Origin of the sequence: Thioalkalivibrio sp. ALJ1 (genome assembly GCF_000745395.1) — a bacterium.
Lineage (GTDB): Bacteria > Pseudomonadota > Gammaproteobacteria > Ectothiorhodospirales > Ectothiorhodospiraceae > Thioalkalivibrio.
The window spans coordinates 1640076-1754815 of the sequence record NZ_KN050684.1 but is presented as its reverse complement, the minus strand read 5'-3'; the positions used below and the strand labels follow the sequence as shown (position 1 = coordinate 1754815).

101 protein-coding genes, 1 tRNA gene and 1 pseudogene (2 of these 103 cut by a window edge) are annotated in these 114740 nt (G+C 64.9%); 54 read left to right on the top strand and 49 right to left on the bottom strand.

The annotated features are described in order from the left end of the window. A protein-coding gene (locus F462_RS10630; RefSeq protein WP_018874605.1) for a histidine triad nucleotide-binding protein crosses the window boundary here: on the top strand, positions 1-83 show its 3' end. Its footprint begins 262 nt before the window's first position; only the last 83 of its 345 coding nucleotides appear in the window; the start codon falls outside the window, past its left edge; its stop codon occupies positions 81-83. Positions 84-110: 27 nt separating this feature from the next. Beyond that, the gene (locus F462_RS10625) at positions 111-887 is read left to right on the top strand and encodes a hypothetical protein (RefSeq protein WP_026181647.1); all 777 of its coding nucleotides are present in this window, start codon (positions 111-113) and stop codon (positions 885-887) included. Positions 888-1118: 231 nt separating this feature from the next. Here the strand turns inward: F462_RS10625 and rsgA are convergent, their stop codons facing one another. From rsgA to F462_RS10610, 3 genes are read right to left on the bottom strand one after another with little or no spacing between them, the layout of a single operon-like run. Then, a complete protein-coding gene (rsgA, locus tag F462_RS10620; protein WP_038053974.1) occupies positions 1119-2015 on the bottom strand; it encodes a ribosome small subunit-dependent GTPase A in 897 nt (298 codons plus the stop codon). A gap of 27 nt (positions 2016-2042) precedes the next feature. Further along, a complete protein-coding gene (locus tag F462_RS10615) occupies positions 2043-2378 on the bottom strand; it encodes a 4a-hydroxytetrahydrobiopterin dehydratase (protein ID WP_038053973.1) in 336 nt (111 codons plus the stop codon). Beyond that, positions 2371-2691, bottom strand: a complete 321-nt coding sequence (locus tag F462_RS10610; protein WP_018141724.1) for a c-type cytochrome — start codon at positions 2689-2691, stop codon at positions 2371-2373. The genes F462_RS10615 and F462_RS10610 overlap by 8 nt, the downstream gene beginning before the upstream one ends. A gap of 125 nt (positions 2692-2816) precedes the next feature. Here F462_RS10610 and orn point away from each other — a divergent pair, with 125 nt between their 5' ends. After that, a complete protein-coding gene (orn, locus tag F462_RS10605) occupies positions 2817-3383 on the top strand; it encodes an oligoribonuclease (RefSeq protein WP_038053970.1) in 567 nt (188 codons plus the stop codon). Positions 3384-3899: 516 nt separating this feature from the next. Here the strand turns inward: orn and F462_RS10600 are convergent. Together F462_RS10600 and F462_RS10595 are read right to left on the bottom strand one after the other, a co-directional pair. After that, positions 3900-4190 (bottom strand): cell division protein ZapA, encoded by a 291-nt coding sequence (locus F462_RS10600; protein WP_018141722.1) that lies wholly within the window; start codon positions 4188-4190, stop codon positions 3900-3902. After that, positions 4187-4414: a hypothetical protein gene (locus tag F462_RS10595; RefSeq protein ID WP_018141721.1), complete on the bottom strand. Its 228-nt coding sequence runs from the start codon at positions 4412-4414 to the stop codon at positions 4187-4189. Before F462_RS10595 ends, F462_RS10600 begins: the two co-directional genes overlap by 4 nt. 218 nt (positions 4415-4632) lie before the next feature. On the opposite strand from F462_RS10595, the gene F462_RS10590 reads away from it, so the two are divergent. The 6 genes from F462_RS10590 to F462_RS10565 all read left to right on the top strand — a co-directional run bounded on the left by F462_RS10590 (position 4633) and on the right by F462_RS10565 (position 11447). Continuing rightward, entirely contained in the window at positions 4633-4920 is a 288-nt protein-coding gene (locus F462_RS10590; RefSeq protein ID WP_018141720.1) for a hypothetical protein, read from the top strand. Beyond that, the gene (locus tag F462_RS10585) at positions 4920-5525 is read left to right on the top strand and encodes a UPF0149 family protein (RefSeq protein WP_018874601.1); all 606 of its coding nucleotides are present in this window, start codon (positions 4920-4922) and stop codon (positions 5523-5525) included. Before F462_RS10590 ends, F462_RS10585 begins: the two co-directional genes overlap by 1 nt. Before the next feature lie 32 nt (positions 5526-5557). Further along, positions 5558-6886 (top strand): Xaa-Pro aminopeptidase, encoded by a 1329-nt coding sequence (gene pepP, locus F462_RS10580; RefSeq protein ID WP_018141718.1) that lies wholly within the window; start codon positions 5558-5560, stop codon positions 6884-6886. A gap of 474 nt (positions 6887-7360) precedes the next feature. Further along, positions 7361-8623: an FAD-dependent monooxygenase gene (locus tag F462_RS10575; RefSeq protein ID WP_038053967.1), complete on the top strand. Its 1263-nt coding sequence runs from the start codon at positions 7361-7363 to the stop codon at positions 8621-8623. After that, positions 8620-9807, top strand: a complete 1188-nt coding sequence (locus tag F462_RS10570; RefSeq protein ID WP_018874599.1) for an FAD-dependent monooxygenase — start codon at positions 8620-8622, stop codon at positions 9805-9807. Before F462_RS10575 ends, F462_RS10570 begins: the two co-directional genes overlap by 4 nt. A 572-nt stretch (positions 9808-10379) precedes the next feature. Continuing rightward, positions 10380-11447 carry a porin gene (locus F462_RS10565; protein ID WP_038053961.1) on the top strand — a complete coding sequence of 356 codons (1068 nt, stop codon included), beginning with the start codon at positions 10380-10382 and terminating at the stop codon, positions 11445-11447. A 334-nt stretch (positions 11448-11781) separates the two neighbouring features. Here the strand turns inward: F462_RS10565 and F462_RS10560 are convergent, their stop codons facing one another. The 8 genes from F462_RS10560 to F462_RS10525 form a co-directional block, all read right to left on the bottom strand. Continuing rightward, complete coding sequence (locus tag F462_RS10560; protein ID WP_038053957.1) at positions 11782-12624, bottom strand: secretin N-terminal domain-containing protein; 843 nt, start codon at positions 12622-12624, stop codon at positions 11782-11784. Further along, positions 12590-13072, bottom strand: coding sequence for a DUF7931 domain-containing protein (locus F462_RS10555; protein WP_026280094.1), 483 nt, complete (start codon positions 13070-13072; stop codon positions 12590-12592). The genes F462_RS10560 and F462_RS10555 overlap by 35 nt, the downstream gene beginning before the upstream one ends. A 119-nt stretch (positions 13073-13191) precedes the next feature. Continuing rightward, positions 13192-13689 (bottom strand): GNAT family N-acetyltransferase, encoded by a 498-nt coding sequence (locus F462_RS10550; RefSeq protein WP_018141712.1) that lies wholly within the window; start codon positions 13687-13689, stop codon positions 13192-13194. Positions 13690-13993: 304 nt separating this feature from the next. Then, positions 13994-14584 (bottom strand): chalcone isomerase family protein, encoded by a 591-nt coding sequence (locus tag F462_RS10545; protein ID WP_038053955.1) that lies wholly within the window; start codon positions 14582-14584, stop codon positions 13994-13996. Beyond that, positions 14581-15957: an MFS transporter gene (locus tag F462_RS10540; protein WP_051918123.1), complete on the bottom strand. Its 1377-nt coding sequence runs from the start codon at positions 15955-15957 to the stop codon at positions 14581-14583. Before F462_RS10540 ends, F462_RS10545 begins: the two co-directional genes overlap by 4 nt. Next, the gene (locus F462_RS10535; RefSeq protein ID WP_018141709.1) at positions 15926-17200 is read right to left on the bottom strand and encodes an SAM-dependent methyltransferase; all 1275 of its coding nucleotides are present in this window, start codon (positions 17198-17200) and stop codon (positions 15926-15928) included. Before F462_RS10535 ends, F462_RS10540 begins: the two co-directional genes overlap by 32 nt. After that, complete coding sequence (locus F462_RS10530) at positions 17200-17970, bottom strand: DUF1365 domain-containing protein (protein WP_018141708.1); 771 nt, start codon at positions 17968-17970, stop codon at positions 17200-17202. Before F462_RS10530 ends, F462_RS10535 begins: the two co-directional genes overlap by 1 nt. Beyond that, positions 17970-19343, bottom strand: coding sequence for an NAD(P)/FAD-dependent oxidoreductase (locus F462_RS10525; RefSeq protein ID WP_038053950.1), 1374 nt, complete (start codon positions 19341-19343; stop codon positions 17970-17972). Before F462_RS10525 ends, F462_RS10530 begins: the two co-directional genes overlap by 1 nt. A gap of 182 nt (positions 19344-19525) precedes the next feature. Here F462_RS10525 and F462_RS10520 point away from each other — a divergent pair, with 182 nt between their 5' ends. Both F462_RS10520 and folE read left to right on the top strand, forming a co-directional pair. Beyond that, positions 19526-20278 carry a DUF3429 domain-containing protein gene (locus F462_RS10520; RefSeq protein WP_208854138.1) on the top strand — a complete coding sequence of 251 codons (753 nt, stop codon included), beginning with the start codon at positions 19526-19528 and terminating at the stop codon, positions 20276-20278. Positions 20279-20295: 17 nt separating this feature from the next. Further along, positions 20296-20949 (top strand): GTP cyclohydrolase I FolE, encoded by a 654-nt coding sequence (gene folE, locus F462_RS10515; protein ID WP_018141705.1) that lies wholly within the window; start codon positions 20296-20298, stop codon positions 20947-20949. A 27-nt stretch (positions 20950-20976) separates the two neighbouring features. On the opposite strand, the gene F462_RS10510 is transcribed toward folE, so the two are convergent. Further along, entirely contained in the window at positions 20977-22713 is a 1737-nt protein-coding gene (locus F462_RS10510; RefSeq protein WP_018141704.1) for a uracil-xanthine permease family protein, read from the bottom strand. Between the two features lie 371 nt (positions 22714-23084). Between F462_RS10510 and F462_RS10505 the strand changes: the two genes are divergently transcribed. Next, a complete protein-coding gene (locus F462_RS10505; RefSeq protein ID WP_038053945.1) occupies positions 23085-23714 on the top strand; it encodes a class I SAM-dependent methyltransferase in 630 nt (209 codons plus the stop codon). A gap of 259 nt (positions 23715-23973) precedes the next feature. Then, a complete protein-coding gene (locus tag F462_RS10500; protein WP_018141702.1) occupies positions 23974-24186 on the top strand; it encodes a YjfB family protein in 213 nt (70 codons plus the stop codon). 323 nt (positions 24187-24509) lie between these two features. Here F462_RS10500 and F462_RS10495 read toward each other — a convergent pair whose 3' ends face one another. After that, positions 24510-25151 carry a YceI family protein gene (locus F462_RS10495; protein ID WP_018141701.1) on the bottom strand — a complete coding sequence of 214 codons (642 nt, stop codon included), beginning with the start codon at positions 25149-25151 and terminating at the stop codon, positions 24510-24512. After that, positions 25144-25923: a CDP-alcohol phosphatidyltransferase family protein gene (locus F462_RS10490; RefSeq protein ID WP_018141700.1), complete on the bottom strand. Its 780-nt coding sequence runs from the start codon at positions 25921-25923 to the stop codon at positions 25144-25146. The genes F462_RS10495 and F462_RS10490 overlap by 8 nt, the downstream gene beginning before the upstream one ends. A gap of 139 nt (positions 25924-26062) precedes the next feature. On the opposite strand from F462_RS10490, the gene F462_RS10485 reads away from it, so the two are divergent. The 5 genes from F462_RS10485 to F462_RS10465 all read left to right on the top strand — a co-directional run bounded on the left by F462_RS10485 (position 26063) and on the right by F462_RS10465 (position 30157). Then, positions 26063-27064: a zinc-dependent alcohol dehydrogenase gene (locus tag F462_RS10485; RefSeq protein ID WP_038053942.1), complete on the top strand. Its 1002-nt coding sequence runs from the start codon at positions 26063-26065 to the stop codon at positions 27062-27064. Positions 27065-27109: 45 nt separating this feature from the next. After that, positions 27110-27508 (top strand): 6-pyruvoyl trahydropterin synthase family protein, encoded by a 399-nt coding sequence (locus F462_RS10480; protein ID WP_038053938.1) that lies wholly within the window; start codon positions 27110-27112, stop codon positions 27506-27508. A 5-nt stretch (positions 27509-27513) separates the two neighbouring features. Then, on the top strand, positions 27514-28566 hold the full coding sequence (locus F462_RS10475) for a glycosyltransferase family 4 protein (RefSeq protein WP_018141697.1): 1053 nt from the start codon (positions 27514-27516) through the stop codon (positions 28564-28566). Further along, positions 28563-29366, top strand: coding sequence for a class I SAM-dependent methyltransferase (locus F462_RS10470; RefSeq protein WP_018141696.1), 804 nt, complete (start codon positions 28563-28565; stop codon positions 29364-29366). Before F462_RS10475 ends, F462_RS10470 begins: the two co-directional genes overlap by 4 nt. A 149-nt stretch (positions 29367-29515) precedes the next feature. Continuing rightward, a complete protein-coding gene (locus tag F462_RS10465; protein ID WP_026181643.1) occupies positions 29516-30157 on the top strand; it encodes a hypothetical protein in 642 nt (213 codons plus the stop codon). 117 nt (positions 30158-30274) lie between these two features. Here the strand turns inward: F462_RS10465 and F462_RS10460 are convergent, their stop codons facing one another. Continuing rightward, on the bottom strand, positions 30275-31630 hold the full coding sequence (locus tag F462_RS10460; RefSeq protein ID WP_018141694.1) for a sigma-54 interaction domain-containing protein: 1356 nt from the start codon (positions 31628-31630) through the stop codon (positions 30275-30277). 441 nt (positions 31631-32071) lie between these two features. On the opposite strand from F462_RS10460, the gene F462_RS10455 reads away from it, so the two are divergent. From F462_RS10455 to F462_RS10415, 9 genes are all read left to right on the top strand, one after another. Continuing rightward, on the top strand, positions 32072-33265 hold the full coding sequence (locus F462_RS10455) for an efflux RND transporter periplasmic adaptor subunit (RefSeq protein ID WP_026181642.1): 1194 nt from the start codon (positions 32072-32074) through the stop codon (positions 33263-33265). Between the two features lie 126 nt (positions 33266-33391). Then, entirely contained in the window at positions 33392-37714 is a 4323-nt protein-coding gene (locus F462_RS10450; RefSeq protein ID WP_038053934.1) for an efflux RND transporter permease subunit, read from the top strand. Between the two features lie 31 nt (positions 37715-37745). Next, entirely contained in the window at positions 37746-38426 is a 681-nt protein-coding gene (locus F462_RS10445) for a sulfur globule family protein (RefSeq protein WP_018141691.1), read from the top strand. A 597-nt stretch (positions 38427-39023) separates the two neighbouring features. Then, positions 39024-39437: a sulfur globule family protein gene (locus F462_RS10440; RefSeq protein WP_038053933.1), complete on the top strand. Its 414-nt coding sequence runs from the start codon at positions 39024-39026 to the stop codon at positions 39435-39437. A gap of 119 nt (positions 39438-39556) precedes the next feature. Beyond that, positions 39557-40201, top strand: a complete 645-nt coding sequence (locus F462_RS10435) for a ParA family protein (RefSeq protein ID WP_018141689.1) — start codon at positions 39557-39559, stop codon at positions 40199-40201. Between the two features lie 51 nt (positions 40202-40252). Next, positions 40253-40840, top strand: a complete 588-nt coding sequence (locus F462_RS10430) for a DUF302 domain-containing protein (protein ID WP_018141688.1) — start codon at positions 40253-40255, stop codon at positions 40838-40840. A gap of 45 nt (positions 40841-40885) precedes the next feature. Beyond that, complete coding sequence (locus F462_RS10425) at positions 40886-41407, top strand: hypothetical protein (protein ID WP_018141687.1); 522 nt, start codon at positions 40886-40888, stop codon at positions 41405-41407. A gap of 28 nt (positions 41408-41435) precedes the next feature. Next, positions 41436-43001 (top strand): dynamin family protein, encoded by a 1566-nt coding sequence (locus F462_RS10420; protein WP_018874586.1) that lies wholly within the window; start codon positions 41436-41438, stop codon positions 42999-43001. Positions 43002-43326: 325 nt separating this feature from the next. Continuing rightward, on the top strand, positions 43327-43797 hold the full coding sequence (locus F462_RS10415; protein ID WP_018874584.1) for a sulfur carrier protein DsrE2: 471 nt from the start codon (positions 43327-43329) through the stop codon (positions 43795-43797). A gap of 380 nt (positions 43798-44177) precedes the next feature. On the opposite strand, the gene F462_RS10410 is transcribed toward F462_RS10415, so the two are convergent. The 5 genes from F462_RS10410 to hisI form a co-directional block, all read right to left on the bottom strand. After that, on the bottom strand, positions 44178-45980 hold the full coding sequence (locus tag F462_RS10410; RefSeq protein ID WP_018874583.1) for an AMP-dependent synthetase/ligase: 1803 nt from the start codon (positions 45978-45980) through the stop codon (positions 44178-44180). A 455-nt stretch (positions 45981-46435) separates the two neighbouring features. Continuing rightward, on the bottom strand, positions 46436-47488 hold the full coding sequence (locus F462_RS10405) for a nickel/cobalt transporter (RefSeq protein WP_371180500.1): 1053 nt from the start codon (positions 47486-47488) through the stop codon (positions 46436-46438). Positions 47489-47626: 138 nt separating this feature from the next. After that, positions 47627-48274: a DUF1007 family protein gene (locus F462_RS10400; protein WP_038053929.1), complete on the bottom strand. Its 648-nt coding sequence runs from the start codon at positions 48272-48274 to the stop codon at positions 47627-47629. 5 nt (positions 48275-48279) lie between these two features. After that, complete coding sequence (cysS, locus tag F462_RS10395) at positions 48280-49689, bottom strand: cysteine--tRNA ligase (protein ID WP_038053927.1); 1410 nt, start codon at positions 49687-49689, stop codon at positions 48280-48282. Further along, positions 49686-50126, bottom strand: coding sequence for a phosphoribosyl-AMP cyclohydrolase (gene hisI, locus F462_RS10390; RefSeq protein WP_018874580.1), 441 nt, complete (start codon positions 50124-50126; stop codon positions 49686-49688). Before hisI ends, cysS begins: the two co-directional genes overlap by 4 nt. A gap of 252 nt (positions 50127-50378) precedes the next feature. On the opposite strand from hisI, the gene F462_RS10385 reads away from it, so the two are divergent. From F462_RS10385 to F462_RS10365, 5 genes are all read left to right on the top strand, one after another. Beyond that, positions 50379-52466, top strand: a complete 2088-nt coding sequence (locus tag F462_RS10385; protein WP_026280092.1) for a PAS domain-containing sensor histidine kinase — start codon at positions 50379-50381, stop codon at positions 52464-52466. Beyond that, the gene (locus F462_RS10380; RefSeq protein WP_038053924.1) at positions 52463-52897 is read left to right on the top strand and encodes a response regulator; all 435 of its coding nucleotides are present in this window, start codon (positions 52463-52465) and stop codon (positions 52895-52897) included. Before F462_RS10385 ends, F462_RS10380 begins: the two co-directional genes overlap by 4 nt. Before the next feature lie 27 nt (positions 52898-52924). Then, positions 52925-56836 (top strand): EAL domain-containing protein, encoded by a 3912-nt coding sequence (locus F462_RS10375; protein WP_038053921.1) that lies wholly within the window; start codon positions 52925-52927, stop codon positions 56834-56836. A 315-nt stretch (positions 56837-57151) separates the two neighbouring features. After that, a complete protein-coding gene (locus F462_RS10370; RefSeq protein WP_038053918.1) occupies positions 57152-58132 on the top strand; it encodes a M14 family metallopeptidase in 981 nt (326 codons plus the stop codon). 6 nt (positions 58133-58138) lie between these two features. Beyond that, complete coding sequence (locus tag F462_RS10365) at positions 58139-58927, top strand: sulfite exporter TauE/SafE family protein (protein WP_018141674.1); 789 nt, start codon at positions 58139-58141, stop codon at positions 58925-58927. A gap of 93 nt (positions 58928-59020) precedes the next feature. Here the strand turns inward: F462_RS10365 and F462_RS10360 are convergent, their stop codons facing one another. From F462_RS10360 to motA, 3 genes are all read right to left on the bottom strand, one after another. Continuing rightward, complete coding sequence (locus F462_RS10360) at positions 59021-60091, bottom strand: CobW family GTP-binding protein (protein WP_018141673.1); 1071 nt, start codon at positions 60089-60091, stop codon at positions 59021-59023. Between the two features lie 300 nt (positions 60092-60391). After that, on the bottom strand, positions 60392-61324 hold the full coding sequence (motB, locus tag F462_RS10355; protein ID WP_018874577.1) for a flagellar motor protein MotB: 933 nt from the start codon (positions 61322-61324) through the stop codon (positions 60392-60394). Positions 61325-61343: 19 nt separating this feature from the next. Beyond that, the gene (gene motA / locus F462_RS10350) at positions 61344-62195 is read right to left on the bottom strand and encodes a flagellar motor stator protein MotA (RefSeq protein WP_026181639.1); all 852 of its coding nucleotides are present in this window, start codon (positions 62193-62195) and stop codon (positions 61344-61346) included. A gap of 110 nt (positions 62196-62305) precedes the next feature. Between motA and F462_RS10345 the strand changes: the two genes are divergently transcribed. The 7 genes from F462_RS10345 (at position 62306) to F462_RS10315 (ending at position 72525) form a co-directional block, all read left to right on the top strand. Continuing rightward, positions 62306-63685 (top strand): HDOD domain-containing protein, encoded by a 1380-nt coding sequence (locus F462_RS10345; RefSeq protein WP_018141670.1) that lies wholly within the window; start codon positions 62306-62308, stop codon positions 63683-63685. Between the two features lie 166 nt (positions 63686-63851). Then, complete coding sequence (locus F462_RS10340) at positions 63852-65423, top strand: methyl-accepting chemotaxis protein (RefSeq protein WP_038053915.1); 1572 nt, start codon at positions 63852-63854, stop codon at positions 65421-65423. Positions 65424-66057: 634 nt separating this feature from the next. Then, complete coding sequence (mgtE, locus tag F462_RS10335) at positions 66058-67443, top strand: magnesium transporter (RefSeq protein ID WP_038053912.1); 1386 nt, start codon at positions 66058-66060, stop codon at positions 67441-67443. An 83-nt stretch (positions 67444-67526) separates the two neighbouring features. After that, complete coding sequence (locus F462_RS10330) at positions 67527-68183, top strand: TorF family putative porin (protein ID WP_038053910.1); 657 nt, start codon at positions 67527-67529, stop codon at positions 68181-68183. A gap of 289 nt (positions 68184-68472) precedes the next feature. Continuing rightward, complete coding sequence (locus F462_RS10325) at positions 68473-70068, top strand: Na/Pi cotransporter family protein (RefSeq protein ID WP_038053907.1); 1596 nt, start codon at positions 68473-68475, stop codon at positions 70066-70068. Between the two features lie 68 nt (positions 70069-70136). Beyond that, entirely contained in the window at positions 70137-71618 is a 1482-nt protein-coding gene (locus tag F462_RS10320; protein ID WP_038053904.1) for an AMP nucleosidase, read from the top strand. 532 nt (positions 71619-72150) lie between these two features. Next, complete coding sequence (locus F462_RS10315) at positions 72151-72525, top strand: hypothetical protein (protein WP_038053901.1); 375 nt, start codon at positions 72151-72153, stop codon at positions 72523-72525. Between the two features lie 288 nt (positions 72526-72813). Here the strand turns inward: F462_RS10315 and ispG are convergent, their stop codons facing one another. The 3 genes from ispG to F462_RS10300 form a co-directional block, all read right to left on the bottom strand. After that, complete coding sequence (ispG, locus tag F462_RS10310; protein WP_038053899.1) at positions 72814-74031, bottom strand: flavodoxin-dependent (E)-4-hydroxy-3-methylbut-2-enyl-diphosphate synthase; 1218 nt, start codon at positions 74029-74031, stop codon at positions 72814-72816. Between the two features lie 91 nt (positions 74032-74122). Further along, positions 74123-75247, bottom strand: a complete 1125-nt coding sequence (locus tag F462_RS10305) for a hypothetical protein (RefSeq protein ID WP_038053896.1) — start codon at positions 75245-75247, stop codon at positions 74123-74125. Positions 75248-75263: 16 nt separating this feature from the next. Beyond that, positions 75264-76118 (bottom strand): hypothetical protein, encoded by an 855-nt coding sequence (locus tag F462_RS10300; RefSeq protein WP_038053895.1) that lies wholly within the window; start codon positions 76116-76118, stop codon positions 75264-75266. Positions 76119-76223: 105 nt separating this feature from the next. Here F462_RS10300 and F462_RS10295 point away from each other — a divergent pair, with 105 nt between their 5' ends. Both F462_RS10295 and F462_RS10290 read left to right on the top strand, forming a co-directional pair. Then, complete coding sequence (locus tag F462_RS10295) at positions 76224-76910, top strand: retropepsin-like aspartic protease family protein (protein WP_081610848.1); 687 nt, start codon at positions 76224-76226, stop codon at positions 76908-76910. Between the two features lie 43 nt (positions 76911-76953). Continuing rightward, entirely contained in the window at positions 76954-78285 is a 1332-nt protein-coding gene (locus F462_RS10290; RefSeq protein ID WP_018141659.1) for an MFS transporter, read from the top strand. A gap of 243 nt (positions 78286-78528) precedes the next feature. On the opposite strand, the gene F462_RS10285 is transcribed toward F462_RS10290, so the two are convergent. Together F462_RS10285 and F462_RS10280 are read right to left on the bottom strand one after the other, a co-directional pair. After that, positions 78529-81720, bottom strand: a complete 3192-nt coding sequence (locus F462_RS10285; protein WP_038053893.1) for an efflux RND transporter permease subunit — start codon at positions 81718-81720, stop codon at positions 78529-78531. Then, complete coding sequence (locus tag F462_RS10280) at positions 81717-82973, bottom strand: efflux RND transporter periplasmic adaptor subunit (RefSeq protein WP_038053891.1); 1257 nt, start codon at positions 82971-82973, stop codon at positions 81717-81719. Before F462_RS10280 ends, F462_RS10285 begins: the two co-directional genes overlap by 4 nt. A 189-nt stretch (positions 82974-83162) precedes the next feature. Here F462_RS10280 and F462_RS10275 point away from each other — a divergent pair, with 189 nt between their 5' ends. Continuing rightward, on the top strand, positions 83163-83687 hold the full coding sequence (locus F462_RS10275; RefSeq protein ID WP_208854137.1) for a copper chaperone PCu(A)C: 525 nt from the start codon (positions 83163-83165) through the stop codon (positions 83685-83687). Between the two features lie 51 nt (positions 83688-83738). On the opposite strand, the gene F462_RS10270 is transcribed toward F462_RS10275, so the two are convergent. Continuing rightward, on the bottom strand, positions 83739-84596 hold the full coding sequence (locus F462_RS10270) for a peptidylprolyl isomerase (protein WP_038053886.1): 858 nt from the start codon (positions 84594-84596) through the stop codon (positions 83739-83741). Continuing rightward, the gene (locus F462_RS10265; RefSeq protein WP_018141654.1) at positions 84596-84892 is read right to left on the bottom strand and encodes a YciI family protein; all 297 of its coding nucleotides are present in this window, start codon (positions 84890-84892) and stop codon (positions 84596-84598) included. Before F462_RS10265 ends, F462_RS10270 begins: the two co-directional genes overlap by 1 nt. 197 nt (positions 84893-85089) lie before the next feature. On the opposite strand from F462_RS10265, the gene F462_RS10260 reads away from it, so the two are divergent. The 5 genes from F462_RS10260 (at position 85090) to scpB (ending at position 90000) form a co-directional block, all read left to right on the top strand. Next, entirely contained in the window at positions 85090-85704 is a 615-nt protein-coding gene (locus F462_RS10260) for an L-threonylcarbamoyladenylate synthase (RefSeq protein WP_038054943.1), read from the top strand. Between the two features lie 71 nt (positions 85705-85775). Next, entirely contained in the window at positions 85776-87140 is a 1365-nt protein-coding gene (locus F462_RS10255; protein WP_038053884.1) for a DUF945 family protein, read from the top strand. Positions 87141-87193: 53 nt separating this feature from the next. Next, positions 87194-88414 carry a tryptophan--tRNA ligase gene (locus tag F462_RS10250; RefSeq protein WP_018141651.1) on the top strand — a complete coding sequence of 407 codons (1221 nt, stop codon included), beginning with the start codon at positions 87194-87196 and terminating at the stop codon, positions 88412-88414. A 9-nt stretch (positions 88415-88423) separates the two neighbouring features. After that, positions 88424-89293 (top strand): segregation and condensation protein A, encoded by an 870-nt coding sequence (locus F462_RS10245; RefSeq protein ID WP_018874562.1) that lies wholly within the window; start codon positions 88424-88426, stop codon positions 89291-89293. Beyond that, positions 89290-90000, top strand: a complete 711-nt coding sequence (scpB, locus tag F462_RS10240; protein ID WP_018874561.1) for an SMC-Scp complex subunit ScpB — start codon at positions 89290-89292, stop codon at positions 89998-90000. Before F462_RS10245 ends, scpB begins: the two co-directional genes overlap by 4 nt. A 13-nt stretch (positions 90001-90013) precedes the next feature. On the opposite strand, the gene F462_RS10235 is transcribed toward scpB, so the two are convergent. Both F462_RS10235 and F462_RS10230 read right to left on the bottom strand, forming a co-directional pair. After that, positions 90014-91495, bottom strand: a complete 1482-nt coding sequence (locus F462_RS10235; protein ID WP_018874560.1) for a S10 family peptidase — start codon at positions 91493-91495, stop codon at positions 90014-90016. After that, positions 91489-92250 (bottom strand): FKBP-type peptidyl-prolyl cis-trans isomerase, encoded by a 762-nt coding sequence (locus tag F462_RS10230; RefSeq protein ID WP_018141647.1) that lies wholly within the window; start codon positions 92248-92250, stop codon positions 91489-91491. The genes F462_RS10235 and F462_RS10230 overlap by 7 nt, the downstream gene beginning before the upstream one ends. Positions 92251-92444: 194 nt before the next feature. Here F462_RS10230 and F462_RS10225 point away from each other — a divergent pair, with 194 nt between their 5' ends. Beyond that, positions 92445-93806 (top strand): sulfite oxidase, encoded by a 1362-nt coding sequence (locus F462_RS10225; RefSeq protein ID WP_018874558.1) that lies wholly within the window; start codon positions 92445-92447, stop codon positions 93804-93806. Between the two features lie 57 nt (positions 93807-93863). Next, a complete protein-coding gene (locus tag F462_RS10220; RefSeq protein ID WP_018141645.1) occupies positions 93864-94184 on the top strand; it encodes a c-type cytochrome in 321 nt (106 codons plus the stop codon). Positions 94185-94282: 98 nt separating this feature from the next. Here F462_RS10220 and rlmKL read toward each other — a convergent pair whose 3' ends face one another. The 6 genes and pseudogenes from rlmKL to F462_RS14100 all read right to left on the bottom strand — a co-directional run. Then, entirely contained in the window at positions 94283-96496 is a 2214-nt protein-coding gene (rlmKL, locus tag F462_RS10215) for a bifunctional 23S rRNA (guanine(2069)-N(7))-methyltransferase RlmK/23S rRNA (guanine(2445)-N(2))-methyltransferase RlmL (RefSeq protein WP_038053881.1), read from the bottom strand. Positions 96497-96559: 63 nt separating this feature from the next. Further along, complete coding sequence (locus F462_RS10210) at positions 96560-97348, bottom strand: ABC transporter permease (RefSeq protein ID WP_018874556.1); 789 nt, start codon at positions 97346-97348, stop codon at positions 96560-96562. Continuing rightward, a complete protein-coding gene (locus F462_RS10205; RefSeq protein WP_018141642.1) occupies positions 97348-98253 on the bottom strand; it encodes an ABC transporter ATP-binding protein in 906 nt (301 codons plus the stop codon). The genes F462_RS10210 and F462_RS10205 overlap by 1 nt, the downstream gene beginning before the upstream one ends. Positions 98254-98386: 133 nt before the next feature. Continuing rightward, complete coding sequence (locus tag F462_RS10200; RefSeq protein WP_038053876.1) at positions 98387-98833, bottom strand: DsrE family protein; 447 nt, start codon at positions 98831-98833, stop codon at positions 98387-98389. A 246-nt stretch (positions 98834-99079) separates the two neighbouring features. Next, positions 99080-99529, bottom strand: coding sequence for a DsrE family protein (locus F462_RS10195; protein ID WP_018141640.1), 450 nt, complete (start codon positions 99527-99529; stop codon positions 99080-99082). Between the two features lie 300 nt (positions 99530-99829). Beyond that, a pseudogene (locus tag F462_RS14100) lies at positions 99830-100069 on the bottom strand (hypothetical protein); the annotation flags it as partial. A gap of 76 nt (positions 100070-100145) precedes the next feature. Between F462_RS14100 and F462_RS10190 the strand changes: the two are divergent. Continuing rightward, the gene (locus F462_RS10190) at positions 100146-101057 is read left to right on the top strand and encodes an NAD(P)-dependent oxidoreductase (RefSeq protein ID WP_038053875.1); all 912 of its coding nucleotides are present in this window, start codon (positions 100146-100148) and stop codon (positions 101055-101057) included. A 22-nt stretch (positions 101058-101079) separates the two neighbouring features. Here F462_RS10190 and F462_RS10185 read toward each other — a convergent pair whose 3' ends face one another. The 3 genes from F462_RS10185 to F462_RS10175 form a co-directional block, all read right to left on the bottom strand. Continuing rightward, on the bottom strand, positions 101080-102381 hold the full coding sequence (locus tag F462_RS10185; protein ID WP_038053873.1) for an NRAMP family divalent metal transporter: 1302 nt from the start codon (positions 102379-102381) through the stop codon (positions 101080-101082). Positions 102382-102469: 88 nt separating this feature from the next. Continuing rightward, positions 102470-104023: a membrane-bound lytic murein transglycosylase MltF gene (mltF, locus tag F462_RS10180; RefSeq protein ID WP_208854172.1), complete on the bottom strand. Its 1554-nt coding sequence runs from the start codon at positions 104021-104023 to the stop codon at positions 102470-102472. A gap of 59 nt (positions 104024-104082) precedes the next feature. Continuing rightward, entirely contained in the window at positions 104083-104943 is an 861-nt protein-coding gene (locus tag F462_RS10175; protein ID WP_018141636.1) for a diiron oxygenase, read from the bottom strand. 110 nt (positions 104944-105053) lie between these two features. Here F462_RS10175 and F462_RS10170 point away from each other — a divergent pair, with 110 nt between their 5' ends. Beyond that, positions 105054-105383, top strand: coding sequence for a DUF1820 family protein (locus F462_RS10170; RefSeq protein ID WP_038053870.1), 330 nt, complete (start codon positions 105054-105056; stop codon positions 105381-105383). A 97-nt stretch (positions 105384-105480) separates the two neighbouring features. Further along, positions 105481-105571 (top strand) — tRNA-Ser (locus F462_RS10165). A gap of 601 nt (positions 105572-106172) precedes the next feature. On the opposite strand, the gene ribBA is transcribed toward F462_RS10165, so the two are convergent. From ribBA to F462_RS10135, 6 genes are all read right to left on the bottom strand, one after another. Further along, complete coding sequence (gene ribBA, locus F462_RS10160) at positions 106173-107282, bottom strand: bifunctional 3,4-dihydroxy-2-butanone-4-phosphate synthase/GTP cyclohydrolase II (RefSeq protein ID WP_018140711.1); 1110 nt, start codon at positions 107280-107282, stop codon at positions 106173-106175. Between the two features lie 24 nt (positions 107283-107306). Next, positions 107307-107990 carry a riboflavin synthase gene (locus tag F462_RS10155; protein WP_038053869.1) on the bottom strand — a complete coding sequence of 228 codons (684 nt, stop codon included), beginning with the start codon at positions 107988-107990 and terminating at the stop codon, positions 107307-107309. Between the two features lie 364 nt (positions 107991-108354). After that, complete coding sequence (ribD, locus tag F462_RS10150) at positions 108355-109530, bottom strand: bifunctional diaminohydroxyphosphoribosylaminopyrimidine deaminase/5-amino-6-(5-phosphoribosylamino)uracil reductase RibD (RefSeq protein ID WP_038053867.1); 1176 nt, start codon at positions 109528-109530, stop codon at positions 108355-108357. Then, on the bottom strand, positions 109530-110111 hold the full coding sequence (nrdR, locus tag F462_RS10145; RefSeq protein ID WP_018140708.1) for a transcriptional regulator NrdR: 582 nt from the start codon (positions 110109-110111) through the stop codon (positions 109530-109532). The genes ribD and nrdR overlap by 1 nt, the downstream gene beginning before the upstream one ends. A 31-nt stretch (positions 110112-110142) precedes the next feature. Beyond that, positions 110143-111402: a serine hydroxymethyltransferase gene (glyA, locus tag F462_RS10140; RefSeq protein WP_018140707.1), complete on the bottom strand. Its 1260-nt coding sequence runs from the start codon at positions 111400-111402 to the stop codon at positions 110143-110145. A gap of 338 nt (positions 111403-111740) precedes the next feature. Then, a complete protein-coding gene (locus tag F462_RS10135; protein WP_018140706.1) occupies positions 111741-112535 on the bottom strand; it encodes a transglutaminase-like domain-containing protein in 795 nt (264 codons plus the stop codon). 150 nt (positions 112536-112685) lie between these two features. Here F462_RS10135 and F462_RS10130 point away from each other — a divergent pair, with 150 nt between their 5' ends. Both F462_RS10130 and F462_RS10125 read left to right on the top strand, forming a co-directional pair. After that, positions 112686-113693, top strand: a complete 1008-nt coding sequence (locus tag F462_RS10130) for a TAXI family TRAP transporter solute-binding subunit (RefSeq protein WP_038053857.1) — start codon at positions 112686-112688, stop codon at positions 113691-113693. Beyond that, positions 113686-114740, top strand: partial view of a TRAP transporter permease gene (locus F462_RS10125; RefSeq protein WP_038053853.1) — the beginning only. Its footprint extends 1729 nt past the window's final position; 1055 of the gene's 2784 nt are visible here — the first part of the coding sequence; the start codon lies at positions 113686-113688; its stop codon lies off the right edge, out of view. Before F462_RS10130 ends, F462_RS10125 begins: the two co-directional genes overlap by 8 nt.

The following is a 114740-nucleotide window of genomic DNA, read 5'->3' as shown; positions in this document are numbered from 1 at the left end:
GCAACGAACACGGTGGGCAAACGGTCTACCATATACACATGCATGTCCTTGCCGGACGTGCACTGAGCTGGCCACCAGGCTAGCCAGGACCGACAACACGGATTATCGGTGTGACGCGACACGGATTGAACGGTGCAGCCTTGAAGCGGCCGCAGGCGCAAAGCCCGCGGTCTCTGCCTGTTTGTGCCTCACGTTCGTCGCTGATGTTTGTTGTCCTGGCGGTGGCTGGGCTTGCGCTGGGCGCGGGCACGGCCAGTGCCGATGACCGTTTCTCGCTGCTTGAGGCGTCCTCGTCAGGCGTGATGCCGCAAGAGAATCCGGATGCGGCCCGCGATGCCGAGTCTCGCTACCGCTTGTCGGTGCGCAGCACTGGAGATGCCGCGGCCCTTGATGAAGCGGACAATGCGTTCAGTGGAGCGCGCCTGTTCGAGGCGGTGGGTGCCTATCACCAAGACCTGGGTGCTGGCTTCGGTTACGGCCTGAATCTAGGCCTGGGCATGGAAACCCGTCCGGACTGGAACGATCTCGGGCCGGCGAGTGAAACCACCGCCTACTTTACCGACTTCAGCTTTGGGCCGACCTTCGCCTCTGGCCGATTTGATAGCCAGTTCCGCGTGGGGGTGCGTCAGCCCCTGTCCAGCGACGATCGCGGCCTCGGCTTCGGTTATGGCGACCGCTATCGCGATACGGGCCGTACCGCGGGTTACCTGAGCCTGGACGGGCGTATGCGTCTGCAGAACCAGTCCGAGCTGTCCCTGAGCTTGTATTACGACGACTATTCGCTGAACTCTGCCGACAACTGGCTGGCCGACCGCCTCGAATTCGAAGGCGCAAGCCGCGAGCCGACTTCCTCGGTCATCGGCCTCGAAATGGGCCTGACCTTCTGATCCCGGCCCCCACCGCCACTCCCCCCACCGCTAGTTCGAAAAAACACTTCAAGAGCGTTAGCAGGAAGTTGGTAAGGCTGGAAGAAATGCTCGTTTTAATGCGCTGAGCGGCGCCGGGGTCGTTCGCAGGGCTTACTCGAACAAGCGTTTTTTGATCCCTTTCCCGTCCAGTCTACCCTTCTTCCTGTAAACCGATTTTTTGGTTTTCTTGTGCGCTACGTGGTGGAACCGTTACCCGCGGGCGCGGGTTTGGGCGGGGATTTCGGCAGCAAGGTCATGCCAGGCCTGGAGGCGGGCTGCGGGCAGTTCGCCTGAGTCGATTGCGGCCAGTACCGCGCAGCCGGGCTCGCGTTGATGGCGGCAATCGCGGAAACGGCAGTGATCGGCGCATTCCGCGATATCGGGAAAGCCCCGTTCCAGCGTGTCCAGTGACGGGATTTCGGGTGTGAAATCGCGTACCCCCGGGGAGTCGATCCAGGCGCCGCCATTGGCCAGCGGGAACCACTGGGCCGTGACCGTGGTATGACGGCCTTCCCCAGAAGCGGCAAGCTCGCCGGTGGCGGGTGCGGTGGCGTCCGTCAACCCGTACTGATCCAGCAGCGCGGCGACCAGCGAAGATTTCCCGACACCGGATTGCCCCACCAGGATATTGGTCTGGCCGGCGGCTGCCGCTGCCAGGTCATCGAGCCCATAGCCCGTCTTGGCACTGACGTACAGCGGCTCCAGGTCCAGCTGGCGGTAGGCATTCAGCCATTCGGGTGGGGCCGCGGGGCCCGTATCCTGTTTGTTGATGAGCAGGCGGGGTCGAGCTGGTAGGTTTAGCACTGCCACGAGGAAGCGGTCGATCAGGTTGCGCGAAGGCGCCGGTTCCGGGGCAATCACGATCCACACGCAATCGATATTGGCCGCGATCACTTTGCGCCGCCCGAAGCCGTCCCGGCGCACCAGTACATTGTCGCGCTCAAGCAGGTGGTCCACCTGCTCGCCGGTGGTGTCCAGCTCAACGCGGTCGCCGCAGGCGAGATCGCGGAAGCGCCTGTGCAGGCGCAAGCGGCGCGGGGGTTCATCGTCCCGCGCGATGTCGGCCATCTGGTTGTGGCGAGCGAAGACCCGGGCGAATGGGGTCAAGCCCGAGCCTCCGTCCGTCCAGGTCGATTATTCGAAAAGGGCATCAATACGCGCGGCACAAATGAAGTCGTTTTCGCTCAGGCCGCCGATGGCATGGGTGGAGAACTCCACCGCGCAGCGATTGAACCCGACCGCCATGTCGGGATGATGATCCTCGACGTGCGCGATCCAGGCGACTGCATTCACGAAGGCCATGGTTTCGTGATAATTCTTGAATTTGAAACTTCGTTGGATGCTCTTTCCGGCTTCGTCGATGCCCCAGGCTTCTTGCAGTTGTCCCAGCGCCCCCTCCGCGTCCGCGCGGGGCATCGGGGCGGTCATGCCCTCGCAGGATTGGCAATGCCGGGTCTTCAGATCACTCATCGAACTGGTAGTACTCCGCGTTGAGGTAGGCGACTACGGCATCAACCTCGTCGTCGAACCAGTTGGTGCCGAGGTTCGCGTTGCAGTTGTTGACCTGGGCCACCAAGTCGTCGTGCGAGCCGACCATGCGGTTCTCACGGGTGTACAGCTCAGAACCATCACCTCCGACCATGTCGGCGTGACAGCTAATGCAATTATCGCTGTGCAGTTCCTGCCCCTTGCGGATGTCGTCGGCCAGCGCGGTGCTTGCGCCACCCAGGCTCAGGGCCAGCACCGCGGTGCCGGCGGCAATGTGTGCGTTGTTGAATCGCATGAATCCCTCCTGTCATCGGGAGTTGTAGCGGGGCCACAGACCCCGCAACCATGATGATAGACTCCTGCGGCAGATGAAAGGGTCCCGGCCGTGACCGATGGCCTGCCCGCGAAGGAGTGCGCAATATGGCCGTGAACGCCGAAAACCTGATCTGGATCGATCTCGAGATGACCGGTCTCGAGCCGCAGACCGATCGTATCCTGGAGGTGGCGACGATCGTCACCGACAAAGAACTGAATGTGCTTGCCGAAGGACCCGTAATTGCGGTCTATCAGCCGTCCGAGGTGCTGGGGGCGATGGATGAGTGGAACCAGCGTACCCACGGAAATTCGGGGCTCATCGAACGGGTTCGCACCAGCTCGTCGGATGCGGCGGATGCCGAGCAGGCCACGCTGGAGTTTCTGGCGCAGTATGTGCCGAAGGGGGCCTCGCCGATGTGCGGGAATTCCATCTGCCAGGACCGGCGGTTCATGGCGCGCCTGATGCCGGAGCTGGAGCAGTATTTCCACTACCGCAACCTTGACGTCTCCACGCTGAAAGAGCTGGCGCGGCGCTGGGCGCCGGATGTGATCGCGCAGTTGCGCAAGAATGCGTCGCACCAGGCCCTGCAGGATATCCGGGACTCGATCGACGAGCTACGCCTGTACCGCGAGAAGTTCATCAAACTGCCGCCAGCGGCATCGCACGACTAGGGAGACGCTGATTGAATCGCATGTCCGCGCTCGAGTTGCTTTTGCGTGCGAACAAGGCGCGGTGACTGCCGTGCAGTCACTCTGCACAAGGGAACCGCAACGCCGTTCCCGCGCCCGTTTTTGATCAACAACGGGCGGCCGAGCCCGCTCTTTCAATCACTTGTCGGGTTGGTGCCCCCTGTTCCCCGATCCTGCGTTGCGCCCCGAACCCATCAGAAACGGGCGGGTAGAACCACTACCTGCTGCACGACGCGCCTTGTCTCGGAACGCTTTGTCTCGAAAAACTGGGGGGCGCCAACGCGGTCGTGCGATTCAATCAGCGTCTCCCTAACCGCAGCGATCGTTTGGTTCTCGGAGTGTCCGGCGCCTTCCTCAGGTCGCCCGCCAATCAGGTCTAGCCAATGGTGGCAGGTGGGATACCGGGCGATGTAATGGTGGCCGGCCTCGGGGCGGTTGGGTGTGCCCGGAGACTGAGGCAAGGACTGAAGAGCGGAGGGCGTGCGGCCGCCAAACGCGTTAGCGCGGTGAGCCGAGGCCTTTTTCGATGCGGTCGGCCAGATCGATCAGGCGCGCCGAGCTGGCGCCGGACTTCTGCTGCTGGCACTCCAGCATCTCGTGCGCCAGGTTGAGCGCGACCATCACCGCGATGCGCTCCGCGCCCACGATGCGGCCTCCATCGCGCAACTCACGCATGCGTTCGTCCACCAGGGTTGCCGAAGCAAACAGATCGGCGCGTTCCTCCGGTGGGCAGGCAATCTGGTACTCCTTGCCCATGATGGAGATGCGAACGGGTTCGGACTGGCTCATTCGCTGTGCTCCATCGATCTCAGGCGCGCGATCATGTTCTCGACCCGGTGGCGGGCTTGTTCGTTGCGTTCCTTGAAGGAGGCGCGTTCGCTTTTGAGCTGACGGACCTGTTCCTGCAGCAAATGATGCTCCTCACGCAGGGCCGCATGCTCTTCCAGGAGGCGCGTGATCGCGGCCTCAAGGCGCTCGGTCGGGTCAGGTGCGGAATCGTCGTTTGGCTGCATGGCCTTGAGTCCCGGTTGGCAAGGGCGGCGTCCGCCGCAGGTCATTCACTACTGGAGTCTAGGAGCCGTCCGCGCAAAGCGTCAACTTGCGTGATCTTCTTGCGGGAACACCTTCACTGTATGGGCCGGTAGCAAACCCTCGCAGCGGGGTTTGTTGCGGCCTGCGGCTCAGGCTGGCCACAATAAGTCGATTTCCCCTGATTGAGTATCTGCCGCCCATGACCCAGCCGCCCGAACCCGGCCCCGAGGCCACCGTAATCGAGGGTACGGCCCATAATGGAAAGCCGTGCCGGATTGTCGACAATACGGGCACCGTGCCGCACCCGGAATTGGAGCGGTTGTTGAACGCCTTGATCGAGGACAAGCGCTTCGGTCTCAACATGCTGTCCTCCACGGGTTCCAGCGCGATCAAACTGGGCGAGCCGCAGTTCACGCACCTGCAGGTGGGGGACGAGCTTTACCGCTTCCTGCTGTTCCCCTATGAAGCCCGCCTGGAGTCGTTTTGATGGCGCGGGAATCACATGCCGGCAATACGAAATCGCTGGACGGTCTGGAGCGCGACGTCGACGCCCTTCGAGAGCAGCTGGAGCATGGCCTGCGCAGCATGGGGTATGCGCAGACGCCGGCGTCGGCACATGGTTTGTTTACCGGCTGCCTGGTGGCGGACCCGGGCGCCAATGTCGACGCCCTGGAGCGCAGCCTGGGCGAGGCGTTCCCGCTAACTGAAGGGGCGGGCGATGCGTTCGGCAAGACGGTCGAGGCGATTCGCCGGGCGTTGCTGGCCCAGTTATACGACGTGGAGCTGGGGTTTGGCCCGCTGTTGCCGGACGACGAGGCCATCGAGGCCCAGGCCCAGGCGCTGTCCGAATGGGTGGACGGCTTCATCGCCGGGCTGGGGCAGACACCGCGGCTGGGTCATCTCAAGCCCTCGGCCGAGGCCAGCGAGATCCTGCGCGATTTCGCCGAGATTGCCCGCATCGAGCTGGAACCCGACGACGACGAGGAAAACCTGGCGGCCTTCGAAGAGCTGAACGAATACGTGCGCGTGGGCGTGCTGCTGATCGCCGACGAGTTGGCCCCGGACGACCCGAAACGGATCCCAATGCAATGACGCGAACGCGACAAGCCCCCCGGCCGGGCCGGATGCCCGAGATCCCCCAGGGCGAGTTCGCCCGGCGCCGCCAGCGACTGATGCGGGCGCTTGGCCAGGACTCGATAATCGTCGTCCCCGCTGCGCATGAGCGCACCCGCAACCGGGACGTCGAATACCCGTTCCGCCAGGACAGCGACTTCCTCTACCTGACCGGGTTCCCGGAGCCGGATGCGGTCGCCGTGCTGGTGCCGGGGCGACCGGCGGGTGAATACATCCTGTTCTGCCGTGATCGCGATCCCACCCTGGAAACCTGGCAGGGCCGCCGCGCCGGACCGGATGGCGCGATGGAGACCTATGGCGCCGAGTGTGCCTTCCCCATCGAGGACATCGACGAGATCCTGCCGGGGCTGATGGAGAACCGCGGTGTGATGGCCGCGCCGTTCGGACGCGACGAGCCGCTGGACCAGCGCCTGTTCGGCTGGGTCAACCAGGTGCGGGCCAAGGCGCGTAACGGCGTGCGTGCGCCGCACGAATTCGTCGCGGTCGAGCATCACCTGCATGAACAACGGCTGTTCAAGAAGGCGCCGGAGCTGAAACTGATGCGCCACGCCGCAGCCATCTCCACCCAGGCGCATGTGCGCGCGATGCAGGCCTGCCGTCCGGGCCTGACCGAGTTCGCGGTGGAGGCCGAGCTGCTGCACGAGTTTCACCGCTTTGGCACCGAGACCGCGTACCCCTCCATTGTCGGTGGCGGCGAAAACGGTTGCATCCTGCACTACATCGAGAACCAGGCTGAGTTGAACGACGGCGACCTGCTGCTGATCGACGCCGGCTGCGAGGTGCAGGGTTATGCCTCCGACATTACCCGAACCTTCCCGGTTTCCGGGCGCTTTGGCGAGCGTCAGCGCGAGGTCTACGAATGCGTACTGGCCGCGCAGCTCGCGGCGATCAAAGAGGTGCGCCCCGGCAACGACTGGGATACGCCACATAGCACAGCCGTGCGTGAACTGACCCGTGGGCTCAAGGACATGGGCGTGCTCAAGGGCCGTCTCGACAAGCTGATCCGCGATCAGGCCTTTCGACCGTTCTATATGCACCGCACTGGCCACTGGCTGGGGCTGGATGTGCATGACGTCGGCGACTACCGGGTCGGCGACGCCTGGCGCCAGCTCGAGTCGGGCATGGTGATGACCGTGGAACCGGGTCTGTACTTCGGGCCCTACAGCGAGGCACCCAAGGAGTTGCGGGGTATCGGCATCCGCATCGAGGACGACGTGGCCGTCACCCGCGACGGCCACGAGGTCCTGAGCGCCGACTGTCCCAAGAGCGTCGCCGACATCGAGGCCTGCATGGCCGGTGACCTTCCGGGTTGGGACTAACCATGCCCGCCCGCCGCGCCGTCCATTGCGATCAAAGGCCGAGGATTCGGTTCGGCGCCTTTTGCCTGCAAGCAGCCTCCTGCAGTGGGCAGCATGCACGATCCTCCGTGGGAGCCTGCTTGCAGGCGAATGGGGGAGCGACAATCCCGCTCCGCCCGTCAGGAACCGCAGGGTGCGTTGAGCTCCGCGAAACGTACCGCTCACCCCGGAGCCACGCGCCCCGTGCTGCCATTCGCTGCGCTTATCCGCATGCTACTCAGCGGTATTTTGCTAACGGTTCATCAGGAGCCTGCGTGTTTTGGAGTCGGCATGGCCATGGCTACCATTGGACGGGAACCCACCACTCCCGTCATCGCGAGGCGCACAGCGCCGTGGCGATCGCCTGCCGTTACCACCCGGTCCCGCCAATGTACAGGCATCCAGAGGTTTCCACGGCCCCTGCGGGGCCTCGCAACGACGGGATATCGGGCTGACATGACCGAACAGCGATCCGACATCGCCATCGTCGGCGGCGGGCCGGTAGGTGGCCTCGCCGCTTGCACTCTGGCGCGGGCGGGCTACGCGGTCACGCTGTTCGAGCGGGGTGTATCCCCGGTGCCGAATGCACACGCCAACGACACCCGTGGCTATGCCCTGGCCGCTGGCACTGTGCAGTTCCTGGACGACCTCGGGTACTGGGCGCCGCTGGCGGAACGGGCCACCGCGATCCGCTCCATCGTCGTCAGCCGCCGCGGGGGCCTCGGGCGCGTCCACCTGAACGCGGCCGATCACGGGCGCCACGCGCTCGGGCAGGTGGTGCCGGCCGTCGCGCTGGAACCGATGCTGGACGCCGCCTGCCGCGAAGCCGGCGTGGACGTGCGCTACGAATCGACGCTGGCGGGGGTTGGCGAGGTCACGGACGGCCGCCGCGAACTCTGTATCCACGGCACGGAAGGCGAAGGTGCCTGGTCGGCACGCCTTATTCTGGCCGCCGATGGCATCGGCTCGCCCACGCGCAAGGCCCTGGGGCTTCCGGTCAACCGGCATCGCTACGCGGCGGATGCCCTGGTGTTCGATGTCCAGCCCGCCCGGCCGCACAATGGCCAGGCCTTCGAGCGTTTCACCGATGAGGGCCCGCTGGCGCTTCTGCCGCAGGCGGATGGACGCATGAACGTCGTATGGGTTGCGCCACCGGAGGCCTGCGAGCGGCGATTGGAACTGAACGGAGCGGAACGACTGCAGGAGTTGCAGGCCCGCTTTGGCTGGACCCTGGGGCGGCTGCAGCCGGCGGGTCGCGTGGTGCGCTTCCCACTGGAGCGTGTGCATGCCCCGGAGCCGGTTGCGGAACGCGCGCTGCTTCTCGGCAACGCCGCGCACTCGGTGCACCCGGTGGCGGGGCAGGGGCTTAACCTGTCTCTGCGCGACGTGGCGACATTGCTGGGTGCACTCCGTGAACGTCACGGGCAGGGCGGGGCGCTGCGTTTTGTGGCCGATCCCGGCGCGTCCGATACCCTCGCGGCCTATGCCCAGGCCCGACGCAATGACGTTAACGGCGTCGTTGCGGCCACCGACTTCCTTGCGCGCGGCATGCTGCATGCCGCTGGGCTTCGCGGGCATGCCCTGGGCAGCGGGATGATGGCCGTAGACCGCCTGCGTCCCGCGCGCGATCGTCTGGCGCGCGCGGCGATGGGGCTGGGGGCATTGCCGCGACATACCGCGCGGCAGCTCACGCGCCCGGATGTCGGGAGCAAAGCATGAGCCAACACCCATCCAAAGACGTGCTGGACGTCCTGGTCGTCGGGGCCGGTGCCGTGGGCGGAGCGATTGCCCTGGGTGCGGCCCGTCAGGGCCTGCGTGTCGGCCTGCTGGAACGCAACACGGCTCCCACCTTCCATGAGGTCATGCCGGTTACCCGCGTCGCGACGCTCAATATCGCCTCCATGGAGTTTTTCGCCAGGCTTGGAGTGCAAGACGCCCTGGAGGCCCGCCGTGCTCACGCCTTCTCCGGCATGAGCGTCTGGGATGCCCATGGCCCCGGCCATATCCGTTTCGATGCCGACGAACTGGGTGTTCCGGCCCTGGGCTGGACCGTCGAGCACGCCGCACTGGAGGCGGTTCTGTGGGACGAGATGGAGGCTGCGGGGGTCGCCCTGTGGCCCGAGACCGAGTGGAAGACCGTAGACACCGGCCCGGATCGGGTCGACGTCTATGGCAACGGCCATGCGTTGCTTGCTTCTGCACGGCTGGTAGTCGCGGCCGACGGGGCGCAGTCCTCATTGCGCACCCGTATGGGCATTCCGGTGCACGAGCAGGACTACCACGCCCGCGGCGTAGTCGCGACCGTGACCACCGAGCGCCCGCACGAGGACACCGCCTGGCAGCGTTTCGTCGACGACCAGATCATCGCCTTCCTGCCGCTGGCGGACGGGCGCAGCTCCATTGTCTGGTCGCAGCCTGAACTGCAGGCCGAGGACACGCTGGCGCTGGACGATGCCGCGTTCTGCGAGGCGCTGGGTACCGTGATCGACCATCGACTTGGGGCGATCACCGCCACATCCAGGCGCGCGAGCTTCCCGCTGGTGGCCCGCCATGCCCAGTACTACCACGCTGGCCGCGTCGCCCTCGCGGGCGATGCCGCCCACACGATCCACCCCCTGGCGGGGCAGGGCCTGAACCTCGGCCTGGCCGATGCCTGTGCCCTGATCGAACGCCTGCACGGCCCCGCCCGTCGCGACCCCGGCGCCGAGACGGTTCTGCGCGCCTATACTCGCGACCGGCGTGCCGAGAACGCCTTCATGCAACGCGCGATGGATGGCTTCCGCCTGATCTTCGGCACCCACGCTGCCGGCCTCCCCGAGCTACGCGGCCTCGGCATTCGCCTGGTCGACCAGGCCACCCCGCTAAAACGCCGCCTCGCCTTGCGCGCCTTCGGCCTCGATTAGCGCTGGACTAACCAAGGTCGCGCGGGGGGCGTCCGCCTCTGCCCAGCATGACCCACCTCGGTGGGCAAGCGTGCGTCGAGCCTGCATCCCGCGCAGGCAAGGGCTTCGCCGCCAAGGCAGCTCCTACAGGAAGTGCGTGGTTTTTTTGCAACATCGTGTGGGCGGGATTGGTCCGAATCGCCCCTCGTTGCAAAAAAGCAACGCCAGTCTGCGGCGATTGTGACGTCTCATTCAGCCCGAAAACCGATAATTTTTCCCAACGCAGAAAAAATAAGTGAAATCTGATGAATTCCTCAATTTCAATGGACGCTGGCACATCAGAGAAATCTTATTGTCCCATATTTTCAGTGAGTTGAAGGTTTATTCGGACATTCCTCGAGCGTCTGCACGCAAGTGCTTGATCCTTCAAACGGGGGTATTGGGGCCAGAACCGGGGCGACTGTGGCAAATTTTTCCCGCTTGGGGGTTGAAACGCGACACCGTGGTGTATATAAAACACCTGTCATTCGCGGCATCGACCGTGGATGCTGGCGTAGAAACATCCAAAACACCTCTCCTGGGAGACACGCAACATGAAAAAACAGATTCTCGCAGTCGCCGTTGCCGGCGCCTTCGCAATCCCGGCCTTTGCCGCCGCCGACTCCAGCGTCACCCTGTTCGGTCAGCTGCAGACGCAGATCGTCCACCACAGCGCCTCCGGCGATGATGGTCAGTTCGACAGCGGTTTCCGTCAGCACGACGCCGGTCAGGCCGGTAGCCCGACCGACGGTCAGGGCCCGAACCGCATCGGCGTGATGGTCAACCACGACCTGGGCAACGGCATGACCGCGCTGGCCAAGTTCGAAAATGACTTCACCACCGGTGCCGGTGGCGGCGACAACGTTGGCTTCAACGGCCCGCAGCGCGACATCTACGTCGGTCTGCGTGGCGACTTCGGCCAGATCATCGCCGGTCGCATGACCTCCTCCTACAACACCGCCGGCAAGGACCCGCTGAACGGCACCTTCATGCAGGCGCGTGTCCAGGGCGGTCGCCAGGGCGGCCTGGGTGGCTTCGGTAACGGCGGCTACGTCGACCGTGGTGTTCGTTACAGCAACAGCTTCGGCATCGTGAGCATGGACGTCGGCATGTTCCTCGACAACAGCCAGGATGGCCGTGCGGCCTGGTCCGGCCGCTTGAACTTCGACCTGGATCCGGTCGAAGTCTACGTGGCTCATGTAGATGCTCGCCGTTACGAGAATAGCGACGCTGACACCTGGCGCACCACCAAGATCGGTGCCGACTGGTCTGCCGGTCCGTTCCGCCTGAATGCTGAAATCGAAGACTTCAAGCGCGACGCCGGAATTGCCGGTCCTGAGGCTGAAGGCAACACCTACTGGGCCGCCGGTACCTACTCCATGGGCCGCAACGACTTCGTGCTGAGCCTGGGTCACACCCGTCTTGACGATGCCAACAACAGCGACTTCGCCGCGCTGGCCATCAAGCACAGCTTCAGCAACCGTGTGATGGCCTATGCTGGCGTTGCCTACAACAGCACCGATGATGCTGGTGGCAACTTCGACGATACCACCTCGACCTACGACGGCAGCAGCGACCTGCGCTTCACCGGCGTCGGTGCCGGCATGCGGGTGTCCTTCTAAGCTCGAACGCTTATTGCAAGCGGTATAACAACAAGCATCAAGCTTGTTTTGCGGGGCCCCCAGGGGCCCCGTTTTTTGTTTGTGGAGGGCCCCGTTTGGGTCCTTTTTGCGTTTGGGGGACCGTTAGGGCGAGTACTGGTTGCCGGCCCGGTACGGCATCGCGTTGGTGGCGAGTCCGGCAAGCATCAATTACGTCCGCACTCTGATTTCGAGCACAACGCGCCAATCTACGGCCGGGTTGTAGGCCCTGCAGATCGCGACGGCGCCGTACGTCTCGCGCTGGGGACGATTGCGGTGTGTGGGGGCAAAGGGGCTGGTAATCAACGCCGGCGGGTTAGTCGAGGGCGTCTACGCGGATTTGGAGGGTCATGGCGTCGCGGTCTCGGGTGCTGCGGCGGGAAGCGAGACCACGTTCGTCGTGGGTGGTGGTCTGTGCGCTGCCGGCCAGATCGTGCCACTGGTCGGGTTCGAGGGTGAGGGCGGTCGTCACCGTCTCGCGGTGGATGTGGCCGCGGTAGGCGCCGGCGGGCTGTTCGTGCAGGTGTTCGATGGCGACGCGGATGCGTCCGTCCGGCTGGACTTGCGGGCGTACGCGGAAACCGCGGGCGGTGTCGCGGAAGATGGGTTCGGTGCCGAAACCCGCCGGGCCGACGAAGACGCGCAGGCCCTGGGCCTCGGTCTCGCCGACCAGAATCGTGGCTTCGGTGCCTTCGCGCAAACGTACCTGCTGGGTGCGGTCGTCGCGGCGGTTGGTGGTGCGGCGGGTCACGGTGCCGCGCCCGCGGGTGCCGTCCGGGCCGGTTTCGAAGTCGATGCCGGCGCCGCGCTGGCTGCCCGGTGCGTCAGCGGCGCGGCGTACGTAGAGCGTCAACTCACGGGCGGGTTGGTCAAGTTCGGCGACGACTTCGCGAATCTGTTGCAAAGTGCGCGCATCGGCGCGCACCAGCAGCCGGAAGCCATCGGCGCGCAGGGTGGCGGCCTCGCCGAACAGGCCCTGGAGTTCGGACAGGACCTCGCGGGCGGGCCGGTTGTTGAGTGGGAGCACGGCCACTTCGTCGTGGGCGTCGCGCGCGGATGTTGCGCCGGCGGGTAGTAGCAGCCCACATGCCAGGCCTCCGATCGTGCGGAGCAACCGGCGGCGTTCAGACGTGGAGGCGGCGGATTTCGACGGCTTCATCGCTGAGGCTCCAGTTGGCTTCGAAGTCCTGGGCGGCGCGATGGGTGCCGGGGCGATCGTCCGGATCGCCGCGCAGGACGCGGCGCCCACCGGCCTGGGTCAGCTGCATCCAGCCACTGTGGTCGGCGATGACCGTCAGGGTCAGGGGGCTTTCCTCGGAGGCGTCCAGGCGCCGGACCGTTACTGCCGTAGGCAGGCGCTTGATGCTCTCAACCAGTCCGGGCAGGCGCTCCTTGAGGGCGAGGTCATCATCTACCAGGAGGCGGATATCGGTATGCCGATGCCGTCGCGCGATATTGGCCAAGAGCGAACCAAGGTCGTCTCCGACGATCTCGGCCAGGAGGGCTACCCGCGCATGCAGCCAGAAACGTCTGCGGGTGGCGTCGACGAGATCGGCCATCAGGGCCTCGGCATCAATGAGGGTGGGATCCCTCTCGGGAGCGGTCATGGGCATGCGACCTTTGTTCGGGGGCCTGTTCCCAGCATAGGGCAAGGGCGTCGCGCCCGCACCCTGCGCCGTTCTGCGGCGGGAAGATGGTGCGAACCCGTGATTCAATCAGTGTTGACCTATGGGGCCGGGATTCCCTGATGAGCTTTGGTTGCGATGCATGACGGGCGATAGGCAGGCCCTGGATGGTGGATCCGGTGGAGCATGCGGCGATGGGGTATGCCGGCGTCCTCAAAGGTGTCCGAGATCACAAAGAAATCATGGCGGGCGTAGAAGCCAATGCGGGTGTCCTGTGCGTTCAGCCAGACTTCCCGCCAGCCGTGGCGCCGGGCGGCCTCCATGGCGCAGTCCAGCAGGCGGGAGCCGATGCCGTGGCCGCGCCAGGGTTTGCGCACGGCCATGCGGCCGATCTGGCCGGAGGGGAGCATGCGCAGGGTTGCGATCGGTTCGCGGTCGGGCCCGGTAGCCAGCCAGTGCAGGGCGGCCGGGTCCAGACCATCGAATTCCAGTGGCTCGGGTACCCCTTGCTCCTCGATGAAGACCTCGCGGCGGATCAGGGACAGCGCGGTGGCATCGGCGGGCCAGGTGGCCTCCCGAAAGGTAATACGACGTTGCATGAGTGGCCTCCTCCGGAACGCGCTTAAGCTGTCCTGGCTTCGGCCCCGGACGATTAAGTCTAGCCCAGGTTGGGGCATTCTTCCTGTGCGGCGTTTCGCGGATCGGGCGACTCGAGTGTCCCGGTTCGGAAGGGTCTTCCGTCATTGCGAGCGCAGCGCGGCAGTCCATGGGCGAGCGGAGGGGGTAGGCCCTTGGCGATCGCCACGGCGCTGCGGGCCTCGCGATGACGGTTTAGGCTAGGCTATGAGGCGTCTCCGGCGCTTGCCTCGGTGCAGCCGTGTCAGCGAGTTATGCGCGGAGGCGTTAGCTAGCGCCGATCAGGGCGTCACGGACGCGGGTGGACAGCGGGTTGTCGGGGTGCAGCCAGATGCCGAAGTAGGCCTCGGCAAAGTCCGCGCCGGGGACTTCCACCAGTTCGGTGCCATTTTGCAGCAGGCGCGTGCCACGTCCAGGACGATACTCCAGGGCGTAGCGATCACCCGCCTCCATATCGCGGTAGGCGGCGTTGAAGGTCTCCAGGCGATCGGCCAGGGCCGCGAGCGTGTCGCCGCTTTGCTGATCCTCGAGCAAGGTATTGCCGCTCTTGCGGAAGTCCTCGGCGCTGATGGAGCGCAGGTATTCCAGCTCAAGCCGCTTGGGGACGTCCGCGGTCAGCACATCCTGGGGCGCGACGTCTTCTGGGACATATAGAGCGCCGACATAGACGCGGAACACGGTGTAGCGATAAAGCCGCCCGCCGCGCAGCGGCACCGGGGTCTCGTCGATCGTGATGGTGTCGGCAAAGCGCACGCCGTTGATCTCGGTATCGGCTTGCGCCGGCACCAGGGCGGCGAATAGTGCCAGTACGAATGCGAACGTGGCAGCGGAACGTGACGAAGGGATCAAACGGCTCATGATGCAGGACCTCCGGGGGCCGGTGAGAGGCGGGCATGCTCGCGCGCTTGGATGCGCTCGCGCAGGTGGTGTTGTGTGGCGGCGTCGATCGGGAAGCGCCAGACCAGGGCCATCGCGGCCAGCTTGAACAGCACCGGGAGACCGGCGTAAGCCAGGCCCAGGGCGAGCAGAGCGGTCGAACCGTTGCCGCCGTTGGTGGAAAACCCGGCCAGGCCCAGTAGCGGGAAGCTGATCCCGACGGCCAGGGCGAGCGCCAGTTTCGTCGCCATTCCCCATAGCCCGAAGAACAGTCCGGCGCGTTCGCCGCCGCCGTCGGCCGTGTCCTGGTCGATCACGTCGGCCTGCATCGCAGCGGGCAGCGCGAGATCGACCCCGAGGCTGAGGCCGGTCAGCACGGTGATGGCATAGAAGGCCAGGATGTCGCCGGTGCCCAGGAACGGCACCCAGATGAAGAACGCCGAGGCCAGTAGCATGGACAGCGTCCAAACGCGGTGCTTCGGCAGATGGCGGGCCAGCCGCAGCCAAAGAGGCAAAGCCAGGATGCCGGTAGCGAAGTACACCAGCAGCAGCGGACCGGCGTGTTCCGGCGCTTCCAGCACATGGGTGATGAACAGCAGGAACAGGGTCGCGGGGATCGCATTCGCGGTCCCGTTGAACACCCAGGCGAGGACCAGACGACGGAACGGTCGGTTGTTTGCCAGCAGCGCCCAGCCGGCGCGCCAGGGCACCGGGGCCAGGCGGCCCGCCCCCTCGGGGACGCGCCAGAGCAGAACGAACAGTGCCGGTGGCATCAACACCCACAGCAGTACGGCGAGGGCGGCCAGGGCTGCGCCGGCGTCGTCCTCCAGCCCCAGTACCGCTGGCAATGCGGCGGCGATTACGGTGCCCAGCACCACGAAGCCTTCGCGGGCGGCGGTGACGCGGGACCGCTGGTGGTAGTCGCCGGAGAGTTCGGCCCCCCAGGCGGTATAGGGCAGCGTGACCAACGTCCAGCCGAGGTAGACCAGGCTGGCAAAGCCGAGCAGGTAGAGGGCACCGGCCTCCGCGGGCGGGCGGAACAGGAGGGGCGCCGAGACGAGCAGGACCGGCACCCCTGCCAGTAGCACGGCGCGTCGACGCCAGGCCCCGGGGATGCGGTCGGACAAATACCCGACCAGTGGGTCGGTGATCACGTCCAGCAGCCGAGCCAGCAGCAGGAGAACGCCCACCAGGGTGACACTCAGACCGGTGTGCTCGGCATAGTGCGCGGGCAGGAAGACGTACAGCGGCAGGCCGAGAATGGCCAGCGGGAGGCCCAGCCCGCCGTAGGCGAACAGCTGCGTGCGCGGGAGGGCGATCACCTCATAGAGACTCGTGCGTATGGGCGGGGGCATCGGCCGCGCCCAGCCCTTCTGCAGGTTGCGGGCTTTGCAGTACGGCCTGCATCAGGTTGACCCGCGCGGTATCGAAGCCGACCTCGCAGTAGGCGAGGTAGTAGCGCCACATGCGCAGGAAGGATTGCGAGTAGCCCAGGGCCTCGATCACAGGCTCTGCCTGGCGGACCTCGCGGTGCCAGTGGCGCAGGGTGCGGGCGTAGTCCTCGCCGAAGAAGGCCTGGTCCTCGATCGCCAACCCGGCGCGTTCGGCCTCTTTGTTGAAGCGCGGCACCGAGGGCAGCATGCCGCCGGGGAAGATGTAGAGCTGGATGAAGTCGGCATTGCGACGGTAGTAGTCGAAGGCCTGCTCGGCGATGGTGATGACCTGCAGCGCCGCCCGGCCGCCCGGGCGCAAGCAGTCGCGTACCTTGTCGAAAAAGGTCGGCCACCAGTGTTCGCCGACTGCTTCGAACATCTCGATGGAGACCACGTGGTCGTAGGTCCCCTGCAGGTCGCGGTAGTCCTGCAGGCGTAGCTCGACGCGGTCGGACAGGCCGGCGCGTTCAATGCGCGCGCGGGCGTAGTCGAGCTGCTCCTGCGACAGTGTCACGCCGGTGACGCGGTAGCCTCGTTGGGCGGCCATCTCCGCGAAGCCGCCCCAGCCGCAGCCGATCTCCAGGATGTGTGCGCCGGGTTCGGGGTTCAGTTGATCCAGCAGGCGCGCATATTTCTGCGCCTGGGCCTGCTCCAGAGCCTCGTCGCCTCGGGTAAACAGCGCCGACGAGTAGCTCATGGTGTGGTCCAGCCACAGGTCGTAGAAGTCGTTGCCGAGATCGTAGTGGAAGCGGATGTTGGCGCGGCTGCCGCGTCGGCTGTTGCGATGCATCCAGTGGCGCATGCGATCGACTGCGCGCTGCCAGGCCGGACGTTGCGCCAGGGCAGTGAGGGCCTGCTCGTTATCGGTGGCCAGGCGCAGCAGGGCCTGCAGGTCGGGGGTATTCCAGTCGCCGCTGATGAAGCCCTCGGCGAAGCCGATATCGCCATGGCGCAACAGGCGCAGGATGGCTCGCCACGGGCGGCGGAAGTGCCATATAGCCTCCACGCCGGGCTGGCGGCCCGCAACGACCACGCGTTGGCCGGAGGGTCCAATCAGCGTGATCTGCCCGTATTCGATGTCCTTCAGGGCACGGGCGATCAGGCGCAGGGCCCAGTCCGGTCGCGCGGTGCTTTCCTGTGGGGTGTCGAGGTGGTCGAGGGCCATTAGTCGATCTCCTGTGCCGGTGGCGCCGGGCGGGGGTGGTAACGCCCGCCACGCCACCAGATCTTCACGGCCTGCCAGTGGATCAGGGGCAGGACCTTGAGGGTCATCCAGGGCTGGCGCAGGAAGGCGCCCAGCAGCGTGCGGTCGGTGAAGGCCTGGAGGCGGCCGTGTTGCGTGGCCACCAGCATCGGGTCCTGGTCCTGGTATTCGTTGATCGCGATGCGCAGAGTCGCGCCGGGTTCCAGACGCGGCGGCGTCAGGGTGAAGGCGTAGCGCGCGTCCATGTCGATGAAGGGTGAGACGTGGAAGGCCTTGTCTTTCTCCTGGCGGACCGGCAGCTCCATGCGAGCGCCACCCTGGTGTAGTAGGTAGTGGTGGTGCTCGCCGAAGGTGTTGCGCACCTCCAGCAGGATCGCGCGCAGTTCGCCATCGGCATGCCAGGCGTACCAGATGCTGAGCGGGTTGAAAGCGTGTCCCAGAATGCGGGGCATGGCCAGCAGGTGGATGGCACCACCGGCCAGGTCAACGCCATGCTCGGCCAGGTGCGTCTCGATCCACGGGCGCCAGGGACGGCCGTCGCGAGGGCCATGGTCACGGGTGCGCAGGCTGAACAGGTTGAAGCGATCCAGCGAGAACAGTCGGCAGCGCCGCGCCGTTTCGGCCAGGCTGTCGATGTCGAACAGAGCGCTGATGACCGGGTAGCGAAAGCGGTATTGCTGCGGGAAGAACCGCTGGTGCATTACCTGGCTATGGACCAGTGCGGCGTCCATTAAGCGCTCCGGGACTGCGCGGCGGGCGCGCTGACCGGCGTGCGGCCCCCGCCGTGGATGCCCGGTTCCGGAATGCGTTCGGGTTGGGCCGGGGTGTGTGCCGGGTGCGACCAGGGGGGTTCGATGCCCATGGATTGCCCGACGGCCACCGCCGAGCGCAGCCCGTCTTCGTGAAACCCGTAGCCCATCCAGGCGCCGGCAAAGTAGAGGTTGTTTTCGCCCTGAGTGGTGACCAGGCGCTGGCGGGCGCGCTCGGCGGCGGCGTCCATGACCGGGTGCTTCCAGTGCTGTTCGCCGAGCACGGTGGTCGGGCGTGGTTCGCGCCAGGGATTCAGGCTGATGATGTAGTCCTGGCGTCGATCCAGGCGATGCAGGCGGTTCATCCAGTAGGACACGGACACGCGGTCTTCGGCCTGGGTGGTGCGACCGCTAAGATAGTTCCACGAGGACCATACGCGGCGCGAGCGGGGCATCAGTTGGGGGTCGGTGTGCAGGATGGCGTGGTTGGGCTGGAAGCGGCAGTCGCCGAGTAGCCGGTCGCGCTGGGCATCGGCCCCGTTGAGCAGCCAGCGGGCCGTGTCGGCGTGGCAGGCAAAGACCACGGCATCGAACCCGGCCGCCTGTTCATCGGTTAGCACACGCCATTGCCCTTCTTCCGGCAGCACGGCTCGCACCGGTTGATGAGCCACCGTATCCGGCTCAAGTCGGCGCGCCAGGCGCCGCACGTATTCGCGGCTGCCACCGACCACGGTGCGCCATTGCGGGCGGTCGCGCAGGTCCAGCAGGCCGTGGTTCTGGAAGAACTGCAGGAAGCTTGCGGCCGGAAATTCGCGAATCTCTTCGGGTGGGCAGGACCAGATCGCGGCCGCCATGGGCAGGAGGTAGTCCTCGGAGAAGCGCCGCCCCAGACGGTGTCGATCGAGGAAGGCGCCCAGGGTGCCGTCCGGGGTTTCGCCACGTTCGAACAGACCTTTGCCCAGCCGGTTGAAGCGCAGGATGTCGCCGGCCATGCGCAGGAAGCTTGGGCGCACCAGATTGCGGCGCTGGGCAAACAGGGTGTTCAGGTCGGAACCCGCGTACTCCACACCTTGCGGCTGGCGTGAGTAGGCGAAGGACATGTCCGTGTCCTGGGTGTCGACGCCAAGCTCTGCGAACAGGCGGGTTAGCAGCGGATAGTTACGCTCGTTGTACACGACGAAACCGGTGTCAATGGCGACCGGGCCCTGCGGGTCCGTAACCTCGACGGTGTGGGCGTGGCCACCGAGTTCGGGTTCCGATTCAAACAGCTGGACCTGGTGTCGGGATTGGAGGATCCAGGCGGCGGATAGACCAGAAATACCTCCGCCAATAATGGCGATACGCGAGCGATTCATGGCGGTGGTTCTCCGAACCTAAGAGGCGATGTACATCTTATACAATAGCTGTACAATATTTGTAAATGCTGGCGGCGAAAAGTTCCGTGCCCGGCAATGGGCAAAGTCCAGTGACAATGGCAGGTAACCGACGAAGATAGGGGCGATGAGTAATGGAACGTTCCAGTACAGGAGGGCCGGGAATGGAATGGCCGGAAGAAGTACGCGCGGCACTGGAGAACCACGATATCGTTGGCATTACCTCCGGACTGTCGGACTTTCGTGATGCCGAGGCGTTGCTGGAGGCCACGAGCCGGGGCCGGTGGGTCCGGCTGGAGTGGGGGATGGGTTCGGCCCACAATCGCGAGCAGTTCCATGCCCTGCAGCAGGCCACCGGCGCCTCGGTGCTGCCGTTCTTCATCGCGCGTGACGGGGTGATCGGGGGGCTTCCGGAGTTGCGCGAGTACCTTGGTGGTCAGGCGCTCAAGGCGCGCGGTGAACGTCTGCGGCCGGATGCGCCGGCATCCGTTTTACAGGTGCTCGGATACGGGGGCCTGATACCCTTCGCCTTCTTCGGCGCAGGCGTCTGGATGGCCCAGCCGGAATGGCAGGCTTTCGCGCTGGAGGCCCTGGCGCTCTATGGTGCGGTGATCCTGTCGTTCCTGGGGGCGATCCACTGGGGGATCTACCTGGCGGATCGGCAGCACCGGGTAGGCCCGCTGGCCGCCCCGGTCTGGGCGGTGGTGCCGTCGATTCTGGCGTGGCTGGCAGTGCTGCAGCCGTTGCCGGAGGCCCTGATGACCCTGGCGGCGTTATTCCTCGGGGTACTTTGGGTCGACCGGCTGAGTCTGTCGCGCCTGGCACTGCCGTGGGGATATCTAGGCCTGCGCCTGGTGCTGACCGTGGGGGCGATTCTGGCCCTGGCCTCCGGGCTTGCGGTTACGCTGGTAGCTTGACGATGACGAGCGCAAGAATGAGTGAACACAAAGACCTGACCATGGATGTAGACGCCCGTACGGCTGATGAGCCGACGACACGGGACGCCGCGGACCCGCCGCTGGCCGCGCCGGAACAGCTCGCCGAGCACTACCGCGCCGTTCTCGCGGGACTGGGTGAGAATCCGCAACGCGAGGGTTTGCTGGATACGCCGATGCGCGCCGCCAAGGCGATGCAGTACCTGACGCGCGGCTACCACCAGGACCTCGATTCGATCGTGAACGGGGCGTTGTTCTCCTCCGACAACGACGAGATGGTGCTGCTTCGCGATATTGAGTTGTATTCCCTGTGCGAGCACCACCTGTTGCCGATTATTGGCAAGGTGCATGTCGCCTACCTGCCGGATGGCAAGGTAATCGGCCTGTCGAAGATCGCCCGTATCGTGGACATGTTCGCCGCACGCCTGCAGATCCAGGAAAGCCTGACCCGCGAGATCGCCGAGGCCCTGATGCAGGTGACCCACGCCAAGGGCGTTGGTGTGGTGGTGGATGCCAAGCACATGTGCATGACCATGCGCGGGGTGGAGAAGCAGCATTCGTCCATGGCGACCTCGGTGATGCTGGGCGCCTTCCGCGAGGATGGCCGCACCCGCCGCGAGTTCCTGAACCTCATCCGCGGTAGCCGCGACTGAACCCCGACCGGGCGGCGTCGGGGGTGTTCAGCGCAGCGGGATGCTGAACGAGATGTAGTTGACCCCGGCCATGCGCATGTGGCGAACGTCCTGCGCCAGGCTGTTCAGCAGGTAAAGGCCCAGCTCGCGCAGCGATTGTTCGTCGCTGGCCGTCCACTGGCGTGCCTCGCGCAGTGCGGCCTCGTCGACCTCGGCCGCGGCGGTGCGATCGATCAATTCCACCGCCAGCGTCTCGCCCTCGCGTTCCAGACGTACATCGACCGGCCGGCTGCGTCCCGGCTCGCGGGCTGCCTGCTCGGACAGATGCATGAAGACCTCTTCCAGGGCGATCTGCAGTTTGACCGATTGCTTTTCCGGCAGGCTCAGGCTTTCGCCGAATTCCTGCGCCATGGCATGGACCTGTGGCAGGGAATCCGCCTCGGGCTCGAAGGTCGCGCGTCGATGCGGGCGAGGCCGCAGGTTGAAGATCATGCTGAGTGCCACCGCCACCGTGCCGCCGGTGGAGACGCCGTTATTCAGAAACGGGCTCAGCGCCTCCGGGATCAGGTGGTGGAAAAACAGTTCGTTCTGGAAGATGAAACCCGTCGAGAAGGCGACACCGATGATCAGGCCGCTCTGGTAGTTGAGGCCGTCCTGGGCGCACAGGCGTATCCCCGCGACGAACAACAGGGCCAGCAAAATGAGTAGGAACGCGCCGAAGACGGGGCCCGGCAGCGAGATCATCAGCATGTTGAGCTTGGGAATCAGCGCGATCAGCGCGAGAAAGGCGGCGAAGTAGTAGCCGACCCGGCGGGCGGCCATGCCGGTCAGTTCGATCGAGGAGACGCCAATGCCATAGGTCGTGTTGGGCAGTGTGCCCAGGCTGCCGGCGATCATGTTGCCCAGGCCGTCCGCATACAGCCCGCCGCGCACGCGGTCGTGGTCGATCTTGCGCGGGGTGCGGTAGGAGTTGCGCTGCGCGACCTGGGTATCGCCAATGGACTCTACCGCTCCGACCAGGGTCACGATCGCGAAGGTCAGAAGCAGCGTGAACCAGGTGGGTGAGAACTCGAAATAAAAGCCGGGCCATTCCAGCGGCGGCAGGCCAAACCAGGCGGCCTCGGTGACCTCCGAGAAATCCGTGACGCCGAAGATCATCGCGACCACGATGCCCGAGCCCAGTCCCATGATGGGCGCCCACAGCCGCAGCAGGCGGCCGCCGAAGACCGCAACGAGAATGGTGAACCCGAGGGTGAACAGGGCCACCACCAGCGCTCGCCAGGTCCCCTCGTAGTCTCCTTCACCCTGCATCATGTCGGCTGTGGTGGGGATCACGCCGAGCACCACCAGCATGATCACCACCCCACTGACCGTGGGCGTGATGATGCGGCGGAATAACCCGAGATAGCGCGCGAACAGAAATTGTACCGGGGCCGATAGCACGGCAAGTGTGCCGACCAGCGCCATGCCGCCGACCAGGGCGGCCTCGATGCCCACGGCCAGGTAGGCGGTCGAAGTCCCCATGAAGATCAGGTAGCCCGATCCGATCGGGCCGACGCGGCGGACCTGAATCAGTGTGGCAAGTGCGCTGCCGATCAGGGCGGCGAATACGGTCCACTGGGTCGCGGCCAGATCGAGACCGATGGCGCGGGCCAGGATCAGGGGGGCGATGATGATGGTCGGTGCGACCAACAACAGGCTCTGCAGCGCACTGATGGTGCATTTGACCGGAGGCGGGTGATCGTCCACCTCATAGAGGATCTTCGACTGGGAAGCTTCGGCCACGGTGCCCCTGTGCGCGGTTGGCGAAAGCGCGCAATCATAACAGCCACGTGCTGTCGGGAGCCCAGGACGTGTTGGTTGGGCGCTGCCCGTGAGTCGTTGGGGACGGACAACCAGGCAAAAAAAGACCCGGTTCAATGACCGGGTCGAAGATCGTCCAGACACCCGTGTGATGGAGGGTTGTGATCTGAACGGCGGGTCACCGGCTGCCGTTGCCACGAGCCGATGATTTCCGCAACTTGTATAAGTGGACAGGCGGTGTGGAAACAGGTTCCTGCCAGTGGCTGAAAGAGTGTGGTGGTGGTCACATTTTCAGATGAGCACGGCGATCCCGCCGAGGTTTATTTATTTTTCGGGTTCCTTGTGGAGGCGTGATGCGCGGTCTTGAACAGATCCCCTGGTTATACGACGCCCTGATGGCCAGTGCGGAGTGGCTGGGCTTTCGCCGCTGGCGGCGCCGCCTGGTTGCGGGCGCGACGGGCCGGGTGTTGGAGGTGGGTTGTGGGACGGGACGCGACTTGCCCCTGTATGACGACGCTTCCAGGGTGATCGGCATGGACCCCGACCTAGCGGCGTTGCGCCGCGCTCGCCAGCGGGCTCCGGGGGTGCCCCTGGTGGTTGCGCGGGCCGAGGCGCTTCCGTTTGCCGACAATGCCTTCGATACCGTGGTTTCCGGGCTGGTGTTCTGCAGCGTGCAGGATCCGCCGCGGGCCCTGGGCGAAGTGCGCCGGGTGCTGGAAACCGGCGGCCAGCTGCGAATGCTGGAGCATGTGCGTCACGCGCGGCCAGTCTTCGCCTACCTGCAGGATCGTGTGCAGCTGGCCTGGACCTGTGTGACCGGGGGCTGTCATCCGAATCGCGATACCGAGGCCGAGGTGGAACAGGCCGGGTTCTGCATCGAGCCGGACGATCGCGTGTCGCGCGGTGTGATGCGACGCTTTGCGGCGCGGGTCTGTGATGCAGCAGAGAGGCCTCGGGGCGCTGAAGGTCAAGGGCGTGATTGACCACGATGCGCACGAAGGGCACGAAGAAGGGCCAGGGCGGATTGCACTAAGGAGGACACAGAGCAGGAAATGTGGATTTGGAGGGGTCGTGGGAGTTTTGATCGGCGTGTGCAGCGTTTTGTGAAGGCAATCCGGGCAAAGTGAAAAAAGTTTTGTTCGAGGGCTCAAGTCTTGTCGGTAGAAGCCGTCAGCGGGGACAGGCCCGTTTGCGCGTTGAACGTCCACGGGCCTGAACATTCAGCGTTCGAGGAGTACCGTGATGGATGCAAGCGCGATTGCCGCAATGGCCACGCAGAACAGCCAGCAGCAGCTGGCGATGCAAAAGGATGTGGCCGTTCAGAAGAAGGCGATGGAATCGCAGGAAATGGCCGCCCAGTCCCTGCTGCAGGCGATGCCCGACATCGGCGAGATGCAGGCCGCCACACAGGGTCTGCCGGAAAACGTGGGTACCAACATCAACACCACGGCCTGATGTCCACAGCCTTTAGCCCCACAAGGCCCCGGCGCGCGAACGCACCGGGGCCTTTTCGTTTCCCGCCGCCCACAGCGGCCGTGGAAAACCCCTACCCATGTCACCCCAGCTCTCCGCGCCGCTATGGCCCGGATGACGACGGAGTCGCGATGCGCTCAGGATGGCACGTACCGGGCCCTGTCCCAGGCCATTCCATCAAGAGCCTTCACGCCCTTCCATCTTCCGGTGACCCGCCCCTTCCTTCCTCTGTGTCCTCCGTGCTCTCTGTGGTAACAAGCCCTTTGACCTTCTTCGTGCCTTCGTGCGCTTCGTGGTGAATCCTGCTATTGCCGCTGGGCCTCGAACTCGATGATCAGTTCAACCTCGTCCCCCACGATGTCGCGGGTCAGCCCGTAGGTCATGCCGAAGTCCGAGCGATTGAAGCTGCCGCGCATGGAGGCGCCCAGCACGTAGGGACGTCCAAACAGCCCGCCGAGCGGGAACGGGTAGCGCCCGACCTTGTTGATGGTCACGTCGAGATGGATGGTGCGGGTCTCGCCCAGCAGCTCCAGGCCACCACTCAGGCGCCCGGTGTTTTCCCCGGTGGGCTCGTAGCGGGTGGCGGTAAAGCGCATCTCCGGGTACTCCTCCACGTTCAGGAAGTCCTCGTTACGCAGGTGATCGTCGCGTTCCTCGTGGTTGGTGAACACACTGTCGGTCTGGATGACGAAATAGCCGTCGCCCAACTCGCCGGATTCCGGGTCGAACTGGAACTCGCCCTCGGCCTCCAGGAACATCCCCATGACCTTGGCGTAGCCGGCGTGATCGACCAGGAAGCCGACCGCGAAATGGTCGGGGTCGATCACCCAGCGATCGGCGTTGGCTTGGGCGGCGGTGCCCGACAAGGCGAGGGCGCCTGCGAGCAGAAAGGCCAGAAACGCCTGGTGCAGGTAAATGGTGGGGCGGGTGTAGCGGGCGTCAGTCATGACACACCTCCGGTCGGTGGCGATAAAGCCAGTGGATATCCACGGCAAAGGAGAGACTCAGGGCCAGCAGTCCGGCCAGGGCGATGGTGATTGCGGCGAACGCGGGCAGGCCAGGTATCAGCACCAGCAGCAGGACGACGGTCTGTACTACGCAGACGGTCTGGCGCCGCCGGCTGGGCGGCAGGTCGCCGGCCAGCCAGGCCCAGGGGCACGCGGCGAGCATGAAGGCATAGCGCATCAGCCCGATCAGGATCACCCAGGGGCCGACTACGGTCATCTGCCAGGTCAGCACCGACAGGGCGAGGATCATGGCCGCGTCCAGCTCCATGTCGAACCGGGCACCAAAGGCGGTCGTGTTGCCGGTGCTTCGAGCGATGGCACCGTCGACACCGTCCAGCAACAGCGCCAGGCCCGCAAGGCCGATCACCCAGAACGCCAGCAGCGGCTCGCCGGTGCCGGGGGCTACGAATGCCAGTGAGCCCAGCGGGGCAGTGAACGCAGCGCGCAACAGGGTGACTCGGTTGGCCGGACCGGGACCGCGGTGTCCGGGGGCGAGGGCCTCGGGGCGCGTCGTGATAACAAGTGCTGCGCCCAATGCGGCCCAGATCGCGGCATAGCCGATGAGTAGCAAGGCTCCCAGCCCGGCGTGCAGCATCAGCGCCACCGTGACGCCGATGCCGATCAGGCCCGACAGCAGCCAGTCGCCGCCCCAGACACGGGTTGCCCGCAGGACCTCTGGAGGTTGGCACGATTTGGCGGAGGAGGACTCCATGTTGCGATTGTAGCCTTCTGGTGTTGGTATCTCGGGTTTGCGACCGCGCCGCCCGGCTAGAGTTGCCGCCGATTGCGCGCTTCGCCCACACTGCGCGGATGATGATCTCGCTCTGTCCCGCCACGCTGGAGCGTTTCCGGTGAGCCGGCCCGATGCCGAACAGGCCTTCTGGGTCACGGGTCCAGGTCGTGGCGAACTGCGTTCGGAGCCGCTCGCGGAACCGAGGGATGGCGAGTTGCGGGTGCGCACCCACTTCTCGGCGATTAGCCGCGGGACTGAGTCTTTGGTGTTCCGCGGTCGCGTGCCCGAGAGCCAGTATCAGGCGATGCGGGCACCCTTCCAGGCGGGTGATTTCCCCTGGCCGGTGAAGTACGGCTATATCAGCGTAGGCGAGGTCGAGGCGGGGGGCGCGCCGGATCGGGTACCTGGGCAGCGGGTCTTCTGCCTGCATCCGCATCAAAGTACCTATGTCGTTCCGGTCACGGCGGCCGTTCCGATCCCGGAGTCGGTCCCCTCGGAACGCGCGGTGCTCGCGGCGAACATGGAGACCGCGATCAATGCGGTCTGGGATGCCCAGCCGGGCCCCGGGGACCTGATCGCGGTGGTCGGAGCCGGGGTGGTGGGTCTCTTGGCCGCGTGGCTTCTCCGTTCGATTCCCGGAACCGAAGTGGTGGTCATCGACCCGAATCCCGAGCGTGAGGCCGTGGCGGGTGCGCTTGGGCTCGCATGGGTCACGCCCGAAGCGGCCGCTGTCGAGCCGGCCCGGCAAGACCTGGATATCGTGCTGCATGCCAGCGGCCATCCGGACGGGCTCGTCCAGGCCCTGGCCCTGGCCGGGGTCGAGGCACGCGTGGTGGAGATGAGCTGGTATGGCGATCAGCAGGTACCCGCGCCACTGGGGGAAGCCTTCCACTCGCGCCGCCTCACCCTGCGCAGTTCGCAGGTGGGTCGCATCCCGCCGGAACGCGCCCCGCGCTGGGACTATCGCCGCCGCCTGACGCTGGCCCTCTCGCTGTTATCGGACCCGGCCCTGGATGCCCTGATCACTGGGGACGATGCGTTTACCGATCTGCCCGAGGTGATGGCCCGCGTCTCTGGTCCTGAGGCCGCGCGTACACTGTGCCATCGCATCCGTTACTGACGTCCGTCGCTCCACCCCTTCCACAGCAACCCTCAAGGACACCCGATGTACAGCCTGAATGTTCGCGACCACTTCATGATTGCCCACAGCTTTCAGGGCGAGACCTTCGGCCCGGCGCAAAAGCTGCACGGCGCGACCTATGTCGTCGATGTGACCTTCCGCCGTCAGGCCCTGGACACCGATGGGCTGGTGGTGGATATCGGCCGCGCCAGCGAGGTGGTCAAGGCGATCCTGGCCGACCTGAACTACCAGAACCTGGACGAGCGCGATGAATTCCGCGGCCAGAACACGACCACCGAGTTCTTGGCCCACGAACTGCACCAGCGGGTGTCGCGGTCTATTCATGCCGGTGAGCTGGGCGATTCGGCCCGTGATCTGGACGCCGTGTGCGTGACCCTCAATGAGTCGCATGTCGCCTGGGCCAGCTACGATGCGGCCCCGTAGTCGCGATGCGCGAACTGTTCCTGGTAGTGCCGGGTTCGCTGGAGCAACGCACCGGCGGGTATCGCTACGATGCGCGTATGGTCGCGGGCCTGCGGAACCGCGGCTGGGTGGTGCAGGTTTGCGAGCTCGATGGCGATTTTCCGGGCCCCAACGCCGCCGCCGAACGGGTGCTGGAGGCCGCGCTGGCGGGAATTCTCGACGGTCGTACAGTCCTGTTGGATGGCCTGGCTGCAGGGGGCTTCCCGGACGTTCTGGCCCGTCATGCATCGCGCCTGCGCCTGATCTATCTGTTGCATCACCCTTTAGGGTTGGAGACCGGGCTGGAACCTGCGCGGGCGGCGGAGCTGATCGAGAGCGAGCGCCGGGCGGTGCAGGAGGTCCTCGGGGTTGTGGCCACCAGCACCTTTACCGCCGGACAGTTGGTGGACTGGGGTGTTTCAGCTGAGCGGCGGCGAGCGGTGCCGCCCGGGGTGGAGTCACGGCCGCCAGCCAAGGGCCCCGACCCGGACGAGCCACCACGGATTCTTTGCGTCGGCTCCGTCGTGCCCCGCAAGGGTCAGCTGGAACTGGTGCAGGCACTCGCCCAGCTACAGGCGGACGACTGGCGCGCGGTCCTGGTGGGGTCGCGCAGCCGCGATCCGGGTTATGTACAACGCGTGGAGGATGCGGTCCTCGGGGCCGGGTTGGGAGATCGTATCGAGTGGGGCGGCGAGTGCGACGATGCCACGCTGGATGGATGGTATGAGCGGGCCTCGCTATTTGTGCTGGCCAGCGCCTACGAAGGTTTTGGGATCGCCTATACCGAGGCCATGGCGCGTGGTCTCCCGGTGATCGGTACCCACGGTGGAGCCATCCCGACGACCGTGCCGGAGCAAGCCGGCGTGCTGGTGCCACCGGGCGATGTCCAGGCCCTGGCCGCGGCTATCTCGCAGTTGCTGGCAGACCCGGATGCCCGGTGCCGTATGGGCCAGGCCGGCCGCGCATCGATGGCCGCCTGTCCGGACTGGCAGCAGGCGGTAGCGAGTCTGGAGCAGGCATTGCTCGGCTGGCGACCATGACGGAATCCTTCGATCGCGACTGGCTGGATCTGCGCGAACCGGCCGATCACGCCGCCCGTCCGCAGGCCTTGGTGGCGGACCTGTGTGAGGTGTTTGCCGGGCAGCGTCTGGACGCGCCACTGAGGATCACGGACCTCGGCAGCGGCACCGGCTCGAACTTACGCTATCTGGCCCTGAGGCTCGCAAATGTCCAGCACTGGCGCCTGCTGGATCATGATGCGGCATTGCTCGAACGGGCACAGGCGCCGCGCCCCGATGTGGTGGTCGAAACCTGCACGGTCGATTTTGGGGACAAGCCAGCGCGGATGCTGGATGGCACCGAAGCGTTGGTAACCGGTTCGGCGCTGCTGGACCTGGTATCGGAGGCGTGGCTCAGGCCATTACTCGAGTCCTGTGTCCAGCAGGGCGCCGCGGTGCTGTTTGCCCTTAGCTACGACGGCCGTATCCGCTGGTCGAAAACTGACCCGCTGGATGAAGAAGTCGAACAGCTAGTGAATCGGCATCAGCAATCCGACAAGGGGTTTGGCCGTGCCCTGGGACCTGCGGCGGCGACCTGCTGTGCGGTACGGCTCGAGGCCCTTGGGTACCGGGTTCGTCAGTGTGCGAGTGACTGGCACGTTGGTTCGACCCAGGCGTCACTCGGTCGTGCCTTGATTGAGGGCTGGGTGGTGGCCGCCACGGAGATGGCCCCGAAACGCGCGCAGGCCCTGCGCGAGTGGGGCGCAAGGCGCACGGTCGCGCTGACCGCCGGGGATGTCGAGCTGACCGTCGGGCACCAGGATGTGTTGGGGTATCCGTGAAGCTGTAATTGCATTGGCGCTTCGCAAGAGCGACGAATCGGTGCACGATAGCATTCGAGGATGAAGGCAAAGGAGGCGACGGGCCACGGTAAGGGATGTACCGGTGGTAGCTCTGGGGCCGGTCGCAGAACCAACAAAAAGGGGGAGTCATGGCACAGTCAGATAGCCGGCAGAGAAGCTTTGTGAGTCGTTACTGGATCTTGATCGTCATCGTGCTCTGGCTGGTCGCGTGGTCCGCGCGCGATCTCCTGCAACCCGGTGTCGATGAGGCGCCGCAGGAAGAGCAGGCCGATGCGGCGGCGGTTAAGGACGAGACCCCGGAGACGGCTGAGGGTCGCTTGTCGGAAGGTGATATGGACCCAATGACCGGCGAGGCCTACGAGCGTGATGACGAGACTGGAATGCACCGCGCGACCCCAGACTCGCAGGAGCCGGCCGACGCTCGTGCGCCCGAAGAACGGTCGAGCGAAGAACAGGTCGCGGGGCAGGTGCAGGAGGCGCTTGATGCCGGGCGGACCACGTACTGGCGTGATGGGCCGGGGGCCGCCGTGGAGGTCCTGCGCAAGGCGCTGGACGAGATCGATGCGACCTCGGCGCAACAGGCGGATCTCTACGGCGAACTGGGGAATGCCCTGTACGCCACGGGTGACGCCGAGGGTGCGATGCAGGCCTGGGATAGCGCTCTGGGGCTGCTGCCGTCGAGTGAACGGCGCAGGATGATCGAGCGCCTGACGCCGTTGTATGAACGTCATCATGCCGAGGGGGCGGGGCATCTGCGGCAGTACCGCTAGGACGCCACGGTTACGGTCCGGTCGAGCGGTATGAGGCGGGTCGTGTGAAGCCGCACAACAAAGGCCCCGGAGGTGAGTAACCTCCGGGGCCTTTGTCTTGGTGGGACGTAGGCTGCGCTACACCAGCTGGAAGCGATGCAGCTTGCGCCACAGCGTGGTGCGGTCCATTCCAAGAGCCCGTGCGGTTTGCGAGCGGTTGCCGGCGTTCTCGATCAGCGCCTGCCGCAGACGCCGGGCCTCGGGGTGCTCGCCAGGCGACCCATTAGTACCCGAGTCATGCCCGTTGGGCTCCCCCGACTGGATATGGTCAGCGGCCTCGGTATCCACCCGGATTGGCTGGGGCAGAGGGAAGTCGTCTACCTGGCCATTGCGAGCATGAAGCGTCAGGCATTCGAAGACGTTCTCCAGCTCACGGAAGTTACCCGGCCAGGGATGGTCCTGAAGGCGTTGTTTCAGGTGCGGGGCAATGCGGATGCCATGGCGCACCTCATAGCTTTGCAGCGTGGCGGAGAGATCCCTAGGACGCTCGCGCAGTGGCGGGATCTCGACCGTCGCGACCGCAAGCCGATAGAACAGGTCGGCCCGGAATTCACCGGCCTCCACACGGCTGCGCAGATCCTGGTTGGAGGCCGCAAGCACCCGGACATCGACCTGCCGGGTGGTGTTCTCCCCGACACGCTCGAAGGCACCATCCTGCACCGCGCGCAGCAGTTTGGCCTGCAGGCGCTGGCTCATCTCGCCAATCTCGTCCAGAAACAGCGTGCCGCCGTCGGCCGATTCGAAACGCCCCACGCGATCGCTAACCGCGCCGGAGAAGGCCCCTCGCGTGTGGCCGAAGAGTTCGGATTCGAGGAGTTCTTCGGGGATTGCGGCGCAGTTGATCTCGACAAACGGGGCACTGGCCCGCCGGCTGGACTGGTGGATGGCCCGTGCCAGGCGGGTCTTGCCGGTGCCGGACTCGCCCAGAAGCATCACGCGGACTTCGCTGGTGGCGACGCGCCGGGCGAACTGCAGCGTGGTCCTGCAGGGGGCATCGTGGGAATGGAAGTGGCTGTCGTCGAGGCCGTCGCGTCCATCTTCGCTGATGGTCTCCACCGCGGCAATGCGACGGCGCTGTGGCTGCAGGGTGATCAGGCGCAGGCCCCGGTCGTCGTCTTTCAGACGCAGCGGTTGGCTGATGACCTCCAGTGGCAGCGTTTCGTCCTCCAGCTCCGCCATCAGCGAAAAGTGCAGGGCGTGTCGGGTGTTGCCGGCATCGGCGTCGTCTTCGCCGGCCGCGATCGCGGCCTCGCGCAGGTGCTCCGCCAGGTTCAGCGGCCCGAGTCGCGCCAGGGTGAGGTGGGTTTCCGGGGGGATCTGCAGGGTTTGGTGTAAGGCCGGGTTGGCAAACAGGACGCGGCCCTGGGTGTCGCTGATGAGGTGTGGGTCCCGACTGTGTCGGATGCAGATCTCGGCCAGCTCGGTCGTGGTCATCCTGCCTCCTCGTGGTGATCTGGAGGGCAGCGAAGGCGGTGTGGTGTTGCAACGCCGCGCTCATCTGCAACACCTCGGAATTGCCCGTTTCGCCAACCCTTGTCTTGGTTATAGCGCGAAACGGGGGTGTTGCAACAGTCATCTATTAAATATCAGTACATCACAATTAAATGATTGAAAAATAAGAATGTCACAATACTGGCATATACGTTGCTTGTAGTTCGGCATGAGTTCTTCTACAAATGGGGTAATGAATACCCATCTCGGTTGTCACCCGGCATCTGTCCCCTGCCGAAAGGGTTTCAGCGCCGTACACCCCGGTCCCGGGATGTGTGCGGTCCGGTCGCTGCTGGCGGGTTCGTCCCGTCTCGCGCAGCGACCCGAATGTATGTGTGGGATCACCTCTCTCATCGCGGCTTTCGACGCGAGGTGCTGACGATCATGGTTAAGCGATTCTCTCGACTCTTCCTGAGTGCCTTGCTCACCCTGCCGCTGATCAGTCTGGGTTCAGGGGGGGTGGGGATGGCCCATGCCTCCGGGCCCGTCCTCACGGTGGAGCCGGACAAGGCCGCGACCCGCACCGTAAGCGGGACCGTGGTGCCCTACCGCGAGGTGACCCTGACCGCCCAGTCTGCCGGGCGGGTGGTGCAGGTAGCTGGCGCCGAGGGTGATCGCTTCGAGCAAGACTCGGTGCTGGTCTCGATCAGTGATGACCGGTTGCGGGCTCAGCGCCAGGCCGCCCAGGCCGAGATGCGCACTACCGAGGCTGCGATTCGCGAGGCGCAGATGCAGTACGGCCGCGAGGTGGTCTCACCGCAGTCGCGGAGCATTGGCCAAATGCCGGGCATGGGGATTCCGTCGATGTTCGACCAGATGTTCACCCAGCCGGCGGGACAGATGATGGGCATGGGCGACCCCGCACTGGACCGGCGTACGGACCTCTATTCCCGCTACATCGGCGTGGACCAGGCCCAGGCGCGTTGGGAGCAGGCGCGCGCCCGGGTGGCTGAACTCGATGCCGCGATCCGCGATACCCGCTCCGAGGCCCCGTTCGACGGGCTGGTGATGCACAAGCATGTGGAAGAGGGCGATACGGTCCAGCCGGGCCAGCCCCTGTTGACCTTCGGTCATGTCGAATACCTCCGCGTCGAGGCCCAGGTGCCGGTGAGGCTGGTCGCCGGCCTGCAGGAAGACGACTACGTGCACGTGCGCCTGGATACCGGTGACGAGGTCGAGGCCCGGGTTGCCCAGATCTTTCCGTTGGCCGATCCGCAACGTCATACCGTGACGGTCAAGTTTGATCTACCCCAGGGTGTGCGAGGCGGTCCGGGTATGCATGCGGCCGTACATCTGCCGCAGGGCGAGGCCTCGGGCAACCGGGTGGTGATTCCGCGCTCGGCCTTGATCCCCGGTGGGGCGCTGCCACGCGTGGCCGTGCTCGACGGCGAGGGCCACGTGCGTGTGCGCATGGTCCGTCTGGGCGGGTCTCGCGGAGATCAGGTGGTGGTGACCTCCGGTCTGGAGCCCGGGATGCAGATCCTGGCGCGGCCAGGTGCAGGTGTGCGCTCCGGGCAACCGGTCGGGAGCCGAGCGCCGGATTCGGGGGGTAGCGCCGACCCCTGGAGTCGCATGTAGAACATCACACCCGGCGGTGCGCCGGGGATAAAGGCCCCGGCCACGCCCCTGGCAGGCGAGCCGGTGCTCCACGCCGGAAACCCGGCGTTTGGGACGCCAGACTAACAATAGGACTGTTCAAGCTCGATGGCCGAAGACGACAGACAATCCAATACCGGTTTCCGGGAGAAGCACGGCGATCCTGGCATCGCCGGGCGTATGGCGGCGGCCTTTATCCACTCGCCGCTGTCGCCGTTGTTGCTCCTTGCCAGTATCGCGATTGGCATCCTTGGGCTGATGGTCACTCCGCGCCAGGAGGACCCGCAGATCTCTGTGCCCATGGTGGACATCATGGTGGCCTATCCGGGAGTCCCCTCGGAGCAGGTCGCCAGTCTCGCCGCGCGACCACTGGAGCGGTTGATGAGCGAGCTCTCCGGGGTGGACAACGTCTACTCCGTGTCGCATCGCGGTGAGGCGATGGTGACCGTGCAGTTCGACGTCGGCGAGGACATGGAGTCCTCCATAGTCAAGGTGCACGACAAGCTGATCGCCAATCGTGACTTGATGCCGCCGGGCGTCAGCGAGCCCCTGGTAAAGTCCAAGGGTGCCGACGATGTGCCGGTGGTCAGCCTGACATTCTGGTCGAACGAGGTGGACGATGCCCTTCTGCGGCAGATCGCACTCGATGCTCAGCAGCAACTGAACGAGGTTCCGGATACCAACCAGAGCTTCGTGGTCAGCGGGCGCGAGGAGCGCCTGCGCATTGAAGTATTGCCCGAACGGCTCGCGGGGTATGACGTCAGTCTGGATCAGATCGCCCAGGCAGTGCAGTCGGCGAATGTTGAGGGGTCTGCCGGACGCATCGAAAGCGATGGACTGAGTACCGCTGTGTACACCGGGCGTTTCTTCACCGGAGCGACGGATCTCGAGCAGCTATTGATTTCCGTCAATGACGGGCAACCCATCTATCTGCGCGATGTGGCCGAGGTCACCTATGGCCCGGGCGAGCTGGAACGCTTCGTGCGGCATTATTCCGGTCCCGCGGCCGTCGACGCGGACGCAGCGCCGGAGGGTGCGGCGGCAGTCACGCTAGCCATCGCCAAGAAGCCCGGCAGTAACGGCGTGACCGTTGCGAACGACATTCTCGAGCGCCTGGAACGCCTGAAAGGCAGCGTCATCCCGGATAACGTCGAGGTAGCGGTTTCACGGGACTATGGCAAGACTGCCAACGAGAAGGTCAACGAGCTGATCTTCAAGCTGTTCATCGCGACCTTCGCGGTGACCATCCTGGTTGGACTGTTCCTGGGGATTCGCGCCGCGCTGGTGGTGCTCATCGTGATCCCGGTGGTGATCCTGTTCACTGTATTCAGTGCCTGGGTGCTGGGCTATACCATTGATCGCGTCAGCCTGTTCGCGCTGATCTTCTCCATCGGCATCCTGGTTGACGACGCCATCGTGGTGGTCGAGAACATCTACCGACGCTGGTTAATGAAGCGCGGTATCGATACCGAGACCTCGGTGGATGCGGTGCGCGAGGTCGGTAACCCCACCATTCTCGCCACGTTTACGGTCATCGCAGCCCTGCTGCCGATGGGCTTTGTTTCCGGGATGATGGGTCCGTACATGCAGCCGATTCCGGTGCTAGGGTCGGTCGCCATGTTGTTCTCGCTGGTCGCGGCCTTCGTGTTCACCCCGTGGCTGACCCAGCGCTTGCGTCCGAGCATGGCGTATCTGGAAAAGGCGACGGACAAGGAGCACCGTCAGGCCGAGAAGCTCGGCCGCTTTTACCGCACGGTGATCCCAGGCCTGGCGGACAACAAGGTTCGGGGCTACGCCTTTCTGATCGGAGTCATCGTCGTCTTCTTCCTGACGGCCAGCCTGTTCATGACGACCGATGTCCGCGTGAAGATGCTGCCGCTGGACAACAAGCCCGAATTTCAGGTGATGGTGAATTTCCCCGAGGGCACGGCCCTGACCGAGACCGCGACCCTGAGCCATGACATGGCCAGCGTCCTGCGCGAGATGGACGAGGTCGTGGGGCTGCAGTCCTATGTCGGCACCGCTTCGCCGTTCAATTTCAACGGCCTGGTGCGTCACTACTACCTGCGCGACAAGCCCTGGCAGGGCGATATCCAGGTGCAGCTGGTGGACAAGGGTGACCGCCGCCGAACCTCGCACGAGATTGCTACCGAGGCGCGCAAGCTGCTCACACCGATGGCGCAGGCTGCTGGTGCCCGCATTCAGGTGGTCGAGATGCCGCCGGGCCCACCGGTTCTGCAATCGGTGGTCGCCGAGGTATACGGCCCCGATGCCCAGACCCGACGGGCTGTGGCTCGCGACCTTGAGGGCATGTTCGCCGGTGCTGAGCACGTGGCGGATGTGGACAGCTTCCTGCAAGCGCCGCACGAGGTCTGGCATTTCGACGTGGATCGCGACAAGGCCCTGCGGCGCGGTGTGACTGTAGAGACCATTAACCGCACCCTCGAGACTGCGATTGGCGGGCAGATCCTGGGTGACGTGAAGGCGCAATCCCTGGTCGAACCGCATCTGATCGAGATGCGCCTGCCAATGGCTACGCGCAATGACGTCCGGCAGCTGGAGATGCTGCCGGTGTTCACCCAACAGGGCGGATCGATCCCTCTGGCCGAATTGGGCGAATTTGTCCAGCGCCCGCAGGACGAGCCGATTTATCACAAGAATCTGCGGCCGGTGGAATATGTGACCGGCGAGGTGGTCGGTCGCCTGGCCGCACCGGTGTACGGTCAGCTCGAAGTCCAGGAGCAGCTGGCGGATTACCGCTTGCCGGATGGAAGCCAGGTGCAACCCCATTGGCTGGGGCCGCCGCCCAATGATGGCTCCACTGCGTTCGAGTGGGGCGGCGAGTGGACGGTGACCTACGAGACCTTCCGCGACATGGGCATCGCCTTCGCCATCGCATTGATCCTGATCTACATGCTGGTGGTCTGGGAGTTCGGGAACTTCGTGTTGCCGGGCATCATCATGGCGCCCATCCCGCTGACCCTGATCGGCATCATTCCCGGCCACTGGCTGATGAACGCCGAGTTCACCGCGACCTCGATGATCGGCTTCATAGCACTTGCGGGGATTATTGTCAGGAACTCGATCCTGCTGGTGGACTTCGGTCGCCAGGCGGTGGACGAGGGCCATGACGTACGCGACGCGATGATCATGGCCTGCCAGGCCCGCACCCGTCCGATCATTATCACCGCGCTGGCCCTGCTGGCCGGCTCCAGCGTGATCCTGTTTGACCCCATCTTCCAGGGCATGGCGATCTCGCTGATGTTCGGGACGGTGGTGGCCACGCTGCTGACCCTGGTGGTGATCCCGCTGGGCTGCATCTCCGGACGTCGTGCCTTCTGCCCGACCAGCCTGGATGAAAACGGCGAGGCGGCAGTGGGATGTGCGCCAGGTAATGGCAACGGTAACGGTAACGGCCATGGAGGTGCGGGCATGGCGGCCGCATCCGGCCCGGGCGCTGCAACCGAAGGCAAGGACATTTTCGGCCCCCGTGAAGGCGGCCCAGTGACTCAGGCCGTGCAATATGGCGGCTTGTACCTGAAATGCCTGGCCCTGGCCTTCCTGGAGGGACTGCGCGACCTGGCCCTGGCGGTGTGGCGCCTAATCCGTTCGTTTATCGAGCGCCGGCGCAACCGAGATGGCGGCGGCCCGCCCCCGGCCGGTCCGACGTCCACCGGAGGCCCAAGCAGTCCGGCCGGTGGTGGCAATGGTTCGCCACCCGCGGCGGGATCGGGCTCCGGCTCCGATGTGGTGGCGACCGAGCGCTCGGCAGACCCAGCACCGAAGCAGGATCCGAAACCGGCATCGCCACGTGACGCCAGCGCTGAATCCGCGAGTTCGGCCTCCGCCCAGAACCGCGCTTCGGCCCCGGCGGCTGCGGATAGTAGTGGTGTCCGCACCGCCACCTCCGCCCCCAAACCGAAACCAAACCGTGAGTCTGGGAAGGCGCCCGCAAAGACGAAGACGGCGACCCGGAAGAGCCCCTCCAAGAAATCGGCCGCTGCGACGAAATCGGACGCTGGCCACACGGGCTCCGGAACAGGTACCGCCTCTAGCGCTCCACCCAAGGCTACGGGTCAGGACAAGCCCTCGACTGCGAAAAAGCCCGCGGGTCGCTCCTCCGGGGCGACCGCCAGGAAGACGAGCGCTACCAACACCAAGGCGGCGGGCAAGGATGCGAGTCCGAAGTCTACGACTTCCGGTAGTGGTTCGCGGCGCGCAGCCGGCTCCAAGAGCGCGACCCAAACGAGTGCCGGGGCAGTGAACAAGCGCACTTCCACAGCATCCAACAAGAAGACCGGCGGAACCACCAAGCCCGCCACCACGAGCAGCAAGACCGACCGCAAGGACAGCGGTAGTTCCCCCAAGAGGGGAGGAAAGTCGGGGACGCCCGGCAAGGGCCGCGCCCGGCGCGGTATTCGACTTAAATGAACATGCAAGCAAGACCTCAAGGAGGTTCGTAATGAAGAAGCGATTCAATACACGAGCGATCGGTACGACGCTGGCGAGTGCCGCTGTGGTCTCGGTTCTGGCGTTGGGTGTGGCCCAGGCCGATGAACAGCAGGCTCAGGGTTACGGCCAGGGTCCGGCGATGGGCCAGCAGGGTCCGGTGCCGGGTCCGTACGGGCATGGCCCGTATGGCCAGCAGGGTATGGGTGCGCATCCCGGTGGCGGGATGATGCAGCAGCGCGAAGGCTCCGGTGACTTTAGTTTCGGCATGTCCGGGCGCGGCCATGGGCAAGGCTATGGTCGTGGCCACGGTGATGGGTACGGCCAGGGTTATGGCCGCGGTCATCAGGGCTATGGCCCCGGTCCCCAGCAGGGTGGTTTCGGTCATCCGGGGATGATGCAGCCGGGCTACGGCATGCAGCAGCGCCCGGGACCGGGTTACGGCCAGATGCCGGCGTTTGATCCGGACAACCTGCCGGAAGACATGCCGGAAGAGATGCGTGAGCGCATCAAGGCCCAGCACGCCGAGCGCCAGGAGCGCATGGAAGAGATGGAAGCCATGCGTGAGGCACGACAGAAAGCCATGGAGGCCGGGCGCAAGGCGTACGAGGAAGAGATGGAGCGCCAGCGTGAGCAGCGCATGGAGATGATGCAGGAGCGTCGTGAGTCCATGCAGGAAGGTGGTGATTACTGATCCTGGATCGGTAATTGATTCCCGGCCGACGCGGTTGTCGGCCGGCGTGGAAACCAGATGGAGGCGGTTCGCCATGCAAGGCAGGCAGTGCGGTCAACAGGAACACCAGCGGCGTAGGATCGCCCCGATTTTCGGGGTTGTGCTGGCTGCTGGCTGCCTCTTGCCGACCGCCGACCTGGTGGCGAGTGATCGCCAGAACCCCTGGGCCTCCGCAGCGCCGGAGGTTCAACGCTCGGCGCCGGAACGCTCGCATGGGCGTTTTCCCGACCGTGATTACGACCCGTCCCGACGGGCGGAATCACGCGAGGCGCCGACCGGGGGTTACCCGCCCGGCTTTGGCCCTGGGCCCTATGGGCCTCACGGGTCTCAAGGCGGGATGGGCTCTGTGCCTTTCCACGCCCCCGGCGGGATGCCGGGGGGTTATCCATACGGGTATCCGGGCCAATCCGGTTACCCGGGAATGGGCGGGCCGTTCTCGGCCTTCCCCTGGGGAATGGGCGGTTTCCCGTTCCCCTGACGGTTAAGCGTGCATTCGAGAAGCCCTCCCCGCGTGCACGCATTCAATATGAGGGCATGACTCCTTCAGGAGGTAGCACCATGAATAAGTTCGTTAAAGCAGCAGTTCTCGCCGTTTCCCTGGGTGGCCTGGCCGCCCCGATGATGGCCTCTGCCCAGTGGGGCGGCCCCGGTTACGGTGGTCCTGGTTACTATGGTCCGGGTTACGGCTACGGCCCGAGCATGCCGTTCTTTGGCGGCCCCGGTTACGGCCGTGGTCACGGCATGGGCGATATGATGAGCGACATGATGGGTGGCGGTGATTTTGACTTCTCCGCCCGCGGTCGCGGTCATGGCCACGGTTATGGCCATGGCTATGGTGACGGCTACGGTCGCGGCTATGGCCACGGTTATGGCCATCCGGGTTACGGCTATGGTCCGCAGCAGGGCTGGGGCCAGCAGGGCTGGGGCCCGCAGGGTCAGATGCCGCAGCAGCAACAGGGTCAGGGCAACTAAGTCCAAAACCCGTTGTAACTGGCCTGCCCGTATTTCGGGCAGGCCCTTTTTACTGAAAGTACTGACCAATGGATGGCTTATGAGTCCATTGGTCAGCACTCTCCCCGCAAGGAGCCGACATGCAGACCGTTGTAGCCAACCTGAAGGGCGGTACGGGCAAAAGTACAGTCGCCTTCAATCTGGCCTTATGGTTGCTGGAGGGGCGCCGTCGTGCGTTGACGGTGGATCTGGATCCGCAGGCCACCCTGAGCGATGTGTTGGCGGTGCGTCGGGAGGAAGGCTATCAGCCGGCGCTGGACGGCGTGGCCGACCTTGAAGCTGCGCGTGCGGGACAGGGCGACTATGACGAGTTGCTGATCGACGTCGGTGCGTCGGACATGGAGTCGCTACTGGAGGCCGTGAAAGGATCGGATCGGGTCCTGATTCCGGTGCCGCCCAGCCAGGCGGATGTCTGGTCCACGTATCGATTTGTGCAGCGTATTCAGAAGGCGCGAGGGTCCCGCAAGAAGCCGGAGATTCTGGTGTTCATCAACCGAGCGGATACCCACCAGGCCGTGCGCGAAACGGACGAGACCTGGGAGGCCCTGCAACAGATCGATGGAGTGCGTCTGCTGAAGCCGCGGCTGAAGCAGCGCATGGCCTTCCGCCGATCCTTTAGCGAGGGACTTTCGGTGCACGAACTGGAGCCGCGGGGCAAGGCGGCCTCGGAGCTGGATGCACTAGCGGCAGCCGTATTTGGGCGGCGCCGCCGGAAAAAACAATAGCCCATCGGTGTCCCGGCAACGACCGGGCCAGATGGGCAGGAGGGGTTTTCAATGCGCTTTATACGCAACGCACTGGTGGTGATCGGGCTGGTTTCGCTGATTGCTGTTGGGTACGCCATCTTCGCTTTTGAGCCGTATCTCAGTCAGGCGCGCTCGCTGGATTCCCAGGCGCCCAAGGTGTACGCGCAGATTGCGCGCACGGTGCTGGAGACGGGAGATGCCGCCGAGGCGATGGTCTACAAGCGCCAGGTGGATGAAGGCCTGAGTGTCGAGGAGGTCGAGGATGTCCTGCGTCTTGTGGCCAACGAGCTGAATATCCGCAACGTGGGCGAGTTGCCCATGGGCGAAGAGGTGCGCAGCGTCACGGGCGAGGATTTTCCGTTCCTCAAGATCTACATGTTCTGCGATGTCGCCATTGCTGCGCAGATGGTAGGCCACAGTCCGGCGATGGCCGCCTACCTGCCGTGCCGCATCGTTTTGCAGGAGGATGCCGACGGCAACCTGTGGCTGATGACTCTGGATCTGGACCCGATGATCCATGGAGGGCGCCCGCTGCCCGAGGAGTTGCACGAGCAGGCGGTGTTTGTGAAGGAATCACTGGAGGAGATTATTGATCGCGCCGCCGTTGGCGCCTTCTGATGGGGGTCTCGATACTGGTTTTCATGCATCTACAAAGGGCGTTCAATGAGTGACGAGAGTCGTGAAGAGTTTGAAAAGGTCCGAAGCGAGGCCGACAAGGCGGATGCCCGGTCCCACCGCTTGGAATTGATCGTTTACACCGCCCTGATCGCTTTCATTGTGTTGGCGATCTACGGCTTCTGGTTGATCACCAGCTTGACTCGGGATGTAGGACAGCTCACTCAGGAAATCACCCAGATGACCAAGGTGATGGATCGCGATATGTCGATTATCGCAGGCCACATGGCCTCGATGGATCAGCAGATGACGGACATCAACAACACTATGCGCGTGATGAACGAGGAGGTGGCCGTGATCGCCGGGAACACCCAGTCAATGGATTCCAATATCGGCTCGATGACACGCGACACCCGCGTCATGGCCGGTTCAATCACGGGTATGCAACAGGACATGTGGAGCCTGAATCGCAATGTCGGCGGTCCCATGGGTATGATGAACATGTTCAATCCATTCTCTGATCAGAGCGGTCCGGTCCGGGGTTCGCCGGGGCCGTATTACCCGCGCTGATCACGCCTTTCGTCCGACGGAGTCCCGAATGTTCAATCGACCTGGCCCCCGCGTGCGCAAGCAGCTCAAGCTGCTGAGTGATCGCCTTGCCGAAGAAAATCCGGTCCTGAAAGGGGTTGTAGATCCCTTCCGCGACCTAGATCGGGTTGGCTATGCCGCGGGTCTACTGGACCCGACCGAGGATTCGTTCGCCTTTACCATCTCCTGGTGGCCAATGATCGCCACCTTGGGCACATTCTCGGCGGGCAAGTCCACCTTCATTAACGAGTACGTCGGCACTACGGTGCAACGCAGTGGCTCTCAGGCGGTAGACGACAAATTCACCGTGATCAGCTACGGCGGCAGCGAACACGTGCAGGAACTGCCGGGGCTTGCCCTGGACGGCGACCCACGTTTCCCGTTCTATCGCGTCTCCGACGAGATCGAGCGCATCACCGATGGCGGTGGGCGCACGGTGGACCACTTCCTGGCGATGAAGACCGCGCGCTCCGAGCGTCTGCGCGGGCGCATCCTGATCGATTCCCCGGGGTTCGACGCGGACGAGCAGCGCACGACCATCCTGCAACTGACCGATCACATCATCGATCTGTCCGATCTGGTACTGGTGTTCTTTGACGCTCGCCACCCGGAGCCGGGTGCGATGCGCGACACGCTGGAGCACCTCGTCAATCGCGTTGCCGAACGTAACGACTTTACCAAGCTCGTGTTCATCCTCAATCAGATCGATACCACCTGGCGCGAGGACAACCTGGAAGAGGTGGTCTCCGCCTGGCAGCGCGCTGTCGTGCGCCAGGGCAATGCCACCGGGCGTTTCTACTGTCTGTACAACGAGAGTGCTGCGGTGGAGATCGGTGACTCGCAGGTGCGCGAACGCTACGAGGAAAAATCCCGGCGCGACCGCCAGGAGATCCACGCCAAGATCCAGGAGATCAGCTCCTCGCGTTCCTACCGCATTCTGGGCTCGCTGCAGGCCATTGCCGAATCCATCGAGATGGACGCGTTGCCCGCGTTGAAGAAGGCGTTGTACCAATGGCGCCGCCGCGTGGTGCAGTTCGACGTCGGAATGTTTGCCGTGGTGGCAGTTATCCTGGGCCTGGTCGCGTACCAGTCCACCGGGAGCCTCGCTCCCTGGACGGACGGCAGCGTCTGGCAGGCGTTGGGTGAACGCCCGCTAATGACTACCTTCGGCTTGGTGGTATTGGCGATCGCGCTGGGCGGGATTCACTTCTTTAACCGTCGCTGGATCGCGCGACGCATCGCGCGGACCCTGCCCACGGAGACTGCGGCCGGTAACTGGCGAGCTGCCTTCGAGAAGAACACGCGCCCCTGGCGTCCGATGCTGGGCCGTGCCCCGTTGGGGCTGGGGCGGCGCATGATCAGTCGTCTGCATCAGCTGCGCGACCGGGCCGAGTCCTACATCCAGCGCCTCAACAACCAGTTCGTCGATGCCAGCCCGGTTTCGCGTCAGGGCGGTCGGGCCTCGGCCGCGGATGTCTATCACCCGCCGGAGCCGGAAGCCACGGCCCCGGATTCGACGCGAGGCACGGATGCACCTCGCGATAACGTAGAGCCGGAGGCGCCGGAGAAGCGCTAGCCGTCCAGGACGATTCCCCACGATTCGAGCACAGCAGGGGGGCGGCTATATTAGCCGTAGGCGTTGTGCAGGAGGAGCACGATGACCATACTGGCGTGGCTCATGTTTGCGTTGGCCATGATTCTGGTCCCGATTTCGGTTTGGGCCAGCATGGCGGCGCTGGGGGTGTGTGCTGGTTGTGCACTGATTCGAGATTGGCGCAGGGGGCGTCAGGCATCGAGGCATTAGGCCGGCAGATAACCCACGGGCTTTCACTAATAGGAGACGGGCCGCGCAGGGGGCTGTGGCGGGTCCGAATCCTTTACGACTGTAAGAGAGAGTAGAAATGAGTGATCAAAAGAAGATGGCCATCATTGCCACTAAAGGTAGCCTGGACTGGGGGTATCCCCCGTTCATCCTGGCGTCCACGGCCGCTGCCCTGGGCTACGACTGCGAGGTGTTCTTTACCTTTTACGGCCTGCAGCTGCTGCGCAAGAAGCTGGACTTGCAGGTGACCTCGCTGGGCAACCCGGGCATGCCGATGCCGATGCCTATGCCAGTGATGTTGCAGGCCCTGCCGGGCATGCAGAAGATGATGACCGTGATGATGAAGAAGAAGATGGCGGCGAAGGGCGTCTCCGATCTGGGCGACCTGCGTGAGCTGTGCCTGGAGGCGGAGGTGCGCATGGTTGCCTGCCAGATGACGGTGGACCTGTTCGACATGGACACCAGCGAATTCATCGACGGTGTGGAATACGCCGGGGCGGCCGCGTTCTTCGAGTTCGCCGGCGAGTCCGACATCTGCCTGTTCATCTGAACCGGCCGCGCGCCTGACGCACCCTCAAGGCCCCGCAGCCCCGCGCTGCGGGGCCTTTTTCGTTTGTGGGGCTCGTCCGGCGAGATGAAGGGCCATTTTCATCACGAAGCACACGAAGGCGCGAAGGAGAGCCAGGGCGATTGAACCACAGAGAGCACGGAGTGCACTGAGAACACTGCAGTTGTTCGGGTGTTCAGGGCGCGTTGATCACAGCGAAACGCATCGCGGCCGGTTCGCCCCATAGGATGGACGCGCTTGGCTGCGATCATCGATGTCCTGCCCGCCCAAGAAGGGATTTCTCTGTGCCCTCCGTGGTAGCAACGCTTTTGACCTTGATCTTCTTCGTGCCTTCGTGTGCTTCGTGGTGAATCACCCAGGGCTCAGTCGTGGCCGGCGTACATGGCTTCGATGGCGTTGGCGTAGTGCTGGGAGATGACCGGGCGTTTCAGTTTCATCGTCGGGGTCAGCATGCCGTTGTCGACGGACCAGGGCTCGTGCACGACGTGCACGTGGCGGATCTTGGCGTAGCCCGGGAAGTCGCGCAGCTGGTATTGAATGCGCTGGAGCAGGGAACGTTCGGCGGCGCGCGGTAGACGCCCGGCGGTGCTCGGGTCCAGACCCTGGTCCTCGGCGAAGGTCGCCCAGGCCTCGGGCTCCGGCACGACCAGGGCGGTGAGGAAGGAGTGGCCATCACCGACCACCATGACTTGGTCGAACAGGGCATCCAGGGCGATGGCCATCTCCATGTCCGCCGGTGGGACCTTCTCGCCATTGGTCAGCACGAGGATATCCTTCAGGCGGCCTGTAATGAAAATGTGGCCATCATCATCAATTTGGGCTTGATCGCCGCTATGAAGCCAACGATCTTCGTCGATCGTGCTCGAAGTGGCCTCCTCGTTCTTCCAGTAGCCGAGCATGACGCAGCTGGAGCGGGTGAGGAGTTCGTCCATCTCGCCAATCTTGACCTCGATCCCGGGCAGCGTCTTGCCGATGGAGGCCGGCAGGTTGTCGTCTGGGGTGTTCACGCTGACCACGGGACTGGATTCGGTCATGCCGTAGCCGTGCAGCACGGGCAGGCCGAGCCCGATGAAGAAGCGCGCGATTGGGGGTGGTAGCGGCGCCCCGCCGCAGACGGCAAAGCGCAGCTTGCCGCCGAGGCGGTCCAGCACCTTTTTGGCCACGATGCGCTCCAGCAGCGGCCATAGCAGGAAGCCGAGGGACCAGGACGCGCGCCCCTGTTGGTACTCGAATCGGCGCCAGCCAATGCCCACGGTGGCCTTGAACAGGCCGCGGCCGATCGCGGATTTCTGTTTTAGCCCGGCCTGAATGCGGCCGTGCACGCGTTCGTAGATACGTGGAACCGAGATGAGCACGGTGGGCTGCACCGACATCAGGTCTTCGCCCAGCCCCTGGATGGAGCGGGCGAACGCGACCTCGGCGCCGATCAGCATGGGCATGTAGTAGCCGGCGGTGCGCTCCAGCATATGCGACAGCGGAAGGAAGGACAGGAAGCGGTCAGCATCCGACAGAGGGCCGGCGGTGGCGCAGGCGCAGGCATTGTCGAGGATGTTGCGGTGCGACAGCATCACGCCCTTGGGGCGCCCGGTCGTGCCAGAGGTGAACACAATGGTCGCCAGGCCATCCGGATCGAGGTCCGGGTGCTGTACGCGCTCCGGTTCGCCTCGTTCCAGCCAGGTCTCGATGCTCATGACCCGCTCGCCTTCCGGCTCGCCCTCGGTGTCGCCCAGGCAGACGATCCGCTTGAGCGACGGCATATTCCCGAAATGCTCGGAGAGGCGGCGGCTGTGTGCGCTCTCGCCCAACAGAAGCAGGCGTGCCTGGGTCTGACCAATGATGTAGGCCACATTGTCGGGCCGGTCGTCGGTGTACAGCGGTACGGTGACCAGGCCCAGCTCGGTCGCGGCCTGATCAAACGCCACCCATTCGCGGGAATTGCCGAGCATCATCGCCACACGTTCCCCAGGCTTGAAGCCCTCGTGGGCCAATGCGGCCTGCCACCGATCCACCATCGTGGCCATCTCGTTCCAGGTGGTCTGCTTCCAGGTCTCGTCGGTGGCGTCGAAATGACGATAGGCCGGTGCATCCGGGCTCATGGATACGCGGGTGCGGAACAGAGTCGGCAGGGTCGGTGCTTGGTCCGGGGTGATGGTGGTGGACGACATGAAGGCCTCGTGCGCTGGGAGCGATTGTCGGGGGTAGCGCTGCTCTGCGGGGCGCTCGCGATGCAGCGCCGTGCGGCAAAACGTTTCCTTGGGACGTTAGTGGACGCCTGCGCCTGGGGCAAGTCCCGGCCCATTCGGCCGCTAGGGAGACGCTGATTGAATCGCACGTCCGCGCTCGAGTCGCTTTTGCGTGCGAACAAGGCGCGGTGACTGCCGTGCAGTCACTCTGCACAAGGGAACCGCAACGCCGTGCGCATGCCCGTTTTCGACAACAACGGGCGGACGAGCCCCTGCTTTCAATGGCTTGTGGGGTTGGTGTCCCCTGTTCCCCGATCCTGCGTTGCGCCGCTTGCGGGTAGAACCACTACCCGCTGCACGACGTGCCTTGTCTCGGAACGCTTTGTCTCGAAAACTGGGGGGCACCAACGCGGACGTGCGATTCAATCAGCGTCTCCCTAGCGCACCCCTAAAGGGTGGGCGACGGGCTGGTAGGCGATGGCACCCAGCACCAGGCTGAGCCCGATCAGCGCGATCACGCCTCCTCCGGTCAGGCCCAGGGCGGGGCCGATATAGGTCAGGCGGCCCATGCGGGAGGGGCCCAGCCAGCGGCGCGTCCAGTCGCGTGCGGAAACGGCGAGGGTTGCCAGCACCGAGACCGTCGCCGCCGTCCCGAGTGACATCGCCAGTACGGCAGCGACGCCGGCCCAGGCGAGTCCCAAGGCAGTCGAGACGGCCATGATCAACACCGCGCCGGAGCAGGGCCGAATGCCCACCGCCAGCACGGTGGCCCACCAGGTACCTCGGTGGTTCGGATCGACGTGATGCGGGGTGCCACAGCCACAGTGCTCGTCCTGTGCATGCTTGTGCCCGTGGTCATGGTCATGGTCATGGTCATGCACATGTTCGGGGGCGTGCGCGGCGGCGACGGCCTGCCGGTGCGCACGATGCAGCCGCCAGGCGTGCCGCAGGGCGCGCACCATCAGCCACAACCCCAGCAGTGCGACGAGCGCAAAGCTGGCGATCTCCAGGGTTCGCACCTGGCCCAGGGTGTCGCGCGCAAGCCAGCCGAACAGGCCGATCAGCACGCCGACCAGGACGATAGCGGTCACGCCCTGGGCCAGTGCGGAGACGGTGGACAGCAGGATGCCGCGGCGCAGGTTCTGGGGCTGGGTCAGCAGGTAGGCACTGATGACTGCCTTGCCGTGGCCGGGCCCGGCCGCATGGAAGACGCCGTAGAGCAGGCTGACCAGGATTAGGGCGCCAGCGGTCTGTTTTGTAGGCCCATCGCGCAGGGCATGCAGGCCCTCGGTCAGGCCGCGATGCAGTTGGCGCTGGGTTTGCAGCATCCAGCCGGTCAGGCGCTCCAGGGCGCCGGGCGGTTCAGCCAGCGGGGCGGGTGCCCTGGTGGCGGTGGGCGAGCCAAGGTCATCGCGCTCGGCCGAGGATTCTGTGGGGGCTCCCAGCGGGTGGCTGCCCTCGGCCTGCAAGGGGCCCGCACCAACGACCATAAGGAGCAGCCACAGCAACCCCTGAAGGTTCGGGCGGGAAGGGTGTTGAGACAGGCGGCCTGTGCGCATAGCGTTATAATATAACACTTGAGTCGCGGTGTGGTGTGCGCGGTGTCCGGTTGTGGAGTTGCGCCGTGATCAATCGCATTCCAGCTTGGCCGTCTCCGCGAAGTGACGTCCAAGGTTGTCGACCGGACTGCGGTCCTGACGTTCCAGGGTGGCGGCGTAGCGAATCAGTTGCGGATCCGGGCGCGCCTCGGTGATGGCCACCTTGCAGCCGGTCTGGTTCTCGACGAATACGATATCGTCGGGGTCGTGCAGGATCTCGATCCAGTATTCGGGGTCGAAAACCCGGTAGTTGAAGGGGTCGCCGGCCGCGATGCCCAGTTCGTCCAACGGCAGTTCAAAGCGCAGATGCAGCCGTTGGTCTTCCAGCGTCAGGCGGGCGTTGCGGGCCTGCGGGACCTCCAGCTGCTGACCGTCTCCACGCAGTTCGGTGAAGTAGTCGTAGGCGGCCAGATTCTCCAGCATCCGTTCGGCTGCGTGCTCCAATGCCGCGTCGATTCCGGTGCCTCCATCCAGCTCATGCGTCAGATCCTCCAGCAGCATGTGGCTGTAGGTTGGATCAATGAGCCAGGCCTGTTCCATCCGCTCAAGCTCGCCGTCGTCGCTGAAGATCAGCCCTACGCGCAGGTCGATCCAGGCGTGTGGGTGGGCAAGCGCACCCGCCGGAATGAGCAGGCCAGCCAGCAGAAGGAGACGCATGAGCGAGGGACGGAGTCGCATGGCCTTCAGGTGGCGCGCTGCCAGCGGGTGCCGTCGGGGGTGTCCTCAAGCTCGATACCGCGCGCGATCAGTTCGTCTCGGATCGCATCGGCGCTGGCGAAATCACGATTCTTGCGGGCGGCCTGGCGCGCGGCGATGCGTTCTTCCACCCAGGCGCCCAGGTCGCCATCGTCCGTCGCACCCTGGAACCAGGTCGCCGGGTCTTGTTGCAGCAGGCCCAGCAGGGCAGCGCCGGCCAGGAGTTCACCCTTGCGGCGGGCGCGCTCGGCGTCGCTGTCGGCCTTTGCCAGGGCGTCACTCATCCGGTGCAATGCGGTGATCGCCGCCGGGGTGTTGAGATCGTCCAGCAAGGCCGTGAATACCGGCGTCTCGGCGGCTACGACCGGCTCGGGTTCAATTGCCGCCGCGTCGCGCAGTGCACGATAGAGCCCGTTCAGGCTGTTTCGGGACTGCGTCAGGGTCTCGTCCGAGAAATTCAGCGGTGCGCGGTAGTGGCGCGACAGCAGCGCTAGACGCAGGACCTCGCCGGGATAGTGCTGCAGCAGATCGTGCAAGAGCTGGAAGTTGCCCAGCGACTTGGACATCTTCTCGCCGTCGATGGTCAGGTGACCGTTGTGCATCCAGTAGCGTGCGTAATGGGTGCCGTGTTCGTGGCAGCCCTCGGCCGCGCAGCCCTGGGCGATCTCATTTTCGTGATGTGGAAACACCAGATCGTGGCCGCCGCCGTGGAGGTCAATCATCGGCCCCAGGTGGCTGCGGATCATGGCGGTGCATTCCAGGTGCCAGCCGGGGCGGCCGTGGCCCCAGGGGCTGTCCCAGCCGGGCTCGTCCGCCGTGGCGGGCTTCCACAGCACGAAGTCGCCGGGATGGCGCTTGTAGTCGGCGACATCGACGCGCGCGCCGGCCTGCATGTCGGCCAGCGAGCGTCCGGACAAGGCGCCATAGTCGGGATAGGAAGTCACATCGAACAACACGTGTCCGTCGGCCGCATAGGCGTGGCCGCGTTCGATCAGCCGTTCGATCAGCTCGATCATCGGCTGGATATGCTCGGTCGCGCGCGGTTCAATGGTGGGCTCCAGTGTGCCCAGGGCCGCGATGTCTTCGTGGAAGGCCTGGGTGAAGCGCTCGGTCAGAACGCTGATTGCCTCGCCATTGTCAGCGGCCGCCTTGTTGATCTTGTCATCCACGTCCGTGATGTTGCGGGCATAGATCACGTGTTCCGGGCCGTAGAGCTCGCGCAGCACCCGAAACAGCACGTCGAATACCACGACCGGGCGGCCGTTACCGATATGCACCCGGTTGTACACGGTGGGGCCGCAGACGTAGACCGTGACGCGTTTGGGGTCCTGCGGGACGAAGGGTTCGTCGCGCCCGCCCAGGGTGTTGTGCAGGGTGAGTGTGGGCGTCTCGCTCATTGCCCGCGATCCTTGCCGTAAAGAGTCTCGGGGTCGATCTCGGGATCGCTGGTGACGACGACGGTATCGCGCTCCACTTGCAGGTAAAAGCAGCTACGCCGTCCCGTATGGCAGGCCGGGCCGGTCTGATCGACCTTCAGTAGCAAGGTGTCGCCATCGCAGTCGATGTGAAGCGAATGCAGCCGCTGGACCTGTCCGGATTGTTCGCCCTTGCGCCACAGCGCCTGGCGTGAGCGCGAGTAGTAGCAGACCTGGCCGGTCGCCAGGGTCTCGTCCAGGGCCTCACGATTCATCCACGCCAGCATCAGCACCTCGCCGGTGTCGTGCTGCTGGGCAATTGCCGGGATCAGGCCGGCATCGTTGAGTTTTAGGCGCGTCAGGACCTCGCGGGCCGGGTGGCGCTCGCCAAGGGGGTCGCTTTCGAGTTGCTTGAACATGGCCGAAATTCGCTTGCGGTGGCGGCGCAGAATAGCATCTCCGGGCCCCACGCCGAAGCCTGGCCGCGCGTGCAAACCGTGGCGGCGGGCGACGCGGTTGCGCTGGCGCTCCGAGTGGTCAATGCTCAGGATGGGGCGTTTAGCGCTGCGCGCGGGACCGCGCCCCTCCGCGACGGCCGGGGAGGCGGAATGGCGCGAGGCAACACGGAAGGCAGGCGGGCGAGTGCAGGACGCACCGCGGCGACCATCGCGATCATCTACCTGGTGTTCGGCCTGGTATGGATCGCGTTGTCCGACCGCGCCTTGCTTTGGATGGTCGACGACGTCGTACTGCTGGCCCAGATGCAGACGCTCAAGGGCTGGGCCTATGTGGCGGTGACCGCGATAGGCCTCTTTCTTCTGGTGTACTACCCGCTAAGGGCTCGGGATCGCGCGTCCCGCGAGGCGTGCCGGCTGACCGGTATTGTCGAGCGCTCTCCCGTGGTGGCCGTCGAATGGGCCGCCACCCGGGGCTGGCCGGTCACGTACGTCTCGCCGAATATCGCCCGTTGGGGACTCGATCGCAGTTCCCTGTTGCGGGGCGATTTGAACTACGCCGATTTGATCCATCCCGATGACATCGAGCGTATCGTCGGCGAGGTGGCCGCGCATATTGACCGTGGCCCGGATCGCTATACCCAGGTTTATCGGCTGCGACGCGGCCATGGCGACTGGATCTGGCTGGAAGACCGCACCTGGCTGACTCGAGACGACCAGGGGCAGGTGATTCGAATCCACGGCTTGTTGCTGGACGTCACCGAACGCCTGCGGGCCGAACAGGATCTGCGTGACTCCGAGACGCGGTTCCGGGCCATTTTCGACAATGTGCAGGAGGCGATCCTCCTGCAAGACCTCGATACCGAGGCGCTGATCGAGGTCAACGCCGCTGCCGAGCAGATGTACGGATACAGCCGTAGCGAGCTGCTGGATTGCAACGTGGACGATCTGAGCGCCGACGAGACCGGCTTCGATGTCCAGCGCCAGAAGGCGCTGATGGAGCGTGCTCGGCGCGGCGAACAGCTGGTGTTCGAGTGGCGCGCGCGCCACCGTGATGGCCACGGCTTCTGGGTGGAGGCCAATCTGAAGGCGACCGAGATTGCCGGGGAAAGACTGCTGCTGGTGACCCTGCGCAATATCGAGGCGCGCAAGCAGGCCGAGACGGCCCTGGCACGGCAGGTGGATCGCCTGAGCCAGGCGGAGCGCCACGCCGGGCTGGGCAGCTGGGAATTCATCCTGGAGACCCGCGAGATGTGGTGGTCCGACCGTCTGTACGGGCTGCTGGGCCAGGAGGCCCACTATGGCACCCCTACGCTGGAGGCCTTCGCGCGCGACTTCTTCGACCTGGATTCGGAAGACGGGGCGAGCTTTTCCACCGCGATGGAGGCCTTGCTGGCGGGCGCCGAGCTGGGTCCCAGGCGGTTGCTTCTGCGCGCTCTGCCGGTAGTACGCGAGGGCGCCTGGTTTAGCCTCACCATCGAGGCGCCGGTCGAGCGTGCCGACGGGGTGCACTATGTCCAGGGTACGGTGCTGGAGGTCAGCGAGCTCAAGCGCAACGAGATGGAGCTGCGCAATCTGAACGCGACCCTGGAGCAACGGGTAGCCGAGCGCACTGCCTCCCTGCAGGCCTTGAACCAGGAGCTGGAATCCTTCTCCTATGCGGTATCGCATGACCTGAAGGCGCCCTTGCGCGGGATTGAGGGCTACAGCCAGTTGTTGGAGGCTGACTATGCCGACCAGCTGGAAGGCGAAGGCAAGGCCTTCATCCGCAACATCCGCAACGGTGTGGCGCAGATGCACGAGCTGATCTCGGATCTGCTGGCCTATTCGCGTATGGAACGTCGGCCCCTGGAGGAGCGTGAGGTTGGTGTGCGTGCGCTGGTGGAGGAGGTGCTGGCGTCGATGGATTCGGGATTGCGTAAGCGGGCTGAGGTGAAGCTGGAAATCGATCCGGATCTGCGTTTCGTCAGCGATCCTGATGGGCTGGCGCTGATCCTGCGCAATCTCCTGGAAAATGGCCTTAAATTCAGTGCCGAACGTGATCCACCCAAAGTAACGGTGCAGGCGGAATCCCGCAGTGCTACGCTCGGAATCTCGGTACGGGACAATGGGATTGGCTTTGACATGGCGTTTCAGGATCGCATCTTCGATATCTTCCAGCGCCTGAACCGCGCCGAGGCCTATCCCGGTACTGGGGTTGGGCTCGCGCTAGTGCGGCGCGCGGTCCATCGTCTGGGTGGCGAGATTCGCGCGGAAAGCGAGCCCGGGGAGGGCGCCACGTTCCATATCGAGTTCCCGCGATGAGCCCCGCCACGCGCCAGCCTTCGATCCTGGTGGTGGAGGACAACCCGGTTGATATCGACCTGATGCGGCGCGCCTTCGAGCGGCGCAACCTCACCAATCCTCTGGAAGTTGCGCGCGACGGTGTGGAAGCCCTGGCGCTCCTCGAGCGCTGGGAGCAGGGCGAACTGGCGCCGCCGGCGGTGATCCTGTTGGACATCAAGCTGCCCAAGGTGGACGGGCTGGAGGTGCTGCGCCGTATCCGTGAACACGAGCGCTTCCGCCGCATCCCGGTGGTGATGCTGACCTCCTCCAACGAAGACCGTGACATCGCCACCGCGTACGACTCCGGCGCCAATTCCTACATCGTCAAGCCGGTCGATTTTGCGAAGTTCCTGGAGGTGGCCGAACAGGTCGAGCTCTACTGGTGCCTGCTCAATCAGGCGCCGAGTTAACCCCTCCGCTACAACGTACGAGACCGCATGCGAATCCTGCTCGTAGAAGACAGCCTGGCGGACGCCGACCTGCAACGCCGGGTCCTCGAGCGTCAGGTGCCCGAGGCCGAGGTTGTCGTGTCCCGCACCCTGGGCGATGCACGCGCGACGCTTACGGCCGAGAAGCCGTTCGATTGCATGGTGGTGGACCTGCGCCTCCCGGATGGGAGCGGGCTTGATTTGCTCGGCGAACTGCGAGCCGCGGAGCGGGGAGAGGCGGTGCTGGTGCTGACCGGCCATGGTGAGCAGGAGACCGTGGTGGCGGCGTTCCGGGCCGGGGCCGACGACTATTTGACCAAGGCGGATGACTACCTGGAACGCTTGCCGCAACGGGTGGTGGATGCCTGTGCTCGCCGCGAGCTGCGTCTGACCGCAGGGCGCGAGCCCCTAAGGGTGCTCTATGCCGAGCACAACGAATTTGATATCGGTCTCACGCGGCGTGAGCTCGCGCGAACGGCCCCGCAGATTCATCTGGTGCCCGTACGCACGGCCGAGGAGGCGCTTGCGGCACTACCCGAGAACGCCACGGACGAGCTGGAGTTCGACCTGCTGCTGGTGGATTACCGTCTGCCCGGCATTGATGGCCTGGAGCTGGCGCGCCTCGTACGCGAGGAACGCGGGCTGGACCTGCCCACCATCCTGATCACCGGCCAGGGGACCGAGGACCTCGCGGTCCGGGCGCTGCGCATGGGGGTCGAGGACTACGCGATCAAGGCGGAAGGCTATCTGAAGACGCTGCCCACATTGCTGGACCAGGTCTATGCCCGCGCCGGTTTGCGCCGGGAGCGGGCGGCATTGGCGGAGTCCGAACGGCGCTATCGCCAGGTGATCGAACGCGCAGGCGACATTGTCTTCGAGATCGACGCGGCGGGTTGTTGGCAGTTCCTGAACCCGGCCTGGACAGCCATTACGGGCTTCTCGGTAGACGTGGCCCTTGGCGAGGAGATGCTGGCATTCATGCCCCTGGAGGACCGCGCGGCGGCGGCCCGTCTCCTGGTACAAGCGGCGGAGTCCGATGATGGTGCGCTGACGCAGGAGATCCGTCTGCGGACGGCGGATGGCTCGCTTTGTTGGCTGGAACTGCGCGGCCACGTGCATCTGGACCCTGCCGGGAACCCCGCGGGCCTGTCCGGAAGCCTGGTGGACGTGACCCGGCGCGTGTTGGGGCAGCGGGTGCAGGAAGTGCGCGCGGATGTTCTGGCGCGTCTGGCGACGGGTGAGCGCGATCCCCGGCTATTGGAGGATGTGGTCAGGGGGCTGGAATCGCTGGCGCCTGACCTGTATGGCTGCGTGATGCTGCTGGATGCGGACAGCCAGGAGCTCCACAGTGTTACGGCGTCGCGCATTCCCGATCCGCTGCGCAGTGCGACGCGCCGTCTTCGGGCGGACGAGGGCATGGGTTCGTGTGGCGAGGCCGCATGGAGCGGGACGCCGATGATTGTCGAGGACTGCGCCAGTCACCCGAACTGGGCGGGGTTCTGTGACCTGGTGAATAGAGCCGGTTTTCAGGCTTGCTGGTCATTTCCATTCCGGGACGCGGACGGTGGGGTCCTGGGAACCCTGGGTATCTATCTGAAGACCGCACGCGGGCCGAATCCGGGCGAACAGGTCCTGATTGACGAGTTCACCCAGATTGCCGGACTGGCGGCGCAGAAGCTGCGGACCGCACAGGCCCTGGGCGAACGCGAGCGGGCGCTGCGCACCGCGGCCGAGCTGACGGTGGAACTGCTGCGCGAGGACAATCCCGCCAGCGTAATCCATCGCCTGCTGGCGGAGCTGGGCCACGAGGCGCGGGCCGACCGCGCCTATGTGCTGGTCGCGGAACTCGATCATGCCGCACGCGAGGCGCTGGATATCCACCGCTATTACTGGGTGCGCTCGGATGCGGATCAGGCGATTCGGCCACCCCCCTTGCGCAACCTGAGCCTGGAATCGGTGCTGCCACGCTGGCATACGGTCCTGCAAGGCGGGGGCGCGGTGGATGTGCTGACCCGCGAGCTGCCGGATGCCGAGCGTGAGATCCTGGAGGCCTCGCAGAGCCAGGCGATCCTGCTGGTCCCCCTGTACGTCGAGGGGGAGTACCGTGGCTTTCTGGCACTGGACCGAGTTCTGCAGGCACAGCGCTGGACGGCCGCCGATCAAAGCCTTGCCCGCATTGTGGCGTCCAGCCTTGGGGCGGCTCTGGAACGACGTCAGGCTTTGTTGGGGCTGCGGCGCATGGCGGCGGTGTTCGAGAGTACCCGCGATGGCGTAGTCATTACGGACCTGACGCCGCGGATTGTTGCAGTCAATCCGGCCTTCGAGGAGATCACCGGCTACGCCGAGAGTGAGGCAATCGGTCGCAACCCCAGCTTCCTGCAATCCGGCCGCCACGACGCGGCCTTTTTCCAGTGCATGTGGGAGGCGTTGCAACGCGATGGACACTGGCAGGGCGAGATCTGGAATCGTCGCCGCAACGGGGAAGTGGGTCCGCAGTGGTTGAGTCTGAGTACGGTGCAGGACGAGCAGGGTCATGCGCTGCACTACGCCGGGGTGCTCACGGACATGTCCGCACTACGGCGTTCGGAGGAAGAGCTCCAGTACCTGGCGCAGCACGATGCCCTGACCGACTTGCCCAATCGTAGCCAGCTTCAAACCATGCTGGGCCAGGCGTTGGAGCGTGCACACATGCACGGGTACCGCGTCGCGGTGCTCAACCTGGACCTGGACCGGTTCAAGAACGTCAACGATTCGATGGGACACCCGGTGGGCGACCAGGTCCTGGTGGATGTCGCGCGTCGCTTGCGCGAGGCCGTGGGGCAGGCTCATGCCCTTGGGCGCCTGGGCGGCGACGAGTTCCTGGTGGTGGCGGAAAACCCGGCCAGTGATGACGCGGTTGCCCAGTGTGCTGACGATCTTTTGGCGAGTCTGGAAAAACCACTCGTCCTGGAAGATGGGCGTTCGGTCTACCTGAACGGCAGTATCGGCATCAGCTTGTTCCCGGATCATGGCGATACCGCCACCGCACTGATCCAGCACGCAGACACCGCCATGTATAAGGCCAAGGCCTCGGGCCGCCAGACCTGGAGTCTCTATACCCAGGCCCTGACGCGCGCGGCGGACGAACGTCTGGAGCTGGAAAACCGGCTGCGTCACGCCCTGGAGGCGAACAGCGGGGAGCTGCGACTGCATTTTCAGCCCCAGGTGAATTTGGTGGGTAGTCGGCCGTTCGGGATGGAGGCGTTGCTGCGCTGGCAGCCGGAAAACGGCGAGATGATTCCGCCCGACCGCTTCATCCCGGTTGCCGAAGATACCGGGCTGATCGTGGCGTTGGGTGAATGGGTACTGCGAGAGGCCTGTGATGCGGGGCGGCGGCTATTGGATCGTGGGGCTGGCAATTTCAGTATGGCGGTCAACCTCTCCCCGGTCCAGCTCCAGCGAGGTGATTTCGCGAGTCGGGTGGCCGAGATTCTTTCCCTGACCGACTTCCCGGCGGCTCAACTGGAGCTGGAGATCACCGAGACCGCGATCATGCAGCAGGGCGAACAAGGGGTGGCGCGACTGACGGCGTTGAAAGAGCTGGGGGTTCGGCTGGCCATCGATGACTTTGGTACCGGCTATTCCTCACTGGCGGCCCTGCGCACCTATCCCCTGGATGTGTTGAAGATTGACCGCAGTTTTGTCGACGGCGTGACCAACGATAACGCCGATCGCGAGATCGTGGCGACCATCATTGCGATGGGCCGCAACCTGAATATGCAGGTCATCGCGGAAGGGGTGGAGACGGCGGAACAGAGCGCCTTCCTGCTGGAGCGTGGCTGTGCCCTTGGCCAGGGTTACTACTTCAGCCACCCGCTGGAGTATGCGGCGCTGGAAGCCTGGATGGGCGAGCACATGGACCTTTCCTCCGCGAAGCGCTGATTCAAGGTCTAGGGCTTTGTTCACCACGAAGCTCACGAAGGCACGAAGAAGGGCCAGTGCAAGGGCTAGGTCAAGAACGGGTTACAGGAAGGTAAGGAACTCAGGAAGGTTTTGGGAGCGGCGATGGGTGGCTTTCCCGGCTGCTGTGAGTTCAACGAAGATTTTGATGCTGTCTCACAATCCGGCCGATTGAGTGGAACCTCTCAGGACGACGTCGGCCACATGTACCGTGGACCGTGAAGCCCGATTTGGCATGGCTTTCGTGGGGTGGCTCGAGTAGCCTTTCTTCCGCCATTCACTGTCTGGAGTTGCCCGATGCCCGACCCGGCTCATCCCACCGCGATGCGTTCCATTACCTTCCACGGCCTGGAGCCGGGGCCGCGTCTGGTTGTGCTGGGGGCGGTGCACGGCAACGAGACCTGCGGGACCCAGGCAACCGAGCGCCTGAACGAGGAGCTGGAATCGGGTGAACGTCGTCTGCTGCGCGGGCAGCTGACGCTGGTTCCACGCACCAACCCGCTGGCCTATCGGCTCGGTCAGCGTATGGGCGAGCGCAATCTGAACCGCAACCTGCGCGTGACGGACGACCCGCAAGATTTTGAGGACCGCATCGCCAATGTTCTGTGCCCGCTGTTGGCGGCGCATGACGTGTTGCTGGATCTGCACTCGTTCCACACTGGTGGGCAGCCGTTCATTATGCTCGGCCCGCGCAACAACGCGGGCGAGCTGGAGGGCTTTGCGCAGGCGCGCGAGGAAGAGGCGTTGGCTGCGTGTTTGGGGCCGCAGCGCATGGTCGAGGGGTGGTTGGACAGCTATGCTCGCGGTGTCGCGCGGCGGATGAAGAACCCGAATGCCAGTCAGCGGGCGCAGATGCTCTCCACCGACCCCAGTTACGGTATCGGCACGACCGAGTACATGCGCTCGCAGGGCGGCTATGGCGTGACGCTGGAGTGCGGTCAGCATGACGACCCCGGCGCGCCGATGGTGGCCTACAACGCGATCCTCAATACGCTGGCCCACCTGGGGATGCTGGACGCCCCGGCCACACCAGGCCAGGCGAACCCGGAGGTGCTGCGTCTGGTCGAGGTGGTCGATCGGGATCATCCGGACGACCGTTTCGCGCGGGAGTGGAAGAGCTTTGATCCGCTGGAGGCGGGCGACCTGATCGGTATCCGGGCCGATGGTGCCGAGGTGCGCGCCCCGGAGCCCGGGTTCATCGTGTTCCCCAACCCCAATTCGTTGCCGGGCAACGAGTGGTTCTATCGCGCCGAGTTCAGCGATCGCCAGGTCGTCTGATCCGGCATGGACTTTGATGTTTCCGGCCTGGCGCTGCTGCTCCTCGCCGCTGGATTCTTCGCCGGCCTGCTGAATGCCGTCGCTGGTGGCGGCAGTTTCCTGACCCTGCCGGCCTTGATGAGCGTCGGCGTGCCGCCCGTGGCCGCGAATGCCACGGGCACTGCGGCGCTTCTACCCGGCTATCTCGCCAGCGTGCTGGTGGATCGCCGGCGGTTGCGCGAAGCCTGGGTAGGCCTGGGTGGTCGATTGGCCTGGGCGCTGTTGCTGGCAGGCATGTTCGGTGGGGCCATCGGGGCCGCTATTCTGCTGCTGACCGGTGATGCCCGCTTCCGCGCACTGATCCCTTGGTTATTGTTGCTGGCGACGCTCTTGTTTGCGTTGGAGCCTTGGTTGCAGCGCCAGGCCGCGCGGGCCCAGCCCGGTCCACTGCGCGTAATGGGGGCCGGGCTGGGTTGCGCCTATGGCGGCTATTTCAACGGCGGGGTGGGCATCCTGTTGCTGGCGATCCTGCGTGGCCAGGGTGTCGTGGATCTTGCGCGGGCGAACGCGGTGAAGAATCTCCTGTCCTCCGTACTCACGCTGATGGCCGTGGTGGTGTACGTCGCGGGCGGTCAGGTCGTGGCGACCGGGTTGCTGGCGGTCGGGGCTGGCGCGATTCTGGGCGCGCGCCTCGGTATTGTCCTGGTGCGCCGTCTGCCCGAGGCGGGCTACCGCCACGCCGTGACTGCGATCGGCGCGGCGATCACGGTCCTGTTCTTCCTCGACCCCGCCTGGTTGGCACCACCTGGCTTGTAGGATGCATTGAGCGAAGCGGAATGCATCGGTCAGCGTTTGGTGTAATCGCCTTGGTGGGCGGTGTTGATGCCTTTCGCTGCGCTCAATTGCATCCTATGTTGGGTGGGTAGCGCGTTGGGCGTGCTCGAGCGTCTGCGCGAGGTGGTCCAGAGCGGCGGCATCGGACTCGGGCAGGATCGCTTCGATGCGAGGGCGCAGAGGCGTGCTGGGTGCCTTCATGGGCTCAAGGCCGCCCTGGACATCCACGCGATTGAGGCGGTGCCACCCTCGCTCGGTCTCGACGAGACCCTTCAGCCGATCGCCGGTAAAGCCGTCGACCAGGTTCGCCAAGGTCGCGTGGTCGATGGTCTGGCCTTCCGGGAGGAGCCAACTGCGGCCGATGTAGCCATCGCCGCGGGTGTCGATGGTGACCCATTCGTCCACTGTGGGCATGGCGTGGTCATGCCCGTGATCGTGCTCATGCTCATGATCGTGGGCATGGTCATGCCCGTGATCGGTCTGCTCGGTCACGGTGTCGAGAAACGCTCGGGCCTCGGGAAACAGGGCGCCACCCCGGTCCAGTCGCGGCCGGTCCAGCCACTCGCGCTCGATGCGCCCGTGGGTGGTTTCGACCACCACCGGTCGCGGCGCGGGCATGGCGGCGACAAAGGTCTGGAGTGCCTCGCGGTCGTCATCGCTGTAGAGGTCCGCCTTGTTGGCCAGCAGCACGTCCGCCAGGGCGATCTGATCCTGCCAGTTGGGGTGTTCGCGATGGCGGGGTGAGGCCAGGTGGCGTGCGTCCATCAAGGTCACGGTCGCGCGTAGGTCGAGTACACCGGCATAGGGCGGCTCGGTCAGGGTGCGGATGATCTGTGCCGGGTGGCCGAGGCCGGTGGGTTCGATCAGGATGCGGTCGGGCTTCTGGCTGCGGATCAGCCGGTTTAGCCCGACGGTGAACATCTGGGCGGAGACACAGCATAGGCAGCCGCCGGGGATCTCCTCCAGGGCGACGCCGGTATCGGCCAGCAGGCCGCCGTCCACGCCGATCTCGCCGAACTCGTTGACCAGCACGGCCCAGTGTTCGCCCTCCGGGCGCTGGGCGAGCAGGTGGCGGATGGCGGTGGTCTTGCCGACACCGAGAAACCCGGTGATCAGGTTGAGCGGGATGTCCTGGTGCCGCTGCATGCTAGGTAAACACTGATCCATGTACGCGCTCACGCTCGAGTCGCTTTTGCGTGCGAACAAGGCGCGGTGACCGCCGTGCAGTCATTCTGCACAAGGGAGCCGCAACGCCGTTCGCGCGCAAAAGAGGCCGAGCCCCTTCGTTGATTAAATTGTGGGGTTGGCACCCCAGGTTCTCCGATCCTGCGTTGCGGCCCGTTTTAGTCAAAAACGGGCCGGTAGAACCACTACCGGCTGCGCACCGCCCCTTGTCTCGGAAAACCTGGGGTACCAACGGGAGTGTGTACATGGATCAGTGTTTCCCTAGCCGGCCCCGTCGCCGGAGGGTTCCGGGCTGTCGCGGAGCGTTTCCGGGGCGGCCCCTTCGCTTTCGAGGCTGCGGTACATCGCCTCTTCCGCTTCCTGATTCAGCACAATCAGCGTGATCCGCCGGTTGATCGCGGCCTCCGGATCGTCGCGGTTGAAGGGCACGCTGGCGGCCAGGCCGACGACCCGCGCGATCTGGTCGGGTTCGGTGCCGCCGGCGATCAGGGCGCGGCGCGCGGCGTTGGCGCGGTCGGCCGAGAGCTCCCAGTTGGTGTAGTCCGGGCGCAGCAGGGGCCGGGCGTCGGTGTGGCCGGTGATCGAGACCCGATTGGGCACCTGATTAATCAGGCCGGCCAGCTCGCGCAAGATCGCGTCCGCGTGATCCAGCGGGCGCGCACTGGCGCTGTCGAACATCGGCCGGTTCTCGCGATCGATGATCTGGATGCGCAGGCCCTCGGGTGTGATGTCCAGCAGCAGCTGGTCCTTAAAGGGCTCGAGCGCCTGGCTCTGGTCCAGGGCCTCCTCCAGCGCTTCCTGCAGGGTCTCCAGGGCCTCGCGGTCGCGCGCCTCGGCCAGCTCGTCGAGGGTTTCTTCATCGATGCCCGTAGGGGCCTCCATGGCCTCCGGGTCCTGAATGAGTTCCGGCATGCCCTCGAAGTCGATGATCGATGGGTCCACGCCGGTTCCGTCGCCGGGCGCCTGGCCCGGTGCGGGAGCTTCGCCCACGAAGGCGGAGGGATTCTGGAAGTACTCCGAGATCCCGGCGCGCTGGTCGTCATCCAGCGCAACGAGCAGCCACATCACCAGGAAGAAGCCCATCATCGCGAGCGTGAAGTCGGCGAAAGCGATCTTCCACGCGCCGCCGTGGTGGCCGCCCTGGACCACCTTCTTCTTGACGATGATCGGCTGGGTCTTGTCTTCGACTCCCATGGTAGTGATCCGGAGGCCGTCAGGCCCCCTTCACGTACTCTTCCAGTTCGGAGAAGCTTGGGCGCATCGCGCTTTCCATGGTCTTGCGACCGAACTCCACCGCGACCTGAGGGCTATAGCCCTGGACATTGGCGAGGATGCAGGCCTTGATGCACTGCAGGAACTTGGCTTCCTCCTGTGCGCGGGATTCGAGAGCGGTCGAGGTCGGCCCGGCAAAGCCGTAGGCCAGCAGAATCCCGAGGAACGAGCCGACCAGGGCAGCCGCCACGCTGGAGCCGATCTCCGCGATGGAGCCGTCGAGTTTGCCCATTGTCATCACGATGCCCAGAACCGCAGCCACGATACCGAAGCCGGGGAGGGCCTCCGCCACGCGGTGAACCGCGTGGGCCGGTTGGTGCGATTCCTCGTGGTGGGTCTCGAGGTCCAGGTCCATCAGGGCATCGAGTTCATGCGGGTTCATGCTGCCGGAGATAATCAGGCGCATGTAGTCGGTGATGAACTCCATCGCATGGTGATCCTGCAGGACCCGGGGGTGGGCCTTGAAGACCTCGCTTTCTTCCGGCTCCTCGATGTCGGCTTCCACCGCCATCAGGCCCTCTTTTCGGGCCTTGGTGAACAGCTTGTACATCATGGCCAGCAGGTCGAGATAGTCGTCCGACTTGTACTTGCTGCCCTTCATCAGGCTGGGGATGGACTTGAAGACGGTGATGACGACTCGGGGCGGGTTGGCGATCAGGAATGCCCCGAGCGCCGCGCCCCCGATGATCCAGTACTCGTAGGGCTGCCACATGACCCGGAGGTCGCCGCCATGAAAGTAGTATCCACCGAAGACCGATGAAAAAACGATGACGATACCAAGCAAATACTTCACGGACCCTGACCCCACGTTGCTTAAGCGCCATGTCGGACAGGCCATCCGTCCGCATGCATTGCTATAGTTGACGGGCTTTACGATAACGACTCCCCTGCGCGAGGTACAGCATGTCCCTGGACAAGGACGCGCCCTACATGGAAGAGGCCGCGCGCCTGGCGGCGCTGGAATGGCCGATTCTGGAAGCCAGCGATGCGGTGTTTGCGGACCCGGATGCCCTGGTGAATCGTTCCCTGCGCGAACTGGCGCGCTACGCCGAGCGCGATCCCGGCCTGAGCCTGCGCCTGGTGCGCCGGGCCAACGCCTCGCGTCGCGGTCTGCGCCAGGAAGTGCACTCGGTGGGCGACGCGATTTCCATGCTGGGCCTGGAGAACGTGCACCGGGAGGCGGCCGAGGCCCCGCGCGTCGAGGATGTGGTCACGAGACCCCAGGCCTATCGCGAGCTGGCGGCGCAGTCGCGGCTGGCAGCAATGATCGCAGGCGAGATTGCGCACAAGCGCCACGACACCGAGCCAGGCGAGGTGGCCCTGGCGGCCCTGCTGAACCAGCTAGGCCTTCTGGCGTTGCTGTCCGAGGGCGAGCCGCGCCTAGATCGGCTGCTCGAGATGCTGGAGCTCAGTGCCCTGCCGGACGAGGCCAGCTACGCCGCGCTGGGGTATGCGACGGACGACCTGTCGCGCGCCATGGCGGAGCAGATGGCGCTGCCGGAACTGGTTCAGGGCACGCTGCGCGCGGTCAACGCGGCCCATCACCGGGCCTATGAGGTCATGGTCGCGAGTGCCGTGGCCTGGCAGGTCTTCCGCGGCATGGACACCGGACGCGGCGATCGGGACCTTGGGCTGCTGGCCGGTCTGATGGGGCTGACGGACAAGGAGGCCGCGGACCGGGTGGGCGCGATCATCGAGCGTTTTAACGTGGATGTCGCCGTTTATCAGCGGGCGCCGCTGGACCCGCAGATCCCCGGTCGCGTCTGGCTGAGCGAGCGCTATCGCCCGCGCCTGGCCCTGATGCCACGTGCAGACCTGCTGGAGACCGGACTTCGCGCGCTCGAGCAGGAGACGAATCGCGAGGCCCGAATCCGCAGAATGCTGCGGGTGATGCAGTTCGGCGTGGGGTTGAACCGGGTGGTGTTCGCCCGTCTGTCCCGCGATGGGGAGAGTCTACGCGCCGAGCACCTGGTCGGGACCCTGCACGAACCGGAGTTCAGCCACTTTGTGATCAACCGGTCCGCGCTCGGACCGCTGGGTCGGGTCCTGGAGGAGGACGCCGCCCAGTGGTGGGATCGCCAGCGCATCCATGACGAGATGCCCGCTGCCGTCCGCCGCCTGACCGGCGGGGTGGACTGTCTGGTGGCTCGGCTGTGCGACGGCGACCGCGTGCTGGGCATGGTCTATGCCGACCGGCGTGCGCGCGAGCTGGATCTGACCCCGGCCGCCTTCGAGGATTTTCGTCGCGTGCTGGCGGCGGCCGCGCGTCCCGTTGACCCCTGAGGGATCCTTGAGCCGGGCTTTTGGCTCAAGTCCTTCGCGGGGCGGCCGATACTGATAAACAGACGCATATGGGCGATCAAAATCCGCGCCTTTGTGAAGGTTGATCACGGCGTATGGCGGATTTCGCGGGTCTCGCGCCCGCAGCTAAATCTAAAGGACGTGCGACATGCGCAAGAACCTGCCCGTTACCCAGACGGAATACTCGATTGATCAGCACGGCGACCTGATCTCTGCCACCGACGAGAAGGGGCGTATCCGTTTTGCCAATGATGACTTCGTGGATGTCAGTGGCTTCGAGTGGTCGGAGTTGGAGGGCTCAGCTCATAACATCGTCCGCCACCCGGATATGCCCGAGGCTGCCTACGCGAATATGTGGGAGACCCTGAAGGCCGACCGGGCCTGGATGGGCATCGTCAAGAACCGCCGCAAGGACGGCGACCATTACTGGGTGGACGCCTTCGTGACCCCCGCCTACGAGCACGGCCGCAAGAACGGCTACGAGTCGGTGCGCGCGATCCCCGAGCGCGAGCATGTCGCCCGAGCGGAGAAGGTGTATGCCGCGATCCTGCGGGGTCGGAGCTTCGCCCGGCGCTGGTACCACGGCCTTACCTGGCGCCTCGCCGGGACCTGGATTGTCGGCTTCCTGCTGGCGCTTGCGGCGGTGTTTCTGGTGTCCTCGCCACTCGTGCAGGCGGGCCTGCTGGTATTGATTTTTGCCGCGGGCGGCATCGCGTCGCTGGCATTCACTTCCGGAATCCGCCAGGCGGTTAATCGGGCCCGGGAGCAGTTCGACAACCCGGTGATGGAGTCGATCTACACCGGACGCCGCGACGACAGCGCCTCGCTGGAACTGGTGCAGCAGTTCGGCGAGGCGAAGCTGCGCACCGTGTTGGGCCGGGTCGCGGACAAGGCCGACGAGGTGAACGATGATGCCCAATCCATGACCAGCAGCGTGGACCAGACCGCCTCTGGCGTGGAGCGCCAGCAAAACGAGATCGACCAGGTCGCCACCGCGATGAACGAGATGACCTCGACCATCCATGAGATGGCGAGCAACTCCGCCCGCGCCGCCGAGGCTGCCAACAACGCCGAGAAGGAGACCGGCGCCGGGCAGGACGTCGTGAACGATACGGTATCCGTGATCAACCGCATGGCGGCCGAGGTGGAGGCGACAGCCGAGAAGCTGGGCAAGCTGGAGGCCAGCACCGAGGAAATCGACAAGATTCTGAGCGTGATCCGCGAGATCGCCGAGCAGACCAATCTGCTGGCGCTCAACGCCGCGATCGAGGCCGCGCGCGCCGGCGAGCACGGCCGCGGCTTTGCGGTCGTGGCGGACGAGGTGCGTTCGTTGTCGCAGCGCACCGACGAGTCCACTGTGACCATCCGCAAAATGATCGAGACCCTGCAAAGTGGCGCCCGCGAGGCAATGTCCGCGATGCGGGCCAGTCAGGAGCAGGCCGCCGACGGGGTGGAAAAGGCGCAGGCGGCAGGCGAATCGCTGGCGACGATCCGCGAGGTCGTTGCCCAGATCACCGAGATGAATACCCAGATCGCCACGGCCGTCGAGGAACAAAGCGCGGTCTCCGAGGAGATTAACCGCAACGTGACCTCGATCCGCGATGTGGCCAGCGAGACCGGATCGGTTTCGGTACATGCGCGTGACGCCAGTGCCCGCTTGCAGGCCGAGGCCGCCGATCTGAAAGCGCTGATCCAGCGGTTTGAACAAAAGACTGGCTAGTATTTTACTTTTCAGGGTTGCGCCATTGAATATGCGAAGTTACAATTTTGACCATCTTAAGTAGCAGAGGTTTGTCAATGGACTGTTGTCGATGGATGCATGAGCGTAGGGCCGGTGGTCAGTGCGAGCGTGCATATCGTTGCCAGCGGGGTCCCGCCATCCGGTAATTCGGTGGTGTCTCCCCGGTGTCAGCGATATGCGTGATTCCGGGGGGGTGACAAGCCCTTTCCCCTCCCTGTCCGTTACGACGGGCGCCTCCCCAGCCTTAACCCCGTGCTGCGCCAGCCCTTGTGCGCGGCGCGCGGTTTCATGCCGTTCGATAATATTCCGCCTCTGCCCGTATCGGGGAACGCTCTGCGTGTCTCCGATGGAGCGGGGTGCGTATTGCTGTGCGCGTATCCGTTTTCTCTCAACCAGCCAACCAACAGGAGGCTGCCATGCCAGCACCTGAAGACGACGACCCCGGGTCTAGGCCCGAAGTAACACTGCAGGGCAGTGGAAAAAGTAAAAGTGTGTTCGTCTCGCTGATGGGGGTTTTGTAAAAGACCGCCGCCAGCGGTCACGGGATTCTTTGGTCTTTTTGTAATGCCCTGCGTGCTTTGTATGACTTTTACACGTACGAGGAGCATTACTGATGAACGACATCATTCAGAAAATGATTGACGCGGGTGAGCTGGAACGCGCCCGTTCTGAGCTGATCCACCCAGCCCCGGCCATCACGGCCGAACGTCTCGCCGAACTGGAGCCGGCCGCGCGCTGGACCGTGCTGGAAGGCGTGGACCTCAATGAGCGTCGCGCCATCTTCCTGGCCATGGACGACGAAGAGCAGGCCATCCTGCTCGAACAGATGCCGGCCCCCGCAGCGCGTGAACTGGTCCAGCGTCTGCCGGCCTACACCCTGGCGCGTGCCCTGAATCTCGTTGGCAAAGGGCGTTCCGAGGATTTCCTGAACGCCCTCCCGGGCGCCAAGCGTGACAAGGTCCGCACCCTGTGGCGTCAAGACGAGGACACGGTGGCCCGTTTCATGCGCCGCCCGGTGTTCTGGGTGACCCCGGAGGAGACCGTTGGCGAGGTTACCGCACGGCTGCGCGACAACTCGAAGATGCCCGAAGATGTCGGGGCGGCGCTGCTGATCACCGATCGCGACCAGCACTACCGCGGGCTTGTGCGCCTGGGCCGGCTGTTACGTGCCGAGCCGGAACAGCCGGTGGGTGAACTCCTCGAGATGGGGGACTTCTACACTACTCCGACCGGCGACAAGGTGGAGGCCGCACGGCTGCTGCAGCGGACGGACCTGCCCTGGTTGCCCGTGGTTGATGCGGACGGCCTGCTGGTGGGCGTGTTGCGCATCGATGATGCGATGGACGTGCTTGAGGAAGACACCTCGGAAGACTTCTACAAGAAGGCGGGCATTGGGGATCTGCTGCATCACAAGGATGTCGTTCGATCCGAAAAGCTGACCTCCGGTGGGATTGGCTATGCGGTCAAGGTGCGCATGGCCTTCCTGATGGTGACGCTGGCCGGTGGTCTGGCCGTAGGCGGGGTGATCGACTTCTTCGAGGACACCCTGGCGGCGGTGGTTGCGCTGGCCATATTTATCCCGCTGGTGATGGACATGGGCGGAAACGTGGGTACGCAGTCGACCACGATCTTCGCCCGCGGGCTTGCCCTGGGGCATATCAACCTGGGCCGATTTTTCCGTGGCCACATGGTGCGTGAGGCCGGTGTGGGTCTGGCCATGGGGGTCATCATGGCCGTGCTGGCCGGGACGATTGCCTATTTCTGGCAGGGTGCGCCGAATGACATCCCGCAACTGGGCGTCGTGGTCGGTGTTGCGCTGTTCATCTCCGTGTTCACCGCCTCCCTCCTTGGGTTCCTGTTGCCGTGGGTGCTGCTGAAGGTTGGTGTGGACCATGCGCCTGGTGCCGACCCGTTCATCACCACCATAAAGGATTTCACCGGCCTGGCCGTGTACTTCGGGATGGCCGCCTGGCTGCTGAGCGCGCACATGCCGGCCTGAATGACGGGAAAACCGAAGCGTGTTGCCGGAGATAAAATCCGGCAACACGCTTGCAAAATACATTTGATAGAAGAGGAATCGACATGAATCATCACAACTTCCATCGCGGCGTGCTGGGCGCCACCCTAGCCGGAGTCTTCGCCTTCGGCATCTCGGCGGCCCAGGCCGCCGAGGCCGAATTCAATATCGGCGTGTTCACCGACTACATCGACGACGGCGCCTCCAAATCCGATAACGACCCGGTGGTCCAGGGCGGCTTCGAGTTGGGTTTCCCCACCGGCGTGTTCACCGGTGTGCAGGCCTCCAGCCTCGGTAGTGGCCGTGGCACCGAGATCGTACCGTTCGTCGGCTACGGCTTCGACGCTGGCCCGATCGGCATCGAATTCGGCTACGAGTACTCCCACTATTCCAGCCTCGATGACGAAGACGAGGGTGAGCTGTTCCTGGGTGCGGACTGGGGGCCGCTGTTCGCCGAGGTGGCGTATGTCGCGCACGCCGACGATCGCGATGCCGAGGGCAGCCGCGTCTGGTTCGTCGGGGCCGGGCACGAAATGGCCCCGCGCACCGAGCTCTTCGGTGGGCTTGGCTATGACGATCCGGCCGATGACAACGGCGCGAAGTTCTGGGAACTGGGTGCGGCGCGCGCGACCGACTTCGGTACCTTCTCGCTGACCTATGCTTCGCGCGACGAGAGCGGTGCCCAGGACCTCTTCGTGGCCGGTTACACTCTGAGCTTCTGACGCGTCCGCCCAGGACACTAACGAGCGGGCCGTCTTCCGGGACTCCGGGCCGGGAAGTGGCCCGTTTTCTTTTCGAGGATTCGAGTCCGGAAAGGAGCAGTGTGACTGCCAAAGTGGGCTTAGCTGCCGCTCCGGTGGTGCTGCGATTTATGCTGCCCCATTGGCGCGCATATCACCCGCCGCTTGGCAATGGTGAGCGGGCCCGTTTCCCAACCCCGACGCTCCGGGACATGGCGCCCGGAGCCTGCAAGTACCCAAACTGAGCGCGAACCGCTGCACAGGTGCCGCGATGGAAATGATCAATCTCGTAGCAGGCGTCCTGCTGATCCTGTTCGGCCTGCGTTTCCTGCGCAAGGGTTTCGCGCGGGCGATGGGCGGTGATCTGATCGACTGGCTGCAGGGCTTTACCCGCACTCGCCCCCGCGCATGGGTCGGTGGTGTCGCGGGCGGGGTCGTGATGCCCTCGTCGACGGCCGCAGCCCTGCTTTCGGTGCAGATGACCCGCCGCGGGAATGTCGCCTGGGAGAACGTGCTCGCGGTTCTGCTGGGGGCGCAACTGGGCACGACGGCCCTGATCCAGGTGCTGTCCTTCGACCTGCAGGCGTTCGCTGGCCTGTTTGTTGCCTTGGGCGCGGCGTTGTTCCTATACGTCGAGGCCCCACGGCCGCGGGGTATCGGGCAGGCACTGCTGGCGTTCGGATTCATGCTACTGGGGATGGGGCTGCTGGGCGAGGCCGCGCGCGCGCTCGGCAGTGATCCTGCTGTTGTGAATCTGTTTGCCGCGCTAGGGCATCTGCCGCTGCTGTTCCTGATCGGCGCCGCGTTGCTGACACTGATGATGCAGAGTGCCACGGCGTCGATCGCGCTCGCACTTGCCCTGGTCGCCAGCGGCCAGGTGGATCTGACCATGCTGTTGTTGTGGGTCCTGGGCGCGAACATCGGCCTGGTGCTGACGGTACTGGTCGCCGGCTGGAACGATCGTCAGGGACGCAGGCTCGGTCTGGCGGGTTTGCTGGTGAAGGGCCCGCTGGTGGTGGTCCTGACCGCCGTGCTGCTGCATCTGCCACTGACATCGCTGGAAATGCTGCCCGGTACACTGCCGCAGCAGGCGGCCTGGGGGCACACGCTGTTCAACCTGGTCGCCTGCGCGGCGATCCTGTTCGCGGCCGTTCTGGGGCGCTGGGTTCGTATCCTGGTCCCCGAGCCGGCGATGACCGAGCCTTCCGGACCCACAAGCCTCGATCCGCTGCTCCTGCAGAATCCGGTGCTGGCGCTCAACGCCGTGCTGCGGGAGACATTGAAGATGTTTGACCAACTGCACCTGATTCGCGAACGGGCCATGCTCGCCCTTGCCGAGGGGCAGCTCCCTGCCGGGCTGAAGACGGAGATGGATCACCGGCGCTGGCAGATCCTGGAGGTTCGTGACGAACTGGTGGAGTTTCTGGACGGGATTCCGGACGACGCGCTGGACACAAACGATCAGATCCTGAAGGAGACCCTGGACGACTTTATGCGCGAACTGCCGGTCATCGTGCGCACGCTGGGAACGAACCTGCACGAGGACGTCGAGCGACTGTTGCAGGCGCATCCCGATGCGCTGGCGGCCGCACGCCCGGTGTTGTCCGAGGCCGCGACGCGACTCTCGCAGCAGATGAATACAGTCGCCCGGATGCTGATGCGCGAACGCCCCGAGTTGGGGCGCAAGATCCTGGAACGCAAGCAGGAGAACAGTAGCTGGCTGATCCAGGCGAAGCGCACGCAGATCGGTCTGCCGTACCCGGTCTGGGAGATCCTCGACGATTTCCAGCAGCTCAATCGCCGTCTGAGCGGCGTGGCATATGTCTACTGCCGTAACGAACCGGAGGTCGAGGCGCTGGACACGTAAGCATGCTTGTTACCGAGCTGATGCGATTCAGGCACCGAGGCACTGGCCAAACAGAAAGGAGAATCCGGATGACGCCGAACAGATTGCCTCCAATTCGGACCCCTGCGGTGCCCGAGTTTCGCTCTTTTACGGATGCCGACCAGGCGGTCGCCTGTCTCGAAGAGCTCTACACGGACGCAACACAATTTCTTGTCGAAGCATTTCAAGGTGTTTCCAGAGGTGAGCCGCCGGCTGCCCGTTTCAGGGCTTGCTATCCGGAAATCCGTTTTTCCACCGCGCGCTTTGATCCAATCGATGCGCGCCTGAGCTTCGGTCACGTGACGGAACCGGGTACCTACACAACCACGGTGACCCGCCCGGATCTTTTCAGAGATTACCTGTATCAGCAGATCACGTTGCTGATGCAGAACCATGGTGTCCCGGTCAGCGTGGGTCCCTCCACCACGCCGATACCCCTGCAGTTTGCCATGGCCGGCAGGGGTGGGGTGAAGCCGCCGGAGCATGACGGGCAGGAGCGCTCGCTGCGCGACAATTTCGATGTGCCGGATCTGGCCACCATGAATGACGAAGCGGCCAACGGCGATGCCGTGGCGCGCGAGGATGGCTCCCTGCCGCTGGCCCTGTTCAGCGCGCAGCGGGTGGATTACTCGCTGGCGCGGATTGCGCATTACACGGGCACTGCGCCCGAGCATTTCCAGAACCACGTCCTGTTCACCAATTACCAGTTCTACATGGACGAGTTCGAGGCCTTCGCCCGCGCACAGCTGCGCGATCCCGACAGCGGCTACAGTGCGCTGGTGGCGCCGGGGGACGTCGTAATCACCGACCCCGACGCGCCGATCCCCGCTCGGACCCGTTCGCCGCAGATGCCGGCCTTCCATCTGCAGCGACCGGGTTGCGCGGGAGTCACGCTGGTCAATATCGGCGTGGGGCCATCGAATGCGAAGACCGCCACCGACCACATCGCCGTCCTGCGTCCGCGTGCCTGGCTGATGGTCGGCCATTGCGCCGGGCTGCGCAGCTCCCAGGCGCTGGGGGATTTCGTACTCGCCCATGCCTATGTGCGCGAGGACCACGTGCTGGATGCTGATCTGCCCGTATGGGTCCCGATCCCGGCTTTGGCCGAGATTCAGATTGCGCTGCAGGATGCCGTGGCGGAGATCACGCAACTCGAAGGCTATGACCTCAAGCGGATCATGCGCACCGGCACGGTCGCCAGCATCGACAACCGGAACTGGGAGTTGCGGGAGCAGTCCGGCCCGGTGCGGCGACTCAGCCAGTCCCGAGCCATCGCTCTGGATATGGAAAGCGCCACCATCGCGGCCAACGGCTTTAGGTTTCGTGTGCCCTACGGAACGCTGCTGTGCGTCTCCGACAAGCCGCTCCACGGTGAACTGAAACTGCCGGGCATGGCGTCGAGCTTTTACCGAACACAGGTGTCCCGCCACCTGGAGATCGGGATTCGCGCGATGGAGTTGCTGCGCGAGATGCCCATCGAGGAGATCCACAGCCGCAAGCTGCGTTCCTTCAACGAAACGGCTTTTCTGTAGCACCAGGAAGAGGCGTAAAGCCGTCTGGTCGGGCCATCGTTCGGTATAGCCGACGCATGGCTGCCAGGCAAATGTTGGTCCGTGTTTTCCCGTGGCACGCCGGGCATGTGTGGTTTTTCTGAAATTCCGACGCAGGAGGGGTTTCAGGTAAAGGCAGCCGCAGATATAATTTTGCGTGTTCTCGGTTTGCGCCGGGGGCACTTCCGAAGCATCAGAGGCCATTGCATTAATGGAAAGTGACAGTAGTCGATCTAAACACGTGAAGGCCGGTGATGGCCTGAAGCGGTTTTGTCGCCTGTCGCGTCAGGAAGCACCAGGGACTCGGGTCATCTAGCTGCCCGCCCTTCACTGCCTCTTGCGCGCCGCGACATCCCCGATGGCACGCAAGTGGGTACGTACCTTTATCCCCCGCCACCGTTCAACCGTTTCATTCCCGCCACCGTCCTTCACGTTTCTGTTCCGCATGTTGAGTGCGGCCGTGTTGTTGCTGCGCGTCATGTTTGACGCCAGCTCATTGGCGAGGAGAAACGCGATGAACCCGATCTACGCAGAACACCTGAACAACAACCATTTTCCCGGGATGGATGCGGGCGCGGTGGCCCCCATCCTCTGGCGTGATGAGCGTCCGGATGCGGCGCTGGAGCTCGTAAGCCGTGCGCTGCAGGGGGGCGAGCCCGGCACTGCGCGGCTGCGCCTGATGCGGCTCACGGAGGATGCCCAGGCCCATGTGGTGCGGCAGCTGCCGGCAGAGGACGTCGGCCGCCTGGCGCGAGGGTTGAGTAACTACGCGCTGGCGCGGATCTGCGAACGCTTGCCGAATGCTGACGTCCACGGGATTCTCGAGTCGCTGCCCGCGTTCAAGCGCCGGGGTGTGGAAATGATCCTGGTGCATCGACGCAATCGTTGAACGGCGTCTCGGCGGGGTGAAGGGTGCCGAGATCGGCGTCGGCCTCCGGGCGCGGGGTGGTTTTTCAACACGAAGCCCACGAAAACACGAAGAAGGTCAAGGGCGTTTGCACCACAGAGGGCACGGAGAAAACAGAGCAATCTAAAGAAGGTTTCGATGCGGCTGAATGCCGCTGAGCAGAGAGCAACGCTTTACCCCCATCGACCTGTCTCCGTGTTCTCTGTGTCCTCTGTGGTGCAAACGCCTTTGTTCGTGCCATCGTGGGCTTCGTGGTGAGTGTGAGTTTTTCTAGCCGTAGCGGCGTTCGATGTAGGCCTCGACGCGGGCCTGGAATTCCTCGGCGATGTGTTCGCCCTTGAGCGTCACGGTCTTCTCGCCGTCTTCGTAGACCGGGGCCACCGGCTGCTCGCCGGTGCCGGGGAGGGAGATGCCGATGTTGGCGTGCTTGCTTTCGCCGGGGCCGTTGACCACGCAGCCCATCACCGCAACGGTCATCTCCTCCACCCCCGGATACTGCTGCTTCCAGCTCGGCATCTGATGACGGATGTAGGTCTGGATGTCCTGCGCCAGGTGCTGGAAGTACTCGCTGGAGGTGCGCCCGCAGCCGGGGCAGGCCACGACTGAGGGTAGAAAGCTGCGCAGCCCCATGCTCTGAAGGATCTCCTGGGCGACTAGCACCTCCTTGGTGCGGTCGCCGCCGGGCTCCGGGGTCAGCGAGATGCGGATGGTGTCGCCGATGCCCTGCTGCAGCAGCACGGCCAGCGCGGCGGTGGAGGCGACGATGCCCTTCGCACCCATGCCGGCCTCGGTCAGACCGAGGTGCAGCGGGTAGTCACAGCGCGAGGCCAAATCCTGGTAGACGCTAATCAGTGGCTGCACGCCACTGACTTTGGCGGACAGAATGATGCGGTCGTGGGGCAGGCCGATGCGTTCGGCCTCGGCGGCGCTCTCAAGCGCCGAGGTGATCAGCGCCTCCTGCATGATTACTTCCGGCTCCAACGGCTCGGCGCGCTGGCTGTTCTCGTCCATCATGCGCGCGAGCAGGGCCTGGTCCAGGCTGCCCCAGTTCACGCCGATACGCACCGGCTTGTCGAAGCGGCAGGCGGTCTCGATCATCGCCGCGTACTGGCTATCGCGCTTCGAGCCACGCCCGACGTTGCCCGGATTAATGCGCAGCTTGGCCAGCGCTTCGGCGCATTCGGGATGCTTCGTCAGCAGCTTGTGGCCGTTGAAGTGGAAGTCGCCCACCAGAGGTACCACGAGGCCCATGGCTTCCAGGCGCTCGCGGATCTCCGGCACCGCCTTGGCGGCATCTTCGGAGTTGACGGTAATGCGCACGACCTCGGAGCCGGCGCGGGCCAGCTCCGCGACCTGCACCGCGGTACGCAGGGCGTCGGCGGTGTCGGTATTGGTCATCGATTGCACCACGACCGGATGGTCGCCGCCGACGGTGACGTGGCCGACGCGGACGGGGACGGTCTTGTGGCGAATGGGGGTTGTCTTCATGGCGGTTCGGGGCGCGCGTCAAATCGGTGGCCGGAGTGTAACGCAGCCCCCGCTCGCTGCCGAGACGCCGCAGGCGAACCGGGGTTGGGGCTCATGGTTCCAGTTCCATTTGCCAGGGCTGGAAGGTGTTGCGGATGGACTCGCGGCTGGCAGTGTGGCGTGCCTCCACGCGGTCTTCAATGGCTTGCTGCCAGGACTGTCGGGTCTCGGCGTGCAGGGCGTCCAATGCCTCGTGCAAGGCGGTCTCCAGGTCGTCGCGGTGACGGCTCTCGTCCAGCCGCAGCAAGGCCCAGTCGGCGGCGACGATGGTGACCCCCGCGGCGGCGATGCCACAGCCCAGGGAGAACGGCCCGCTCCAGGCGCAGATCCCGAAGCCGGCCGCCCCGGCGCGGCCGGCCCGCCCGAGGCTGCGCGCAAGCCCTGCCTGTGTGGCCCGGGTGGCCAGCCGCGCTTGTACCGCCCGTGCGATCAGCGGGGTGGCCAGGCCCGTGCCGGCCGCGGCGGTTGCGGCCAGCCCGGTGCGGCGGTCGAAGCGTTCCAGATCGATATCCAGTGCGGCATGCAGGCTGTGACCGCGTTCGATCTCGTCCGTGACGGGTTGTCCGGCTCGTGGGGGAGGATCGGGGATGCGGGCATCCGCGAGGCGGTCGGTCAGTTCCAGGCGCCAGGCATCGCGGATCTGGCGCTGCTGCTCGTCCAGGCCCCATTCGATCGCGCTGGCCAGCTCCTGCAACGGCTGGTCCCACAGGCTTGCGGGCAGGAGTTGCTCCCGCAACACCCGGGCCGGTGCCTCCGGGTCCGTCTGACCCAGCCACTGGGTCCCGCGCAGCCACAGGCGGTGGTACTCGGCCTCCAGCGAGAAGTAATAATCGGCGACCTCGGGGATGCGCGCGCGCAGTTCTTCGAACAGACCGTCCAGTTCATGGTCCACACGCGCCTGCCAGTGGTCCCGAGCTTCGGCATCACCGGCCTCCAGCCATTCCAGGGAGAAGCGTTCCAGTCGGGTCAGCCGCTCGCGGTCGAGCTGGTAGCGCTGCTCGCCCAATTGCAGGGTCAGCGATTCGGCAGGCGCCCAGCTTCGGGGCTCGTATTCGGTAACGAGCCACAGCAGCAGCACGCTCGCGAGCAGGGTGAGGATCAGCCACCCCCAGCGCGCATAGGCGCCTGCGCGTCGCTGGGGCGCGGTAGTGGGGGCGGAGGTGTTGGGCTGGACCATCGCGCGGCCGGCGGCGCTACTCGATCACCGGGGCGTTACGTGAATCGCCCAGGGTATCGTCCACACGGCGCAGGGGCAGGAGCCCGTTGGTGAGCAGCAGGAAGCCGATGGCCAGGAAGGCCTGCTCCGCGAGCACCAGCAGCCAGCCGAGCAGGGCGGGCAGGGACTCGACCCCCTGGGGGAACCATTGCTGGCCCAGCCATAGGCGCAGGGCGTCCTGGGCTGCCGCCAGTTGCAGGCCGGCCTCCAGCAGGTGACTCCGCGCGGCCTCGTGCTGGACCAGGAACCACACCGCCTGTTCCAGCGTAGCCCCGGTCAGGTCGGGGTAGCGCGCCTGCAGGGCCAGGACCAGCAGGGCGATGACCAGCAGCATGGCGGCCACCAGCAGGCCGCCGCGGCGGGCCAGCTCCGGGGCGAACTGTGGGTGGGCATGGCCACGCAGACTGCGGGTGAACAGCGCCTCAACGGTCACCAGTACAAAGCCGCCGAGGAGCAATGCGGCCCAGGCCTCCTGGACCGGAATGCGGGCCAGGGCGATCAACAGCAGTCCGCCCAGAATGGCGCCGGTGATCAGGTGGCGCAGGGCCATCAGAGGGCCGCCGCGCAGGCGACGGGGCCAGTTACTGGTGGGCTCCAGGTAGCCGCGCAGGAAGGCCGCACGGCGAATCCGGTGACGGCGAAAGCCACCGAGCGCGATCAGCAGGGTCGCACCGATCCACAGCAGGACGATGACGGCTTCGGGCAGGACCCGCAGGTACATATGCAGCAGCCAGAGCCCGATCACCAGCACGGTGACGGTGAAGGCGTGACGCAACGCGACATGGGTGGTTGGGGCGGGATTGGACGAATCGGCGGACGGTTGGCGGGACACGGCAGCTCCACGCGGATGAGAATGACCCGATGGTAGCAGGCGCAGAGAAAAGCGCCTGTCACGGGCGTTTGGGTTTCGTTCAGCCGAACCCGGTATAAACAACCCATGGCTTGTTTATCGCATTCACCGGCTTCAGTGGTCGCCGCGACTCTTCGGCGGATCGGGTTCGTCGGAGTCCTCGTTTTCTGGCTGCCGCTCGGTGCTGCTGCGGACGAACTCCGGTTACATGCGGTGTTCGGGGATCGCGCCGTGGTATCGGTCGGCGACGAGCGGGCCGTCGTGTCCGCTGGAGAGACGGGGCCCGGTGGCTTGCGAATTCTGCGCACAAGCCCCGGGGCGGCGCTGGTGGAGTATCGCGGCAAGCGACAGGAGCTGCGGGTCGAACGGTCGGGTTCTATGCGGTCGGTGGATCCGGCACAGGGCGGTGCCGAGGTTCGGGTGCACCGGGATTCCCGGGGCGATCACGCGCTGACGGCGGGTATCAACGGCACCGCCATTACGCTCGTTGTGGATCCCGAGGCGGATTCGGTCCTGCTGCGTGCCTCGGATGCCGAGCGTGCAGGTCTGGACGGCACCGATGGACGCTCGGTGCGGATTCAGCGAGCGCAGGGGATGGTGCATGGGCAGCGGGTCGGGATTGAGTCCCTGCAAGTGGGCGTCCTGCGGCGCTCAGGGGTCAGCGCGATCATCCTTCCGGATGCGGAATTGCCCCGGTCGCGTCTGGGCCAGAGTTTCCTCGAGCATTTCGCGGTTGTGGCGGACGGTGAGGCGCTGGTGATCCGCGAACGCTGAGGTGCGTTAGCATGGCGGCCGATATGCCTATCGGGAACCCTGTATGCCGCTAATTCGGCGCTACCCCGAGACCGCGCCGGCCCCAAAGCGCGAGATCTTCGGGTGGGCGATGTTCGACTTCGCCAACCAGGCCTATACGTTGCTGATCATCACGGTGATCTTCGGCGACCTGTTTACCCGGGTGATCGTCGGGGATGCCCCGGACTATCGCCTGGGCAACCTGCTGTGGAGCCTGGCGCTGGCGATCAGCTACGCCATGGTGGTGATCGCGGCCCCGTTCGCCGGGGCGGTGATGGATGCAACGGCCTCGCGCAAGCGCTTCCTGATGGCCTCGTGGATCCTGACGGTGGTGACGACGGGGCTTTTGTATTTCGTCGAGCCGGGGCTGGTGCTGTTCGGCATGGCGCTGATCATTGCGTCCAACTTCGGCTACGCGATCGGCGAATCCTTCATCGCCAGCTTCCTGCCCAGCCTCGGGCCGCCGGAGAAGCTCGGCTGGATCTCGGGGCTGGGCTGGGGCATGGGCTATATCGGCGGGCTGATCGCCACCGCCTTTGCCCTGGGCCTGCTGGGCGAGGTCAGTGCCGAGAACTTCGAGCGTATTCGCTGGGTGGGGCCGTTTGCCGCGGTGTTCTTCCTGATCTCGGCGATCCCGACCTTCCTGTTCCTGAAGGAGCGCGGCACGCGTCGGCACATGCGTCGGCGGCTGCAGCTGGGGCTGGGCTGGCGGCGGGTGCGCGAGGCGCTGGTCACGCTGGGGCAGCGCCGCGAGCTGCGCGCGTTGTATGTGTCCATCTTCTTCATGATGGCCGGGATCTACATCATCATCTCCTTCACCTTCATCTACGGCTCGCAGGTGATCCAGTGGGACGAGCCGGTGCGCATTGCGATGTTCGTGATCACCCAGGTTACCGCGATTATCGGGGCCATCGGTTTCGGCTTTCTGCAGGACCGTGCCGGGCCGGTGCGGATCTATCGGCTGACCCTGGCGCTGTGGGCGCTGGCGGTCGTGGCGATCTTCGGCACCACGACCATCGCGCAGTGGCTGAGCGCACTGCTGGGCCGGCCGGTGGAGGCGCAGATGGTGTTCCTCGGCGTGGGGATTGTCGCCGGGCTGTGCCTGGGTTCGGCACAGTCGGCTGGCCGCGCGCTGGTCGGGATGATGGTGCCGGTGCGCGAGGCCGGGCGCTGGTTCGGTTTCTGGGCCCTGTCGGCGCGCGCGGCCGCGATCTTCGGGCTGGCCGGGATAGGGCTGCTGCAGGTCTGGCTCGGGCTGGCCAATGCCATCCTGTTCTGCCTGTTCCTGTTCCTCGCCGCGCTACTCGCCTCCATCCCCGTCCACCTCGTCGATCGCCGCCGCGCCAAGCCCGCTTGATTCACCACGAAGCACACGAAGGCACGAAGAAGGGCCAGGTTAAGGGCCGTCACAGGAAGGCTGGAAGACCGGAAGGATGATTGGAATGTGAGCCTTGGGTGGCGACTCGAGCCCCCGGTGCCTGCCATACCCTCAACGCTTTAACCCAGTCCCTCTTCCATTCTTCGCGTCTTCCTGTCGAGCGCTCTTGACCTTCTTCGTGCCTTCGTGTGCTTCGTGGTGAAAATAATGGGCCGGAGCCGGCTATTCGGTGACGTGGTGGGTGGTGGTAGCGCCGCGGTCGAACAGGCCCTCGTAGAGGCGTAGCAGGGCCGGGATCACAAACAGGACGAGGACGGTGGCGATGGCCAGGCCGAAGACGATGGAGATGGCCATCGGGATCAGGAACTGGGCCTGGACCGAGCGCTCGAACAGCAGCGGCGTCAAACCCGCAATGGTCGTTACCGATGTCAGGATCACCGCGCGCAGGCGCTGACAGGCGGCCTCGACGATCGCCTCCTGCAGCGCCAAACCGGCCGCGCGCAGGCCCTGGTAGAAGCTGACCAGGATGATGGAGTTGTTGACCACGATTCCGGTCAGGCCGAACAGGCCGAACAGCGACAGGATCGTCAGTTCTACGCCCATGATCCAGTGTCCGAGCAGGGCCCCGAGGATGCCGAAGGGGATGATCGCCATCACGATCAGCGGCCAGCCCCAGGAGGCGAACACCCAGGCGAGGGTGATGTACATCAGCCCCAGTGCCAGGATCAGGCCCGTGCGCATGTCGGCGAAGGTCTCGGCCTGGTCCGCCGCGCGACCCTCGAAGGAATATTCGATACCGTAACGTGCCGCCAGGTCATCCAGCGGACCGTCTTCGAGCGCCGCGCGGATGCGCGCGGCGTTGTTCACGCTACGGTCGACCTCGGTGGACACCTGGATCGCCAGGCGGGTGTCCGCATGGCGCAGGGTCTCGAAGCCCTGGCGCGAACGCAGGTCGACCACGCTGCCCAGTGGGGCGAATTCGCCACTGGGCAGGCGAAGGCTCAGGCGTTCCAGGCTCTCGCTGGAGTGCCGTTCGTGATCCGGTAGGCGAACGCGTACCTCCACCTCTTCCAGGCCGTCCTGGTAGAGCTGAGCCAGATGGCCGTCGTAAGCGTCGCGCAACTGGGCCCCGACCGACTCGGTGGTCAGTCCCAGGGCGCGGCCCTCCGCGTTGACCTGAAACACCAGCTGCTCGCGCCCGAACGGCGTGTCGTCGTTGGTGGCGTAGGTCCCGGCGAAATCGTCGAAAATCTCTGCCAGTTCCAGTGCCGCGTTCTTCAAGATGTGCGGGTCGTCACCGGTCAGGCGGACTTCCAGGTCGCGTCCGGGGGGTCCGGTTTGGCGCTCGTCGATACTGAAATTCTCGATCCCCGGCGCCTGGCGCACGCGGTCCTCCCAGGCCTGGATGAACTCGCGGTTGCGGACCTCACGCTGCTCCGGCGACACCAGTTCCACCTGGATGTTGCCAAACTGGTCGCCGCGTGGAGCGTTGCCGTCTCCAGGGTCGATGCCACGCCCAAGGCGGGTCACCGAGGCGCGCACCAGATTGCCTCCAAACGCCTCTTCGGTCTCGGCCAGCGCTTCTTCCGCGTGGATCAGAAAGGCCTCGACCCGTTCCGGTGGGGTGCCGGCGACAAAGTTGACGCCGGCATTCACGATGGTGCCCTCGGGGGAGGGGAAGAAGGTGAAGCCGATGCGCCCGCTGGCGGCCAGCCCAATCGCCAGGATCAGCGCCCCCACCGCCAGTGCAAGGGTGGCGCCGGAATGATTGACCGAAGTCGTGACCGCGCGGCGGAAGGGCCCGTTGCGGAAGTTTTCGAAGCCACTGTCGAAGCGCTCGCGCAGGCTGCCCGGGCGCGGCGGCTTGAGCCGGTGCATCACGCCCTTGAGGTGGGCGGGCAGGATCAGGAAGGCGATCAGCAAGGTGGCCACGATTACGCAGATCACCACCAGCGGAATATCGAACAGGATGTTTCCAATAACGCCCCCGATCAGCATCAGGGGCAGGAAGGCGGCCACCGTGGTCAGCGAGGCGGCGATTACCGGCCCGACCATACGCCGCGCCCCGTCGCGTGCCGCGCGGCTGGCCGAGAGTCCGCGCTGGTGCAGGCTGTAGGCGTGCTCGGAAACCACAATGGCGTTGTCGACGATGATCCCCAACGACATGATGAAGCCGAACAGCGAGATCATGTTGATCGAGCCGCCGACCACCCACAGCACCACGAAGGCGGCGGTAAAGGCGATCGGGATGCCCAGCGCAACGCGCAGGGCGATATGACGATTGAGGAACAGGAACAGGATGCCGAGCACCAGGAGCAATCCGCCCAGGCCGTTCTTCAGCAGCAGGGTGATGCGCTCGGACAACAGTTCCCAGAAGGCGTCGGTGACCTGCAGATCGACACCCGGCGGCAGGGTCGACCGGGTTTCTTCCAGCCACTCCTCCAGCACCTGTGCGGCTTCCAGCGAATCGCCGGTCTCCGAGCGCAGCAAACTCATCTCGATGGCGCGTTGACCGTTCGCACGGGCCCGCACCTGGCCGTCGCGATGGCGTAGGTCGATATCCGCGATATCGCCCAGGGTGAGTCGGCCTAGCTCGGCGTCGCCGCGCAAGATCAGGCGTTCGAAGGCGACGATGTCGCGGGCTTGTTCCAGGCTGCGGATCTGGCGTGCGGTGTCGTCGCGCCCCACCGAGCCGGCCGGCAGGTCCTGTGCCATCGCACGGATCTCTTCGCCGATGTCGGCCAGTGTCATGTCCAGGCGGTAGAGCGCGGAACTGGGCACCTGGATGGCCATTTCGTCTTCGGTCAGGCCGGTAAACTCGATGCGCGCGATGCCGGCATCCAGCAGTTCGCGTTCAAATTGCCGCGCAAGGATGCGCAGTTGCTGCGGGTCATCGGGGCCCGTCAGCAACATGCGGGCCACCGGTTCGTAGCGGATGATCCGGGTCACCACCGGGGTCTCGGCGGCTTCCGGCAGGTTGCGCTGCTGGTTGACGCGGTCGTTGACCTGTTCAAGGGCCAGGGTCATGTCGGTCCCGGCCTCGAACTCCATGGTCACGACGCCAATGCCCAGCGCCGACGTGGAGGTCATGTTGCGCAGGCCATCCACCGTGCGCAGGTCCTGTTCCAGCGGATCCACGATCGCGCGTTCGACATCCTCCGCACTGGCGCCCGTCCAGGGCACCTCGACGGTCACGAAGTCGAGCTCGAAATTAGGGAAGAACTGGGTGTTCAGCTTGGTCAGGGCAAAGGCCCCGGCCAGCAACATCAGCGCGATCAGCAGGTTGGCCGCGAGGCGATGATCCAGGAATAGCTGGATCGGGCCCCGCGGCGGGCGATCGTTGTCCTGCGCACCGCCACCGGGCATGGGCCGCCCGCTGTCGGGGGCGGCACCGGAAGGCTCGGACTCGCTCATCGCTCGGAATCCGGTTCTTCGACCTCGACGCGCAGGCCGTCGACCGCGTTGGGCAGGCGGGTGGCGATCAGGGTGTCACCGGCTTCGATCTCGGGGCTTCGGATCAGGGCCAGGGTGTTACCGTCGTCATCAATAAAGTCACCCAGGCGCTCCACTTGCAGCGATTCCAGACGCCCGTCGACTACGCGGAATACGCGGTCGCGGCCAAACAGTGATTCGAACGGGACCGCAAGGCTGTCGGGTTCCTCGGGCAGCAGCAGCCGCAGTTCGACGAAACGGTTCAGGGTCAGTCCGCGCCCACCGCTTCGAACCGTAAAGACCCCGCGCATTCCGGACTCGCCGGTGCGCGTTTCGCCCTCCAGACGTTCGAGCTCGGCCTCGACCGGGTGCCCGCCGCGCTCGGCTTTCGCTGGCAAGGCAGCGTCATTCTGTAACAGTTCTTCGATACGACCGATCAGGTGTTCGGGCAGGCTGGCACGGATCTCCAGGTCGTCGACCGCGAACAGTCGAAGCAGGGCGTCGCCGGGGCGAGCCCGTTCACCGGTCGCCACCTCGACCTCGACAATGCGGGCGTCGAAGGGGGCGCGGATCGTGGTGCGTTCCAGGTCGATGCGCGCCTGTTCCTCCGCAGCCCGGGCTCGGGTCAGGCGCGCCTCGGCCTCGGCCTGCCGCATGGGGGCATCGGCCACGGCCTGTTCCCGGCTGTCGACTGTGAGGCTGGCCTGCTGCAGGCGTTCGCGGGCGGCGTCGACATCCGATTCCGAACCGAGGTTGCGTTCACGCAAATCGCGCGCCCGCTCCAGGCCGCGTTCGGCGATCGCCATCAGATCGCGTTCGCGTTGCAGTGCCTCGCGGTCGAAGCGCGCGCGCAGGGTCTCCCGCTCGACGGCGCCCTCCATTTCGCGCCGTTCTGCTTCGCGCTGATCCAGCAGCAGCTGGGCCTCCCGCGGATCGATACGGATGAGTGCGTCGCCCTTGGCCACGCGCTGCCCGGCGCGTGCGGGAACCGCCTCGATCTCGCCTTCGACTGCTGCCCGCAGCAGAGCGTCCTGGGCGGATCGGACGCGTCCATTGAGGATGACCCCCGGGCGGTGGGTGCCGGGCTCGGCGGTCAGGCCCTGCACCGGCCAGGTGCGTTCACTGGCCTCCGGCGGTGGGGCCTCCGGGCCGGTGGCGCGCAAGATCATGAATCCCACTACCGCGATGGCGAGGATCAGGATGGGGATAATGGCTCGGCGTGGGGCGCTCGGCATGGAGGTCTCAATGTTGGCTAGTGCGGGCCTGCGAGAGCCCTCGACCCGTGGCTTGGAGCAGGGCCGGAGATAGAGGTTCCCCATTCCGGGTGGCTTATCCTACCACTGCATTTTTAGGGGAACCCACTGTGCCCTCGGGTGTCCCTCGTTGTGCCAATATTACAGTTTGCTTAACTGAGGATGAAGGCCATGAAGGGATCCCGAATGATGTTGCACGGGCTGGTGGCGGTAACCGTGCTGGCGGGCGGCTCCATGAGCCCGGTCGCGGCCGGGGAGCCGGAGCTGTGCGAATGCCGGGACGGACTCGAGATGGCCTCTGCGCCCTGGATTCGTCTGATGCCGGGTGATAGCACGGGCGGCTACTTCGAGCTGCGTAATACAGGCGATCGCGATTACCGCATCGTGGCGGCCGAGAGCCCGATCTCGGAGGTGGTGGAACTGCATGAACATGCGCATGTCGACGGCGTGATGCGAATGCGTCAGGTGGAGGGGCTGGATGTCCCGGCAGGCGCGACGCTGGTGCTGGAGCCTGGGGGGCTGCACCTGATGTTGATCGGCTTGCATGAGCCGTTGACGGCCGGCGACTGGATTCCCGTGGTGCTGGAGTTCGTGGATGGCGAGACCATGACCATCCATGCCCGCGTGCAGCGGGGCGAGGACGCCAGGGAGGGCACCCCGGAGTCCGGGCACGGGGGTATGCATCACGGGCACTGAGGCTGAGGACAGCCCGTGCTCCTTTAGTGAGCCGGGCCTAGTTCGCTGGGCCTAGTTCGCTGGGCGATTCGGGATCTCGATCTCGGCGTCGGCCCGCAGGCCTTCGAGGTACTCCTGGATAGCGCGGCTTTCCAGGATCTCGATCAGTTCGGCGCGGACATCTTCCAGTTCCGGGACCTGCGTGTCCCGTGTCTCTTCGAGCCGGATGATGTGCCAGCCGAAACGGCTCTCGACGGGTTCGGCGGTGGTTTCACCCGGTTCCAGGGCTACGGTGGCATCGCTGAATGCGGGGACCATCTGCTCGGGGCTGAACCAGCCCAGTTCGCCGCCGCGGGATCCCGAACCCGGATCGATGGAATGCGCCTCGGCGAGGGCCGCGAAGTCCGCGCCGTCGCCCAGTTCCACAAGCAGTTCGCGGGCGTGTTCCTCGTCCTCCAGCAGGATGTGCCGGGCGCGGTATTCGGTGCCGCGCATCATCTCCATTTGGCGCTCGTACTCCGCCTCCAGGTCGTCCTGGGTGATTTCCATCTCGGCGGTGATGCGCTCCATCAACTGCGAAGCCAGCAGGTTGGTTTCCACCATACGCAGGATGCGGCGCGTCTCGGCTTCGGTATCCAGCCCGCGTGCGACGGCTTCCTGGCGCAGTAGTTCGAGGCTGATCAGTTCTTCCAGGGTGCCCTCGCCTTCCGCCAGACCGGGGTCATCGTCCATGCCCGAGTAGGTGAACAGGTCGGCTCGGGTGATGGGCTCGCCGTTTACGGTGGCGACGGTGTCCGCATCCTGGGTGTCGGTCGCGATCCCGGCGGTGTCATCATCTGTGGAGGACGTGTCATTGTCCGTGCCGCAAGCGGCCAGGAGGCCGACAGCCGCCAGGGTTACGAGTATCGTGGACCAAGTACGGGGCCGCATCAGAAGACCTGCTTGAATGGGCGCACGTCGACGGCGGTGTAGACACCGGCGGCCACATAGGGGTCGGCATCGGCCCATTCCCGCGCGGCCTCCAGCGAAGGGAACTCCGCAACTATCAGGCTGCCGGTGAAGCCGGCCGGGCCGGGGTCATTGCTGTCAATGGCGGGGAAAGGGCCCGCAAGGATCAGCCGCCCGTCGTCACGCAGGGTTTGCAGCCGGGCCACGTGTTCGGGCCGCGCAGCCAGGCGCGCGTCCAGCGAGTCGGGGGCATCCTGGCCCTGAATCATGTAGAGCATGGGCGATCTCCTCGGATAGACCTGTATCGTAACCGATCATCGTCGAACGCTGGTGTTCGACGGCTCGCAGTTTGACCCGTGACCCGTTACGAGTACGTTCGCCGGCGTGGGCGACCCATCCGTATGGGAGAGCTGGCTTATGGGGGAGCTGGTGGATGCGCTACACTGCGCGGCCTGTAACCGTTCCGGCTGCGACCATGCTTTCGATCCACCCCGACAATCCCCAGCCCAGGCTGATCCAGCAAGTGGTGGATCGTCTGCAGGCAGGGGCGGTGATCGCGCTGCCGACCGATGCCTGCTATGCGCTGGCTTGCCTGCCGGGGGACAAGACCGGGGCGGATCGCATCCGCCGCATCCGCCAGGTGGACGAGACCCACCACCTGACGCTCCTGTGCCGCGACCTTTCCGAACTGGGGGTGTACGCCAAGGTGGACAACACGGCGTTTCGTCTGATGAAGACCCTGACGCCCGGACCTTATACCTTCATTCTTCCCGCCACTCGCGAGGTGCCGCGCCGGTTGCAGCATCCCAAGCGGCGCACGATTGGAATGCGCGTGCCGGCGAGCCCGATCGTATCGGCGTTGCTGGACGCACTGGGCTCGCCTTTAATGTCGGCGACCCTGGAGCTGCCCGGTGATGATCTGCCGCTGAGCGACCCCTGGGAGATCAATGATCGCCTGGGCAAGGTGGTGGATCTGGTCGTCGATGGGGGAGCGGGTACGCTGGAGGCCACCAGTGTGCTGGACCTCACGGACGACGTACCCACGGTCATTCGACATGGCCTGGGCGATGTGGGATTTCTGGATGAATAGGCTCACGGGCCGGTGGGTGTGCATTGGCCATCGGCAGGACCTGGAGTGCGGCATCGCCGCAGGGAGGCGCAGTGCGTAAATGGATCATTCTGGCCGTGGTGGTGCTGGTTGTGGCCGCTGTCTGGCCGGTGGTGGTCGGCACCCAGGTCGAGGGGACCGTCAATGCCACCCACGAGGCCCAGTTGGGCGAGGTGCATCTGCGCCACGAGATGCTCGAGTACGAGCGTGGCTACCTGGGGGCCAGTGGCCGCAGTCGGCTGACCCTGGAGGACGCGGATGGACGCTTCGAGATCCCGCTGGTACACGCTGTGCGGCATGGCCTCCAAGGCGCTCGCGGCGACTCGTTTGTCGACCTGGACACCCTGGCGGCGCCGGATGATTCGTTGATCGGCCACCTGTTGCGCTCATTGGATCTGCAGGTGCATTCCCGTGCCGGGCTGGGCGGGGGGGTGACCACCCGCGTCGCCTTCGATGAGCTGCGCATGGATCTGACTACGGTGCCCGAAGTGGCCGAGCATACCGGGACCGATGTGCCGGTATGGCTGGAGTTGGCTGCGGGACAGGGCCGGTTCGCCTGGTCCCGGGAACAGATCCTGGTGAGTCTGGATATCCCGGATCTGCAGTTGTCCGACGACGCGTTTCTCTGGCGCGCAAGTGATCTTCGCTACGCCACCGTTTTTGAGGCCGACGACGATGGCGTCTTCGGGCGTTTGCCCGATTACGAAGGTGGACTGGCCGCCTCGCGTATCGAGTTAAACGAGGGCGAGGCCGTTCGGCTGTTGCTGGAGCGTCCGCGCCTGGATGCCTTCCAGCACACGAGCAATGACCGCATGGATTCGCGTGTGCGTTTGCAGATGGACCATGCCCGCGTGGACGATGGCGAAGGGGATGCGCTGACGCTGGAGGCGCTGGACCTGCAGCTGGGGATCCTGCGCTGGGATCGGCCCAGCCTGCTGCAATTGCTCGGAGAACTGGAGGCGCTCGAGGCGCGTGGCGTCGAGGGCGATCAGCGCAATGCGCTGATTGGCGCGGCGATGATTGACGCCCTGGGCGGAATGATCGAGCACCGTCCCGGGATCCAGCTACAGGTCTCGCTTAACGAAGAGCCTTCGCGTCAGCTTGCGCTGGATGCCGAGCTGGGCCTGCGCGGGACGCAACAGGGTTTCGCGACCCGGCCGCTGGAGGTGCTGGTGCTGGACAGTGAGCTGCGACTCGGGCTGGAATGGGTGGCCGAATTCGATGCGGCCTATCCCGATATTGACCTGGATGCACAACTGCATGCATTGGCCGCGGACGGCTGGCTGCGACGGGATGCCGAAGCGGGCTACTGGCACGGCAACCTGGCGATGGCGGATGGTCGCGTGCACATCAACGATGTGGACCGCACTTCGATGTTGCTGGCCATGTTGTTCGCCTTCTCCGGCGGTATGTTCTGAGACGATAGACCGGGCGCGGATGCGCCCGCTTCTAAGAGGAAGGGATTGATTCCGTGAGCAGTAATCAGGGTAGCAACCAGCGTGTGCTCTCCGGCATGCGTCCCACTGGGCGCCTGCATCTGGGCCATTACCACGGTGTGTTGAAGAACTGGATCGAGTTGCAGCACAACTACGAGTGTTTCTTCTTCGTGGCCGACTGGCATGCGCTGACCACCCATTACGAAGACCCCGGTGACCTGCAGCAGCATGTGATCGAGATGGTCATCGACTGGCTGGCAGCAGGTGTAAGCCCAGGCTCCGCGACATTGTTCGTGCAGTCGCGCGTCCCGGAGCACGCCGAGCTGCACCTGCTGCTGTCGATGATCACACCACTCGGTTGGCTGGAACGGGTCCCAACGTACAAGGACCAGCAGGAGCAGCTGCGCGAGAAGGACCTGGCGACCTACGGCTTCCTCGGCTATCCGGTGCTGCAAAGCGCGGATGTGCTCGCCTATCGGGCCGGGATGGTCCCGGTGGGCGAGGATCAGGTGTCGCATCTGGAGGTGACGCGCGAGATCGCGCGGCGTTTCAACCATCTCTATGGCCGCGAGCCGGGCTTTGCCGAGAAGGCCGAGGCCGCCGTGGACAAGATGGGCAAGAAGGCCGCCAAGCGCTATCGCGATCTGCGCAAGCGGTACCAGGAGCAGGGCGAGGACGAGGCACTGGAAGTGGCGCGGGCGATGCTGGATTCTCAGCAGAACATCTCGCTGGGCGATCGCGAGCGGCTGTTCGGATATCTCGAGGGCGGTGGCAAGATCATCTTGCCGGAGCCGCAGGCGCGGCTGACCCCGGCCTCGAAGATGCCCGGACTGGATGGGCGCAAGATGTCCAAAAGCTATGGCAACACCATCAGTCTGCGTACCGAACCGGCCGAAGTGGAGACCTTGATCCGGACAATGCCGACGGATCCAGCACGCGTGCGTCGCACGGACCCAGGCGATCCGAACAAATGCCCGGTGTGGGAGTTGCACAAGGTCTACACCAGCGAGAGCCAGCGAGAAGAACTCTACGCCGGTTGTACCACGGCCGGGATCGGCTGCATCGACTGCAAGCGCCCACTGATCGAAGAGGTGCAGGCGGAGCTGGAGCCCATCCAGCAGCGGGCGAAGGAATATGCGGAGGACCCGGCCCTGGTGCGTTCCATTATCGTCGAGGGGTCCGAGGCCGCCCGCGAAGAGGCCCGTGAGACCCTGGAAGAGGTGCGCCGGGTGATGGGGCTGGACTACCTGCGATGAACGAGCGGCATGGATCCGCACGCTGAGGCTAGCGACGATCTCGACCTCCCCGCCACCGCCGAGACCGGGGCGGACGGGGAGGTGCTTTATCGTGTGCACGGCGAGCCGGTGGCGGAGCTGCCGGCCGATCTCTACATCCCGCCGGATGCGCTGGAGGTCTTTCTTGATTCCTTCGAGGGGCCGCTGGATCTGCTGCTGTACCTGATCCGCCGGCAAAACCTCGATATCCTGGCGATCCCCATTGCCGAGATCACACGCCAGTACATGGCCTACATCGAGGTGATGCGCGCCATGCGCCTGGAGCTGGCGGGGGAGTACCTGGTGATGGCCGCCCTGCTGGCCGAGATCAAGTCACGCATGTTGCTGCCGCGTCCGCGTGATGCCGAGGCGGACGAAGACGCCGATCCGCGCATGGCGTTGATCCGGCAGTTGCAGGAGTACGAGCAGTTCAAGACCGCCGCCGAGCGCCTGGACGCGCTGCCGCGGATGGATCGGGATGTGTTTGCCGCCGGTGCCAGTGTCGAGGCGTTGGAGGGCCCGCCGCCGCCCGCGCCATCGCTGGACGAACTGATGGAGGCGCTGGCGGCCGTTATGCACCGCGCGAGCCTGATGGCGCACCATCATGTGTCCACCGAGCAGCTGTCGGTGCGTGAGCGCATGTCCAGCATCCTCGACAGTTTGCACGCCGAGCGCTTCACGGACTTTGTCTCGTTGCTGATGGCGGCGGAGGGCCGTCAGGGGGTGGTGGTATCGTTTCTCGCGGTGTTGGAGCTGACCAAAGCCGGGCTGGTCGAGTGGGGCCAGAGCGAGCCGTACAGCCCCATCCAGTTACGCCGTCGCGGTACGCCCGTGGAGGACGAGGGAGGCGATTGGGCATGAACGATCAGGCCGAGAAGGCCCTGGCAGAGGCGGCACCCGATTCCGATCACGACCCGCTGCGGGCGGTCGAACTGGCGGTCGAGGCCGTATTGTTCGCGGCCGCGGAACCGGTACCTGCGCGGGATCTGAAGGCCGCCTGCGAGGAGCTGGGCGAGATCGACCAGGCCCTGCTGGAACAGGCGATTGGCCACTTGCAGGAGCGCTACAGCGACCGTGCCATCGAGCTGGTGCGCACCGCGGGAGGCTACCGTTTCCGCGTGCGCGCACGCTTTTCCGCCACCGTTCAGGCGGCCCAGCCGGAACGCCCGTCCCGTCTGTCACGCGCCCTGCTCGAGACCCTCGCCATCATTGCCTATCGCCAGCCGGTCACCCGCGCCGAGATTGAATCCGTGCGCGGGGTGGCGGTCAGTTCCGGGATCATGCGTACGCTGCAGGAGCGCGAGTGGGTTCGGGTGGTCGGGCACAAGGAGGTACCGGGCCGGCCGGCACTCTATGCCACAACGCGTGGCTTTCTGGATGACCTGGGTCTGAAGCGTCTGGAAGAGCTACCGTCACTGGATCAGATCCGCGATCTGGCAGATGTTGCCTCGGATGCCGGACTGAGTCTGACGCCCCCGGACACGGAAGAGGCCGAGGCGCCGGGTACCAGCCGGCGGCTGGATTTTGATGCCGACGCTGAAGGCGACTTCGCGGACCGGGAAGCCTGAAAAGGCTCTCTGATCAGGGCGTCTCGCCGCGGTAGAACGCCGCGGCATCGTCGAACAGGGCCTGGCTGGTATCCGCCCGCATGTAGAGCATGTGCCCACCGGGATAGGCGCGCGGGATGATGCGCGAGTCCGGGTCCTCGCCCACGGCGTGCGCGATCTGGCCGAGCAGCCACTCGGTGGCGAAATACGGTGTGATCAGATCCGCCTCTCCGTGCACGCTGAAGATGCGGAAGTTTCGGTCCAGCGCAAGGACGGTGGCCAGGTCATCCAGCGCGGAGAAGTGTCCTTCGCGGCCGGAGCCTTCCCAGTCCCAGCTGCGAAAGACCTCTCGACTGAGCAGGCGGTACTGATGCCCGTGCTCCCACTCCAGGGTGTTGCGCAGGTGATCCAGCATGGCGGTGGACAGCGGCGCGATCAGGCCTTCGAGGATCGCGTCCGATCCCTGTGGTCGGACGCGGGTGGGGACGGGGTCGGGGTTGTCGACGCCACCGTCGTAGAGGCTCACCAGGCGGCCCTCGTCGAGCAGCAGACCGCGCTGGGTCATGTCCAGCGGGATGCGCCCCCCGGTGGCCTTGAGGCGTTCCTGCCCCAGGCCGGTGAAGCGCGCGACTTGTGCGATCCATTCGTCATCGATTTCCCGTGGATGCATCAGGCCCTGCAGGTACGGGCCCAGGGCAAAGGACTCGGCTGCGGCCTGGTCCGGCGGGTCGTCGCCCAGCCGGTCCTGGGCTCGGGCCGCGGCGGTGATCGAGGGTAGGCCGAGCGCCCAGGCGAGCGGACGCCCTGTTCCGGGTTGCAGCATTGCGTAGTCCAGGGCGGGCGAAATCAGCACCGTACCGCTGACGCTAATGCCGGACTGGCGCATCAGGCGCGCCGGCAGGGCCGCCGCGCGGTAACCGCCATAGCTCTCGCCGGCCAGGTAGACCGGGTCTCCGCGGCGGCCGTTGCGGTCCAGCCAGCGTTCCAGAGTCTCCTCCATCGCCTCTAGGTCGCCGTCACGGCTGAAGTAAGTGTCGGCTTCGCCTTCCATCACACGGCTGAAGCCGGTGCCCACCGGGTCGATGAACACCAGGTCCGTGAATGCCAGCCAGGTCTTCGGGTTGTCGACCAGTCGCGGAGGCGTAGTGGTCGGCAGGCCCTTCGCGTCGGTTTCGAGCACCCGCGGCCCGAGGCCGCCAACGTTGAGGTAGGCGGAGGCGGCGCCGGGTCCACCGTTGACCATGAAGCTGACCGGTCGCGGCGTGTCGTCCTCCACCGTGTAGCTGGTGGTGAAGATGCGCGCCTGCGGGTGGTCACTGTCACCTAGCGGGATGTATCCCGCGGTGGCCGAGTAGTCCAGGCGTTCACCATTGGCCAGCTCGATCTGATGCTGGGTCGTCACCGATTCTGGCAGTTCGGTGCTGGCGGTCTTGTCGGTGTCGGCCATTGCTGGCCCGGCAAGCCACAGGGCTAGCAGTGCAAGGGCCAGGAGCTGTCGCATTAAGGGCATCAGCATTGGGCCGTTTCGGCTGTCTCTGGACAGTCGTGCTGAACGATGCGGTCGTCCTCCAGCCATTCCATGATGCCGTCGGTCACGTTGTAGATGTTCTCGTAGCCGAGCCCGTCGGCCAGGGCGCGCGCCAGGGCGGCTGTGCGGTTGCCGACACGGCAAATCAGGACCACCTCTTCATCCTGGCCGACCAGTTCGGTGAACTGCCGCCCGAAATCGGGATTCAGGCTGCCATCTTCCTCGAAGGCCGTGATGCGGTGGCTGCCTTCCACTACACCGGTTTCGGCCCATTCGTCCGGACGACGAATATCCACCAGGGTGACGCCTTCATCCAGCTTCGTGGCCAGTTCCTGATTGTCGATGTTGGTGAAGGGCGCGCGGTCCGTGATCTCCATCACCTCGATCTCGAACTTCAGCGTCGCGTTGCGCGGAATGATGTTACCCGCTCCGCGTTCTCCATAGGCGAGTTCCGGAGGGATGGTGACCTCGCGTTTGCCGCCTTCGCGCATGCCGAGGATCGCGCGCTCGAAGCCGGGGATGGTCTGACCGGTGCCCGGCGTGACCGACAGCGGCTGGCCGGCGTCGCGGCTGGAATCGAACTGAGAACCGTCTTCTTCCAGGGTGCCGACATAGTGGACGAGGGCGGTGTCATGTTGGGAAATCGCCTCGCCTTCACCTGCCTCGATGTCGCGGATTTCGATTTCCTGAGCAAGGGCAAAGGCGGGCAGAAAAAACAAAGAAAAGAGGACCCAGTTGCGCATTATTATATCCTAATTTGTTGCAAAAATATGATTTTTAACTGGCGTTATAACGACCACTAACGTCCGAGAAAAATTCCCGAAAAAATACTTTGAAATACATCTGAACTTAGTCTAAATCTCCAAGCGATCCCTACATGACAAGGACCGGCCATGGGGATCATAACTGCAAGGATTCGTGCGACGGAGGAGTATTCATGACTAAGAAGAACGATAACCAATTCTGGGACCGGCTACGTGGAAAAACGGAAGACGCTGGTGCCAGTCCTGAAACCCTGGAAGTTTTTGATGAGGCCGTTTCCCGCCGTCGTTTCATGGGCAGCATGGGCGTCGGCGGAGCGGCACTCACGCTGTTCGGCTTTGGTGCCGGTACCGATGCCGCGATGCGCGGCCTGTTCGGCCGTGGCCTGATTCCGGCGGCCTGGGCCGACGAAGCCAATGGCGTCGAAGACGATCAGGCGAAGGCCGCGATGTCGGATGCCAGCAAGGAAAGCGGCCTGATGGTGCACAACGACCGGCCGCTGAACGTGGAGACACCGCCGCACATGCTGGTGGACGAAGTCACACCGGCAAGCCGCCATTTTGTGCGTAACAACGACCTGATCCCGCAGCAGGCGCTGGACCGAGACGCCAGTGGCTGGTCATTGAAGATCGACGGTGAGGTACACGACGAACTCGAAGTCGGCCTGGACGATCTGAAGAGCATGGACAGCAAGGACCTGGTCCTCTCCATCGAGTGTGGTGGTAATGGCCGCGCCAATTTTGACCCGCAGCCGCGTGGCAATCCGTGGGATCGCGGCGCCATCGGCAACGCGCGCTGGACCGGTGTCCCGCTGAAGGATCTCCTCGAACGCGCCGGCGTCAAGGATAGCGCGGTGTACACCGCCCATGAGGGCTACGAGCCGATCCTTGGTGATCGCGGTCCGTTCTCTCGTGGCGTGCCGATCGAAAAGGCGATGGAAGAGCACACCATCGTGGCCTATCAGATGAACGGCGAGGACATCCCGGCGGCCCACGGCTTCCCGGTGCGTCTGGTGGTGCCGGGCTGGTATGGGTCCTGTTCGCACAAGTGGCTGACGAATATCACCCTGCGCGATCAGGAACACGACGGCCGCGGCATGACGGGCTATTCTTATCGGATGCCGAAATACCCGGTCGCTCCGGGCGAACGTCCGCCGGAAGAAGACATGAAAGTCGGCGGTCCGTGGCTTATCAAGTCCGTCATTACCGGCCCCGAGAAAGATACCGGTCTGGAGCGCGGTGAGACGGTCAAGGTCACGGGTCATGCCTGGGCGGGCGAGGACGAGGTTGCGGAGGTCTGGATCTCCACCGACTTCGGTCTGAACTGGGAAAAGGCCGATCTCAAGGGCGACCCGGTCAACAAGTACGCCTGGGTGCACTTCGAGAAGGAATTGTCCTTCGAGAATCGCGGCTACTACGAGATCTGGGCGCGTGCAGTGGACGACAAGGGTAATACCCAGCCCATCGTTCAGCCGTGGAACCCGCGTGGATATGACGGCAACGTCGTGCACCGCATCCCGGTGACCGTGGCGGCGTGATCAACCTCCATGCCCAGGGCACCTGCCCCGGGCCCTGAACTGAAAAATGGAGTACGCATGAAGCGTTTTGTTTTGCCACCGTTGATGGGGGTCGCATTGCTGGCCCTGGCCGTACCCGTTTGGGGCGATGCCATCTCGGAAGAAGAGCAACAAGCTCAGGAAGAAAAGGCCGAGGAGGTATCGGCAACCAAGCAACTGTTCGAGCAGACCTGCTCGGCCTGCCACGGTATTCGTCAGGCCACCAACCAGAACCTCAATCGTGCCGATTGGCACTGGGTGATGGATGACATGGAAGACTATGGCATGACGTGGCTTACGGACGAGCAGCGCGAGGACATCGTTGACTACTTGGTGGAAAACCACGGTTACGGCGACTGAGCGGGTCCAGCAAACATCCTGTTTGCGTGGTTGTGATGTTTCCGGGCGCCCCATGGGGCGCCCTTTTTTGTGGGGGGCGTTCGCGTTCTCGAGGCCATCTATGGCCGTTGGATAACCCAGCAGCGATGAGGGGGTGGTGGGCGGCGGAAGTCTTCGTCCAGGGTCTCACGTGTGATCTCGCGGATCGCCAGTGCTTCCAGTGGGTCGGCGTTCAGTTCGAAGCGGCGACGGTTGGTGGAGAAATACAGAACACCACCCTCCGTGAGCAGACGAACGGCATCCTGAATGAGCTGGACGTGATCACGCTGCACGTCGAACTCGTCGTCGGTGCGTTTGGAATTGGAAAAGGTCGGCGGGTCGAGAAAGATCCGATCGAAGCGCAGGGCGGGGTCCTCCACTGCATCGCGCAACCAGGCAACGCAATCCGCCCGCAGAAGGGCGTGCTCATCCGGTCGGCGGCGCCCGCGGCCGTCGCGCACCTGGGCGGAAAACCCATTCGCATGCAGGTTGTCCGCAGCCCACTCGAGATAGGTATTGGAAAGATCCACCGATACCGTTTGGCTGGCACCTCCCACGGCAGCGTGGACGCTGACGGCGGCGGTGTAGCAGAACAGGTTCAGGAAGCGCAGGCCCCGGCATTCCTGCTGCAGGCGTCGACGGATCGGACGGTGATCCAGAAACAACCCGCTGTCGAGATAGGTGTCGAGCTCGACCTTGAGCCGACATCCGTGCTCCTCAACCCAGAAGGGCTGGGGTTGCGTGGTCTCGGCGCGTTGGTACTGGGCGCGCCCTTTCTGCGACCGACGTTGCTTGTAGTGCAGGTTGGCGGGTTCCACGCCGGTCACCTCCAGAGTGGCGGCCAATGCCCCACGCAGGCGTGCCTCGGCGCGGGCCGGCTCGACACTGGCGGGGGCCGCGAACTCCTGCACGTGCAGGTGGAGGGTGCCGTCCTCGGACTTGTAGCGGTCGATCTGCAGTGGGTATTCGGCCAAGTCCGCGTCGTAGAGGCGGTAGCAGGTGATCCCCTGGCGTTTGGCCCAGCGCGTCAGATGGCGCAGGTTCTTCTGCAGGCGATTGGCGAAGTCCGGTGCCGGGGCGGCCGCTGGCTCCTCACGCTGGTGGATCTCGAACTGCAGCAGGTGACAGGCGAGGGTGCCGTTGTAGAAACGGTGCTTGTGGCTGGCGCGCAGGCCCAGGCGCTGCGAGTCGGTGGTGTCCGCCACCAGCAGGGCCACATGCCAGCCGCCAAAGGCGCTGCGCAGACGCTCACCCAGCAGGCTGTAGAGTTTGATCAGTTCCGGCGTGTTGCCGATGCGCTCCCCATAGGGCGGGTTGCTGACCAGCATGCCGCGGTTAGCGGGCGGAGCCAGAGTCAGGGCATCGGCCTGGTCGAAGCGGGTACAGCCGCTCACGCCAGCGGACTTGGCGGCTTTGCGTGCCGCCGCCACCGCACCCCGGTCGTGGTCGCTGCCCAGTAGTGGCGGGCCCTCCCAGGGGCGTATCGAAGATCGGGCTTCGGCCAGGCAGTCGGCCCAGAGGTCGGCATTGTGCCCGGACCAGCCACGGGCCCGGAAGCCCTCGCGCAGCAGGCCAGGGACGGTCCGGGTAGCCATCAGGGCGGCCTCGATCACCAGCGTGCCGCTGCCGCAGAAGGGGTCCAGGAACTGGGCCTCGGGCTCGGCCTCGACCCGTTCCGGCCAGCCGGCGCGCATGAGCAGGGCCGCGGCGAGGTTCTCGCGCAGCGGGGCCTGGCCGCCGCTGCCACGGTAGCCGCGACGGTGCAGCCCACCATTGCCGATATCCAGGCTGATCTGTGCCTGGTGGCCCTGGAGCTGCAACAGGACGCGCACGTCCGGGTCTTGGGCGTCCACGTCTGGGCGTTCCCCGAGGGTGGCACGGAAGGCATCGGCGATGCCGTCCTTCACGCGGACGCCAGCGAAGTGGGTATGGCCGATATGCGAGCTCTTGCCAGTGACGTCGACCGCGAAGGTGGCATCCAGGGCGAACAGGGCGGGCCAGTCCAGTGCCCGGCTGGCGGCGTGGCAGGCATCGCCGTCCGGCTCGTCAAAACGTGCCAGCGGCAACAGGATGCGGCTGGCCACGCGGCTGCCCAGCAGGCAGCGGTAGAGCGTGGTGAGGTCCGCGTGGAAGTGAATGCCGGCACGGTCCTCGCGCAGGTCCGTGGCTCCGAAGTCCTCCAGCTCCCGAGCGACCAGCGGGGCGAGTCCGCCGGCCGCGGTGGCCAGGTATTCACGGCGCTCGGCCAGCGGGTCGAAGGCGGGAATGGCATCGCCGGGAGAGGACTCGGTCATCGGGGGCTCGGGGAGGCTGGAAAGCCTTCTATTCTCTCACAGCCTGATGCGGGTACGCGGTTATCAGCGCAACAGACGGCGGCGAATCAGATACGTGGCGAGGATGATCGCGCTCAGGCCATAGGCGGCAATGACGGCCAGGTGTGGCAGCCAGGCAGTGGGCCAGGCGCCGGTCATCAGGGGGCGTACGATCTCCAGCACATGCGCCAGCGGCAGGGCGAGAGCCAGGCCCTGGACCCAACCGGGGAGCTCGGTCAGGGGGAAGAACACGCCGGAGAGCAGCAGCATGGGCGTGACCGCGAGGGTGAAGTAGTACAGGAAGAAGTCGTAGCTGCGCGCCAGGGCGGTGATGACCAGGGCCAGTGCGCCAAAGGTGAAGGCGGCCAGGAAGATCACCGGGAGCGCGAGCAATGCGCGCGCATCGCTCACCAGGCCCAGGAGGCTGGCCACCACCAGAATCGTCACAGCGCTGATCAGGCCCTTGGTCGCGGCCCAGGTGGCCTCGGCGAACACGATGTCGTCCAGGGTCAGCGGGGTCGCGAGCATCCCCAGCCACGTATTCTGCTCTGCCATGCGCGTGTAGGCGGAGTACATGCCTTCGAAGCTCGCGGTGAACATGGCCGACGAGCAGATGATGCCGGAGGCGATGAAGACCATGTAAGTCATGCCGTCGAGGTCGCCGACCAGACGGCCGAAGCCATAGCCAAAGGCCAGCAGATACAGGATCGGTTCGCCGAAATTGCCGAGCATGGAGGGCACGATCAGCTTGCGCCAGACCAGCGCGTTGCGCTTCCACACCGCGACGAAACGCAGGCTGGGGCGGGGTAGCAGAGGCATTGCGGGGTGGGCCATCAGTCGCGCAGCTCGTGTCCGGTGAGTTTCAGGAAGACATCTTCCAGATCCGCCTCGCGCAGGGTGGGTTCGTGCCCGAGCGCGCGCAGGCGTTCGCGCAGCCGGTCCGGCTCCGCGGTGTAGACCAGCCAGGTGTCGGCCACCTGGTGGGCGCGGTCCTTCGCGCCCAGCTCGCGTTGCAGGACCGCGCCGGCATCGGTGCCGCCGACGGTCAGCACCCAGGGCTCGATATGCTCCGCGATTAGGCGGCTGGGCGCGTCACAGGCGATGATTCGTCCATGGTCGATGATAGCGATACGGTCACACAGCTCCTCGGCCTCCTCCATGTAGTGCGTGGTCAGCACCAGGGTCACGCCGGAGGCGCGCAACGCGCGCAATTGGCGCCACAGGTGATGCCGCGCCTGCGGATCAAGGCCGGTGGTGGGTTCGTCCAGCACCACCACCTCGGGTTCATTGATCAACGCACGGGCCAGGGTCAGGCGGCGCTTCATGCCGCCGGACAGGGCATCGATACGGGCGCCGCGCTTGTCGTTCAGATTGACCTGCTCCAGCAGGCGATCGATACGTGCCTGCACCTCCGCACCGGACAGGCCGAAGTAGGCGGCGTAGGTGCGCATGTTCTCGATTACGGTGAAGTCCGGGTCCAGGGTATCGAACTGCGGCACGATGCCCAGACGCTCGCGCACCGCGCGTTCGCCCTCCGGCATCGGCAGGCCCAGCACCTCGACCTGGCCACCGTCGATCGGGGTCATACCCAGGAGCATGCGCAGGGTGGTGGTCTTGCCCGCGCCATTGGGTCCCAGCAGGCCGAAGAACTCACCCGGAGCGATCTCCAGATCAATGCCGTCCACGACCGCCTTGCCGTCGTACGCCTTGTACAGCTGCTGGATGCGGATGGCGGACACGGCGGGACTCGCGGCTGCGGGGGAGTGCATACCATACCGATTCACACTCGCACCCCCAATGTCCTGACGTGGTGCCATGAAAAAGGCCCGGATCCTGCGATCCGGGCCTCCCGTGGATGGAGTGCTTGGAGCCTTAGGGCTTGCTGTAGGTATAGCCCTGGTGCTGCAGGTAGGAGATGTGCGCCACGCCGCTGGGGATTACGTCTTCCTCGGCGGCATCGAACAGTTCCTCCAGCGTGATATTGCGACCGCGCAGGGTGTTGGCGCAGACCTGAAACTCCACGTTCTGCATCTTCAGATTCTCGATGCGGCCACGCAGGTTCTCGTTGGTATTGGCGGTCTGGAGCAGTCCGAGGCCGTCGCCATGCATCACGACCTTGATGTCCATGTTGTCAGCGCCGACGGCATTGATATGGTTCTGGATATTGCCCATCGCCGCCATGTAGCGCCCTTCGTCGTCGTAGTTCACGTGATAGACGACCTTGTGGTGGCCATAGTCGAAGTCCGCCGTGGCTACCAGACCGGGCAGGCTCAACAACAGCGCGAGCAGGGTCAGCGGGATCAGTTTCATCGTCTTCATTGCACAGGTTCCTCCAGGAAAAACCCAAGCCCGGGCGGGTTTTTGGTACGCCTTGGGGCCTTGCGCCGGGGTGGCGCCCTGTAACCGGGGACTTCGGGACGAATCCGGCGGACAGGTACGAATAAGACGTATGAGGTATGCGCCTATTCCCGTCAGTGGCCCAATAAAGAAAAGGGCCCGAGAAGTCTCGGGCCCGAAACGACGACCGGGAGATGGCGGTCGCCGGATTACAGCAAGCCGTCTTACTTACGGCTTGCTGTAGGTGAAGCCGTTGTTCTGCAGATAGGAGATGTGAGCTACGCCGCTCGGGATGACGTCATCCTCGGAGGCGTCGTAGAGGTCATCGTGCAGATCGATGTTGCGGCCGGCCAGGGTGTTGGCGCAGACCTGGAAATCGACGTCCTGCATCTTCAGGTTGTCGACGCGGGCTCGCAGGTCGTCATGCTCCTTTGCGGTCCTCAACAGATTGAGGCCGTCTCCGTGCATGACGACCTTGATGTCCATGTTGTCAGCGCCGACCGCATTGATATGGTTCTGGATGTTGCCCATCGCGGCCATGTAGCGGCCGGTGTCATCGTAGTTCACGTGGTAAACGACCTTATGTGTTCCGTAGTCGAAATCGTCGGCGGCAACGGTCCCCGGCAGAATCAGGGCCGCGGCGGCCAGGGCGAGTGGAAGGATGAAACGCTTTTTCATGATCGGTCTCCAGGATTGTTCCCGTGTGTCGCGTAGTCGAGGCGTATGTCGCGCTGAATTCAGCAGACTGGATCCGATGGCAGGCTTCCATGCTGATCATTTCCAGTTATGGGTAGGACGGGAACCGTTGGAGATTATTCCGATCAAATGTTGGTTAAGTGACTGATGTTGAGTGGAAAATTAAAATATTAGAAGGTGCGGTCCCTGTGTGGACCGGAGGCTGCATGGACACAGCCGGGGAGACGAGGACCAGCCCACCTGCCAGCAGCATGAGTGTGTCGGGGGCCTAGGACCGAAACAGCCAGACCCTGAGGGTCCCAATCGCGGCCTAGAGTACGAAAGACACGGCCACCTTGCCGGCTGGACGGAGGCGCGTGGACACGCAATCAGCGCCAGTGCCAGGGCCAGGGCCATCAGTAGGCCGCCGGCAGAAGACGATGTTCATTCCCGCCGTGTTGGCCCGGCGCACCAGCAGCCCGTCGAAACTTAGTGCCATCACGCTGGAAACGGCCAGAACCCGTGCAAGTGTTCGCGTTGCATGACCCTGTTTACCCTTCATGCGCCGTTTTTCGGGTGGGATTGCTACAGTGCCCGGATACCCTTTCAGGAGTGCCACATGTCCCAACCCATCATCCCGCCCGAGCTGCAGCCGATCGGGGCGGTCGGCCTCGGCATCATGGGTGCCCCCATGAATCGCAACCTCCTGGCTGCGGGAGCTGAGCTCCATGTGTGGGCTCGGCGGCCGGAGACCGCCCAAGCCCTGGAGGCCGATGGTGCCAAGGTGCACAACAGCCTGGCGGAACTGGTACGGGGTGTTCGTGTACTGGTTCTGAATGTCTCCGACACGCCGGATGTCGAGGCCTTGATGACGGGATCGGGCGGGATCCTGGAACATGCCCACCCCGGCCTGATTGTGGTTGACCACAGCACCATCGACCCAATGCGCACCCGTGCCCTGGCGCGGGCGGCGGCTGAGCATGAGGTCACGTTCGTGGATGCGCCGGTGTCGGGTGGCGAGCCGGGCGCGCGGGCCGGAACGCTCAGCCTGATGGTGGGCGGTCCGGCTGCGGCCGTTGAGTCGCTGCGACCGATTTTCGACGTGGTGGGGTCCACCTTGACGCATGTCGGGGACAGTGGCGCCGGCCAGATCGCCAAGGCCTGCAACCAGCTGGTGGTGGGCGAGACCCTGGTCGCGATCGGGGAGGCGTTTGCGTTGGCCGAACAGACCGGGGTGGACCCGGCACGCATGCGCGAGGCGTTAATGGGAGGCTTTGCCGGTTCGCGCATCCTGGAGGTACACGGCCAGCGACTACTGGATGGCGACTTCGAGCCCGGTTTCCAGACCGGTCTCTACCACAAGGATCTGGGCATTGTGGCCGGGCTGGGCGAGGAGGTGGGGCTGAGCCTCGACGGACTCATGCCGGTGCGACGCGCGGTGGACGAGGCGTTGGAGGCCGGGCAGGCCGATCACGATGTGGCCATCCTGGCGCGTTTTTGCCTTCACGCCCGTGACGATCAAGGGTGTTAAAGGCGGTTCTTGGCGTCGCGGGTTAGCCGAACAGGCGCCAGAGGATGTAGAGCACCGAAAACACCAGGCCGAATACGATCCCGGCCCAGGACAGTGCGCGCATGCCGCGCCCTGGTCGGTGTTGCTCCGGCATGTCCGGTGACATCACCACCTTGAAGGTGATCCAGGCCAGTACCGGGGCGGACAGGAACGACAGCAGCGTGGCGAAATCGACCAGGCGGGTGAAGTGTTCCCCGGCCTGCGAGATCAGCAGCACGGCCCCGCTGGCGACCACCAGCAGCGCGATCCGGTAGCCCCACCAGTCCAGGCCTCGCTCGCCCTTGCGCGAGGGATCCATGGTCTGTGGTGCGTGGCCGTCCTCGCGCAGGGTGCGGATGATCGCCACGATCACGCGGGGGTAGGCATCGGTCACGGCCAGGGTGGTCGAGAACATTGTGGTCAGGGCGGCCACGGCGATCAGGGTGCGGCTCCATTCGCCCAGACTCAGGGCGTACAGGTCTACCAGTTGAGCGGAGAAGGCGGCCGCCCCCGGGGCAAAGCCGATCCCGCTGCCATACATCAGCACCGCGCCCAGCAGCATGAACGCAAGGGCAATCACCACCGCGCCCAGGTAGCCCAGGCGGAAGTCGAAGATCGCCTCGCGTACCGTCGGGGCGTGGCCCGTCTGGCGGGCGCGCTCCTGGGTCCAGATCGAATGCCAGGCGGCCACATCGAGCGGGATGGGCATCCATCCCAGAAGGGCCAGCACGAACGCAAAGCCGGCCAGGGTCCAGAGGCTCGACCACTCTTGCGCGCCGGACAGGGTGACCAGGTCCGGAGCCTCGCGGAAGGCGAGTGCCACGGCGGCCACGGTGGAGACGCTGAGCGCCGCCATGATGATCTTCATGCCCAGATCCAGCCCGCGGTAGGCGCCGATCATCAGGAATGTAATGCATGCGGCCAGCACCAGTGCCGAGACCAGGGTGACCGACAGATCCAGGTCAAAGACCAGTGTGACCAGCCCGGCAGTGGTCAACGTGACCACTGCCTGGATGGTAAACAGGGTACCCACGGTCACCGCGATGTAGAGCCCGAGTGCCCAGTTGCCGAGCCGGTGGTAGCCGGTCAGCAGGTGATGTCCAGTGGCGGCCGCGTAGCGCGGGCCGAACTCTAGGAATGGATACTTGAACAGGCAGGCCAGAAGTACGATCGGGATGAGCAACAGCCCGTACTCGGCACCGCCTCGGGTCGCCTGGACCAGATGCGAAACGCCTACCGCAGCTCCAGCCATCAGAAGCCCGGGTCCGATGGCTGCGCACAGGGAGGCGCGGGTGGAAGCATTCATGGGCCAGGGTCCGGCGTCTTGGATTCGGGCCGGATTATAGGGGAATTGCACGGCCGCTCGCGCCCTTTTCTGCGCGCCGGTCTTGCGGTCAGAGCGTCAGGGGTACGCGCCGATAGGGGGTGGGCGGCGGTGGAAGTGGATCATTGCTGTCGGGGAAGCGTTGGATCAGCTTGTCGTAGTAGCTGCGGATGTTCTGTACGTAGACCACAGGTTCCCAGCCGCGGGCGTAGCCGTAGCGCGTCTGCTCATGCCATTCGCTTTCGGCCAGGCGGGGCAGCCATTGCATCACGTCCAGCCAGCGGTCGGGGTCGTCGCCGTTGGCTTCGGCTAGGCGGCGGGCATCAAACAGGTGTCCGAGACCCACGTTGTACGCGGCCAGGGTCATCCAGGTGCGGTCGGGTTCCGGGATGCGTTCGGGCAGACGCTCGCGCAGATCCAGCAGGTAACGGGTACCCCCGTCGACACTGGCTTCCGGGTCCGTACGGTCCTGGATGCCGAGGCCGGCTGCCGTGTTCTGGGTCAGCATCATCAGGCCGCGTACACCAGTGGGAGAGATGGCGTCGGCATCCCAATGAGATTCCTGGTAGGCGACTGCGGCGATGAAGCGCCAGTCCAGACCGTATTCCTCGCCCGCACGTTCGAACAGGTGGCGATACCGGTCCAGGCGGTTTTCGACACGGCGGGCAAAGGTCAGCGCATCCACCAGATCATGGATGTCCAGGTGACCGAGGTAGCGATCGAGCATCTGTTCCAGCTCGCGGTTGTCGCGCAAGCGCTGGATGTAGCGTTCGGCCGCATCAATGAGGCTGCGACCAAACCCGGCGGGGAATAGCCAGGCAACCGAAGCACCGTCCTCAAATTTGTAGGCCGTGCGTAGTTCGGGATGCAGACGCCGCAGGCGCCCGAATTCCAGAGAGTTCATCAAGGCATAGTCGATCTCGCCGGACTCGAGGGCTTGGCGTAATGTCTCCGCCGTCCCCTTGGGTACCAGCTCGACGGGTGGTTCGCCCGGCGCAAGGCCGACGGGTCCGAAGGCACCGGGATCTGGCGGCTCGGTCTCGCCGTTGTCCTCTGTGTCGACGGTGGGTTTGTCGGGGTCGCTGGCGTGGGCCAGGTGCAGGCGGAGATGTTCGGGCAGGGGAGACTGTGCGGTAAACCCCAGACGGGCCCCGACCGGAAGGTCGGTGATCCTCGGCAGCACGGAGGAGCGCGGGTTATCGTTCCAGAAGACCAGGACTTGCTGGATTGAAAGGATTTCCGGGCCGCGTTCAATGGCGGGTTCTTCAGGGTCCACCAGGAACCCGGCGGCCAGATCGACGCGCTGTTCGCGCAGGCGTCGGTGGGCCTCCGCGGCTGTCTCCACTCGGGTGACCCGAATGCGGGTACCCAATTCCTGAGCAAAGCCGTGCAGCAGGTCCAGTTCCAGCTGGCCGTGGCCAGTGGTTGTGGCGAGTTCGGAGCGTCCCAACGGGTGTTCGACCAGGACCACCTGGAACTCCTCGCGAAACGTGAGTAGTTCCAGGGCCGAGGGTGGCTGAAACCAGACCCGAAGCCCAATCATCACCAGCAGTACGATGAATACGCCCAGTTCGATTTGGCGCCAGGTGGTGCTGGGCGGGCGTAGGTGGGAGAGCGGGGCCATGCGTTCGATCATACCCAATCGTCCTCACGGGGACTTGCCGGGGAGGGGCGACCGATCGCTTATCGCCAGTTCAGGACTAGGCCCTGGGCACGGAGGATTTGCAGCGCGGGGTCGACGCAGGTGTCGATGAAGGCCGCCCGCCGCGGGTTGTCGCGTGCCAGGCGGCGGTAGTCCGGACCGACGGGCAGGCCCGCGAGCTGGTAGATGTCCGCCGTGGGGTAATAGAAGGCATGCACGAACTGGCGGAACACGCGACGCATCAGGGGACGGTAGGTCGCCTTTTGCCAGGCTGGGAGCGTGTCCAGGCAGCTTTCCAGCGTGTCGCGGGCATGGGCCATATGGCGGGCCTCGTCGATCATATGGGTGGTGACGACGTCGTGCACCGTGGGGCTGATCTGGTCGCGGCGTTGATGGATCAGGCGGTTCATCCGGTCGGGGACTTCTTCGCCGATCATCACCGCGATCCAGAAGATCGAGGACTCGAAGGGGGCGAACCGGCCGACCAGCGTAGCGAGTTTCGGCTTCGGGAAACGCCGTTCCGGCAGTTCCAGGCCGCTGCGGCGCATGAACTCGATGAACATCAGGCTATGACCCGCCTCTTCCCGCAGTTCGTGCAGGCGGTAATTCAATCGGTCCAGTCGACCGGTCGAGTGCATGGAGATGCGCGAGATGCGTTCCATGAACAAGCCTTCCAGCCACAGTGCGCCACTGATGAAGTAGAGGAACTCGTATTGCGAGAGGCGCCGTTTCTGCGCGCTGGAGAGCGCCGAATACTCCGGCGTGCCGAATAGGGAGATGGCCTCTTCGGGGATCCAGTAGTCCTCCGACGACAGCGCATCCCAGCGAATCCGCGTGAGCGGATCCTGATAGGGCGAGCTGTTGCGGCTCAGATGATCGAGCAGCTCCTGGGAGGAATTCATCGTTGGCGTGCCGGACCGATGCGGATAAAGGCCGGAATCATACCGGCTCTGAAGCGTGGGACCAACGCCAACCCGTTGCAATCTGCGGTTGCTGCCCCATCATGGAGCCCATGGACAAGAACATACGTTATCGAATCAGTTTCCTGAACAATGGCAAGACCTACGAATTGTTTGCCCGCGAGGTGTATCAGGACGAGCGTTACGGCTTCGTGACCATCGAAGGCTTGCTGTTCGGCGAGCGTTCGCAAGTGGTGGTAGATACGTCCGAGGAACGTCTGCGGAACGAATTTGAGGGTGTAGAGCGCTTCCATGTGCCGATGCACGCCCTCATCCGCATCGACGAGGTCACGGCGGCTGGCACGCCGCGTATCCACGATGCGGGTGCCTCGGGCGGGAATATCCATGCCTTCCCGGGGTTGCCGGGCAAGGGTGGCAGCTGAAGCTGCAAACGTCTGTTTTCCGCCCCGTCCATTGCGCCGGTGCGACGCCTGGTTTAGGATTTCGCGCTTCGTGACCGCCTGGCGGTTGCGGAAAACCGGAGAGGTGGCCGAGCGGTCGAAGGCGCACGCCTGGAAAGTGTGTATACGGTAACCCCGTATCGAGGGTTCGAATCCCTCCCTCTCCGCCAGATTGAAGCAAAGGGGCCCGAGTGGCCCCTTTTGCATGTCTGGCCCTGGACGTTTCGGGATTCGAACCCTCGATAATTCAAAACGATGGTTCGACCGGTGGCGCTCAGCGACACCACAACAGCCTTGCCGCGTGAAAGCCCCCAGCGCCCGCGCCGCAGGCGCGGCACGCAACGGCCCAAGGCCGAGCGTGCCCAAGATGTGTGAAGACCTAGCCATCCTCCACTGGTAGGACTGTCGGGATGGCCGTTGTCTTGACCTTGATCCCCCCGTTGTCGTCGCGCCGAGCGGAGAGGGTTTTCGCGGGACGATTCTAAATACAAACGGGGCGCTGGATGTCTGAGCGGAGCCGAAGGCGCAGCGAGTTCAGCGCCGCCCGCGAAAACCCTCGGAGCGAGGGAAACCCCGGCCCGCGCAGCGGGCCGGGGTCGCGGCAGTCGGGCGTGTTTCTTGGGTACTTCTTTGCACGAGCAAAGAAGTACCTCGCGGCGCGCTGGCGAGTCAGCGCCAGGCAGTATGCGGACCGAAAGCACCGTAAACACGGAGCCCAATCCAGGACCAGCCACAACATGGCAGGCGGCCAGGCGCATGCGCGCCCGGGGGCTATTCGTGGACGTAGTCCACGACCTCCAGGCCGAAGCCGCCGAGGCCATGGAAACGCTTGGGTGCGGACATTAGCTTCATGCGGCCAACGCCACAGTCGGCCAGGATCTGCGCCCCGATGCCGTACATACGCCATTCGGCGGAGTTCTCGCGCCCAGTGCGTTCTTCCTGCACCGGCGGCTGACCAATGGTCTCCAGCCGCTGGGCCAGAGCCTCCGCGCTTTCGTGCTTGCGCAGCACCACGACCACACCTTCACCCGCCTCGTCGATCCGGCGCAGGGCATCATCCAGCGGCCAGCCACGATCCGGCCCGGCATACCCCAGGGTGTCGTACAGCGTGCTTTCCAGATGCACGCGCACCAGGGTGTCCTTGTCCGGTTTCGGCTCACCACGCACCAAAGCGAAATGCAGCTCGTGGTCGACCTCGTCCTCGAAGGCCAGCAGTCGGAAGTCGCCAAACTCGGTGGGGAACGGACGCTCGGAGACCCGCCGCACGGTCTTCTCGTTCTCGATGCGGTAGCGGATCAGGTCTTCGATAGTCCCCATCTTGAGGTCATGCTCGGCACAGAAGCGTTCGAGATCCGAGCGGCGCGCCATACTGCCGTCCTCGTTCAGGATCTCGACGATGACCGCCGCCGGCTCGGCCCCGGCCAGGCGCGCCAAATCGCAGCCCGCCTCCGTATGGCCGGCGCGCACGATGACCCCACCTGGTTGCGCCATCAGCGGAAATACGTGACCCGGCTGAACGATATCCTCGGGGTTTGCGTTCGGTGCGACGGCCGTACGGATGGTATGCGCGCGGTCGTACGCCGAAATACCCGTGGTCACGCCCTCGGCGGCCTCGATGGACAGCGTGAAATTGGTGCCGTGCACATCATTCGTGTCGGTCACCATCAACGGCAGTGCCAACTGCTTGCAACGCTCGCGGGTCAGCGTCAGGCAGATCAGTCCGCGGCCGTACTTGGCCATGAAGTTGATATCTTCGGGCCGGGCGTGGGACGCCAGCATTAGCAGATCGCCCTCGTTCTCGCGGTCCTCGTCGTCGACGATGACCACCATGCGACCGGCCTGCAGTTCTTCCAGAATGGTTTCGGTATTGGAGAATTCCATAGATTCCTGCTTTCGGCTGCGCGGCTAGTCGCGCGGACCGGATTGATTGGGAAAGCCCTGCTCGGCCAGCCAGGCCTCGGACAGATCGGCCGCCCTGGCACCGGGCTCGGCCGCACGATCGCCCAGCATCAGTCGTTCCAGATAGCGTGCGATCAGGTCGACCTCCAGGTTGACCGGGGTCCCGACCGCATACACCGCAAAGCGGGTGAGCGACCAGGTGTGCGGGATGATATTCACCTCGAACTCGGCCCCGTCGACCCGATTCACCGTCAGGCTGGTGCCATCGATAGTGATCGAACCCTTGGCTGCAATGTAACGTGCCAGCGCCGCTGGCGCGCGGAATCGTACCCGCGTGGAGCGGGCATCCGGCTCCATCGTCACCACCTCGCCGACGCCGTCGACATGCCCGGACACCATGTGCCCGCCCAGGCGATCGCCCAACGCCAACGCCCGTTCGAGATTCACCCGATCTCCCGGGCCGAGATGTCCCAGCGTGGTCACATCCAGCGATTCACGCGAGACATCGGCGGCAAAGCCATCCGCGGCAAGATCCGTCACCGTAAGACAGACACCGTTGACGGCGATGGATTCTCCCAGGCGGGTATCGGACAGGTCCATACCCGCCGCATTCAAGTGCAGGCGCACATCCCCACTACTGGGGGTCAGGCGCTCCAGGCTGCCAAGGGTCTCGATGATTCCGGTAAACATGGATGTCCACTCGTTCAGATGCACCCGCAGGCTCAACGCCGGGCCGCAGGCGCCCCACTATAGGGAAACGCTAATAAATTCGCACCACGCCCCGCCCTTTTGCCCGGTTCTTGGTCGGAAAACCCTTATTCACCACGAAGCACACGAAGGCACGAAGAAGGGACAGGTCAAGGACGGTCTACAGGAAGATGGGAAGGCTGGAAGGATGATTGGGCTTGAAACGGAGTACACATCGGCCTCGCAGGGGCAGGCCATGACCACTCCCTATTTTCTTTACCGAAAGCCCCTTCCGATCTTCCCATCTTCCTGTGAATCGCTTTTGACCTTCTTCGTGTCTTCGTGTGCTTCGTGGTGAAATCGGCTTTCAGGAACGTGGGTGGGCGCGGAGGCGGAGGGTTTCGCCGACCCAGCGGGAGTCGACAATCTCGAGTTCGGCGCGCTCCGACATTCGGGCCAGGGGCCACTCCACCAGGGGACGGGCACTGGAACCCATCAGCAGGGGCGCCTGGTAGATCAGCCACTCGTCGACCCAGCCGCCACGGGCCAGCGCCCCGGCCAGGCCGGGGCCGGATTCTACGTGGAGCTCATTGACCTCGGCACGCGCCAACTCCGCCAGCACCGCGCCGAGATCGAGCCCACCCTCCGCCAATTCCTCCGCCAGCGGCACCGCTCGTACCTCGGCCCCCTTGCCACGCAATGCGTCGGCGGTCGGTGAATCCACTACATCGGGGCCGGTGAGGATCCAGACCGGCCCCTCGCGCAGGATCTGCGAACCCGGGGGGGTACGCAGACGGGCATCCAGGATCACCCGCAGGGGCTGGCGACTGGGCAGATCGTGATAGCGCGGGTCATCCGGAAAACCGGCATGGGCTGCCAGGTCGAACGGCTTCATGCGCACATTCATACGCGGGTCGTCGCTGACTACGGTGCCACTGCCCGTCAGGATGGCCCCGGCACGTGCCCGCCATAGCTGGACATCACGCCGTGCGGCCTCGTCGGTGATCCACTGCGACTCGCCAGACGCCATCGCGGTTCGACCATCCAGGCTCGCGGCTAGCTTGACCCGCACCCAGGGCCGTCCCTGTTCCATACGGTGTACGAACCCCGGGTTCAGCGCTCGGGCTTCTGCCTCCAAAACGCCGTTCTCGACCTGGACACCAGCCGCTTCCAGCGCCTGAACACCACCCCCGCAGACCTTCGGGTTCGGGTCCTGCATCGCGATCACCACACGCGCGACGCCCGCACGGATCAACGCCTCGGTGCACGGCGGGGTGCGCCCGTGATGACTGCAGGGCTCTAGCGTTACGTACACGGTCGCGCCGCGCGCCTGCTCGCCTGCAACCTGCAGCGCGTTGACCTCCGCATGGGCCTCACCCGCCTGCCAATGCAGGCCGGTGCCCACCTCGTGGCCATCGCGCACGATCACGCAACCCACCCGTGGGTTTGGGTCAGCAGTGAAACGCCCGTGGTCCGCCAGTTCCAGGGCATGTGCCATGTAGCGGCGGTCGGCGATCGCCTGCTGGGTGGTGGGCGCCTCCATTACTTCCCCTCCTGCGAGCCGTCGTCCGCATCCGGGAGGGCTCGTCCCTTCACCGCCGGATCCGGGACGGGGCCGGTTGCCTCCTCGTCGATCAGGCGCATCTGCGAGCGGCGCATCTCCGGACTGAGGTCTTCTTCCAGCCGTTCGATGGCCTCGCGGAAAGACTGCACGCTGGCGAAGCTGAGATAAATGGAGGCAAACCGGATATAGGCCACATGGTCGAGGCCATGCAAGGCCGCAAGCACCATTTCGCCAATCCGGTCCGACTTGACCTCGGGGGCGGTGAGGGCCGAAAGCTGACGCTTGATGTCGTCGATCACACGCTCGACATCATCGGTCTTCACCGGGCGCTTGTGCAGCGCCCGGCGCAGACCGCTGCGCAACTTTTCCTCGTCGAAGGCGACCCGTTCGCCGGAACGCTTGACCACCCGCGGCAGGCTGAACTCGGCGCGCTCGAAGGTGGTAAAGCGCGCACCGCAGGCGCGGCACTGGCGCCGCCGCCGGATCTGTTCCTGCTCCGGTCCGGCCACCCGCGAGTCGATCACGCGGGTGTCCTGGTCATGACAGGACGGACAGCGCATCGCGAGCCGTCAGCCCGGCGCTTCGACAGGCTTACTCGCTGACGCCGTAAACCGGGAAGCGCCGGCAGATCTCGACGACCTTGTCACGGGTCGCGTTGATCACCTGCTCGCTTTCGACGTCATCCAGCACGTCCGCAATCCAGCCGGCCAGCTCACGGGACTCGGCCTCGGTAAAGCCACGGGTCGTCAGCGCGGCGGTGCCGATGCGAATGCCGGAGGTGACAAACGGGGACTGCGGGTCGTTCGGCACCGCATTCTTGTTGACCGTGATGTTGGCGCGCCCCAAGGCGGCGTCCGCGGCCTTGCCGGTGATGCCCTTGGCGACCAGACTCAGCAGGAACAGATGGTTGTCGGTACCGCCGGAGACGATGTCGAAACCGCGCTCGACCAGCACTTCGGCCATCGCGCGGGCGTTGGCGATCACCTGCTTCTGGTAGGTCTTGAATTCCGGCTCCAGGGCTTCTTTGAACGCCACCGCCTTGCCGGCGATCACGTGCATCAGCGGACCGCCCTGGGTGCCGGGGAAGATCAGCGACTGGAACTTCTTGTTCAGCTCCGGCTGACCCTTGGTGATGATGAAGCCGCCACGCGGCCCGCGCAGGGACTTGTGCGTGGTGGAGGTGACCACGTGAGCGTGGTCGATCGGGTTCGGGTACTCGCCCGCAGCGATCAGTCCGGAGACGTGGGCCATGTCCACCATCAGGTAGGCGCCCACGGAATCGGCGATCTCGCGGAAGCGCTTCCAATCCACCACACGCGAATAGGCGGAGAAGCCGGCGACGATCATCTTCGGCTGGTGCTCGGTGGCCAGGCGCTGGACCTCGTCGTAGTCGATCAGCCCTTCGTCAGTGATGCCGTACTGCACCGCGTTGTAGATCTTGCCGGAGAAGTTCGGCTTGGCACCGTGAGTCAGGTGACCACCGGCGTCCAGGCTCATGCCGAGCACGGTGTCGTGCGGCTGCAGCAGGGCCATGTAGACGGCCGCGTTGGCCTGCGAGCCGGAGTGAGGCTGCACATTGGCGTAGTCGGCACCGTACAGCTCTTTGAGGCGGTCAATAGCCAGCTGCTCGACCACGTCGACGTGCTCACAACCACCGTAGTAACGCTTGCCCGGGTAGCCCTCGGCGTACTTGTTAGTCAGCACCGAACCCTGTGCCTCCATCACGCGCGGGCTGGTGTAGTTCTCCGACGCGATCAGCTCGATGTGCTCTTCCTGGCGCTGCGCTTCCTTGCTGATAGCGCCCCAGAGTTCGTCGTCGTAGCCGTGGATGCTCATGTTGATCGAAAACATTCGGTTCTCCCGTTCAAGCGTTGGATTCTGCGGATTTCGGCGCGCCAATCGTCGGGGAGACGCTGATCAACTTACCTCGCCACGCTTAGTCATCGAGCAAGTATTCACTCGGGCGAGGAGGTGCAAGTTGATCGGCGTCGCCCTAGGGGCACGGCCGTCAAAAAGGCCGCTTAGCATACGCCATCCGGCCCCTCTTTTCAGGCCGCACCGCGCCAGAAGGCTCGCCCTGCCCGTGCTCATGCCGAACGCGAGCGCCTGGATTTCGAAGTTAAATCAGTGACTTTCTCGACTACAGCCCCCTCCCTGCACAACCTCCTATATCCGGACGGCCGGAAAGGTCAGGCCGGCCCCTCAATGCGATGTACATCGACCTCGTGACGGGTCGGGTAAACCGGCAGGCCGAACTGGTTGTAGATCGCCACATCTGTCGCGTCACGCCCGTAACCGACAACGACATAGCCGCCGCGCAGTTCGGGCTGTGTCGGATCGAAGGTATACCAGCGCCCCCCGACAAAGGCCTCGAACCAGGCATGCATATCCATCGGCTGCAGCCCGTGCAGATACCCGACCACCAGGCGTGCCGGGATGCTGAGACTGCGGCAAAGCGCGATGCCGAGATGCGCCAGATCGCGGCACACGCCACTCCCGCGCTGGTTGACCTCCACCGCCGAGATCGGGATGTCACTGGTGCCCGGCAGATACTCGATCCGCTCGCGCAGCCACTGCTCGATCGCGGCCACCTGATCGTAGCCCAGCCACTGGCCGGCGGTAATCTCGGTTGCCATCAGGTTGAATCGATCCGACTCACAGAACCGACTGGGCAGGAGATATCCCAGCACGGCATCTGGCAAGGATTGCACCTCGACAAACGGCGCACCAGGCGCCCGGTCCAGGGCATCCGCCGTCTGCACCTCCGCGGCGGTATGGATGGAGAACGGACCCGGCGGCGCGATCAGGCGCTGACAAAGATTGCCGTAGATATCCACGAACTCGGAGATCGGGGCGCTCGGCACCAGGCGATACTCCTCGCGAGCAATCCATTGCAGCGGGCCGCTGCGCGGTCGCAGCATCAGCACAAACGGCGTGGGCGCGACGATCTCGAACTCGAAGTCACAGCGGGTCTCGAGCCACATAAGCGGGGCCTCTTTGGGTGAACCGCACACACTACGCCCTACCCCGCAGCCGAGCGACCCCTTTGACGCCCGTTCGGGAAGTCCCGAACGGTGTACATTGCCTCGCGATTCCCTAAACTTCCGAAACGACCCCTGTTGCCCGGAGCACGTATGCGAGCATCCCCTGACCGCTGCGCACCGACACGTCACCCCCGCCGATGGGCCGGCGGCCTGCTGGCGCTCGGACTGCTGCTGATCGCGCCACTGGCCCAGTCGGAACAGCGCTTCATCAACATCGGCACCGGCGGGGTCACCGGCGTCTATTACCCGGCTGGGCAACACCTGTGCCGGCTGTTCAACACCCGCCGCGACAGCCACGGGATGCGTTGCACTGCGGAGAGCACCGGCGGCTCGGTATTCAACCTCAACATGGTGCGCTCGGGGGACATGGACTTCGGCGTGGCCCAGTCCGACCTGCAATATCACGCCTATCATGGCAGCGGGCGCTTCGAGGACTTCGGTCCCGCGGACCACCTGCGCGCCATGTTCAGTCTGCATCCGGAACCGCTGACCCTGGTGGTCCGCCCCGATGCGGATATCGCGGGCATCGACGACCTCCCCGGCAAGCGCGTCAACATCGGCAACCCCGGCTCCGGCCAGCGCACGCTGATGGAGGAGCTGATGGAGGAACTGGGCTGGGACCATGACACCTTCCGTCGGGTCAGCGAACTGCCCTCGCGCGAGCAAGCCCAGGCCCTTTGCGACAACCGCATCGACGCCTTCGTGTTCTCGGTGGGGCACCCCTCCGCGGCCATCCAGGAACCCATCGCCACCTGTGACGCTCGCCTGGTCTCCATCGAGGGCCCGGCCATAGAGGCCCTGATCGACTCCACCCCCTACTACCTCACAGCCGTAATCCCGGCCGACACCTACCCCGGCCAGGACGAGGACGTCCACACCTACGGTGTCGGGGCCACCCTGGTGACCTCCAGCCGCACCTCCGACACCGCCGCCTATGAGCTGACCCGTGCGGTGTTCGAGAACTTCGACACGTTTCGCGGCCTGCACCCGGCCTTTAGCGCGCTCGAACGCGAAGGGATGGTGGACGAGGGTCTGTCCGCGCCGATGCACCCCGGTGCCCGGCGCTACTTCCGTGAGGCAGGGCTGATCAATGACTGATACCCGCACAGTGAATCCCGGCACCCCGGACCAAGAGGCGGTCGCCGAACTCGAGTCCGGCGGGCGTCACCCCAGTCGCGCCACCCGCAGCCTGATCTGGATCACGGCGGTGGCCTGGTCGCTGTTCCAGATCTGGATTGCCGCGCCGATCGCGGACTGGTTCGACCTGTTCACCGTGTCCGAGACCGAGGCGCGGTCGATCCATCTGGCCTTCGCGATCTTCCTCGGCTACCTGCTCTTTCCGGCAGTGCGGGCCACCGCCCGGGGCACGGGCTGGCAACACGCCTTCGGCATCCTCTACGCCCTCGGCGGGCTTGCGCTGATCGCACTGGGTCTGTGGCAGTTCCTCGGCCTGGAACGTTTGGGCGAGGTCTACCTCGCGCTCGGCATCGCCCTGGTTGTGGTCGCCTGGCCGCTGCTGCGCGGGAACGACCCCGTCCATCGCGTGCCGCTGGGCGACTGGGTATTCGCGGTGGTCGCCGCGTTTAGCGCGCTCTACCTGTACCTGTTCCACGAGGCCCTGGCGGCCCGACCCGGCGCGCCCACGGAACTGGACCTGATCATGGCCGGGATCGGGCTGATCCTGCTGCTGGAGGCCACCCGCCGGGTGCTCGGCCCGGCCCTGACCATCATCGCCGCGATCTTCCTGTTCTACACCTTTGCCGGGCCACTGATGCCGGACCTGATCGCCCACCGTGGCGCCAGCTATCCGCGTGCAATGGCCCAACAGTGGCTTTCCAACGAAGGCGTGTTCGGGATCGCGCTGGGGGTCTCCACCAGCTTCGTGTTCCTGTTTGTGCTGTTTGGCGCGTTGCTGGAACGCGCCGGGGCTGGCGACTACTTCATACGCGTGGCCTTCTCCCTGCTCGGCCACATGCGCGGCGGCCCAGCCAAGGCGGCGGTGATGGCCTCGGGGATGACCGGCGTGGTCTCCGGCTCGTCGATCGCCAACGTGGTCACCACCGGGACCTTCACCGTGCCGCTAATGAAGCGCGTCGGCTTCGCCCCGCACAAGGCCGGCGCGGTGGAGGTGGCCAGCTCGGTCAA

Coding starts and splice junctions, on each gene's coding strand:
- F462_RS10260 (WP_038054943.1), top strand. CDS start 85,090: ATGCTTTCGATCCACCCCGACAATCCCCAGCCCAGGCTGATCCAGCAA.
- F462_RS10430 (WP_018141688.1), top strand. CDS start 40,253: ATGCGCTTTATACGCAACGCACTGGTGGTGATCGGGCTGGTTTCGCTG.
- F462_RS10320 (WP_038053904.1), top strand. CDS start 70,137: ATGACGCCGAACAGATTGCCTCCAATTCGGACCCCTGCGGTGCCCGAG.
- F462_RS10490 (WP_018141700.1), bottom strand. CDS start 25,923: ATGGAGTCCTCCTCCGCCAAATCGTGCCAACCTCCAGAGGTCCTGCGG.
- F462_RS10610 (WP_018141724.1), bottom strand. CDS start 2,691: ATGCGATTCAACAACGCACACATTGCCGCCGGCACCGCGGTGCTGGCC.
- F462_RS10560 (WP_038053957.1), bottom strand. CDS start 12,624: ATGAAGCCGTCGAAATCCGCCGCCTCCACGTCTGAACGCCGCCGGTTG.
- scpB (WP_018874561.1), top strand. CDS start 89,290: ATGAACGATCAGGCCGAGAAGGCCCTGGCAGAGGCGGCACCCGATTCC.
- F462_RS10170 (WP_038053870.1), top strand. CDS start 105,054: ATGGACAAGAACATACGTTATCGAATCAGTTTCCTGAACAATGGCAAG.
- F462_RS10220 (WP_018141645.1), top strand. CDS start 93,864: ATGAAGCGTTTTGTTTTGCCACCGTTGATGGGGGTCGCATTGCTGGCC.
- F462_RS10410 (WP_018874583.1), bottom strand. CDS start 45,980: ATGTCGTCCACCACCATCACCCCGGACCAAGCACCGACCCTGCCGACT.
- glyA (WP_018140707.1), bottom strand. CDS start 111,402: ATGTTTTCGATCAACATGAGCATCCACGGCTACGACGACGAACTCTGG.
- motB (WP_018874577.1), bottom strand. CDS start 61,324: ATGGGAGTCGAAGACAAGACCCAGCCGATCATCGTCAAGAAGAAGGTG.
- F462_RS10520 (WP_208854138.1), top strand. CDS start 19,526: ATGGAATGGCCGGAAGAAGTACGCGCGGCACTGGAGAACCACGATATC.
- F462_RS10185 (WP_038053873.1), bottom strand. CDS start 102,381: ATGAATGCTTCCACCCGCGCCTCCCTGTGCGCAGCCATCGGACCCGGG.
- F462_RS10400 (WP_038053929.1), bottom strand. CDS start 48,274: ATGCGACTCCGTCCCTCGCTCATGCGTCTCCTTCTGCTGGCTGGCCTG.
- mltF (WP_208854172.1), bottom strand. CDS start 104,023: ATGGCCCCGCTCTCCCACCTACGCCCGCCCAGCACCACCTGGCGCCAA.
- folE (WP_018141705.1), top strand. CDS start 20,296: ATGAGTGAACACAAAGACCTGACCATGGATGTAGACGCCCGTACGGCT.
- F462_RS10470 (WP_018141696.1), top strand. CDS start 28,563: ATGACGGAATCCTTCGATCGCGACTGGCTGGATCTGCGCGAACCGGCC.
- F462_RS10615 (WP_038053973.1), bottom strand. CDS start 2,378: ATGAGTGATCTGAAGACCCGGCATTGCCAATCCTGCGAGGGCATGACC.
- F462_RS10325 (WP_038053907.1), top strand. CDS start 68,473: ATGGAAATGATCAATCTCGTAGCAGGCGTCCTGCTGATCCTGTTCGGC.
- F462_RS10595 (WP_018141721.1), bottom strand. CDS start 4,414: ATGCAGCCAAACGACGATTCCGCACCTGACCCGACCGAGCGCCTTGAG.
- F462_RS10375 (WP_038053921.1), top strand. CDS start 52,925: ATGCGAATCCTGCTCGTAGAAGACAGCCTGGCGGACGCCGACCTGCAA.
- F462_RS10540 (WP_051918123.1), bottom strand. CDS start 15,957: ATGCCCCCGCCCATACGCACGAGTCTCTATGAGGTGATCGCCCTCCCG.
- F462_RS10445 (WP_018141691.1), top strand. CDS start 37,746: ATGAAGAAGCGATTCAATACACGAGCGATCGGTACGACGCTGGCGAGT.
- F462_RS10555 (WP_026280094.1), bottom strand. CDS start 13,072: ATGACCGCTCCCGAGAGGGATCCCACCCTCATTGATGCCGAGGCCCTG.
- F462_RS10265 (WP_018141654.1), bottom strand. CDS start 84,892: ATGCTCTACATGATTCAGGGCCAGGATGCCCCCGACTCGCTGGACGCG.
- nrdR (WP_018140708.1), bottom strand. CDS start 110,111: ATGCGCTGTCCGTCCTGTCATGACCAGGACACCCGCGTGATCGACTCG.
- F462_RS10270 (WP_038053886.1), bottom strand. CDS start 84,596: ATGCGGCCCCGTACTTGGTCCACGATACTCGTAACCCTGGCGGCTGTC.
- F462_RS10155 (WP_038053869.1), bottom strand. CDS start 107,990: ATGTTTACCGGAATCATCGAGACCCTTGGCAGCCTGGAGCGCCTGACC.
- F462_RS10345 (WP_018141670.1), top strand. CDS start 62,306: ATGTCCCTGGACAAGGACGCGCCCTACATGGAAGAGGCCGCGCGCCTG.
- F462_RS10450 (WP_038053934.1), top strand. CDS start 33,392: ATGGCCGAAGACGACAGACAATCCAATACCGGTTTCCGGGAGAAGCAC.
- F462_RS10425 (WP_018141687.1), top strand. CDS start 40,886: ATGAGTGACGAGAGTCGTGAAGAGTTTGAAAAGGTCCGAAGCGAGGCC.
- F462_RS10585 (WP_018874601.1), top strand. CDS start 4,920: ATGGCGCGGGAATCACATGCCGGCAATACGAAATCGCTGGACGGTCTG.
- rlmKL (WP_038053881.1), bottom strand. CDS start 96,496: ATGACCGAGTCCTCTCCCGGCGATGCCATTCCCGCCTTCGACCCGCTG.
- F462_RS10550 (WP_018141712.1), bottom strand. CDS start 13,689: ATGCAACGTCGTATTACCTTTCGGGAGGCCACCTGGCCCGCCGATGCC.
- F462_RS10600 (WP_018141722.1), bottom strand. CDS start 4,190: ATGAGCCAGTCCGAACCCGTTCGCATCTCCATCATGGGCAAGGAGTAC.
- F462_RS10435 (WP_018141689.1), top strand. CDS start 39,557: ATGCAGACCGTTGTAGCCAACCTGAAGGGCGGTACGGGCAAAAGTACA.
- F462_RS10525 (WP_038053950.1), bottom strand. CDS start 19,343: ATGAATCGCTCGCGTATCGCCATTATTGGCGGAGGTATTTCTGGTCTA.
- F462_RS10245 (WP_018874562.1), top strand. CDS start 88,424: ATGGATCCGCACGCTGAGGCTAGCGACGATCTCGACCTCCCCGCCACC.
- F462_RS10285 (WP_038053893.1), bottom strand. CDS start 81,720: ATGAGCGAGTCCGAGCCTTCCGGTGCCGCCCCCGACAGCGGGCGGCCC.
- F462_RS10295 (WP_081610848.1), top strand. CDS start 76,224: ATGGCTTGTTTATCGCATTCACCGGCTTCAGTGGTCGCCGCGACTCTT.
- F462_RS10315 (WP_038053901.1), top strand. CDS start 72,151: ATGAACCCGATCTACGCAGAACACCTGAACAACAACCATTTTCCCGGG.
- ribD (WP_038053867.1), bottom strand. CDS start 109,530: ATGGAGGCGCCCACCACCCAGCAGGCGATCGCCGACCGCCGCTACATG.
- F462_RS10130 (WP_038053857.1), top strand. CDS start 112,686: ATGCGAGCATCCCCTGACCGCTGCGCACCGACACGTCACCCCCGCCGA.
- F462_RS10230 (WP_018141647.1), bottom strand. CDS start 92,250: ATGCGCAACTGGGTCCTCTTTTCTTTGTTTTTTCTGCCCGCCTTTGCC.
- F462_RS10380 (WP_038053924.1), top strand. CDS start 52,463: ATGAGCCCCGCCACGCGCCAGCCTTCGATCCTGGTGGTGGAGGACAAC.
- F462_RS10235 (WP_018874560.1), bottom strand. CDS start 91,495: ATGCTGATGCCCTTAATGCGACAGCTCCTGGCCCTTGCACTGCTAGCC.
- F462_RS10535 (WP_018141709.1), bottom strand. CDS start 17,200: ATGGCCCTCGACCACCTCGACACCCCACAGGAAAGCACCGCGCGACCG.
- F462_RS10545 (WP_038053955.1), bottom strand. CDS start 14,584: ATGAGCCGTTTGATCCCTTCGTCACGTTCCGCTGCCACGTTCGCATTC.
- F462_RS10305 (WP_038053896.1), bottom strand. CDS start 75,247: ATGGTCCAGCCCAACACCTCCGCCCCCACTACCGCGCCCCAGCGACGC.
- F462_RS10480 (WP_038053938.1), top strand. CDS start 27,110: ATGTACAGCCTGAATGTTCGCGACCACTTCATGATTGCCCACAGCTTT.
- F462_RS10460 (WP_018141694.1), bottom strand. CDS start 31,630: ATGACCACGACCGAGCTGGCCGAGATCTGCATCCGACACAGTCGGGAC.
- hisI (WP_018874580.1), bottom strand. CDS start 50,126: ATGTTCAAGCAACTCGAAAGCGACCCCCTTGGCGAGCGCCACCCGGCC.
- F462_RS10210 (WP_018874556.1), bottom strand. CDS start 97,348: ATGGCCCACCCCGCAATGCCTCTGCTACCCCGCCCCAGCCTGCGTTTC.
- F462_RS10190 (WP_038053875.1), top strand. CDS start 100,146: ATGTCCCAACCCATCATCCCGCCCGAGCTGCAGCCGATCGGGGCGGTC.
- F462_RS10360 (WP_018141673.1), bottom strand. CDS start 60,091: ATGCAGCGGCACCAGGACATCCCGCTCAACCTGATCACCGGGTTTCTC.
- F462_RS10530 (WP_018141708.1), bottom strand. CDS start 17,970: ATGGACGCCGCACTGGTCCATAGCCAGGTAATGCACCAGCGGTTCTTC.
- F462_RS10575 (WP_038053967.1), top strand. CDS start 7,361: ATGACCGAACAGCGATCCGACATCGCCATCGTCGGCGGCGGGCCGGTA.
- ispG (WP_038053899.1), bottom strand. CDS start 74,031: ATGAAGACAACCCCCATTCGCCACAAGACCGTCCCCGTCCGCGTCGGC.
- F462_RS10225 (WP_018874558.1), top strand. CDS start 92,445: ATGACTAAGAAGAACGATAACCAATTCTGGGACCGGCTACGTGGAAAA.
- F462_RS10370 (WP_038053918.1), top strand. CDS start 57,152: ATGCCCGACCCGGCTCATCCCACCGCGATGCGTTCCATTACCTTCCAC.
- F462_RS10475 (WP_018141697.1), top strand. CDS start 27,514: ATGCGCGAACTGTTCCTGGTAGTGCCGGGTTCGCTGGAGCAACGCACC.
- F462_RS10195 (WP_018141640.1), bottom strand. CDS start 99,529: ATGAAAAAGCGTTTCATCCTTCCACTCGCCCTGGCCGCCGCGGCCCTG.
- F462_RS10440 (WP_038053933.1), top strand. CDS start 39,024: ATGAATAAGTTCGTTAAAGCAGCAGTTCTCGCCGTTTCCCTGGGTGGC.
- F462_RS10455 (WP_026181642.1), top strand. CDS start 32,072: ATGGTTAAGCGATTCTCTCGACTCTTCCTGAGTGCCTTGCTCACCCTG.
- F462_RS10135 (WP_018140706.1), bottom strand. CDS start 112,535: ATGTGGCTCGAGACCCGCTGTGACTTCGAGTTCGAGATCGTCGCGCCC.
- mgtE (WP_038053912.1), top strand. CDS start 66,058: ATGAACGACATCATTCAGAAAATGATTGACGCGGGTGAGCTGGAACGC.
- F462_RS10200 (WP_038053876.1), bottom strand. CDS start 98,833: ATGAAGACGATGAAACTGATCCCGCTGACCCTGCTCGCGCTGTTGTTG.
- F462_RS10365 (WP_018141674.1), top strand. CDS start 58,139: ATGGACTTTGATGTTTCCGGCCTGGCGCTGCTGCTCCTCGCCGCTGGA.
- F462_RS10590 (WP_018141720.1), top strand. CDS start 4,633: ATGACCCAGCCGCCCGAACCCGGCCCCGAGGCCACCGTAATCGAGGGT.
- pepP (WP_018141718.1), top strand. CDS start 5,558: ATGCCCGAGATCCCCCAGGGCGAGTTCGCCCGGCGCCGCCAGCGACTG.
- F462_RS10280 (WP_038053891.1), bottom strand. CDS start 82,973: ATGCCGAGCGCCCCACGCCGAGCCATTATCCCCATCCTGATCCTCGCC.
- orn (WP_038053970.1), top strand. CDS start 2,817: ATGGCCGTGAACGCCGAAAACCTGATCTGGATCGATCTCGAGATGACC.
- cysS (WP_038053927.1), bottom strand. CDS start 49,689: ATGAGCGAGACGCCCACACTCACCCTGCACAACACCCTGGGCGGGCGC.
- F462_RS10330 (WP_038053910.1), top strand. CDS start 67,527: ATGAATCATCACAACTTCCATCGCGGCGTGCTGGGCGCCACCCTAGCC.
- F462_RS10275 (WP_208854137.1), top strand. CDS start 83,163: ATGAAGGGATCCCGAATGATGTTGCACGGGCTGGTGGCGGTAACCGTG.
- F462_RS10495 (WP_018141701.1), bottom strand. CDS start 25,151: ATGACTGACGCCCGCTACACCCGCCCCACCATTTACCTGCACCAGGCG.
- F462_RS10340 (WP_038053915.1), top strand. CDS start 63,852: ATGCGCAAGAACCTGCCCGTTACCCAGACGGAATACTCGATTGATCAG.
- F462_RS10175 (WP_018141636.1), bottom strand. CDS start 104,943: ATGAATTCCTCCCAGGAGCTGCTCGATCATCTGAGCCGCAACAGCTCG.
- F462_RS10505 (WP_038053945.1), top strand. CDS start 23,085: ATGCGCGGTCTTGAACAGATCCCCTGGTTATACGACGCCCTGATGGCC.
- F462_RS10290 (WP_018141659.1), top strand. CDS start 76,954: ATGCCGCTAATTCGGCGCTACCCCGAGACCGCGCCGGCCCCAAAGCGC.
- F462_RS10405 (WP_371180500.1), bottom strand. CDS start 47,488: ATGGTCGTTGGTGCGGGCCCCTTGCAGGCCGAGGGCAGCCACCCGCTG.
- F462_RS10500 (WP_018141702.1), top strand. CDS start 23,974: ATGGATGCAAGCGCGATTGCCGCAATGGCCACGCAGAACAGCCAGCAG.
- F462_RS10415 (WP_018874584.1), top strand. CDS start 43,327: ATGAGTGATCAAAAGAAGATGGCCATCATTGCCACTAAAGGTAGCCTG.
- F462_RS10565 (WP_038053961.1), top strand. CDS start 10,380: ATGAAAAAACAGATTCTCGCAGTCGCCGTTGCCGGCGCCTTCGCAATC.
- ribBA (WP_018140711.1), bottom strand. CDS start 107,282: ATGGAATTCTCCAATACCGAAACCATTCTGGAAGAACTGCAGGCCGGT.
- F462_RS10570 (WP_018874599.1), top strand. CDS start 8,620: ATGAGCCAACACCCATCCAAAGACGTGCTGGACGTCCTGGTCGTCGGG.
- F462_RS10420 (WP_018874586.1), top strand. CDS start 41,436: ATGTTCAATCGACCTGGCCCCCGCGTGCGCAAGCAGCTCAAGCTGCTG.
- F462_RS10465 (WP_026181643.1), top strand. CDS start 29,516: ATGGCACAGTCAGATAGCCGGCAGAGAAGCTTTGTGAGTCGTTACTGG.